At 65.4% G+C, this 115,343-nt stretch carries 99 protein-coding genes, 3 tRNA genes and 3 pseudogenes (2 of these 105 running past the window's edge); 46 read left to right on the forward strand and 59 right to left on the reverse strand.

Annotation, left to right across the window (positions count from 1 at the left end; genetic code table 11):
- The 8 genes from DCN14_RS24110 to DCN14_RS24145 all read left to right on the forward strand — a co-directional run.
- Positions 1–1,164, forward strand: partial view of a glycosyltransferase family 39 protein gene (locus DCN14_RS24110; protein ID WP_096503031.1) — the 3' portion only. It extends 513 nt beyond the left edge of the window; only the last 1,164 of its 1,677 coding nucleotides appear in the window; its start codon lies off the left edge, out of view; its stop codon occupies positions 1,162–1,164.
- Positions 1,165–1,177: 13 nt separating this feature from the next.
- A complete protein-coding gene (locus DCN14_RS24115) occupies positions 1,178–1,549 on the forward strand; it encodes an EamA family transporter (protein WP_096503033.1) in 372 nt (123 codons plus the stop codon).
- A gap of 140 nt (positions 1,550–1,689) precedes the next feature.
- Positions 1,690–2,841 carry a DegT/DnrJ/EryC1/StrS aminotransferase family protein gene (locus DCN14_RS24120; RefSeq protein ID WP_096503035.1) on the forward strand — a complete coding sequence of 384 codons (1,152 nt, stop codon included), beginning with the start codon at positions 1,690–1,692 and terminating at the stop codon, positions 2,839–2,841.
- Between the two features lie 6 nt (positions 2,842–2,847).
- Positions 2,848–3,870, forward strand: coding sequence for a glycosyltransferase (locus DCN14_RS24125; protein WP_096503037.1), 1,023 nt, complete (start codon positions 2,848–2,850; stop codon positions 3,868–3,870).
- Complete coding sequence (locus DCN14_RS24130) at positions 3,867–4,814, forward strand: formyltransferase (protein ID WP_096503039.1); 948 nt, start codon at positions 3,867–3,869, stop codon at positions 4,812–4,814. Before DCN14_RS24125 ends, DCN14_RS24130 begins: the two co-directional genes overlap by 4 nt.
- Positions 4,811–5,866 carry a bifunctional UDP-4-keto-pentose/UDP-xylose synthase gene (locus DCN14_RS24135; RefSeq protein WP_096503041.1) on the forward strand — a complete coding sequence of 352 codons (1,056 nt, stop codon included), beginning with the start codon at positions 4,811–4,813 and terminating at the stop codon, positions 5,864–5,866. Before DCN14_RS24130 ends, DCN14_RS24135 begins: the two co-directional genes overlap by 4 nt.
- A gap of 12 nt (positions 5,867–5,878) precedes the next feature.
- On the forward strand, positions 5,879–6,775 hold the full coding sequence (locus DCN14_RS24140; RefSeq protein WP_096503043.1) for a polysaccharide deacetylase family protein: 897 nt from the start codon (positions 5,879–5,881) through the stop codon (positions 6,773–6,775).
- A gap of 92 nt (positions 6,776–6,867) precedes the next feature.
- Entirely contained in the window at positions 6,868–7,329 is a 462-nt protein-coding gene (locus DCN14_RS24145; RefSeq protein ID WP_011657063.1) for a peroxiredoxin, read from the forward strand.
- 192 nt (positions 7,330–7,521) lie between these two features.
- On the opposite strand, the pseudogene DCN14_RS39160 reads toward DCN14_RS24145, so the two are convergent.
- Positions 7,522–7,766: pseudogene (locus tag DCN14_RS39160) on the reverse strand (hypothetical protein); the annotation flags it as partial.
- On the opposite strand from DCN14_RS39160, the gene DCN14_RS24155 reads away from it, so the two are divergent.
- Both DCN14_RS24155 and DCN14_RS24160 read left to right on the forward strand, forming a co-directional pair.
- Entirely contained in the window at positions 7,662–9,491 is a 1,830-nt protein-coding gene (locus DCN14_RS24155) for a PhoH family protein (RefSeq protein WP_096503045.1), read from the forward strand. The pseudogene DCN14_RS39160 and the gene DCN14_RS24155 sit on opposite strands and share 105 nt — an antisense overlap.
- A gap of 238 nt (positions 9,492–9,729) precedes the next feature.
- Complete coding sequence (locus tag DCN14_RS24160) at positions 9,730–10,812, forward strand: C40 family peptidase (protein ID WP_096503047.1); 1,083 nt, start codon at positions 9,730–9,732, stop codon at positions 10,810–10,812.
- Between the two features lie 152 nt (positions 10,813–10,964).
- On the opposite strand, the gene DCN14_RS24165 is transcribed toward DCN14_RS24160, so the two are convergent.
- The 10 genes from DCN14_RS24165 to DCN14_RS24210 all read right to left on the reverse strand — a co-directional run bounded on the left by DCN14_RS24165 (position 10,965) and on the right by DCN14_RS24210 (position 18,588).
- Positions 10,965–11,975 (reverse strand): inorganic phosphate transporter, encoded by a 1,011-nt coding sequence (locus tag DCN14_RS24165; protein ID WP_096503049.1) that lies wholly within the window; start codon positions 11,973–11,975, stop codon positions 10,965–10,967.
- Positions 11,976–11,985: 10 nt separating this feature from the next.
- Positions 11,986–12,612: a DUF47 domain-containing protein gene (locus DCN14_RS24170; RefSeq protein ID WP_096503051.1), complete on the reverse strand. Its 627-nt coding sequence runs from the start codon at positions 12,610–12,612 to the stop codon at positions 11,986–11,988.
- Positions 12,613–12,750: 138 nt separating this feature from the next.
- A complete protein-coding gene (locus DCN14_RS24175) occupies positions 12,751–14,133 on the reverse strand; it encodes a replicative DNA helicase (RefSeq protein ID WP_096503053.1) in 1,383 nt (460 codons plus the stop codon).
- Positions 14,134–14,273: 140 nt separating this feature from the next.
- On the reverse strand, positions 14,274–14,726 hold the full coding sequence (gene rplI, locus DCN14_RS24180) for a 50S ribosomal protein L9 (RefSeq protein WP_096503055.1): 453 nt from the start codon (positions 14,724–14,726) through the stop codon (positions 14,274–14,276).
- Between the two features lie 27 nt (positions 14,727–14,753).
- Positions 14,754–15,029, reverse strand: coding sequence for a 30S ribosomal protein S18 (rpsR, locus tag DCN14_RS24185; RefSeq protein WP_096503057.1), 276 nt, complete (start codon positions 15,027–15,029; stop codon positions 14,754–14,756).
- A gap of 2 nt (positions 15,030–15,031) precedes the next feature.
- Entirely contained in the window at positions 15,032–15,331 is a 300-nt protein-coding gene (priB, locus tag DCN14_RS24190; RefSeq protein WP_031399239.1) for a primosomal replication protein N, read from the reverse strand.
- A 40-nt stretch (positions 15,332–15,371) separates the two neighbouring features.
- Entirely contained in the window at positions 15,372–15,746 is a 375-nt protein-coding gene (rpsF, locus tag DCN14_RS24195; RefSeq protein ID WP_006755436.1) for a 30S ribosomal protein S6, read from the reverse strand.
- Positions 15,747–15,997: 251 nt separating this feature from the next.
- Complete coding sequence (locus tag DCN14_RS24200) at positions 15,998–16,891, reverse strand: zf-HC2 domain-containing protein (RefSeq protein ID WP_096503059.1); 894 nt, start codon at positions 16,889–16,891, stop codon at positions 15,998–16,000.
- The gene (locus DCN14_RS24205; protein ID WP_096503061.1) at positions 16,881–17,519 is read right to left on the reverse strand and encodes an RNA polymerase sigma factor; all 639 of its coding nucleotides are present in this window, start codon (positions 17,517–17,519) and stop codon (positions 16,881–16,883) included. The genes DCN14_RS24200 and DCN14_RS24205 overlap by 11 nt, the downstream gene beginning before the upstream one ends.
- A 157-nt stretch (positions 17,520–17,676) precedes the next feature.
- Positions 17,677–18,588, reverse strand: a complete 912-nt coding sequence (locus DCN14_RS24210) for a LysR family transcriptional regulator (protein ID WP_096503063.1) — start codon at positions 18,586–18,588, stop codon at positions 17,677–17,679.
- 171 nt (positions 18,589–18,759) lie between these two features.
- On the opposite strand from DCN14_RS24210, the gene gcl reads away from it, so the two are divergent.
- From gcl to lysM, 5 genes are all read left to right on the forward strand, one after another.
- Positions 18,760–20,535 (forward strand): glyoxylate carboligase, encoded by a 1,776-nt coding sequence (gene gcl, locus DCN14_RS24215; protein ID WP_096503065.1) that lies wholly within the window; start codon positions 18,760–18,762, stop codon positions 20,533–20,535.
- A gap of 44 nt (positions 20,536–20,579) precedes the next feature.
- Complete coding sequence (gene hyi, locus DCN14_RS24220) at positions 20,580–21,389, forward strand: hydroxypyruvate isomerase (protein ID WP_011657073.1); 810 nt, start codon at positions 20,580–20,582, stop codon at positions 21,387–21,389.
- Between the two features lie 42 nt (positions 21,390–21,431).
- On the forward strand, positions 21,432–22,325 hold the full coding sequence (locus DCN14_RS24225) for a 2-hydroxy-3-oxopropionate reductase (RefSeq protein WP_096503067.1): 894 nt from the start codon (positions 21,432–21,434) through the stop codon (positions 22,323–22,325).
- 322 nt (positions 22,326–22,647) lie between these two features.
- Positions 22,648–22,773 carry a hypothetical protein gene (locus DCN14_RS39040; protein ID WP_264161748.1) on the forward strand — a complete coding sequence of 42 codons (126 nt, stop codon included), beginning with the start codon at positions 22,648–22,650 and terminating at the stop codon, positions 22,771–22,773.
- An 11-nt stretch (positions 22,774–22,784) separates the two neighbouring features.
- Positions 22,785–23,255: a peptidoglycan-binding protein LysM gene (lysM, locus tag DCN14_RS24235; RefSeq protein ID WP_096503069.1), complete on the forward strand. Its 471-nt coding sequence runs from the start codon at positions 22,785–22,787 to the stop codon at positions 23,253–23,255.
- A 112-nt stretch (positions 23,256–23,367) separates the two neighbouring features.
- Here the strand turns inward: lysM and DCN14_RS24240 are convergent, their stop codons facing one another.
- Entirely contained in the window at positions 23,368–24,390 is a 1,023-nt protein-coding gene (locus DCN14_RS24240; protein WP_096503071.1) for an asparaginase, read from the reverse strand.
- A gap of 272 nt (positions 24,391–24,662) precedes the next feature.
- On the opposite strand from DCN14_RS24240, the gene DCN14_RS24245 reads away from it, so the two are divergent.
- The 3 genes from DCN14_RS24245 to DCN14_RS24255 all read left to right on the forward strand — a co-directional run bounded on the left by DCN14_RS24245 (position 24,663) and on the right by DCN14_RS24255 (position 26,556).
- Entirely contained in the window at positions 24,663–24,953 is a 291-nt protein-coding gene (locus DCN14_RS24245) for a PsiF family protein (protein WP_006402283.1), read from the forward strand.
- A 335-nt stretch (positions 24,954–25,288) separates the two neighbouring features.
- Positions 25,289–25,738, forward strand: a complete 450-nt coding sequence (locus tag DCN14_RS24250) for a hypothetical protein (protein ID WP_162826239.1) — start codon at positions 25,289–25,291, stop codon at positions 25,736–25,738.
- 230 nt (positions 25,739–25,968) lie between these two features.
- Positions 25,969–26,556 (forward strand): YSC84-related protein, encoded by a 588-nt coding sequence (locus tag DCN14_RS24255; RefSeq protein WP_096503073.1) that lies wholly within the window; start codon positions 25,969–25,971, stop codon positions 26,554–26,556.
- A gap of 99 nt (positions 26,557–26,655) precedes the next feature.
- On the opposite strand, the gene DCN14_RS24260 is transcribed toward DCN14_RS24255, so the two are convergent.
- The 9 genes from DCN14_RS24260 to mltG form a co-directional block, all read right to left on the reverse strand.
- Entirely contained in the window at positions 26,656–27,720 is a 1,065-nt protein-coding gene (locus DCN14_RS24260) for a glycosyltransferase family 4 protein (protein ID WP_096503075.1), read from the reverse strand.
- A 262-nt stretch (positions 27,721–27,982) separates the two neighbouring features.
- Positions 27,983–29,158, reverse strand: a complete 1,176-nt coding sequence (locus DCN14_RS24265; protein ID WP_096503077.1) for an AAA family ATPase — start codon at positions 29,156–29,158, stop codon at positions 27,983–27,985.
- A 32-nt stretch (positions 29,159–29,190) separates the two neighbouring features.
- Positions 29,191–30,363 carry a mechanosensitive ion channel domain-containing protein gene (locus DCN14_RS24270; RefSeq protein ID WP_096503079.1) on the reverse strand — a complete coding sequence of 391 codons (1,173 nt, stop codon included), beginning with the start codon at positions 30,361–30,363 and terminating at the stop codon, positions 29,191–29,193.
- A 96-nt stretch (positions 30,364–30,459) separates the two neighbouring features.
- Positions 30,460–30,816, reverse strand: a complete 357-nt coding sequence (locus DCN14_RS24275) for a Rap1a/Tai family immunity protein (RefSeq protein ID WP_031399254.1) — start codon at positions 30,814–30,816, stop codon at positions 30,460–30,462.
- 122 nt (positions 30,817–30,938) lie between these two features.
- Complete coding sequence (locus DCN14_RS24280; protein ID WP_096503081.1) at positions 30,939–31,649, reverse strand: ankyrin repeat domain-containing protein; 711 nt, start codon at positions 31,647–31,649, stop codon at positions 30,939–30,941.
- Positions 31,650–31,693: 44 nt separating this feature from the next.
- A complete protein-coding gene (locus DCN14_RS24285) occupies positions 31,694–32,473 on the reverse strand; it encodes a TatD family hydrolase (RefSeq protein ID WP_096503083.1) in 780 nt (259 codons plus the stop codon).
- Positions 32,474–32,552: 79 nt separating this feature from the next.
- Complete coding sequence (locus DCN14_RS24290) at positions 32,553–33,581, reverse strand: DNA polymerase III subunit delta' (RefSeq protein WP_096503085.1); 1,029 nt, start codon at positions 33,579–33,581, stop codon at positions 32,553–32,555.
- Positions 33,582–33,600: 19 nt separating this feature from the next.
- A complete protein-coding gene (tmk, locus tag DCN14_RS24295) occupies positions 33,601–34,221 on the reverse strand; it encodes a dTMP kinase (RefSeq protein WP_096503087.1) in 621 nt (206 codons plus the stop codon).
- Positions 34,222–35,241 (reverse strand): endolytic transglycosylase MltG, encoded by a 1,020-nt coding sequence (mltG, locus tag DCN14_RS24300; RefSeq protein ID WP_096503089.1) that lies wholly within the window; start codon positions 35,239–35,241, stop codon positions 34,222–34,224.
- 77 nt (positions 35,242–35,318) lie between these two features.
- Between mltG and DCN14_RS24305 the strand changes: the two genes are divergently transcribed.
- Both DCN14_RS24305 and DCN14_RS24310 read left to right on the forward strand, forming a co-directional pair.
- Positions 35,319–36,353 (forward strand): folate-binding protein YgfZ, encoded by a 1,035-nt coding sequence (locus DCN14_RS24305; protein WP_096503091.1) that lies wholly within the window; start codon positions 35,319–35,321, stop codon positions 36,351–36,353.
- 76 nt (positions 36,354–36,429) lie between these two features.
- A complete protein-coding gene (locus DCN14_RS24310; RefSeq protein WP_096503093.1) occupies positions 36,430–37,275 on the forward strand; it encodes an NRDE family protein in 846 nt (281 codons plus the stop codon).
- A 14-nt stretch (positions 37,276–37,289) separates the two neighbouring features.
- Here the strand turns inward: DCN14_RS24310 and DCN14_RS24315 are convergent, their stop codons facing one another.
- The 5 genes from DCN14_RS24315 to DCN14_RS24335 all read right to left on the reverse strand — a co-directional run bounded on the left by DCN14_RS24315 (position 37,290) and on the right by DCN14_RS24335 (position 40,696).
- The gene (locus DCN14_RS24315; protein ID WP_096503095.1) at positions 37,290–37,730 is read right to left on the reverse strand and encodes a GNAT family N-acetyltransferase; all 441 of its coding nucleotides are present in this window, start codon (positions 37,728–37,730) and stop codon (positions 37,290–37,292) included.
- 39 nt (positions 37,731–37,769) lie between these two features.
- Entirely contained in the window at positions 37,770–38,729 is a 960-nt protein-coding gene (locus DCN14_RS24320; protein ID WP_096503097.1) for an alpha/beta hydrolase, read from the reverse strand.
- 61 nt (positions 38,730–38,790) lie between these two features.
- A complete protein-coding gene (locus DCN14_RS24325) occupies positions 38,791–39,789 on the reverse strand; it encodes an NADP-dependent oxidoreductase (protein WP_096503099.1) in 999 nt (332 codons plus the stop codon).
- 116 nt (positions 39,790–39,905) lie between these two features.
- Positions 39,906–40,385, reverse strand: coding sequence for a PaaI family thioesterase (locus tag DCN14_RS24330; RefSeq protein WP_096503101.1), 480 nt, complete (start codon positions 40,383–40,385; stop codon positions 39,906–39,908).
- Positions 40,382–40,696: a Dabb family protein gene (locus DCN14_RS24335; protein ID WP_096503103.1), complete on the reverse strand. Its 315-nt coding sequence runs from the start codon at positions 40,694–40,696 to the stop codon at positions 40,382–40,384. Before DCN14_RS24335 ends, DCN14_RS24330 begins: the two co-directional genes overlap by 4 nt.
- A 405-nt stretch (positions 40,697–41,101) precedes the next feature.
- On the opposite strand from DCN14_RS24335, the gene DCN14_RS24340 reads away from it, so the two are divergent.
- From DCN14_RS24340 to DCN14_RS38765, 3 genes and pseudogenes are all read left to right on the forward strand, one after another.
- Positions 41,102–41,374 (forward strand): metal/formaldehyde-sensitive transcriptional repressor, encoded by a 273-nt coding sequence (locus DCN14_RS24340; RefSeq protein ID WP_096503105.1) that lies wholly within the window; start codon positions 41,102–41,104, stop codon positions 41,372–41,374.
- A gap of 11 nt (positions 41,375–41,385) precedes the next feature.
- The gene (gene dmeF / locus DCN14_RS24345) at positions 41,386–42,654 is read left to right on the forward strand and encodes a CDF family Co(II)/Ni(II) efflux transporter DmeF (protein ID WP_096503107.1); all 1,269 of its coding nucleotides are present in this window, start codon (positions 41,386–41,388) and stop codon (positions 42,652–42,654) included.
- Between the two features lie 108 nt (positions 42,655–42,762).
- Positions 42,763–42,987 (forward strand): annotated as a pseudogene (locus tag DCN14_RS38765) (hypothetical protein); the annotation flags it as partial.
- 40 nt (positions 42,988–43,027) lie between these two features.
- On the opposite strand, the gene DCN14_RS24350 reads toward DCN14_RS38765, so the two are convergent.
- The 6 genes from DCN14_RS24350 to DCN14_RS24375 form a co-directional block, all read right to left on the reverse strand.
- Positions 43,028–44,125 carry a DUF3592 domain-containing protein gene (locus DCN14_RS24350; protein ID WP_096503109.1) on the reverse strand — a complete coding sequence of 366 codons (1,098 nt, stop codon included), beginning with the start codon at positions 44,123–44,125 and terminating at the stop codon, positions 43,028–43,030.
- 75 nt (positions 44,126–44,200) lie between these two features.
- Entirely contained in the window at positions 44,201–45,601 is a 1,401-nt protein-coding gene (locus DCN14_RS24355; RefSeq protein ID WP_096503111.1) for a sensor domain-containing diguanylate cyclase, read from the reverse strand.
- 308 nt (positions 45,602–45,909) lie between these two features.
- Positions 45,910–47,088 (reverse strand): acetyl-CoA C-acyltransferase, encoded by a 1,179-nt coding sequence (locus tag DCN14_RS24360; RefSeq protein WP_096503113.1) that lies wholly within the window; start codon positions 47,086–47,088, stop codon positions 45,910–45,912.
- A 40-nt stretch (positions 47,089–47,128) separates the two neighbouring features.
- Positions 47,129–47,761 carry a bifunctional nicotinamidase/pyrazinamidase gene (gene pncA / locus DCN14_RS24365; RefSeq protein ID WP_096503115.1) on the reverse strand — a complete coding sequence of 211 codons (633 nt, stop codon included), beginning with the start codon at positions 47,759–47,761 and terminating at the stop codon, positions 47,129–47,131.
- 44 nt (positions 47,762–47,805) lie between these two features.
- Complete coding sequence (locus tag DCN14_RS24370) at positions 47,806–49,890, reverse strand: 3-hydroxyacyl-CoA dehydrogenase NAD-binding domain-containing protein (protein ID WP_096503117.1); 2,085 nt, start codon at positions 49,888–49,890, stop codon at positions 47,806–47,808.
- A gap of 184 nt (positions 49,891–50,074) precedes the next feature.
- Positions 50,075–51,718 (reverse strand): 3-(methylthio)propionyl-CoA ligase, encoded by a 1,644-nt coding sequence (locus DCN14_RS24375; protein ID WP_096503119.1) that lies wholly within the window; start codon positions 51,716–51,718, stop codon positions 50,075–50,077.
- A 164-nt stretch (positions 51,719–51,882) separates the two neighbouring features.
- On the opposite strand from DCN14_RS24375, the gene DCN14_RS24380 reads away from it, so the two are divergent.
- The 5 genes from DCN14_RS24380 (at position 51,883) to DCN14_RS24400 (ending at position 55,686) form a co-directional block, all read left to right on the forward strand.
- Positions 51,883–53,451 (forward strand): protein adenylyltransferase SelO, encoded by a 1,569-nt coding sequence (locus DCN14_RS24380; protein ID WP_096503121.1) that lies wholly within the window; start codon positions 51,883–51,885, stop codon positions 53,449–53,451.
- Between the two features lie 38 nt (positions 53,452–53,489).
- Complete coding sequence (gene msrB / locus DCN14_RS24385; protein ID WP_096503123.1) at positions 53,490–53,921, forward strand: peptide-methionine (R)-S-oxide reductase MsrB; 432 nt, start codon at positions 53,490–53,492, stop codon at positions 53,919–53,921.
- Between the two features lie 123 nt (positions 53,922–54,044).
- Entirely contained in the window at positions 54,045–54,575 is a 531-nt protein-coding gene (locus DCN14_RS24390) for a septation protein A (protein WP_096503125.1), read from the forward strand.
- Between the two features lies 1 nt (position 54,576).
- On the forward strand, positions 54,577–54,885 hold the full coding sequence (locus DCN14_RS24395) for a BolA family protein (protein ID WP_096503127.1): 309 nt from the start codon (positions 54,577–54,579) through the stop codon (positions 54,883–54,885).
- 18 nt (positions 54,886–54,903) lie between these two features.
- The gene (locus tag DCN14_RS24400; protein ID WP_096503129.1) at positions 54,904–55,686 is read left to right on the forward strand and encodes a peptidylprolyl isomerase; all 783 of its coding nucleotides are present in this window, start codon (positions 54,904–54,906) and stop codon (positions 55,684–55,686) included.
- A 170-nt stretch (positions 55,687–55,856) separates the two neighbouring features.
- Here DCN14_RS24400 and DCN14_RS24405 read toward each other — a convergent pair whose 3' ends face one another.
- The 3 genes from DCN14_RS24405 to ltrA form a co-directional block, all read right to left on the reverse strand.
- On the reverse strand, positions 55,857–56,399 hold the full coding sequence (locus DCN14_RS24405; protein ID WP_096503131.1) for an N-acetyltransferase: 543 nt from the start codon (positions 56,397–56,399) through the stop codon (positions 55,857–55,859).
- Positions 56,399–60,463, reverse strand: a complete 4,065-nt coding sequence (gene purL / locus DCN14_RS24410) for a phosphoribosylformylglycinamidine synthase (protein ID WP_096503133.1) — start codon at positions 60,461–60,463, stop codon at positions 56,399–56,401. Before purL ends, DCN14_RS24405 begins: the two co-directional genes overlap by 1 nt.
- A gap of 151 nt (positions 60,464–60,614) precedes the next feature.
- A complete protein-coding gene (gene ltrA / locus DCN14_RS24415; RefSeq protein ID WP_057925334.1) occupies positions 60,615–62,315 on the reverse strand; it encodes a group II intron reverse transcriptase/maturase in 1,701 nt (566 codons plus the stop codon).
- Positions 62,316–63,698: 1,383 nt separating this feature from the next.
- On the opposite strand from ltrA, the gene DCN14_RS24425 reads away from it, so the two are divergent.
- From DCN14_RS24425 to pgi, 3 genes are all read left to right on the forward strand, one after another.
- Positions 63,699–65,000: an FAD-dependent oxidoreductase gene (locus DCN14_RS24425; RefSeq protein WP_096503135.1), complete on the forward strand. Its 1,302-nt coding sequence runs from the start codon at positions 63,699–63,701 to the stop codon at positions 64,998–65,000.
- Positions 65,001–65,051: 51 nt separating this feature from the next.
- On the forward strand, positions 65,052–66,596 hold the full coding sequence (locus DCN14_RS24430) for an NAD(P)H-hydrate dehydratase (protein WP_096503137.1): 1,545 nt from the start codon (positions 65,052–65,054) through the stop codon (positions 66,594–66,596).
- A 111-nt stretch (positions 66,597–66,707) separates the two neighbouring features.
- Complete coding sequence (pgi, locus tag DCN14_RS24435; protein ID WP_096503139.1) at positions 66,708–68,330, forward strand: glucose-6-phosphate isomerase; 1,623 nt, start codon at positions 66,708–66,710, stop codon at positions 68,328–68,330.
- A gap of 77 nt (positions 68,331–68,407) precedes the next feature.
- Here the strand turns inward: pgi and DCN14_RS24440 are convergent, their stop codons facing one another.
- Positions 68,408–69,109 (reverse strand): ABC transporter ATP-binding protein, encoded by a 702-nt coding sequence (locus tag DCN14_RS24440; protein WP_096503141.1) that lies wholly within the window; start codon positions 69,107–69,109, stop codon positions 68,408–68,410.
- On the opposite strand from DCN14_RS24440, the gene DCN14_RS24445 reads away from it, so the two are divergent.
- Positions 69,108–69,782: an arylesterase gene (locus tag DCN14_RS24445; protein WP_096503143.1), complete on the forward strand. Its 675-nt coding sequence runs from the start codon at positions 69,108–69,110 to the stop codon at positions 69,780–69,782. The genes DCN14_RS24440 and DCN14_RS24445 overlap by 2 nt on opposite strands.
- Positions 69,783–69,870: 88 nt before the next feature.
- Here the strand turns inward: DCN14_RS24445 and DCN14_RS24450 are convergent, their stop codons facing one another.
- The 7 genes from DCN14_RS24450 to tig form a co-directional block, all read right to left on the reverse strand.
- Positions 69,871–71,802, reverse strand: coding sequence for a SurA N-terminal domain-containing protein (locus tag DCN14_RS24450; protein WP_096503145.1), 1,932 nt, complete (start codon positions 71,800–71,802; stop codon positions 69,871–69,873).
- Positions 71,803–72,143: 341 nt separating this feature from the next.
- A tRNA-Asp gene (locus DCN14_RS24460) sits at positions 72,144–72,220 on the reverse strand.
- Between the two features lie 23 nt (positions 72,221–72,243).
- Positions 72,244–72,319 (reverse strand) — tRNA-Val (locus DCN14_RS24465).
- A gap of 206 nt (positions 72,320–72,525) precedes the next feature.
- The gene (gene lon / locus DCN14_RS24470) at positions 72,526–74,952 is read right to left on the reverse strand and encodes an endopeptidase La (protein WP_096503147.1); all 2,427 of its coding nucleotides are present in this window, start codon (positions 74,950–74,952) and stop codon (positions 72,526–72,528) included.
- 197 nt (positions 74,953–75,149) lie between these two features.
- Complete coding sequence (clpX, locus tag DCN14_RS24475) at positions 75,150–76,421, reverse strand: ATP-dependent Clp protease ATP-binding subunit ClpX (RefSeq protein WP_006754177.1); 1,272 nt, start codon at positions 76,419–76,421, stop codon at positions 75,150–75,152.
- Between the two features lie 163 nt (positions 76,422–76,584).
- Positions 76,585–77,238, reverse strand: coding sequence for an ATP-dependent Clp endopeptidase proteolytic subunit ClpP (gene clpP, locus DCN14_RS24480; RefSeq protein ID WP_006496351.1), 654 nt, complete (start codon positions 77,236–77,238; stop codon positions 76,585–76,587).
- A gap of 140 nt (positions 77,239–77,378) precedes the next feature.
- Complete coding sequence (gene tig / locus DCN14_RS24485) at positions 77,379–78,725, reverse strand: trigger factor (protein ID WP_096503149.1); 1,347 nt, start codon at positions 78,723–78,725, stop codon at positions 77,379–77,381.
- A 428-nt stretch (positions 78,726–79,153) separates the two neighbouring features.
- Between tig and DCN14_RS24490 the strand changes: the two genes are divergently transcribed.
- Both DCN14_RS24490 and DCN14_RS24495 read left to right on the forward strand, forming a co-directional pair.
- Complete coding sequence (locus tag DCN14_RS24490; RefSeq protein ID WP_096503151.1) at positions 79,154–80,299, forward strand: glycerate kinase; 1,146 nt, start codon at positions 79,154–79,156, stop codon at positions 80,297–80,299.
- Positions 80,300–80,361: 62 nt separating this feature from the next.
- Positions 80,362–80,811 carry a MarR family transcriptional regulator gene (locus DCN14_RS24495; RefSeq protein WP_096503153.1) on the forward strand — a complete coding sequence of 150 codons (450 nt, stop codon included), beginning with the start codon at positions 80,362–80,364 and terminating at the stop codon, positions 80,809–80,811.
- Between the two features lie 256 nt (positions 80,812–81,067).
- Here the strand turns inward: DCN14_RS24495 and DCN14_RS24500 are convergent, their stop codons facing one another.
- Both DCN14_RS24500 and DCN14_RS24505 read right to left on the reverse strand, forming a co-directional pair.
- Positions 81,068–82,066 carry a 2-dehydropantoate 2-reductase gene (locus DCN14_RS24500; RefSeq protein WP_096503155.1) on the reverse strand — a complete coding sequence of 333 codons (999 nt, stop codon included), beginning with the start codon at positions 82,064–82,066 and terminating at the stop codon, positions 81,068–81,070.
- 98 nt (positions 82,067–82,164) lie between these two features.
- A complete protein-coding gene (locus tag DCN14_RS24505; RefSeq protein WP_096503157.1) occupies positions 82,165–83,307 on the reverse strand; it encodes a helix-turn-helix transcriptional regulator in 1,143 nt (380 codons plus the stop codon).
- Positions 83,308–83,612: 305 nt separating this feature from the next.
- Here DCN14_RS24505 and DCN14_RS24510 point away from each other — a divergent pair, with 305 nt between their 5' ends.
- From DCN14_RS24510 to DCN14_RS24525, 4 genes are all read left to right on the forward strand, one after another.
- Positions 83,613–84,668, forward strand: a complete 1,056-nt coding sequence (locus DCN14_RS24510) for a porin (protein ID WP_096503159.1) — start codon at positions 83,613–83,615, stop codon at positions 84,666–84,668.
- Positions 84,669–84,690: 22 nt separating this feature from the next.
- Positions 84,691–85,908 carry an MFS transporter gene (locus DCN14_RS24515; protein ID WP_096503161.1) on the forward strand — a complete coding sequence of 406 codons (1,218 nt, stop codon included), beginning with the start codon at positions 84,691–84,693 and terminating at the stop codon, positions 85,906–85,908.
- A gap of 16 nt (positions 85,909–85,924) precedes the next feature.
- Positions 85,925–87,034: a class II histone deacetylase gene (locus DCN14_RS24520; protein WP_096503163.1), complete on the forward strand. Its 1,110-nt coding sequence runs from the start codon at positions 85,925–85,927 to the stop codon at positions 87,032–87,034.
- Positions 87,035–87,174: 140 nt separating this feature from the next.
- On the forward strand, positions 87,175–87,405 hold the full coding sequence (locus DCN14_RS24525; RefSeq protein ID WP_096503165.1) for a hypothetical protein: 231 nt from the start codon (positions 87,175–87,177) through the stop codon (positions 87,403–87,405).
- Between the two features lie 114 nt (positions 87,406–87,519).
- Here the strand turns inward: DCN14_RS24525 and DCN14_RS24530 are convergent, their stop codons facing one another.
- The 7 genes and pseudogenes from DCN14_RS24530 to DCN14_RS24565 form a co-directional block, all read right to left on the reverse strand.
- Complete coding sequence (locus DCN14_RS24530; RefSeq protein WP_240327327.1) at positions 87,520–87,858, reverse strand: hypothetical protein; 339 nt, start codon at positions 87,856–87,858, stop codon at positions 87,520–87,522.
- 472 nt (positions 87,859–88,330) lie between these two features.
- Positions 88,331–88,742 (reverse strand): annotated as a pseudogene (locus tag DCN14_RS38770) (hypothetical protein).
- A gap of 147 nt (positions 88,743–88,889) precedes the next feature.
- A complete protein-coding gene (locus DCN14_RS24540; protein WP_143331661.1) occupies positions 88,890–89,447 on the reverse strand; it encodes a hypothetical protein in 558 nt (185 codons plus the stop codon).
- A 1,302-nt stretch (positions 89,448–90,749) separates the two neighbouring features.
- Positions 90,750–92,510, reverse strand: coding sequence for a ShlB/FhaC/HecB family hemolysin secretion/activation protein (locus DCN14_RS24550; RefSeq protein WP_096503171.1), 1,761 nt, complete (start codon positions 92,508–92,510; stop codon positions 90,750–90,752).
- Between the two features lie 58 nt (positions 92,511–92,568).
- Positions 92,569–92,895, reverse strand: a complete 327-nt coding sequence (locus DCN14_RS24555) for a DUF6572 domain-containing protein (protein ID WP_096503173.1) — start codon at positions 92,893–92,895, stop codon at positions 92,569–92,571.
- Entirely contained in the window at positions 92,896–102,468 is a 9,573-nt protein-coding gene (locus tag DCN14_RS24560; RefSeq protein ID WP_162826240.1) for a hemagglutinin repeat-containing protein, read from the reverse strand.
- A gap of 153 nt (positions 102,469–102,621) precedes the next feature.
- On the reverse strand, positions 102,622–102,942 hold the full coding sequence (locus DCN14_RS24565; protein ID WP_096503175.1) for a hypothetical protein: 321 nt from the start codon (positions 102,940–102,942) through the stop codon (positions 102,622–102,624).
- 647 nt (positions 102,943–103,589) lie between these two features.
- Between DCN14_RS24565 and DCN14_RS38775 the strand changes: the two genes are divergently transcribed.
- Positions 103,590–104,279 carry a complement resistance protein TraT gene (locus tag DCN14_RS38775; protein WP_240327329.1) on the forward strand — a complete coding sequence of 230 codons (690 nt, stop codon included), beginning with the start codon at positions 103,590–103,592 and terminating at the stop codon, positions 104,277–104,279.
- A 152-nt stretch (positions 104,280–104,431) separates the two neighbouring features.
- A complete protein-coding gene (locus DCN14_RS38780) occupies positions 104,432–104,599 on the forward strand; it encodes a hypothetical protein (protein WP_240327433.1) in 168 nt (55 codons plus the stop codon).
- Between the two features lie 227 nt (positions 104,600–104,826).
- Here DCN14_RS38780 and DCN14_RS39165 read toward each other — a convergent pair whose 3' ends face one another.
- A complete protein-coding gene (locus DCN14_RS39165; RefSeq protein WP_346265275.1) occupies positions 104,827–105,291 on the reverse strand; it encodes an Arm DNA-binding domain-containing protein in 465 nt (154 codons plus the stop codon).
- 182 nt (positions 105,292–105,473) lie between these two features.
- Positions 105,474–105,560 (reverse strand) — tRNA-Leu (locus DCN14_RS24580).
- A gap of 249 nt (positions 105,561–105,809) precedes the next feature.
- Between DCN14_RS24580 and hpnD the strand changes: the two genes are divergently transcribed.
- Positions 105,810–106,643: a presqualene diphosphate synthase HpnD gene (hpnD, locus tag DCN14_RS24585; RefSeq protein WP_096503177.1), complete on the forward strand. Its 834-nt coding sequence runs from the start codon at positions 105,810–105,812 to the stop codon at positions 106,641–106,643.
- Between the two features lie 30 nt (positions 106,644–106,673).
- Here hpnD and DCN14_RS24590 read toward each other — a convergent pair whose 3' ends face one another.
- The 3 genes from DCN14_RS24590 to DCN14_RS24600 all read right to left on the reverse strand — a co-directional run bounded on the left by DCN14_RS24590 (position 106,674) and on the right by DCN14_RS24600 (position 109,855).
- Positions 106,674–107,882 carry a DUF1501 domain-containing protein gene (locus DCN14_RS24590; RefSeq protein ID WP_096503179.1) on the reverse strand — a complete coding sequence of 403 codons (1,209 nt, stop codon included), beginning with the start codon at positions 107,880–107,882 and terminating at the stop codon, positions 106,674–106,676.
- 67 nt (positions 107,883–107,949) lie between these two features.
- On the reverse strand, positions 107,950–109,458 hold the full coding sequence (locus DCN14_RS24595) for a DUF1800 domain-containing protein (RefSeq protein ID WP_096503181.1): 1,509 nt from the start codon (positions 109,456–109,458) through the stop codon (positions 107,950–107,952).
- A 118-nt stretch (positions 109,459–109,576) separates the two neighbouring features.
- Positions 109,577–109,855: a hypothetical protein gene (locus tag DCN14_RS24600; RefSeq protein ID WP_096503183.1), complete on the reverse strand. Its 279-nt coding sequence runs from the start codon at positions 109,853–109,855 to the stop codon at positions 109,577–109,579.
- 266 nt (positions 109,856–110,121) lie between these two features.
- On the opposite strand from DCN14_RS24600, the gene ompR reads away from it, so the two are divergent.
- The 4 genes from ompR to DCN14_RS24630 all read left to right on the forward strand — a co-directional run bounded on the left by ompR (position 110,122) and on the right by DCN14_RS24630 (position 113,593).
- Positions 110,122–110,847: a two-component system response regulator OmpR gene (gene ompR / locus DCN14_RS24615; RefSeq protein ID WP_004199523.1), complete on the forward strand. Its 726-nt coding sequence runs from the start codon at positions 110,122–110,124 to the stop codon at positions 110,845–110,847.
- A 40-nt stretch (positions 110,848–110,887) separates the two neighbouring features.
- On the forward strand, positions 110,888–112,249 hold the full coding sequence (locus DCN14_RS24620) for an ATP-binding protein (RefSeq protein WP_096503185.1): 1,362 nt from the start codon (positions 110,888–110,890) through the stop codon (positions 112,247–112,249).
- Positions 112,250–112,440: 191 nt separating this feature from the next.
- Complete coding sequence (locus DCN14_RS24625; RefSeq protein ID WP_006478563.1) at positions 112,441–112,989, forward strand: peroxiredoxin; 549 nt, start codon at positions 112,441–112,443, stop codon at positions 112,987–112,989.
- Between the two features lie 76 nt (positions 112,990–113,065).
- The gene (locus DCN14_RS24630; protein WP_096503187.1) at positions 113,066–113,593 is read left to right on the forward strand and encodes a carboxymuconolactone decarboxylase family protein; all 528 of its coding nucleotides are present in this window, start codon (positions 113,066–113,068) and stop codon (positions 113,591–113,593) included.
- A 93-nt stretch (positions 113,594–113,686) separates the two neighbouring features.
- Here DCN14_RS24630 and ispF read toward each other — a convergent pair whose 3' ends face one another.
- Together ispF and ispD are read right to left on the reverse strand one after the other, a co-directional pair.
- Positions 113,687–114,172: a 2-C-methyl-D-erythritol 2,4-cyclodiphosphate synthase gene (gene ispF / locus DCN14_RS24635; RefSeq protein WP_096503189.1), complete on the reverse strand. Its 486-nt coding sequence runs from the start codon at positions 114,170–114,172 to the stop codon at positions 113,687–113,689.
- 28 nt (positions 114,173–114,200) lie between these two features.
- A complete protein-coding gene (gene ispD, locus DCN14_RS24640; protein ID WP_096503191.1) occupies positions 114,201–114,911 on the reverse strand; it encodes a 2-C-methyl-D-erythritol 4-phosphate cytidylyltransferase in 711 nt (236 codons plus the stop codon).
- Between the two features lie 108 nt (positions 114,912–115,019).
- Between ispD and mfd the strand changes: the two genes are divergently transcribed.
- Positions 115,020–115,343 carry the 5' end (the start) of a transcription-repair coupling factor gene (gene mfd, locus DCN14_RS24645; protein WP_096503193.1) on the forward strand. The gene runs 3,147 nt beyond the window's last position, so only the first 324 of its 3,471 coding nucleotides appear in the window; its start codon is at positions 115,020–115,022; the stop codon falls past the right edge of the window.

The following is a 115,343-nucleotide window of genomic DNA, read 5'->3' on the forward strand; positions in this document are numbered from 1 at the left end:
TGGATGTGGGCGTGCTGGGCCGCGATGGCGTTCGCCGTGCTGTCCAAGGGCCTCGTCGGCCTGATCCTGCCGGGCGCCGTGCTGGTGCTCTATACGCTGATCGCGCGCGACTGGGCGCTGTGGAAGCGCTTGTACCTGGTGAGCGGCCTGGTGATCTTCTTCGCGATCGTCACGCCGTGGTTCGTGCTCGTCCAGCAGCGCAACCCCGAATTCTTCAACTTCTTCTTCATCGTCCAGCAGTTCCGCCGGTATCTGACCCCGGAACAGAACCGCCCGGGCCCGTTCTACTACTTCGTCCCGGTGCTGCTGGTCGGCTTCCTGCCGTGGCTGTCGGTCGCGTGGCAGAGCCTGCGGCATGCGCTGCGCATGCCGCGCCAGCCCAACGGCTTCGCGCCGATGCTCGTGCTGCTGATCTGGAGCGCATTCATCTTCCTGTTCTTCAGCGCGTCGCATTCGAAGCTGATCTCGTACGTGCTGCCGGTCGCGCCGGCACTCGCGCTGATGATCGGCGCGTACCTGCCGCTGATGAGCGCCGACCGGTTCCGCCGCCACCTGCTCGGCTATCTGGTGTTCCTCGTCGTGGCGGCGTTCGGGATCATCTTCCTGGCCTACCAGGGCGACGCCCGCACGCCGAACGCGCTGTATCGCGCGTTCCAGCTGTGGCTGTACGCGGGCCTCGCGGTCGCGGCCGTCCTGACGCTGGCCGCCGCGTGGCTGAACCGCCGCACGGGCGTCGCCGCCGCGATCACCGCGTTCGGCGCCGCATGGCTCGCGTTCGGCACGATCGGCGGCACCGGCCACGACGAATTCGGCCGTTACAGTTCGGGCGCGCTGCTCGCGCCGACCGTGCGCGCGGAGCTGGCGAAACTGCCGGCCGACACCCCGTTCTACTCGATCGACATGCTCGATCACACGTTCCCGTTCTATGTCGGCCACACCACGATCATGGTCCACCGCCAGGACGAACTCGCCTTCGGAATCTCGGTCGAGCCGAACAAATGGATCCCGACCGTCGACGAATGGATCACGCGCTGGAACCAGGAAACCCACGCGCTCGCGATCATGTCGCTCAGCGAATACGACACGCTGGTCAAGCAAGGCGTGCCGATGCGCGTGATCGCGCGCGACAACCGCCGCGTGATCGTCGAAAAACCGCAATCGTAAGGACCCGCACCGCATGAATCCCGTTTCGCTCATCTGTATCGTCACCGGCGTGATGCTCAACGCCTGTGCGCAACTTCTGCTGAAAGCCGGCGTCAACGCTGTCGGGCACTTCGAATTCACGCCGTCGAACATCGTCCCGGTCGGGCTGAAGATCGCGACCCAGCTGCCGATCATCGGCGGCCTCGGCTGCTACGTGCTGAGCGTCGTCGTCTGGATTCTCGGGCTGTCGCGGGTCGACGTGTCGATCGCGTACCCGATGCTGTCGCTCGGCTACGTGGTCAACGCGTTCGCGGCCTGGTACCTGTTCGGCGAGGTGATGTCGGTCCAGCGGCTGATCGGCATCGGCATCATCCTGATCGGCGTGGTCGTGCTCGCGCGCAGTTGAGCGGCCCCGGCGGGCCCGGCGTACATTAAGCGTCCGCCTACAAAAAATCACGGTGCGAATCCGCCAACCGGTGTTTAATGCCGGTTTCGGGCCGGATCGCCCGACCCCTTTATTACACGCCATTACGAGCCAAAGCGTTCATGAGCCAGACTACCGCTCCGTTTCTGCCGTTCACCCGCCCCGAGATCGATGAGGAAACCATCCAGGGCGTCGTCGACGTGCTGCGCTCGGGCTGGATCACCACCGGCCCGCAGAGCCAGAAATTCGAAGCCGCGCTGTCCGAGTACTGCGGCGGCCGGCCGGTCCGCGCGTTCAATTCGGGCACCTGCACGCTCGAGATCGGGCTGCGCATCGCGGGCGTCGGCGCCGGCGACGAGGTGATCACGACGCCGGCATCGTGGGTCTCGACCAGCAACGTGATCCTCGAGACGGGCGCGACGCCCGTGTTCGCCGACATCGACCCGATCACGCGCAACATCGACCTCGACAAGCTCGAGCAGGCGATCACGCCGCGCACGAAGGCGATCATCCCCGTGTACCTGGCCGGCCTGCCGGTCGACATGGATCGCCTGTACGCGATCGCGCGCGCACACAACCTGCGCGTGATCGAGGACGCCGCGCAGGCGCTCGGCTCGACGTGGAACGGCAAGCGCATCGGCGCGATCGGCGACATCGTGTCGTTCAGCTTCCATGCGAACAAGAACCTGACGACGATCGAAGGCGGCGCACTCGTGCTGAACAACGAGGACGAGGCGACGCTCGCGCAGAAGTACCGGCTGCAGGGCATCACGCGCACCGGCTTCGACGGGATGGACTGCGACGTGCTCGGCGGCAAGTACAACCTCACCGACGTCGCCGCGCGCGTCGGCCTCGGCCAGTTGCCGCACCTCGACCGCTTCACCGCGCAGCGCCGTGCGCTCGCGCGCGCGTATTTCGCCGCGCTCGACGGCGGCCTGGCCGTGAAGCTCGGGCTCGGCCTGCCCGTCGCCGATTTCGAGAACGGCAACTGGCACATGTTCCAGGTCACGCTGCCGCTCGACCGGCTGTCGATCTCGCGCGCCGATTTCATGGCGCAGATGAAGGAACGCGGCATCGGCACGGGCGTGCACTACCCGGCCATCCACCTGTTCACGCTGTATCGCGCCCGCGGCTTTACCGAGGGCATGTTCCCTCACGCCGAACGGTACGGCGCGTCGACCGTCACGCTGCCGCTCTTCACGCAGATGACCGAAGACGACGTGCGCCGCGTAGCCGACGCCATCAACCAGATTTGCGAACAATACGGAAAATAAGCGTACATGAGTCACCTTGAAGCACGCGCCGGGCATCCGGGCGCCGCGAATCCGGAAGTTTCGATCATCATCCCCGTGTACAACGAGGAAGATGGACTGGCCGCGCTGTTCGCGCGGCTGTACCCGGCACTCGACGCACTCGGCACGTCGTACGAAGTGATCCTGATCAACGACGGCAGCCGCGACCGCTCGGCCGCCATGCTCGCCGACCAGTTCCACGTGCGCCCCGACACGACACGCGTCGTGCTGCTCAACGGCAACTACGGCCAGCACATGGCGATCCTCGCCGGCTTCGCGCAGTCGCGCGGCGAGATCGTCATCACGCTCGACGCCGACCTGCAGAACCCGCCCGAGGAAATCGGCAAGCTGATCGCGAAGATGCGCGAGGGCTACGACTACGTCGGCTCGATCCGCAAGCAGCGCCAGGACAGCCTGTGGCGACGCAAGGCCTCGCTGGTGATGAACCGGCTGCGCGAGCGCATCACGCGGATCAAGATGACCGACCAGGGCTGCATGCTGCGTGCGTACAGCCGCCGCATCATCGACACGATCAACGTGTGCGGCGAAGTCAACACGTTCATCCCGGCGCTCGCGTACACGTTCGCGCAGAACCCGACCGAAATCGAGGTCGCGCACGAGGAGCGTTTCGCGGGCCAGTCGAAGTATTCGCTGTACAGCCTGATCCGGCTGAACTTCGACCTCGTGACCGGTTTTTCCGTCGTGCCGCTGCAGTGGCTGTCGTTCATCGGCGTGATCCTGTCGCTCGGTTCGGCCGGGCTGTTCGTGCTGCTGCTCGTGCGCCGCTTCATCGTCGGCGCGGAAGTGCAAGGCGTGTTCACGCTGTTCGCGATCACGTTCTTCCTGCTCGGCGTGATCGTGTTCGCGCTCGGCCTGCTCGGCGAATACGTCGGCCGCATCTACCAGCAGGTGCGCGCACGGCCGCGCTACCTGATCCAGGCTGTGCTCGAACAGCACGAAGGCGTGCCGGCGGTGCCGGTCGGCGGCTACCGCACGGGGCCGACGCAATGAAGCCGCGCGCCGTCGTCTTCGCGTATCACAACGTCGGTGTGCGCTGCCTGCAGGTGCTGCTTGCGCGCGGCGTCGACGTCGCGCTCGTCGTCACGCACGAGGACAACCCGAACGAGAACATCTGGTTCGGCAGCGTCGCGTCGGTTGCCGCCGAGCACGGGATCCCGGTTCTCACGCCGGCCGACCCCGCCGATCCGGCGCTGCGCCGCGCGATATCCGACGTGCAGCCGGACTTCATCTTCTCGTTCTACTACCGCCACATGCTGCCGGTGAACCTGCTCGCGATCGCGCCGCGCGGCGCGTACAACATGCACGGTTCGCTGCTGCCGAAATACCGGGGTCGGGTACCGACCAACTGGGCCGTGCTGAACGGCGAAACGGAAACCGGCGCGACGCTGCACGAGATGGCCGCGAAGCCGGACGCCGGCGCGATCATCGGCCAGACCGCGGTGCCGATCCTGCCGGACGATACGGCCACGCAAGTGTTCGACAAGGTCACGGTCGCCGCCGAGCAGACGCTCTGGCGCGTGCTGCCCGCGCTGCTCGCGGGCGAGGCGCCGCATCTGCCGAACGATCTGTCGACGGGCAGCTACTACGGCGGGCGCAAGCCGGAGGACGGCCGCATCGACTGGTCGAAGCCGGCCGCGCAGGTCTACAACCTGGTGCGCGCGGTCGCGCCCCCGTATCCGGGCGCGTTTACCGACGTCGGCGACACGCGCTTCGTCATCGCCCGCGCGCGCCTCGCGGCGCCCGGCAGCCCGGCTGCCGCGGCCGCGGCAGATTTGCCGCCCGGCCTGCACGTAAGCGATAATGCGCTATTCGGCGTCTGCGGCGACAGCCGCGCCCTATCCATTCTCGAGCTGTGGCAGCAACGCGACGGCAGCGAAACCGTCGTGACGCCCGCGGAATTCGCGCAGTTCATTCATTCTTCCCGTCATTCATGAAAGCAAAAAAAGTCCTGATCCTGGGTGTGAACGGCTTCATCGGCCATCACCTGTCGAAGCGCATTCTTGAAACCACCGATTGGGAAGTGTTCGGCATGGACATGCAGACCGACCGGCTGGGTGATCTCGTCAACCACGAGCGGATGCATTTCTTCGAAGGCGACATCACGATCAACAAGGAGTGGGTCGAGTATCACGTGAAGAAATGCGACGTGATCCTGCCGCTCGTGGCGATCGCGACGCCGGCCACCTACGTCCAGCAGCCGCTGCGCGTGTTCGAACTCGACTTCGAGGCGAACCTGCCGATCGTGCGTTCGGCCGTCAAGTACGGCAAGCACCTCGTGTTCCCGTCGACCTCCGAGGTCTACGGCATGTGCTCGGACGAGCAGTTCGACCCGGATGCATCGGCCCTCACCTACGGCCCGATCAACAAGCCGCGCTGGATCTACGCGTGCTCGAAGCAGCTGATGGACCGCGTGATCTGGGGTTACGGGATGGAAGGCCTGAACTTCACGCTGTTCCGCCCGTTCAACTGGATCGGCCCGGGCCTCGACTCGATCTACACGCCGAAGGAAGGCAGCTCGCGCGTCGTCACGCAGTTCCTCGGCCACATCGTGCGCGGCGAAAACATCAGCCTCGTCGACGGCGGCTCGCAGAAGCGCGCGTTCACCGACATCGACGACGGCATCAGCGCGCTGATGAAGATCATCGAGAACAAGGACGGCGTCGCGACGGGCAAGATCTACAACATCGGGAATCCGAAGAACAACTTCTCGGTTCGCGAGCTCGCGCACAAGATGCTCGAACTGGCCGCCGAATTCCCGGAATACGCCGACTCCGCGAAGCAGGTTCAGCTTGTCGAAACGACATCGGGCGCCTACTACGGCAACGGCTACCAGGACGTGCAGAACCGCGTGCCGAAGATCGACAACACGATGCAGGAACTCGCGTGGGCGCCGCAGTCGACGTTCGACGAAGCACTGCGCAAGATCTTCGAAGCGTATCGCGGCCATGTCGGCGACGCGCGTGCGCTCGTCGAGCAGCAGAACTGACGGGACGTTCGCTTGGCTCGTATCGTCCTCAAGATCGACGTCGACACGCTGCGCGGCACGCGCGAAGGCGTGCCGAACCTCGCGCGCATCTTCGACCGCTTCAACGCGCGCGCGACCTTCCTCTTCAGCCTCGGGCCCGATCACACGGGCTGGGCGCTGCGGCGCGTGTTCCGCCCCGGCTTTCTGAAGAAGGTGTCGCGCACGTCGGTGGTCGAGCATTACGGCGTGAAGCAGCTGATGTACGGGGTGCTGCTGCCCGGCCCCGACATCGGCCGCCGCGCGATCGCCGACATGCGCGCGATCCACGAAGCCGGCTTCGAATGCGGGATCCATACATGGGATCACGTGTACTGGCAGGACAACGTCCGCGTGCGCGATCGCGACTGGACCGCGCGTGAAATGCAGAAGAGCCACGCGCGCTTCGCCGAAGTCTTCGGCGCGCCGCCCGTCACGCACGGCGCGGCCGGCTGGCAGATGAACGACTCGGCCTTCGAGCAGATCGACGCCTGGGGGATGCGCTACGCATCCGACGGCCGCGGCCATTCGCCGTACCTGCCGGTGGTCGGCGGCCGCACGCTGTCGCACGTGCAGATGCCGACCACGCTGCCGACGCTCGACGAGGTGCTCGGCGTCGACGGCGTCGACACGCACAACGTCGCCGCGCACATCCTCAGGTTCACCGAAACCAATCCGCACGACCAGGTGTTCACGCTGCATGCGGAACTGGAAGGCCAGAAGCTCGCATCGGTATTCGAGCAGTTGCTCGCCGGCTGGCGCGCGCAAGGCCATACGTTTGCGACGATGGGTGACTATCACGCGACGCTGGACCGCGACTCGCTGCCATCGTACCCTGTCACGTGGGGCGAGATCCCCGGCCGCTCCGGCGAACTGATCGTCCAGCCCGACTGAGTTCGCGCGCGAGCCGGCGCCGCCCTCCGCGCTTGCGGCGCGCTGCCGAACCGCGCTGCCGCGGCGCCTTTCCATAACAACAGGAGAAACACGTGTCCGTCGAAGTTGACCGTCAAGTTCCCGATTTCACCGCACCGGCTACGGGCGGCGACATTTCGCTGTCCGGCCTGAAGGGCAAGAAGCTCGTTCTGTATTTCTATCCGAAGGACAACACGCCGGGCTGCACGACCGAAGGCCTGCAGTTCCGCGATCTCTATCCGAAGTTCAAGAAGGCCGGCGCCGAAGTGATCGGCGTGTCGCGCGACAGCCTGCGCTCGCATGACAATTTCAAGGCCAAGCTCGAACTGCCGTTCCCGCTGATTTCGGATGCCGACGAAGCGCTGTGCGCGCTGTTCGATGTCATCAAAATGAAGAAAATGTATGGCAAGGAAGTACGCGGAATCGAGCGTTCGACGTTCCTGATCGATGCCGACGGCGTGCTTCGCCAGGCATGGCGCGGCATCAAGGTGCCGGGGCACGTGGACGACGTGCTAAGTGCTGTACAAGCGCTTTGAGCCGCGTTATATTGGGCCGCAATGAATGCCAGTTCGCCCCATATTTCTCGTAGCTGCGCCGGTGCCCGTTGCGATGCTTCCCGGCACCTGACGCGCATCACGACGGTATCAGCCGAGCCGCATGTCCCGGTCCACGGGGCAGCGGCTTTTTTTATGGATTGGGCGCCGGCTCTCGGTCCGGTGCCCACCCCGTCAAGGAGTTGACCGACACTTAGGCGAACCGGCTAGACGAAATTCCTGTGCGCCACCGCGCGCAAACTGCATGCGTCTACGTCACGCAGGATGCGATCAGCGGCGCACTTCATGCGACACGATTCCTCCCGAGGGACACCATGCCTTTGCCTACTCCCCCCAGCAAGCTCGGCAGCCTTCTGCCGCCCGACGAATACAAGGCGAAAGCGCGGCCCGCGAAAGCCGCGAAGAAATCCGCCGAAGGGGACGCATCCACAGCCGGTGACTATGGCCCGGCCAGCGTGGCCCAACCGATGACCGAAGCCGCGAATACGACCGCGCCGCTGCGCGCCGTCGCGCCGTCGGCGCAGGAAACCGCGAGCACGCCCGCACGCGGCCGCAAGACCCGACAAACCGCCGCACTGCTGCAACCGATCCCGCAGCCGGTCGAACCCGCGGCACCTGCCGTTCCCGAAACGCCCGCGGCGCCCGTCGTCGCACGCAACGACAAGCCGGCCGCCGGCAAACCGGCCGCCGCACCCGCGCGCGATGCCGGCGCCGCGACGAAGTCGCGCAGCCGCAAGCCCGCCGAGGCCGAGCTGCAGAAGCTGTTCGTGCTCGACACCAACGTGCTGATGCACGACCCGAGCAGCCTCTTCCGCTTCGAGGAACACGACGTCTATCTGCCGATGATGACGCTCGAGGAACTCGACAATCACAAGAAGGGGATGTCCGAAGTCGCGCGCAACGCACGCCAGGTCAGCCGTACGCTCGACGCACTGGTTGCCGACGGCGGCCCGATCTCGGCCGGCATTCCGTTGTCGCGCCTCGGCAGCCGCGAGGCACTCGGCCGCCTGTACTTCCAGACGAAGCTGGCCGACATCGCGCCGGTCGAAGGCCTGCCCGAAGGCAAGGCCGACAACCAGATCCTCGGAGTCGTCCGGGCGCTGCAGCGCGACCGGCCGGACCGCCAGGTCGTGCTGGTGTCGAAAGACATCAACATGCGAATCAAGGCGCATGCGCTCGGCCTGCCGGCGGAAGACTACTTCAACGACCAGGTACTCGAGGACAAGGATCTCCTCTATAACGGCGTGCGCGAATTGCCGCAGGACTTCTGGACCAAGCACGCGAAGGGGATGGAGAGCTGGCAGGACACGAAGACGGGCACCACCTACTATCGCGTGACGGGCCCGCTCGTCGCGTCGATGCTCGTCAACGAGTTCGTCTATCTCGAGCCGCAGAACGGCGAGCCGACGTTCCACGCGATCGTGCGCGAGCTGAACGGCAAGACGGCGCTGCTGCAGACGCTGCGCGACTACAGCCACCACAAGAACAACGTGTGGGGCATTACCGCGCGCAACCGCGAGCAGAATTTCGCGCTGAACCTGCTGATGAACCCCGAGATCGACTTCGTCACGCTGCTCGGCCAGGCCGGCACCGGCAAGACGCTCGTCGCGCTCGCGGCCGGCCTCGCGCAAGTGCTCGACGACAAGCGCTACAACGAGATCATCGTGACGCGTGCGACCGTGCCCGTCGGCGAGGACATCGGTTTCCTGCCCGGCACGGAGGAAGAGAAGATGCAGCCGTGGATGGGTGCATTCGACGACAACCTCGAAGTGCTGCAGAAGACCGACGACGCAGCCGGCGAATGGGGCCGCGCGGCCACGCAGGAACTGATCCGTTCGCGCCTGAAGGTCAAGAGCATGAACTTCATGCGCGGGCGCACATTCGTCGACAAGTACCTGATCATCGACGAAGCGCAGAACCTGACGCCGAAGCAGATGAAGACGCTCGTGACGCGCGCGGGCCCCGGCACGAAGATCGTGTGCCTCGGCAACATCGCACAGATCGACACGCCTTACCTGACCGAAGGCAGCTCGGGCCTGACCTACGTCGTCGACCGCTTCAAGGGCTGGGGCCACAGCGGCCACGTGACCCTCGCGCGCGGCGAACGCTCGCGGCTGGCCGACTACGCGTCGGACATCCTGTAACACGACCCGCCGGCCGCCCGGCCGACTTTCGACGCCTCGCGGCGCTCCGCTCCCGGAGCGCCGTTTTTATTTTGGGGTCGGAAACGTTGGTCATGCTTCGTTACCGAACAGCCTCACTTACACGCGAAACTTCAAGTAAATTCTCAGGAATGGTTGCTTAAGCCCCGCCGGTACGTCTACCATCGGGTCTGTCTGTTGTCATACGATTCGCGAGCGCGCCGCGCTCGTCCGCCTTGCCATGCTTCGAATCTGCGTTCCCGTCATCGTCGTTTCGCTGCTTGCGGCCTGCTCCAGCGTGCCGCCGCAGTCGGCTTCGCGCACGTCGGGCATGAAGATCACGACGCCGCGCGCGTTCCCTGCCCCCGCCAATTTCCCGAAGTTCGTCGACCACAGCGTCGGCCAGGAAGAAATCTCGATTCAGGCGATGAGCCTCGTCGGCGTGCCGTATCGCTGGGGCGGCAACACGCCGACGAGCGGCTTCGACTGCAGCGGGCTGGTGCGCTACGTGCTCGGCCGCGCGGCCGACGTGAACCTGCCGCGCACGACAGCCGACATGAGCAGCCGCGGCATGTCGATCGACCCCGACCAGGTGGCGCCGGGCGACCTGATCTTCTTCAATACGACCGGGCGGCCGCATTCGCACGTCGGGATCTATGTCGGCAAGCTGCGCTTCGTCAATGCGCCGTCGACCGGCGGCACCGTGCGACTCGACTATCTGACGAATCCGTATTGGGCGAAGCGCTTCGACGGCATTCGCCGCGTCGCGCCGCCGCGTGCGACGCCGGCGCCGTTCGACACGCCGACCTACGAGGCACGGCGCGATGCGCCGCGCACCGCGCCGGTGGCTGCCCCTGCTCCCGCCCCGGTCGTCGCGGCCGCCGCGCCGCAACAGCCGGCCTATGCCGCGCCGCAGGCCGGCGCGACGCCGTCGCCTGCCCCGATCATGCCAGCCGCACCGGTCGTGGCCGCCGCGGCGGCTACGCCGGCAGCCACGTCGGCCGATCCATACGAGCCGCCGCCACCGCGCATGCAGGCCGCTCAGCAACAGGCAACCGCGACGACTGGCGACATGAACGCCATGACGGCGAATGCCGTGCCCGCCAGCCCGGCCGAGACCGGCTCACAGATCCCGACGACGGCGCTGACGGCCGCGCAGGCTGCCGCGTTCGATGCCGAACCGCCTTCCGCAGCCGCCGTACCGTCGCCGCGCAGTACCGAGCCCGTACAGGTGCTGCGCGCCGCTACGCAATCCGCGCCGTCCGGCGCGCGTACCGGCACGGCCGACGATCCGATCGCCCGCTTCGCGAACGGCAGTTACTAGCCCGCCTCGCCGTCCCTGCGGCGGCTTCACCCCGCATCGGTCATTCGCCGTTCGCCGCACGGTTGCATTTGCACACCCCAAAAGAAAATGCGCCGCAGCCTGTCGGCTTGCGGCGCATTTCATGTCGATCCGGCCGTGCCGGAATCAGAACATCAGAAGATCTGGTGTCCGAGCCACCATCCGCCGGCCGCGAACAGCGCGGCCGCCGGCAGCGTCAGCACCCATGCCCACACGATATTGCCGGCCACGCCCCAGCGCACGGCCGACAGCTTCTGCGTCGCGCCGACACCGACGATCGCGCCGGTAATCGTGTGCGTGGTCGACACGGGAATGCCGAGGAACGACGCGATGAACAGCGTGATCGCCCCGCCGCTTTCGGCACAGAAACCGCCGACCGGCTTGAGCTTCGTGATCTTCTGGCCCATCGTGCGCACGATGCGCCAGCCGCCGAACAGCGTGCCGAGCCCCATCGACAGGTAGCACGCGCCGATCACCCATGCAGGCGGCGCATCGGCCGTCGCGGACGCATAGCCCGACGCGATCAGCAGCATCCAGATGATGCCGATGGTCTTCTGTGCGTCGTTGCCGCCGTGACCCAGGCTGTACAGACCAGCCGACAGCAGTTGCAGCCGGCGGAAACGCCGGTCGACCTTGCTGGGCGCGGTACGGAAGTACAGCCACGACACGCCGAGCATGAACAGCGAACCGAGGATGAAACCGAGCAGCGGCGAAATGAAGATGAACGCGATCGTCTTCAGCAGCCCGTCGATATTCAGCGAGCTCCAGCCCGACTTCGCGAGCGCCGCGCCGACGAGACCGCCGATCAGCGCGTGCGACGAGCTCGACGGAATCCCGTAGTACCAGGTGATCACGTTCCAGCCGATCGCACCGACCAGCGCGCCGAACACGACGTAATGGTCGACGATCTCGGGATCGATCGTGCCTTTGCCGACGGTCTGCGCGACCTTCAGGTGGAAGATGAAATACGCGATGACGTTGAATGCGGCCGCGAACACGACGGCCTGCTGCGGCTTCAGCACCCCGGTGGACACGACGGTGGCGATCGAGTTCGCCGCGTCGTGGAAGCCGTTCATGAAGTCGAATACGAGCGCGACGAGCACCAGCGTCGCGACCATCCATAGGGCGAGTTGTATCGAATGCATCGTGGTTCGCTCAGGCGTTTTCCAGCACGATGCCTTCGATGATGTTCGCGACGTCCTCGCACTTGTCGGTGATCTCTTCGAGCAGCTCGTAGATCGCCTTCAGCTTGATGAGCGTCTTCACGTCGTCTTCCTCGCGGAACAGCTTCGACATCGCCGCGCGCAGCACCCGATCGGCCTCCGATTCCCAGCGGTCGATCTCCTCGCATTGCTTGAGGATCTGTGCCGACTGCTTCATGTCGGACAGCAACCCGACCGCCTGCTGCACGTGTTGCGCCGACTGCGTGACGATGTGCGCGAGCTGGCTCGCCTCGGACGTGACGGCGCGCACATCGTACAGCGACACGGCCGTCGCGACGTCTTCCATCAGGTCGAGGATGTCGTCCATCGTCGTGATCAGCTTGTGGATCTCGTCGCGATCGAGCGGCGTGATGAAGGTCTTGTGCAGCAGATCGATCGCTTCATGCGTCAGCTTGTCCGCGGCCTTTTCGGCGGTCTGCACGTTTTGCTTGTGAATCTCGGCGTCAGCGAGATTGTCGATCAGCAGTTCGAGCTCGCGGCCACCGGAAACGATGTGCTTCGCGTGCGCGTTGAAAAGTTCAAAGAACTTGCCCTCGGTGGGCATGAATCGACCGAACATGGGATTCCTGAGAGATTGTCAAACGACTGTCACGAAAACGGGCGATATTGTACCGTTTCCGGTCGTGACGCGACGCGCGCATATGCGCGCGCCGGGATGGGATACAACGTTTGGCTAAATAAGGGTTTACATCCGGCGTTACTCGCCGTAGAAGTTCTGCGCCCCGGCAAAATTATCGAACTTCGTGTATTGCCCCAGGAACGTGAGCCGAACAGGCCCGATCGGACCATTACGCTGCTTGCCGATGATGATCTCGGCCGTCCCCTTGTCCGGGCTGTCGGGGTTGTAAACCTCGTCGCGATAAATGAACAGGATCACGTCCGCATCCTGTTCGATTGCGCCGGATTCGCGCAAATCGGACATCACCGGCCGCTTGTTCGGCCGCTGTTCCAGCCCGCGGTTCAGCTGCGACAGCGCGATCACCGGCACGTCCAGCTCCTTCGCCAGACTCTTCAGCGACCGCGAGATTTCCGAGATTTCGGTCGCACGGTTCTCGCCCTGCGACGAACCCGACATCAGCTGCAGGTAGTCGACGATGATCAGGCCGAGCTTGCCGCACTGACGCGCCAGACGCCGCGCACGCGAGCGCAATTCCATCGGGTTCAGGCCGCCCGTCTCGTCGATGAAGATCTGCGCCTCGCTCATCTTCTGCACGGCATGGGTCAGCTTCGGCCAATCCTCGTCCGTCAGGCGACCGGTACGCATCCGGTGCTGGTCGAGCCGGCCGATCGAGCCGAGCATACGCATCACCAGCTGGGTGCCCGGCATTTCCATCGAGAACACCGCCACCGGCAGCCCGTACTCGACCGCGACGTATTCGCCGACGTTCATCGAGAACGCGGTCTTACCCATCGACGGACGCCCTGCGACGATGATCAGTTCGCCGCCGTGCATCCCGGACGTCATCCGGTCGAGGTCGACGAAGCCCGTCGGCGTGCCCGTGACGTCGCTCGGGTTCGCAGTGTGATAAAGCGTGTCGATGCGCTCGACCACCTGCGTGAGCAGCGGACCGATTTCGAGGAAGCCCTGATTGCCGCGCGCGCCTTCTTCGGCGATCGAGAACACCTTCGACTCGGCTTCGTCCAGCAGCTGGCGTACTTCCTTGCCCTGTGGATTGAACGCATCGGCCGAGATTTCGTCGGCGACCGACACGAGCCGGCGCAACACCGCGCGATCGCGCACGATCTCCGCATAGCGGCGGATGTTCGCGGCGCTCGGCGTGTTCTGTGCGAGTGCGTTCAGATACGCGAGCCCGCCGACGTCGTCGGCCTTGCCGGACGTCGTCAGCGCTTCGTACACGGTCACGACGTCGGCCGGGCGCGTCGACGCGATCAGCCGGCCGATGTGCTCGTAGATGATCCGGTGGTCGTAGCGATAGAAGTCGCCCTGCGACAGGAAGTCGGCAATCCGGTCCCAGGCCGCGTTGTCGAGCAACAGGCCGCCGAGCACCGACTGTTCGGCTTCGACCGAATGCGGCGGGACTTTCAGCGATTCGATTTGAGGATCTTGCGGCGCGTTCATGGGTTGGGATTATCGCGAATTACACAGGACGGCGCCATACCGGCCGCCAGCGATGCGGCAATAAAAAAAGGCAGGCCCCGGTTGCCCGGGCGCCTGCCCTTGTCCGGACGGCGGAAGCCGCCCGGCAAGCTTGCGTACGCTTACGCGTGGTCGCCGATCACGTTGATCGTGACGTCGACGACGACGTCCGTATGCAGCGCGACCTGAACGACGTGCTCGCCGATCATCTTCAGCGGGCCTTCCGGCATGCGAACTTGCAGCTTCTCGACTTCGAAACCTGCCTTCTTCAGCAGATCCGCGACGTCGCCGTTCGTGACCGAGCCGAACAGACGGCCGTCGACGCCCGACTTCTGCGTGATTTCGAACGACTGGCCGTTCAGCTTCTCGCCGACTGCCTGCGATGCGGCCAGCTTTTCAGCGGCGATCTTTTCGAGTTCAGCGCGGCGAACTTCGAATTCGGCGATCGCTTCCTTCGTTGCACGGCGAGCCTTGCGGTTCGGGATCAGGAAGTTGCGAGCGTAACCGTCCTTGACCTTGACGATATCGCCGAGGTTGCCCAGATTGGCGACTTTTTCCAACAGAATGATTTGCATTCGAATTCTCCTTATTGCGTCGCCTGATTACGCCTTGTGCTGATCGGTGTACGGCAGCAGCGCGAGGAAACGCGCACGCTTGATTGCCGTATCGAGCTGACGCTGATAGTGCGACTTCGTACCCGTCAGACGCGCCGGCGTGATCTTGCCGTTTTCGCCGATGAAGTCCTTCAGCGTATCCGTGTCCTTGTAGTCGATCTGCTCGACGCCTGCTGCCGTGAAACGGCAGAACTTCTTGCGCTTGAACAGCGGGTTTTGTTGCTGACGACGCTTGTCGAATTTCTTACCAGTGGGGCGGGCCATGTTCAGTCCTTTCCAATGTCCTGCAATGCTGTGATGTGAAACACCAAGGTTCTCGCGTTGCGGCTTTTCTTTGCCAGGAAGCCCGTGAACAGCGTTTCGACGCCCATTTCACGACGCTCCAGCTTGCCGCTCGCCTCACCGGCCGCCACCGCCTCGATCGTCATTTCGACCTGACGGGGAATGCCTGCTTCGACGACTTCCGTGCGGTGATGCAACGTGGCGCTTGCGATCGGAACACCCGCCGGCGTATATCGCACCGGTGCGCGTTCGACGACGCTCGCCGTCAATTGCAACCTGTTCACGTGAGTAGCGCGCTCCTTGATGGCTTAATAAGTGACGAACTTAAGCCTGCGCTTCGGTCGGCTGAGCTGCAGCCGCCTTCTTGGCTTCTTCGCGCTGAACTTCCTTCATCATCGGCGACGGGCCGGTTTCGGCCTTCTTCATCTTGACGATGAGGTGGCGCAGCACGGCGTCGTTGAACTTGAACGCGTGTTCGAGTTCGTCGAGCGTCGTCTGGTCGCACTCGATGTTCATGCAGACGTAGTGAGCCTTCGCGAGTTTCTCGATCATGTAGGCCAGCTGGCGACGGCCCCAGTCTTCGACACGGTGGATCTGGCCGCCGTGCGTCGTGATCGTGGTCTTGTAACGCTCGATCATCGCAGGCACTTGCTCGCTCTGATCGGGGTGCACGATGAATACGATTTCGTAATGACGCATTACACACTCCTTGTGGATTAAAGCCACCCGGGCGTCTGTACCGGTGTGGCAAGTGAGAAGCCGAAGATTCTAACCCGGATACGGGGCACGTGCAACACCGATCGACGATTTCCGACCGGATTCGGCCATGTTTTCAAAGACTTGAACGGGCAACGGGCAGCAACGGCAGCCCGTGCATCCGCAAAAAACGGGGGCGGACCCGGCGGCGAACCGTCACGCGTGCAATGCGAGTCCGGCAGCCAGCCGCGCGGTTACTCGCTGCCCGCCCCGCCCAGCCGCGCATCGAGCGCCGTCCTGAACGCCGTCAGCGCCGACGGCTCGGCGTCGGTCACCGCCCACCACGTCATCCCCGCCGCGTCCCAACGGTCGAGCGCGTAACCCTGCGACACGGTCGCGTACGGCGCGGATGCCCGCCCTGCGCCGGCCGGCCGCACGTAGACGTCGATCACGTGCTGCCGGTAACGATAGACGAGCACCGCGACGCGGCGCTGCCCGACGTAGTCGAGCCGCCCGCCCGCGAGCGGAAAACCGCTCGCCGACAGATCCTCGACCGGCGGCGCATAGTCGAGCCGGCCGTTGAACCACGGCTTGACGGTATGCCGGTCGGTCGAGATCACGTCGATGTCGCGCGTCGACAATCCGGCCCGCACATGGCTCGCAACCAGTTCGTCGATCGTCCGGTCCGTTTGCGCGTGACGCGCGGACAGCGCCATCCCGCCCGCCGCCGCGAGCGCGACCAGCAGTGCCACGCCCCAGCCGAGCCCGGGTAGCGCCGCGATGCGCGGCCCCGTGCCGGCAGCCGCCGGGCGAGCCGATTCGCCGCGACCGCCCGGCCACGAGAACCAGCCCCGCCCGCTCGGCCGGGGCCGCCGCGCAGCGTCGGGCTCCGGTTCCGCACGGGATGGCCCGCGCGCCGCCGCGTCGCCCGCCGCCGGCAACGCGGCAAGGATGCTCGCCCGCAGCGCATCCGGCGCCCGGTGATAGTCGGCCTGCCGCACGGCGCGCCCCAACGCGACGATCCGTTCGCGTTCGCGGCGGCATGCGTCGCAACCGTCGACGTGCCGCTGTACGCGCAACGCGTCGGGCGCCGACAGCTCGCGGTCGACATCCGCGTCGAGCAGCGCTCGCGCTTCGTTACAGTCCATCGCTCGCCTCCGCTGCGGTTCCGCCCGCCGACGCCCGCGCCGGCTTGCTCGCGCCCGCCGACGATCGCGCGTCGCCCAGCAACGCGGCCAGCCGGCGCCGGCCGCGCGCGAGCCGCGACATCACGGTGCCGACCGGCATGTCGGCGATCGCCGCGATCTCGCGGTAGCTCAAATCCTCCATCTCGCGCAGCACCAGCACCTCGCGATATTCGGGCGGCAACTGCGCGAGCGCCGCATTCACGCGCCGTGCGTTCTCCCCGCGCAGCAGCTCGGCGAGCGGATCCCCTGTCGCCGGTTGCCAGTCGTCGGGAACCTCGGTGTCGTCGAGCGCGTCGGGCAGCGCGACTTCGTGCGCGTGGGTCCGGCGGCGCCACTCGGTGTACCAGGTGTGACGCACGATCGTCAGCAGCCACGGCCGTGCGTTGTCGCCGCGGCACGCATCGACGAAACGCAGCGCACGCATGCAGGCATCCTGGACCACGTCGTCGGCGTCGCCCGCATTGCCGCTCAGCCAGCGCGCCAGGTTGTACGCGGCGTCGAGATGCGGCAGCACGAGCACGCGAAACCGCTCGGCGCGCGCCAGCGCATCGTCCGCCCGCTCGTCGACCGCCTGTCCGGCTTGCCCCACATGGCCTCCCTGGTCCCGGCGGCCGAAGCCGCGCCCGCTCCCGCACGCCGCCCGGACGGACCGGCAGCGAGCGCGCTCGATGACCTTACCGCCGTCGCATCGAGTTTATTCCCGTGAAAGGCCGATGAAGCATAAAAAACCGGCGTTGCCGCAGCCGTTACGGCGTGCTGCTCCAGTAGCCGGGGCGCGCGTATGCATCGCGCAGGTAGTCGATGAAGTAGCGCACGCGCGCGGGCACATAGCGCTGCTGCGGGTAGACCGCGAGGATGTCGTAGTCCGGCAGCGCGTATTCGTCGAGTACCGTCTCGAGTTCGCCCGTTTCGAGCTGCGCGGCGATTTCCCAGGTCGAACGCCAGCCGAGCCCGAGGCTTTCGGCGACCCAGCGGTGCAGCAGCTCGCCGTCGTTGCAGTCGAGATTGCCGGTCACGCGCATCGTCGCAATCTTGCCGTGGCGCTGGAAATACCAGCCGCGGTTCTGGCCGCCCTGCAGGTTGAACGCAAGACAGTTGTGCTTGAGCAGGTCATCGAGCGATTTCGGCCGGCCGTGCCGGCGGAAATACTCGGGCGTGCCGCATACGACGCGCCGGTTCGACGCGAGCTTCACCGCGACGAAGTTCGGATCGACCGAGCCGCCGATCCGGATCGACAGGTCGTAGCCTTCGCGCACGAGATCCACGACGCGATCGGTCAGGTTGAACGACAGCTGCATCTCGGGCTTGTCGACCAGGAACCCGGGCGCGTGCGGCGCGACGTGCTTGCGGCCGAACGCGGCCGGCGCCGACACGATCAGGTGCCCGCTGACCGCGCGGCGCCCCGCGGCCAGTTCGTTTTCGGCCTGGTCCCATTCGGACAACAGCCCGCGGCAGCGTTCGAGAAACGCGGTGCCCTCCTCGCTGACCACCAGCCGCCGCGTCGAGCGGTACATCAGCTTCACGCCGAGGCGCTTCTCGAGCGCGTCGATGCGCCGCCCGAGCACCACCGGCGACACCCCCTCCTCGAGCGCGGCGGCCGCGAGGCTGCCCGCGTCCGCGACCCGCACGAACGTCTCGATCTGCTTGAAGCGATCCATCTGTTGTCTCCGTCCCGGTTCCGACGCCGGCGGGAAACCCTGGCCGGCGGCCATTCCATACTTTTAGTTTCGAAATAAGCGACTTCGGCTGATCTTATCAAACCTTTCCTGCAACCCTAAAGTGTCCCCAACAGACCGATTCGCAAGATTCCACCATTCAAGGAGACATTCATGGCCAAGATGAGAGCCGTCGACGCAGCCGTACTCGTGCTCGAGAAGGAAGGCATCCAGACCGCGTTCGGCGTGCCGGGCGCGGCAATCAACCCGTTCTATTCCGCGATGCGCAAGTCGGGCGGCATCAGCCACGTGCTGGCTCGCCACGTCGAAGGCGCGTCGCACATGGCCGAAGGCTTCACGCGTGCGGCACCGGGCAACATCGGCGTGTGCATCGGCACGTCGGGCCCCGCCGGCACCGACATGATCACCGGTCTCTACTCCGCCTCGGCCGACTCGATTCCGATCCTCGCGATCACGGGCCAGGCACCGCGGGCGCGCCTGTACAAGGAAGACTTCCAGGCCGTCGACATCGAGTCGATCGCGAAGCCCGTCACGAAGTGGGCCGTCACCGTGCGCGAACCGGCGCTCGTGCCGCGCGTGTTCCAGCAGGCCTTCCACCTGATGCGCTCGGGCCGTCCGGGCCCGGTGCTGGTCGACCTGCCGATCGACGTGCAGCTCGCCGAGATCGAGTTCGACATCGACACGTATGAACCGCTGCCGGTCTACAAGCCCGCGGCCACCCGCGCGCAGGTCGAGAAGGCGCTCGCGATGCTCAACGACGCGGACAAGCCGCTGATCGTGTCGGGCGGCGGCGTGCTCAACGCGGCAGCCGAAGACCTGCTCGTGCAGTTCGCAGAAACGATCGGCGTGCCGGTGATCCCGACGCTGATGTCGTGGGGCGCGATTGCCGACGACCATCCGCTGATGGCCGGCATGGTCGGCCTGCAGACGTCGCACCGCTACGGCAACGCCACGATGCTCGCGTCCGACTTTGTGCTGGGCATCGGCAACCGCTGGGCGAACCGTCACACGGGCAGCGTCGAGGTCTACACGAAGGGCCGCAAGTTCGTGCACGTCGACATCGAGCCGACGCAGATCGGCCGCGTGTTCGGCCCGGATCTCGGCATCGTGTCCGATGCGAAGGCCGCGCTCGAACTGTTCGTCGCCGTCGCACAGGAATGGAAGGCGGCCGGCAAGCTGAAGGACCGCAGCGCATGGGTCTCGGAATGCCAGGAGCGCAAGCGCACGCTGCAGCGCAAGACCCACTTCGACAACGTGCCGGTCAAGCCGCAGCGCGTGTACGAAGAGATGAACAAGGTGTTCGGCCGCGATACCTGCTACGTTAGCACGATCGGCCTGTCGCAGATCGCCGCCGCGCAGTTCCTGCACGTGTTCAAGGCGCGCAACTGGATCAACTGCGGCCAGGCGGGCCCGCTCGGCTGGACGATCCCCGCCGCGCTCGGCGTGCGTGCCGCTGATCCGCGCCGCCCGATCGTCGCGCTGTCCGGCGACTACGACTTCCAGTTCATGATCGAAGAGCTGGCCGCCGGCGCGCAATTCAAGCTGCCGTACGTGCACGTCGTCGTGAACAACTCGTACCTCGGGCTGATCCGCCAGGCACAGCGTGCGTTCGACATGGACTACTGCGTGCAGCTCGCATTCGACAACGTGAACGCACCGGAGCTGAATGGCTATGGCGTCGATCACGTGGCGGTTGCCGAGGGCCTCGGCTGCAAGGCGCTGCGCGTGTTCAAGCCGGAAGAGATCGAGCCGGCGCTGCGTCAGGCGCAAACGCTCGCGGAAGAGTTCAGCGTGCCGGTGGTCGTCGAAGTGATCCTCGAGCGCGTGACGAACATTTCGATGGGCACCGAGATCGACGCGATCAACGAATTCGAAGAGCTCGCCGAAAAGGCCGAGCATGCGCCGACCGCGATCTCGATGCTCGACTGAACCGCACGACATTTTTTGACTGACCGACCGAAGAGGCTTAGCTCATGCCGAAGTTTGCTGCAAACCTGACCATGCTGTTCAACGAAGTGCCGTTCCTCGACCGCTTCAAGGCGGCCGCCGACGCGGGCTTCGACGCCGTCGAGTTCCTGTTCCCGTACCCGTACGCGAAAGAGGAACTCGCCGAGCGGCTCGAAACGCACCGCCTGCGCCTCGTGCTGCACAACCTGCCCGCCGGCAACTGGGACCAGGGCGAGCGCGGCATCGCGTGCCTGCCCGATCGCGTCGGCGAGTTCCAGGAAGGCGTGGGCCGTGCGATCGAGTACGCGAAGGCGCTGAAGGTGCCGCAGCTGAACTGCCTCGTCGGCATCCCGTCGGCCAGCACGGCGCGCGACAAGACCTTCGTGACGATCGTCGACAACCTGCGCTTCGCCGCCGATGCGCTCAAGCGCGAAGGCATCCGCCTGCTCGTCGAGCCGTGCAACAGCTTCGACATCCCGGGCTTCGCGCTGAACCGCTCGTCCGAAGGGCTCGACGTGATCCGCGCGGTCGGCTCGGACAACCTGTTCCTGCAGTACGACATCTATCACATGCAGCGCATGGAAGGCGAACTGGCCGCGACGATCGAACGCAACCTCGCATCGATCGGCCACGTCCAGCTCGCGGACAACCCGGGCCGCAACGAGCCGGGTACGGGCGAGATCAACTACGCGTTCCTGTTCGCGCTGCTCGACCGGCTCGGCTATGCCGGCTACGTCGGCTGCGAATACAAGCCCCGCACCACCACGACGGAAGGGCTCGGCTGGCTGCAAAGCGTCGCCGGCTGCGCACCGGGCTCGGCGCGTCGCGCCGCCTGAGATCCGCCCTTCCCGCATCCGCCCCTACAAGGAGACTTTCACATGGCAACCATCGGTTTCATCGGCCTCGGCATCATGGGCGCGCACATGGCGCGCAACCTGCTCAAGGGCGATCATCAGCTCGTCGTGAACGGTGCGTTCCCGGTTCCGGACGACCTGCGCGCAAGCGCCAAGGTCGTCGCGAACTCGACCGAAGTCGCGCAGAACGCCGACATCATCATCTCGATGGTCCCGGACACGCCCGACGTCCGTAACGTGCTGTTCGCCGACGACGGCGTCGCGAAGGGCCTGAGCGCCGGCAAGCTGGTGATCGACATGAGCTCGATCTCGCCGCTCGACACGCAGGCATTCGCGAAGCAGATCAACGCGCTCGGCTGCGACTACCTCGACGCGCCGGTGTCCGGCGGCGAAGTCGGCGCACGCGAAGCGACGCTCACGATCATGGTCGGCGGCCCGGAGCAGGCCTTCGAGCGCGCGAAGCCGTTGTTCGAGAAGATGGGCAAGAACATCACGCTCGTCGGCGACAACGGTGCGGGCCAGACCTGCAAGGTCGCGAACCAGATCATCGTCGCGCTGAACATCGAAGCGGTCGGCGAAGCGCTGCTGTTCGCCGCGCGCTCGGGCGCCGATCCGGAGCGCGTGCGCCAGGCGCTGATGGGCGGTTTCGCCGCATCGCGCATCCTCGAAGTGCACGGCGCGCGCATGACCAAGCGCACGTTCGATCCGGGCTTCCGCATCGAGCTGCACCAGAAGGACCTGAACCTCGCCCTCGACGGCGCACGCAAGCTCGGTCTCGCACTGCCGCACACGGCAAGCGCGCAGCAACTGTTCAGCGTGTGCGCATCGCACGGCGGCAAGGCATGGGATCACTCGGCACTCGTGCGTGCGCTCGAGATCATGTCGAACTTCGAAATCGGCCAGACGCCGGCCGCGTAACGCGGCTGCAACGGCGCGCGTTTCGCCGCAATGGCGAACGCGCGCGACGAATACACGCGAACCGGCTCGCGGCCGGTCGCATCGATGCGCGTGCACGCGCGCATCACGGTGGGGCGCCCCGCCGCGCATTGCCAAACGCATGCGCGACGGGGCGAAAAACGCCGCTCTGGGCTGAGAGCGGCGTGGTGGGGTCCGCAGCGGCACCCGGCGGCGCCGGGGAAGCCTTGGTCGGTCAGACGTCGTCGTTGGGTGTCCGCCTGTCGGATTTCGCGTATTACACTTCTTTACGTTCGTGCGTGCGATTTTTCATGCAATCGTCGCGATGAACGCCTACACTTTCGCCACGCCTTTCGAGAAATCCGCCGCGCTTGCGCTCACCTTCGGTGGCCGCGTCCAGCGCGGTGTTTTTTTCGCCACTTCACGGCGCGTTTCCTTTTCAACCACCTAGGGAGTGCAGCGATGGGTCTTCTTTCGTTTATCAAAGAGGCGGGTGAAAAACTGCTGGGTCATGCCGACGAGCAAGCGGCAGCCGATCCGAATGCCGCGAACCAGACCGCGGCCGATGCAATCAAGAACTACATCAGCACGCAAGGTCTCGACACGTCGAACCTGACCGTCGCGTTCGACGGTGCGTCGCGCACGGTCACGCTGTCGGGCAGCGTCGCCGATCTCGACACGAAGGCGAAGGTCAAGGTCGCGGCCGGCAACGTGCAAGGCGTCGCGGGCGTGAACGACGACGATCTGCAGCCGGACGATCCGCAAGTTCAGTACCACGACGTGAAGTCGGGTGACACGCTGTCGGCGATCGCCAAGGAAGTGTATGGCGACGCGAACAAGTACCCGGTGATCTTCGAGGCGAACAAGCCGATGCTGTCGAGCCCGGACCGGATCTACCCGGGCCAGAAGCTCGTGATTCCGCCGCAGTCCTGAGCACTCGCGCAGCACTGACGTAAAAAAGGCAGGCCGTCGGCCTGCCTTTTTCATTCGTGTGACAGCATGTCGTTTCATGCGTCACGCACACCGCCCGACGGGCAGCCATCGGCTACAGCGTATCGAATGCGCGTTGCAGCGCGTCGCGGCCCCGAATGCCGTTCGCGAGCGCGAGCATCAGCAGCACGCGCGCCTTGAACGGGCTCAGCGACCCGGCGCTCACGAAGCCGAACGCGTCGTCGTTCGCGGCACCGTTGCGCATCACGTGGCCCGAGCCGACGCGCGACGCGCGCACCACGGCGACCCCCGCGTTCACCGCATCGGCGAGTGCCGCCTGCAGCGTCGCATGAATCGACCCGTTGCCGGTGCCCGCGACGACGAGCCCGCGCACGCCGGCCGCAACGAGCGCATCGACGGCCGTGCGCGTCACGCCCGCATAGCTCGTGACGATTTCGACCCACGGCCACGCAGTGGCGATCGCCAGTTGCGCATCGCGCGAACGCGTGACGCGGCGCGCGAATTCGACGCGGCCGTCCTGCACCCAGCCGAGCGCGCCGAGCTCCGGCGTCTGGAATGCGTCGACCGCATAGGTGCTCGTCTTCACGACGTCGCGCGCGCCGTGAATCCGGTTGTTGAACGCGACAAGCACGCCCTGCCCGCGCGCGGCCGGATGAGCGGCGACCGTCACCGCGTTCAGCAGGTTCAGCGGGCCGTCGGACGACAGCGCGGTGGCCGGCCGCATCGCGGCGGTCAGCACGACGGGCTTGTCGCCGGTCACGACCAGATGCAGCGCGTACGCGGTTTCCTCGAGCGTGTCGGTGCCATGCGTGATCACGATGCCGTCAATGTCCGGATCGGCCATCAGCGCGTCGATGCGCGCGGCGAGCGTGTTCCACAGCGGCAGCGCGAGATCCCTGCTGTCGATGCTGGCGATCTGCTCCGCGTCGACGCGCGCGACCGATGCGAGCGCCGGCACCGCATCGAGCAGGAAATTGACGCCGAGCGCGCCGGCCTGATAGCCGGCGGTGCTGGTCGCGTCCGGCGCGGCGCCGGCGATCGTGCCGCCGGTGGCGAGTACGGCGATACGCGGCAAGGCTGCCGCGGACGGGGGAAAAGCGGGGTTCGGAGTATTCATGGCCGCGATTGTAATGGCTCACGGCCGGCATCCGGTAGGACCGGCGCGCAGTATCGATATCGGCCGCCCCGCGTCATGGTTTGTCCCGATCGCCGGCACCCATCCGCCGTCAACGGTCGCGCCGCCCGCGGCGTTATAGGAAGGCCGTTTTGGTGTTTTCACATTGATTTGCCATAATCGGAGCGCACGGCGCGATGCGGCCCTGTTCCCGTTGCGCCGGGTTTCGTGACGGCGTCGATATAAAACGCAATTCACCCCATGGGAGTGTCGAAATGAAAATCCAATCGCTCGTAGCCGCAGTACTTCTCGGCGGCATGCTGGCTTCCCCGGCTTTCGCCGCGAACAGCCAGCAGGACAAGATGAAGGCCTGTAACACCCAGGCCGCCGGCAAGACGGGCGACGAACGCAAGGCGTTCATGAAGGACTGCCTGTCGGCCAAGCCCGCGAAGAAGATGACGCAGCAGGAAAAGATGAAGGCCTGCAACACCCAGGCCGCCGACAAGAAGGGCGACGACCGCAAGGCGTTCATGAAGAGCTGCCTGAGCAGCCAGCCGGCCGCCTGAACCCCGGCGCTCCCGTCTCGAATGCCGCGCACCGCTTCGGCGGGCGCGGCATTTTTGTTTTCGCTGCACGCACGGCGGCGCGCGCGACCCGGCAGCGGATGCGTCGCCGCGTCGGCCGCCCGGCGACAACCGCGCCGCAGCGCACGCACACACACGCCCCCCACACCGCCGCCTTCCCGCCCCGCTTCCCCGGCACGCCGCGCGAATGCCGCACACGATGCGGCAATTCGCCGCGTTTTCTTCTATGATGGCTGCAACGCGGCCCATCCAAGTACAAGACGCGCCATCGGGCCGCCCTCAGACGAACGCGCACGCCGCGTCAAACGGAGGCATGGATGGCATGGAGACAACACCGCTGGTTCCGCCGCTGGGTGATCGTGATCGTATTCTGGGCCGTGCCCGTCGCGATCGTCGCCGTGCGCGAGATCCGCGAGGAAATGGCGTACAACAAGGCCGATCTGCAGCTCGCCCTGACCACCTGGCAGCTCACCGACGCGCAGCAGGCGGCCGGCGCCGCCGCGAAGTGCCATGGCGATCCTGACGAAGCGCACGCGGCCGGTTGCCCGGCCGACGTGCTCGCGGCCAACGCGGCACGCCAGCAGGCGGCCCGCGACGAATACGTGGTGCGCCGCAACACGCTCGCCGGCTATCTGTGGCATGCATTCGTCGGCTACTGGGTCGTGCCGGCCGCGTTCCTGTTCGCGTGCGGTGTGGTGATCGCGCTGATCCGCCGCGCGCTGCGGCGCCCGCCGATCAAGCCGCCGGTGCCGCCCGTCCCGCACTGACGCCGCGGGCCCTGCCCGCGCGCCCTGTCTTTCCTTGCCCGCCGCCGACCGTACGCGCGACGCGCCGGCGCGCGCCGATCCGGCCGTTGGCGCGCCGCGACACCCGAAAACGATTTGACGCTTTTTCACGTCCGAACGAAAAGGGGTTGTAATCCACTGTGATATAACTGCCGACGTGATCCGCTCCTTGAGCGAGACTCACTCCGAACATCATCCGATGGAGAAGAACGATGCAAAAACGGAATCTTGTGCTGAAAGCCGCCGCTGCGCTCATCGTCGGTAGCCTCGCGCTCACCGGTTGCACCACCACCCCCGACAAGCCCGACAACGCCGCGACCAACGCGTCGAAGCGTCAGGCGATCGATTCGAGCGTCGACGCCACGCTGTCGCGCATGTACTCCACGGTCAAGGGTTCGCGTGAACTCGTCGCGAAGTCGCGCGGCGTGCTGGTCTTCCCGGACGTGATCCAGGCCGGCTTCATCGTCGGCGGCCAGTCCGGCAACGGCGCGCTGCGCGTCGGCGGCAGCACCGTCGGGTACTACAACACGTCGTCGCTGTCGGTCGGCCTGCAAGCCGGCGCGCAGTCGAAGGCGATCGTGTTCCTGTTCATGACGCAGGACGCGCTCGACGAATTCCGCGGCTCGGACGGCTGGGCAGCGGGCGCCGGCGCCTCGGTCGCGCTCGTGAAGATGGGCGCGAACGGCGCGGTCGACACGACCACGGCCACCGCACCGGTCCAGGTCATCGTGCTGACGAACGCCGGCCTGATGGGCGACGTGTCGATCAACGGCACGAAGGTCACGAAGCTGAAGATCTGACGCTGCGGCAGCCTCGCCCGTGCGCCCCGCGCGCGGGCGACAGACAAACGGCGATGTCCTTGCGGGCATCGCCGTTTTTTCATGTGCGCGCGCAGCGGCTCAGGTCGTCGAATCGATCACCTTGAAGCGCGAGCGCTTCTGCGCGCGAATCAGCGACTGGTACACGTCGACGTACTGCTGCGCCATCCGGCGCGACGTGAAGCGCGCCTCGAAGCGCTGCCGCACGCGTGCGCGCGGCAACAGGTGCAGCCGGTTCACGGCGGCCACCGCGCTGATCTCGTCCTCGACGATGAAACCCGACACGCCCTCGTCCACGACTTCCGGCACGGCGCCGCGATTGAACGCGATCACCGGCGTGCCGCACGACATCGCCTCGATCATTACCAGCCCGAACGGCTCCGGCCAGTCGATCGGAAACAGCAGCGCATGCGCGCCCGACAGGAATTCGGCCTTCTGGTGGTCGGCGATCTCGCCGATGTACTCGACATGCGGCAGCGCGAACAGCGGCTTGATCTCGCGCTCGAAGTACTCCTGGTCGGCCGCGTCGATCTTCGCGGCGATCCGGATCGGCAGCCCGCACTGGCGCGCGATGCGAATTGCCGTGTCGACCCGCTTCTCCGGCGAAATACGGCCGAGGAACGCGAGATAGCGCGGCTCGACGGGCTGCGGCAGGTACATCGTCTCGGGCAGCCCGTGGTAGACGGTCGTCAGCCACTTCGCCTGCGGCAGCGGCTGGCGCTGCGAGTTCGAGATCGAGATCACCGGCGCGGTGTTGAAGGTGTCGAACACCGGCTGCTGCTCGGGCAGGTCGAGCCGGCCATGCAGCGTCGTGACGAACGGCGTTTCCTGCCGGTTGAAGACCGAAAACGAGTAGTAGTCCATGTGGAAATGGAGCACGTCGAAGTCCTTCGCGCGGCGCGCGACCGTCTCCATCAGCAGCATGTGCGGCGCGACCCGGTCGCGGATCGACGAGTCGAGCCGCAGCGCGCGCGGCCATACCGGTTCGAGCTTCGCCCGTGTCGTCGAATCGCCGCTCGCGAACAGCGTCACGTCATGACCGAGATCGACCAGCGCCTCGGTGATGTAGGACACGACGCGCTCCGTGCCGCCGTACAGCTTCGGCGGCACGGATTCGGTCAGCGGGGCGATCTGGGCAATTCTCATGATCCACGTCTCCTGTGTCCTCGGTCGGCCGGCAGGTGCGCTCGTGCGCGCCCCGTCCCGTACGAGCGGGCCGGCCGGATATCTCATTATTATTCGCGATCCCGAGGCCCGGAAGCGCCGGTCTTGCATTTTATGGGGGTTGTTACAGACCGGATACATTCTGCCGGGTGCCCTCCCGTGCGGCGCCGATGCGGGCGTACCGCCCCGCCTGTCCGGCCTCGCCCGCCCGCCGCGGCGATCCCGGCCAGCCTGACCGTGCCCGTCAGCGCGACGGCCACTTCCACGGCGGCAGGTCGCGCGTGTCCGCGTCGACGAGCACGGTCGCGCCCAGCTGCTTGTCGAGCACCAGCGACGCGCAACCGGCCTCGCGCTCGAGCGTCGCGATGAGCCGCGCCGCGTGCGACACGACCAGCACCTGCGAACGCCCGGCCGCCTGCGCGATCAGGCGGCCGAGCGCCGGCAGCAGATCGGGATGCAGGCTCGTTTCCGGTTCGTTCAGCACCATCAGCGCGGGCGGCCGCGGCGTCAGCAGCGCCGCCGCGAGCAACAGGTAGCGCAGCGTGCCGTCCGACAGCTCGGCCGCCGACAGCGGCCGCAGCAGCCCCGGCTGGCGCATCAGCACGTCGAAGCGGCCGCGGCCGCCCGGATTGTCGATGTCGACCGACGCGCCGGGGAACGCGTCGTCGATCGCCGCGTCGAGCGCGGCGGCGTCCCCGATCTCGCGGATCGTCTGCAGCGCGGCGGCCAGGTCGGCACCGTCGTCCGCGAGCACCGGCGTGTGCGTGCCGATGTGCGACTGCCGGGCCGGCGCCTGCGCATCGGTCCGGAAATGATCGTAGAAACGCCACGAGCGGATCCGCTCGCGCACCGCGATCATCTCCGGCGCGCCGACCGGATCGGCGAACTCGGTCATCATGCTGTCGAAGCTCGCGACCGGCTGCGGCACCGTGTGCCAGTCGCCCGAGGCGGTGCGCGCGCGAATCTGCGCGCCCTGCCGGTCGACCAGCAGCGTCGACGGGCGCAGCAGCGCGCCGCCCCAGATGCATTCGCGCTTCACGACGGGATCGAGCGCGAACTGCGAACGGCTCGGCGCCGGCAGACCGAGATCGATCGCATAGCCGAAATCGTCGCCGGCAAAACCGAGCCTGAGGCTCACGGGCCCGCTGCGCACCGTGCCGGTCACCGGCGTGTCGCCGTTCAGCATCGCGCGCGAAAAGCGCTCGGGGCCGGCCCACAGAGTCGACGGCAGCCCGCCTTCGCGCGCGAGCGACGGAATCACGCGGCCCTGCGCGGTGTCGGCGAGCAGCCGCAGCGCGCGGTACACGCTCGACTTGCCGCTGCCGTTCGGCCCCGTGACGACGGTGAGCGCCGCGAGCGGCACGATCAGCTCGCGCAGCGAGCGGTAGTTGGCGATGGCGAGCGTCTTCAGCGCGGTCATGGATAGGAATGGCAGCAGGTACGGGCGCGCGTTCAGCGGCCTTCGGTGGCCTTCGGGTCGGCCGCGGTATTGGCCGCCGTGCTGGCGGCAGGCGGACGCGCGTGCGGCCGCTCGGGATTGGGCTCTTCCGGCGCCGAATCGTGCGGATACAGCTCCATCCGGCTGCGCGGCAGGCATTGCGGATAGCGCGCCTGCAGGTACGCGATCAATCCCTCGCGCACGCGGCAGCGCAGATCCCAGCACGCCGACGCATCGGCGGCACTCACCAGCGCGCGCAACTGCATCGTACGCTCGGTCGCGTCGGTCACCTGCAGCACCTGCACGCGGCCGTCCCACTCGGGCGCCGCATGGACGAGCCGCGCAAGCTCCTCGCGCAGCGGCGCGAGCGGCGTGCGGTAGTCGACCGACAGGAACACCGTGCCGATGATCTCCGAGCTGCTGCGCGTCCAGTTCGTGAACGGGTTTTCGATGATCCACTGCAGCGGGACGACGAGCCGCCGCTGATCCCACAGCCGCACCGACACGAACGAGCCGGTGATTTCCTCGATGCGGCCCCATTCGCCCTGGATCACGACGACGTCGTCGAGCCGGATCGGCTGCGTGAGCGCGATCTGCAGTCCGGCGATCAGGTTGCCGAGCACCGGCCGCGCGGCGATACCGGCGACGAGACCCGCGACGCCGGCCGACGCCAGCAGGCTCGCGCCGACCTGGCGCACGTTCGGGAACGTCATCAGCGCGGCGCCCGTGCCGATGATCACGATCAGCACCATGACCGTCCGCACGAGCACCTTGGCCTGCGTATGGATGCGCCGTGCGTGCAGGTTGTCGGCCGTATCCATCGGATGGGCCTGGATGATCGCATCGCCGACGCCGGCCGCGAGCCGCACCAGCAGCCAGGTCAGCGAGACGATCGAGCCGACCGCGGCCGCGGTGCGCATCCCGCGCACGAACGACATGCCTTCGTCGGCCTGGATCCACAGGAATTCGAGCGCGAGCAGCGCGAGCGTGACGAGCGACGGCTTGTCGATGTAGCGCAGGATCACGCTCATCAGCGGATACGGCTGCGCGATACGCTTGACGATGCGTGCACCGAGTCGATGCACGATCACGACGACCAGCACGACGACGACCGACACGAACAGCGTGCCGAGCCACGAATGCAGCGGCGCATCGGCGATGCGCTGCAATTCCTCGATTGAAATCATCGGCGCCCGGGAGGCTTCGGTTATGAGGCGCATCGGCCTCGTCCTGGATGCGTCGGCGATGTCCGGGCGTCGCACGCACCCGGACGCAGCGTCAAATCAGTTGCCGCCCTTGCAGGGAAACGCCTTGCCGAGACCGAGCGACACCGCGGTGCTCGCGTTGTAGTCGGCCAGCTTCGGATTCTCCGCGATGTACTTGCGCACCGCGTCGGTCATCTGCTGCGCCCGGATGTCGGGCGGCAGGCAGAAATACTGCCCGACGCGCGGCCCGGTGGTGCCGCCGATCGCGTCGATGGTGTTGTAGACGCCATCGGCGGCGCCTTCGATGTAGGCCGCGCACGATGCTCGCGACTTGACGTCCGTCTTCGCGCACAGCCGGTCGAGATCCGCGCCCGTGAACGCCGCCGCCGACAACGGCACGGCAAACGCCGCGGCACAAAACATAGCCCGCAACATGGTGTTCCTTATGTCAATGCGGCCCGAAGGCCGCTCACTGCGCTGACCGGCGCGGCGGCCGGACGCCCGCTGCCGGCCGGTTTCCGGCCGGCCGGGCGCGCCCCGCCGTCGCGCCGAAACCGTCATTTTGCACTCTTTTGCGCATCTGCCGGCGTCGAGGCGCCGATGCGCACCGTCCGCTTGGTCAGAATCTCGATGGCGTCCGGCGCCTTGTAGTGCTTCGCGAAATCGAGCGCGGTGATGCCGAGCTGGTTCTTGACCTGCGGATCGGCGCCCTGGTCGAGCAGCAGCGTGACCGTCGACGCATGGTTGCCGCGCGCGGCCATCATCAGCGGCGTCGTGCCGTTCGGCGACGCGGTGTCGATGTAGGCGTCGTGGTCGAGCAGGATCTTCACGACCGCGTCCTGGCCGTTGGTGGCCGCGTAGTGCAGCGGCGCCCAGCCCTTCTTGCTGACTTCCGCGCCCTTGTCGATCAGCAGCTTGACGAGCCCGACGTCGCCGTTCAGCGACGCGAGCATCAGCGCGTTCTCGCCGGCCTTGTCTTCCTTCTCGAGATCGACGTTCGGCGTCGTGGCGAGCGCCGCGGCGACCTTGTCGGACTTCTCGCGCGCGGCGATCACGAGCAGCGGGTCGCCGTTCGGCGCGAGCGTGTTCGGATCGAGCTTGCCGCTCTTGAGTTGCTGGCCGATGTCGGCGATGTCGTCGAACTTGACCGCCTTGACGACAGCGTCGAGCGACTCGGCGTGTGCGCCGGCGGCAGCAAACAGGCCGCTCGCGACGAGCGCGGCGGCGACGAGTGCGCGCTTGGGCAGGTATGTGGTCGGCTTCGTCATTGTTGTGGGCTCCTTCCCTGGGTTGTGGGCTGTGCCGCGCGTCGTTAGCGAGCGATCTTGAACAGCCGGAAAAAATTTTGCGTCGTCGCATCGGCGAGCGCCTCGACGGCGATCCCGCGTTCCGATGCGATAAAGCGTCCGACATGGCTGACGTACGCAGGTTCATTCGGCTTGCCGCGATACGGCACCGGCGCGAGGTACGGCGAGTCGGTCTCGATCAGCAGCCGGTCGAGCGGCACGCGCCGCGCGACGTCCTGTACGTCGGTGGCGTTCTTGAACGTGACGATGCCCGACAGCGAGATATGGAAGTTCTGCGCGAGCGCCTGCTCGGCAACCGGCCACGGCTCGGTGAAACAGTGCATCACGCCGCCCGGCACGTCCGCGCGCTCCTCGGCCATGATCCGCAGCGTGTCTTCCGACGACGAGCGCGTGTGGATGATCAGCGGCTTCATGGTCGCGCTCGCCGCACGGATATGCGTGCGAAAGCGTTCGCGCTGCCACTCCATGTCGGCGATCGAGCGGCCTTCGAGCCGGTAGTAGTCGAGGCCCGTCTCGCCGATCGCGACGACCTTCGGGTGCGCGGCCAGCTCGACCAGCTCGGCAAGCGTCGGCTCCCGTGCGTCCTCGTGATCCGGATGCACGCCGACCGATGCGTAGACGTTGTCGTGCGCCTGCGCGATCGCGAGCACGTCGGGCAGCGTCTCGAAGTCGACCGACACGCACAGCGCGTGCGTGACGTCGTGCTCGCGCATGTTCTCCAGCACGGCCGGCAGGCGGTCGGCGAGACCCTTGAAATTGATGTGGCAGTGAGAATCGACGAACATCGTGTTTCCTGAATACGTAAGGCGGGCGCTCACGCGCTCGCCGGCAATCGTTTCCCTACCCGGCGGAAATAATTCCCGATTACGCGAACATTTCCCGATAACCGAGAAACAGTTCCTCGAATACGAGCCGCGCGTTGAGCGGATGGTTCTCGACGGTACGCTGGCGCGTCACGGCCTTCATGAAGCGCGCGAACGCATTCGCGTCGACCGCCTCGGCGCAGCGCGCGAGCGCCGTCGCGTGCGTCGGGAAGTAACGCGGCGCGCCCGCCATCCGCTGCGCGAGCAGATCGTACAGCCAGCGCTGCAACCAGCCGAGCACGAGCGGCATCGGCAGCTTCTGCAGCGCCTCGCCGCACGCGAACGGATCGCACGCGGCGCCGGCCGCGAGCTGGCCGAGCGTGAAGTCGCGCAGCGGCCGATTCTCGTCGCTCGCGAGCGCCAGCGCGGCGAGCGGCGCGCCGCCGGCTTCGGCGAGCAGCGCACGCGCATCGTCCACACCTTGCGCCGCGAGCCACGCCTGGGCCGTCTCGGGCGCCGGCACGGTCATCGGCCACTGGCGGCAGCGACTGATGATCGTCGGCAGCAACCGGTCGATACGCGCCGACACCAGCAGGAACACGACGCCCGACGGCGGCTCCTCGAGTGTCTTCAGCAGCGCGTTCGACGCAGCGACGTTCAGCGCCTCGGCCGGATACAGCACAACGACGCGCGCGCCGCCGCGGTGCGAGCCGACTCCGCAAAAGTCGAGCAGCGCACGCACCTGCTCGATCTTGATTTCCTTGCTGGGTGCGCGCGTCTTCTTGCCGCCGTCGTCCGCGTCGGCAGGCTTCGCATCGTCGGCCGCGCCGGGCGCTTCGCCCGCGAGCGCCTCCGGCAGCACGATCCGGTAGTCCGGATGGTTGCCTTGCGCGAACCACGTACAGGCCGCGCAGGTGCCGCACGGCTCGCCGTTCGGCTGCGGCGCTTCGCACAGGAAGCCCTGGGCGAGATGCTGCGCGAACTGCAGCTTGCCGATCCCGGCCTGGCCGTGCAGCAGCAGCGCGTGCGGCCATTGCGCGCGCAGTTGCTGCAGGCGGTTCCAGTCGTCGGTCTGCCACGGATAGATCATGTCGTGCGTTCCTTGCGTGTTACAGCGCGGCGAGCACGCGTTCGAGCTGCTGGCGAATCTCGGGAATCGACTGCGTCGCGTCGACGATCGCGAAGCGGTGCAGCGCCTCTTCCGCGCGCCGCAGGTATTCGCTGCGCGTGCGCGAGAAGAACGCGTCCGACTCGCTTTCGAACTTGTCCGGCATGCGCGCGGCGCCGCGGCGCTCGCTCGCGACTTGCGGCGCGACGTCGAACAGCACCGTCAGGTCCGGCTGGAAACCGCCCTGCACCCAGCGCTCGAGCGTCTCGAGCTTGTCGCGCGGCAGCCCGCGGCCGCCGCCCTGGTACGCGAACGTCGCGTCGGTGAAGCGATCGGACACGACCCAGTCGCCGCGCGCGAGCGCGGGTTCGATCACGAGTGCCAGATGCTCGCGGCGCGCGGCGAACATCAGCAGCGCTTCGGTCTCGAGATCCATCGGCTGGTTCAGCAGGATCTCGCGCAGCTTCTCGCCGAGCTGCGTGCCGCCCGGCTCGCGCGTGACGACGACCTGCCGGCCGCTCGCGGCCAGCTTGTCTTGCAGGCGTTCGCAGAACCATTGCAGGTGGGTGGTCTTCCCCGCCCCGTCGATGCCTTCGAACGTGATGAATTTACCGCTCGCCATTTATTGACCTCGTATGTACTTGTCCACGGCCTTGTTGTGATCGCCGAGCGTGTCCGAGAACACGCTCGTGCCGTCGCCCTTCGCGACGAAATACAGCGCGCTCGTCCGGGCCGGATTGATCGCCGCCTGCAGCGAGGCGACGCCCGGCAGGGCAATCGGCGTCGGTGGCAGCCCGCGGCGCGTATAGGTATTGTAAGGAGTGTCCGCCTGCAGGTCGCGCTTGCGCAGGTGGCCGTCGTACGCGTCGCCGAGACCGTAGATCACCGACGGATCGGTTTGCAGCGGCATCCCGATGCGCAGCCGGTTCGCGAACACGGCCGCGACGAATCCGCGATCGGCCGCATGGCCCGTTTCCTTTTCGACGATCGACGCGATCGTCAGCGCATCGTAAGGCGTCTTGTACGGCAGCCCCGGCGCACGCGCGGCCCATGCTTCGTCGAGGCGCGTCTGCATCAGGTGGTACGCGCGCCGGTAGATGTTCAGGTCGCTCGTGCCCTTGTCGAACAGGTAGGTGTCGGGAAAGAACAGCCCCTCGCCGCTGCCGCGCTGGATCGCGGTGTCCGACGCGCCGATCGCGCGCAGCAGCTCGGCATCGCTCATGCCGGCCGTCGCGTGCACCAGATCGGGATTGCCGTCGAGTTCCGCACGCATCCGCTTGAAGGTCCAGCCTTCGATCACCGTCGCGACGTATTCGTTCACGTCGCCGCGCGCGATCTTCTGCAACACTTCATAAGGCGTGATCCCGGTCTTGAATTCGTAGTTGCCGGACTTCAGCCGGCTCGACAGCCCGAGCAGCCGCGTCATCGCGACGAACCCGAACGGCTCGATCGGCACGCCGCCGCGCTTGAGCTGCACCGCGACGCTTTTCACGCTGCTGCGCGGCTTGATCGTGACGTCGAGCGACGCGGCGCCCAGCAGCAACGGCCGGCTCGCCCAGTAATACCCGCCGCCCGCGCCGGCAGCGGCCACAACGACGGCCAGCGCCACGACAGTCGCGGCGCATTTCTTCAGTAGGGACATGGAAACGTGACTCAGGTAAGACCCATATAATACTTGCTCGCCTTCGTCAAAGTCAGGGTTGACTGTTCCCTCATTCCATGAGCACACCGTTCGCTTCACCGGCTGCCCAGGCCGCATCTGCCTCGCTCCCCGTTTTCCCCCGCCCGTCCGCCGCCGATTTCGACGCGCCGGGCGCCTGCATGCCGCTCGCGCAGTTCGGCGTGATCGACGTGGCCGGCGACGACGCCGCGACGTTCCTGCACAGCCAGCTCACCAACGACATCGAGCATCTCGATGCCGCGAGCGCGCGCCTGTCCGGCTATTGCTCGCCGAAGGGCCGCCTGCTCGCGTCGTTCCTCGCGTGGCGCGCCGGTCACGGCGTGCGCCTGCTGGTCTCGAAGGACGTGCAGGCCGCCGTGCAGAAACGGCTGTCGATGTTCGTGCTGCGCGCCAAGGCGAAGCTCACGGACGCGAGCGACGCGCTCGCGGTGGTCGGCTTCGCCGGCGACGTGCGCGACGCGCTGTCGGGCATCTTCGACGCGCTGCCGGACGGCGTGCACGTGAAGGTCGACGGCCCGGCCGGCGCGCTGATTCGCGTGCCGGATGCGGCCGGCCGCAAGCGCTACCTGTGGATCGGGCCGCGCGCGGAAGTCGACGCGCGCCTCGCCGCGCTCGCCGGCACGCTGCCGGTGGTGTCTCCCGCCGTGTGGGACTGGCTCGACGTTCGCGCGGGCGAGCCGCGCATCACGCAGCCGGCCGTCGAACAGTTCGTGCCGCAGATGGTCAACTTCGACGTGATCGGCGCCGTTAACTTCAGGAAGGGGTGCTACCCGGGCCAGGAAATCGTCGCGCGCAGCCAGTATCGCGGCACGATCAAGCGCCGCACCGCGCTCGCGCACGTCGCCGGCGAGACCGACACCGTGCATGCCGGCATCGAGCTGTTCCACAGCGACGATCCGGGCCAGCCGTGCGGGATGATCGTCAATGCGGCGGCAGCGCCCGCGGGCGGCGTCGACGCGCTCGTCGAGATCAAGCTGGCCGCGCTCGACAGCGGCACGGTGCACCTCGGTTCGGCCGACGGTCCGGCGCTCGCGTTCGATGCGCTGCCGTACGCGTGGCCGACGGAAGTGTGATGCACTGATAACCCGTTCGCGCGCCGGTGCGCACGTTGCAGCCGGCGCCCGATGTTTCCTGCGAGAGATTCGCCCGATGTGTCTGATTGCCTTCGACTGGCAGCCTGATGCCGCCGCCGGTCCCGTCTTTACCCTCACCGCCAACCGCGACGAGTTCTTCCGTCGCACGAGCGCGCCGCTTTCATGGTGGGAGGACGTGCCGGGCGTGCTGGCCGGCCGCGATCTCGAAGCCGGCGGCACGTGGCTCGGCGTATCGCGCGACGGCCGCTTCGCGGCGCTGACGAACTACCGCGCGCCGTTCGACATTCGCGCGGGCGCGCCGACCCGCGGCAAGCTCGTCTCCGACTTCCTCGGCGGCCCGTCCGTCGCGCCGCTCGATTATCTCGGCGCACTGGCCGAGCACGCGGCCGTATACAACGGCTTCAACCTGCTCGTCGGCGACTGGAAGCGCCGCGAGCTCGCGTGGTTCTGCAACCGCGCGGCCGAAGGCGAAACGGGTGTCGCCGCGCCGGTGGCGATCACCGCCGGCGTGCACGCGCTGTCGAATGCGCGGCTCGACACGCCCTGGCCGAAAGTCGTGCGCAAGCGCGCGGAACTCGGCACGCTGCTGACCGACAACCCGACGCCGTCGCTCGACGAGTTGATCGAGCTGATGCGCGACACGCATGTCGCCGACGACGATGCGCTGCCGCACACCGGCATTCCGCTCGAGCGCGAACGTGCGCTGTCGGCCGCGTTCATCGAAACGCCCGAATACGGCACGCGCGGCACGACCGCGCTGCGCGTGACGATGAAGGAAGGCGTGCGGCTGACGGTCGACATCAAGGAACGCTGCGACGACGACGGCTCGCACCGCACCGTGCGCCCGGGCACGTTCGAGCGCGCCGTCACGTTCGACATCGACGCGACGAAGCCGCGCTGAACGGGCGCGCGGCGCTACGGCGCGCGCGCCATCTCGACGTGCCGCACGCCGACTTCGACGAACGGTTCACCGACGGCCACGAAGCCGTGCCGCTCGTAAAACGACACCGCGGCATCCAGCGCGTAGAGCCACACGAGCGGTTCGCCGCGGTGCCGCGCCGCATCCAGCAGCGCGTGCAGCACGGCTGACCCGGTGCCCTGCCCGCGCGCGTCGGCCAGCACCGCGACGCGGCCGATCGTGCCGGACGGCAGCAGCCGCCCGGTTGCGACCGCGCGACGCGCGCCGGTCGTCGTGTCGACCCGATAAGCGACGGCATGGAGCGACAGCGGATCCTCGTCATCGAGTTCCCATTCCGGCGGAATCCGCTGTTCGCGCACGAACACCGCATCGCGAATACGCGCGGCATCGCCGCCGAGCGACGTCCAGTCGCCCGTTTCCACCCAGGTGTCCGTCATCGCTTCCTCCGCGCGGCGCCCGCGCCGCCGCCAACGCCGTCAAACGGCGTCGAATGCGGCCTTGAGCGCCGCCACCGCGTCGGCATGCGCGGCACGCACTTCGGGCACATAGCCGCCCATCTTGAAGAACTCGTGGATCATCCCCGGATAGCAGACCAGCGTGACCGTATTGCCGGCCGCGCGCAGCTTGTCCGCGTAAGCGGCGCCTTCGTCGCTCAGCGGATCGTATTCGGCCGTCGCGATCCATGCCGGCGCGACGCCCGCGAACGACGGCGCATCGCGCTTGCCGTCGAGCGGCGCGAAGCGCCAGTCGTCGCGATCCGAGCGGTCGCGGACGTATTGCCCGAAGAACCACTGGATCGTGTCCTGCGTCAGCAGATGGCCGCTCGCGAGCCGCGCGTGCGATTCGGTGTCCTGGTAGCCCGTCACGCCCGGATAGATCAGCATCTGCAGCGCAAGATCGATGCCCGCGTCACGCGCGAGCACCGCGCAGACCGTTGCCAGCGTGCCGCCCGCGCTGTCGCCGCCGACCGCGAGTCGCGCGGCGTCGATGCCGAATGCGGCGGCCTCGCGATGCAGCCAGCGCACTGCGTCGTCGGCGTCGTTCACCGCGGTCGGAAACTTGTGCTCGGGCGCGAGCCGGTAGTCGACCGACAGCACCGCGCACTGTGCGTCGCGCGCGAACATCCGGCACAGCGCGTCGTGCGTATCGATGCTGCCGACCGTGAAGCCGCCGCCGTGGTAGTAGACGAGCGCGGGCAGCGGTTCGGCGAGGCTCGGCTCGACCGGCAGGTACAGCCGCGCGCCGATCGTGCGGCCGTCGCGCGTCGGCACGACGCACGCTTCGACCGAATGCATCGGCGCCGGCGCGACGTCGAGGATCGGCGCGCTCTTCTCGTACGCGGCGCGCGCCTGCTGCGGCGTCTGCTGGTGATAGGACGGACGTTTCGCGCGCTCGACCATGTCGAGCACCTGGGCGATCTTCGGATTCAGCGGCATGGGCGAGAACGGCGCGCGTGGCGCCGTGAACGGACAAGCGTCACATGATGCCACGTGCGGGTCAGACGAGCTGCACGAGCTGCTTGCCGAAATTATGGCCCTTCAGCAGCCCCAGGAACGCGTCGGGCGCTCGCTCGAGCCCGTGCGCGATCGTCTCGCGGTAATGCAGCTGGCGCGTCGCGACGAGTTCGCCCAGCTCGGCCAGCGCGGGCGGCCATGCGTCGGGATGTTCGAACACGATGAAGCCCTGCATCGTCAGCCGCGAACGCAGGATCAGGCCGGGATTCGCGAGCGGCGCGACGGCGCCGTCGTAACCGGAGATCATCCCGCACACGGCGATGCGGCCGAACGCGTTCATCCGCGCCATCGTCGCGTCGAGCACCGCACCGCCGACGTTCTCGAAGCAGCCATCGACGCCGTCCGGCGTCGCGGCGGCCAGGTCGTCGGCAAGCCGGCCGGCCTTGTAGTCGACGCACGCGTCGAAGCCGAGCGTGTCGACCACGTACCGGCACTTGTCGGGGCCGCCCGCGATGCCGACCACGCGGCATCCGGCGCGCTTCGCGAGCTGGCCGACGACGCTGCCGACCGCACCGCTCGCCGCGCTGACGACGACGGTATCGCCGGCCTTCGGCGCAATGATCCGGTTCAGCCCGACCCACGCGGTCACGCCCGGCATGCCGGTCACGCCGAGCCACGCGGACAGCGGCACCCGCGACGTATCGACCTTGCGCAGTCCGCTGCCGTTCGACGTGCCGTATTCCTGCCAGCCGAACTGGCCGACCACGTGTTCGCCGACCGCAAAATCCGGGTGCCGCGATTCGACCACCTCGCCCGCCGTGCCGCCGATCATCACTTCGTTCAGCGGCTGCGGCACCGCGTACGACTTCGCGTCGCTCATGCGTCCGCGCATGTACGGATCGAGCGACAGGAAATGGTTGCGTACGCGCAGTTCGCCGTCCGCGAGCGGCGCGAGCGGCGTCTCGACGAGCCGGAAGTTGTCGACGCTCGCGGCACCTTGCGGGCGCGACACGAGCAGGATCTGGCGGTTGACCGTGTTCATTGCTGCCTCCTTCGTTTCATTCACCCGGCATTGCGGCGGCGGGAGCCCGCGCGCCCATGCCCCACCAAAACAAAACGGCCCTGCCCGTGACCAGGCAGGGCCGCGCGTGACAGCGCTTACGCGTCGCTCGGGCCGGGCTGCGCGTCCGGTACCGTGCGCGTGCGTTGCCGCTTGATGTCGCGGCCGACCGCGAGCCGCCGCATGTACTTGAACGTGCCGAGCGCCTTCGCGACGAAATTGCCGTCGCTGTCGCGCACTTCGCCTTCGCAGTACGCCATCGTCGTCGACCGATGCATCACGCGCCCGTATGCGCGCAACTCGCCGCGCCCGGGCTGCATGAAGTTCACCTTCATCTCGACCGTGACGACGCCGACGCCGTCATCGGTCAGGCTGCGTGCGGCCATCGCGAGCGCGATGTCCGACAGCGTCATCGTCACGCCGCCGTGCGCGATGCTCCACGTGTTCATGTGCCGTTCGTCGAGCGGCAGCACGATCTCGCTCGCACCGTCCTTCGCGGATACCAGCCGCACGCCGAGCAGGTCGACGAACGGGCTTTCGATCGACGGACCGTCCGCCGGGGCTGCCGCGTCGCTCATCGTGCGCTGTCGGACAGGTAGTCGACGCACTGGCGCGATTCGGCCACCGCCACGACGAATTTCTTCACTTCCTGGTGAACGGGGTGCACCTGGTACGCATCGAGCGCGGCCTGGTCCGCGAAATCGGACACGAGCACGACGTCGCTGGTCGCATCGAGGCCCGGCGTCGCCACGCCGACGTCGAGCTGCAGGATCCCGGGCACGAGATCGCGGCAGCCTTCGAGCTTTTCCTTCAGCCGGAGTGCGTTTTGCGCGCGCGTGCCGCCTTCCGCCGATTCCTTCAACTTCCACATCACTATGTGCCTGATCATGTAGTTCTCACGAGTTCGCGCCAGTTCGACAAATGCCGCGAAGGCATTGCGTGGCGGGGGTTAGCGGACGCTCGGCGGTTCGCCGCAGTTCATGGTTCACCGTCCACATCCGCACGAAAAACGGGTAGGAAAGCGGGTACGTTCGAGCATCGCCGACCCGATACCCGCCTCTTCATCATGCCACTCGCCGACGTCAAGATTCGGCAAGTCGAGGCAGACAGCAAGCCTATCAAAATTACCGGCGCCGATGGGCGAGATCGAAATTCGACCGGGCGGACCGAAACTCTGGCGCCATCGGTACGAAATCGTCGGCAAAGAGACATTCATCCCCCGAACTATACCCCCACCCCCTATATGGGAAGGCAATTGGGTTTATAGTCCCCCCCACTATATGAAGGGACCACCATGAGCCACACCATCAAGGAAAAGCAGAAGCTGCTGAACCGTGTCCGCCGGATCAAGGGACAGGTCGAAGCCATCGAACGCGCGCTGGAGGACGAGCGCGGGTGCAACGAAATCCTCCGCCTGATCACGAGCGGTCGCGGCGCGATGAATGGGCTGCTTGCGGTCGTGCTCGAAGATCACATCCGCAGCCATCTGGTCGATGCCGAAGATCACCACGACGAAGGCAGCGCGACCGAACAACTGATCGAAGTCGTTCACAGCTACTTCAAATAATCGGGGGAGCGATGAACGATTTCAAGAACGATGCCTTCGGCGCAGGGCACGACCACATCTTTCTCGGTGCCGCGCACGAACAGAACGAACGCAGAACCTGGACGGTCATCGCGCTGTGCGCGGCGATGATGGTGGCCGAGATCGTCGGCGGATCGATTTTCGGCTCGCTGGCGCTGATCGCCGACGGCCTGCACATGTCGACGCACGCAGGCGCGATGTTGATCGCCGCGCTCGCCTATACCTATGCGCGCAAACACGCGAACGACCCGCGCTTTGTGTTCGGCACCGGCAAGCTCGGCGATCTGGCGGGCTTCACCAGCGCGATCGTGCTCGCGATGATCGCGATGCTGATCGGGTACGAGGCCGTCGCGCGCCTGCTCGCTCCGGTTCCGATCCATTTCGGCGAGGCGATTCCGATCGCGGTTGCCGGCCTGCTCGTCAACATCGCGAGCGTCTGGCTGCTGAGCGGCGATCATCACGGCCACAACCACGGTCACGGTCATGGGCATCATCACGGCCACGACCATGACGAAGAGGAAACGCACCAGATCTTCGATCGGCAGGGTGTATTCGTCGTGTCGGTGTTCGAAGATGGCGTGCCGCCGGTTTTCCGCATGGCGCCCGCGACACGGGAGACGCAGCCGGTCGATGCCGGCGCCGTATCGGTGACGACGGTCCGTCCAGACGGTATGCGGCAGACATTCGCGATGCAAGATCGTGGCGGCTATCTGGAATCGACGGAAGCCATCCCCGAGCCGCATGCGTTCAAGGCGATCGTCCGCCTGAACGGCCGCGAGCACGCGCTGGCGTTCGAGGAACACGACCACGGTGCGTCCGCGGCGGCCGCGCGCGATCACAACATCCGCTCTGCCTACATCCACGTGATCGCCGATGCGGCCGTTTCCGTGCTGACGATCGTCGGGCTGCTGCTCGCGCGTGCGTTCGGCTGGCTATGGATGGATCCGCTGGCCGGCATCATCGGCGCGCTGGTCATCGCGAACTGGTCGTACGGCCTGCTGCGCGACACCGGCGCAATCCTGCTCGACATGAATTCGGATCGGCGTCTGACGGACCACGTGCGTGGCGCGATCGAGGGCAATGGCGACCGCGTCGGCGACCTGCATGTGTGGCGACTCGGGCCGGGGCACATGAGTGCGGTCGTGTCCGTGGTGACGGACAACCCGCAGCGCGATGCCCGCTTCTATCACCGTATCCTGCAGCAATTCAGAAATTTGTCGCACGTTACCATCGAGGTTGTGCCTGCGACGCGAAGGCAATGAGGAGGGTGGACAAATCCGCTGAAGTCGACGCGCGTTCGTTCGGCGGCCGCATCGCTATCGCGTGATCGCTTCAGCGCCAGCCGGACAGCGTTGCCACATCCTGCGGTCGGCTTCGCGCCGCGGTTCGGCACGCCGCCGGACGACGCACTGCAGCGGATCGTCGCCAACGCGACGCGATCGTTCCCGACCCGGCTCATCACCGACGTCGGGATGCCGAGCGCGAACCAGGCGCCGCGGCCGAAATCCACGCGTTCCGCGTATCACGGCACGATGACCTGGTCGTGCCGGCAGGCGATATGGGTTGCCGCGCGCGATCGTCAGCTTGCGCACCGGGCCGGCACCACCATGCCCAACCGCAATCCATCCGCGTCGCTCAGCGGACCTTGCGTTTCTTTCGGCGATAACACCACGCATCCAGGGCAGCGCAGCCGCCAAAGCCCACGCCGACCGCGACAAACGGCAATCCGATCGCGCACAGGATGAGGATCGCCACCCACTGCTCGCCGAAACTGCGCACGACCGCGCGATCGGGATTGCGGGGATCGTAGAGCACCCGAACGGTGTCCCCGGTATTCAGCGAATTGCTGGACGACGAACCCTGCGCAAAAGTGATGGTCCGGCCGGTGTCCGTCCTGAACGTGACGATCGCCGAGTACATACTGCCGGCGCCGCGATCACTGCGTTTGCGCTCCGCCATCCCGACGATCTGCCCGGTCGTGTGAACGTAATCTCGAACCTGCTTCTGGTTGTGCGCGTAAAGTGCCCCTGCGCCGCCCAGCAGGCCGGTACCCAGCAACAACGGCAATCCGGCGACGAGCGCGAGCCCGGCCATCATGCTCATTGCTTCGGATTGGGATTTCGCACCGGACGCATGCCCGGCAGCTTGCCCGGGCTCCGTCGACGACGAACCATCCCGTCCGACCAGCACGCCGATCCCGGCAAACACGGTGCCCAGAATGGTCAGGATCCCGACGCCGAACCACCGCTCGAAAAACCCGGCGAAGATCACGCCGTCGGCCGGGTGAGCCGGGTCGTAATAGAGCCGGCCCCCGTCGCCCGGATCGGCGCTTGGCGACGTCGTGGCCATCTGCCCCGTCACCTCGACGGCTTCGCCGCTTGCGGTGACGAATCGATAGACGGTCCGGTAGTGGCCGGCGTCGTAGCTGTCGTGTGAAAATCCGACGACGACGGCCTCGGTTTCCGTCATGCGCGAAGCCGCCGAGATCGAGGCATAGACCCAGACGGCAGCACTCAGCAAAAGGGCCACGCCGACCAGCAAGAACCCGTTCACGCGTCGGCGCATCGATGCGCGCGTCGCGCCGGGCGCGGCCATATCGACGGGTTTGCGCGTTGAAGTCCTGCGTGCCTTGCGTTGCCCGGCGTCGCGCCGTGCGTACCCGGTCGTCGAAACACTGCGTCGCGCATCGGCCTTTGCGATATTGTCGTCGTCAGGCGTGCTCTTGTCGTTCATGCATCATGTCCGGTCTCGTCAGACCGACATGATACGGTCCGGGATGCTCCGCACTGCCGCACGGACTCGCGCGGTTCACCGCGACACGACCCGGTTCCGTCCGTCCCGCTTCGCCTGATACAACCGCTCGTCGACCACTCGCAGCAACGCATCGACCGTGCTCCCGTCGACGCCGTACTGCGCAACGCCGACGCTGACCGTCACCTGCACGCGCTTGAAATCCAGACCGAACGGCGCGCTCGCGATCGACGAGCGGACGCGCTCGGCCGTCATGCGCGCCCCTTCGAGCGGCATCTCCGGCAACAGCGCCATGAACTCCTCGCCGCCGACCCGCGCGAGCGCACCCGCCGGACGAATCGCCTCGAGACACTGGCGCACGACGCCACGCAGCACCTCGTCGCCGATCTGATGCCCGTATGCGTCGTTGATGTTCTTGAAATTGTCGAGATCGAGCGTGAGCAGGCAGAACGGCGTGCCGTCGCGTTCCGCGCGCACGATCTCGCGCTCGACCTGCGCGATGAACTGGCGACGGTTCGACGCGCCCGTCATCGGATCGGTCGCGGCCATGTATTCGAGCTTCTGGTTCGTGCGCCGCAATTCCTGCAGTGCGCTCTCGGTGCGCGCCATCGATTCCGACAGCCGGCTCATCAGGTCTTCCTGGCTGTAGATCGCGGAGAACGAGCGCGTCGTCTGCAGCGCCTGCACCACGCCGTAGCTGAGCAGGAAGAACCCGCCCGCGAAGATGGCATGCGCGAGCCACCACATGTGATTCCACGGCTTGCCGAGCATGAACGCGAGCGACGACAGCGCGAACGCCATGATCGACATGCCGTAGATCACCATCAGCGGCGAACGGATGCGCCGCGCGAGGAGCACGCCGACGTTGAGCAGGGAAAACACGAGCGCGCCGCCTTCCATCGACATCCGCGTCCCGAGCGCGCCTGCGACGGGCGAATACGCGATGTACGCGACCGCCACGTTGACGATCACGAAGAACACGATCCACGGCAGCCACGTGCGCGCACGCGTGCGCTTCTCGATGCGATCGGGCGGCTCGGCATACGACAGCAGGCCGGTCAGCAGCAGGATCGACATCACGAGGCGCGACGCGGGCCCGTACAGCAGGAACAGCCAGATGTTGTGGTGCGCCATCCCGGTGAATGCGCCGTGCAACGCGTAGATCATCGCGAAGCCGAGAAAGCCGAGCGTGAGCCAGCGCAGCAACGGCTCGCCGGACGACCGGTAGCAGACCCACGTCACGTAGGTGACGAACGCGCCCTCGAGGGTCGCGGCCGCGATCGCGAGTTCATGGAATGCATGACTCTCGAACACGGCGTGCGGGTCGCTGAAAAACCACAGATAGGCGATCAGATAGGCCGGCAGCAATGCGAATCCGACCAGCAGGCATTTTGCGTAGAGCCTCGCGGCCGCGCTCACGACGCGCGGCGGTTCCCCGGCGGCATAGGTCGTACTCAATTCGGTCCCCGTTCGGTCTGCTGCGTGGTTCGAACGTCCATGGCGCCGGAAACGCACGATGCATCTGCGCCGGCTGCCGGGAACGCGTCGCGTACGCCGGAACGACGCACGCGCGGGCCCATCCCGCCGAAAGACAAATGACAGAGCAAGTATAAGGGCGGCAATTCGTTTGACAAGTAAGGGGAAACGGCATCACCCGGCAGACGCCGTTTACCCTCTCTTCGTTACGAATTGCACCCGATCATCGCGGATTCGCGCCGGGGTCGCGACGTTTACCCCGCCAAACCGCCACCGCCGGCGGACAAAGATCAGACGATTTCGAACAGGCCGGCCGCGCCCTGCCCGCCGCCGATGCACATCGTGACCACGACGTATTTCACGCCGCGGCGCTTCCCTTCGATCAGCGCGTGGCCCGTCAGGCGCGCGCCCGACACGCCGTACGGGTGGCCGACCGCGATCGCGCCGCCGTTCACGTTCAGGCGCTCGTCAGGAATCCCGAGCGTGTCGCGGCAATACAGCACCTGCACCGCGAACGCTTCGTTCAGCTCCCACAGGCCGATGTCGTCGACCTTCAGCCCCGCCTGCTTCAGCAGCTTCGGCACCGCGAACACCGGACCGATGCCCATCTCGTCCGGCTCGCAGCCGGCCACCGCGAAGCCGCGGAACACGCCGAGCGGCTGCAGCCCTTCGCGCTGCGCGACATCGGCGCTCATCACGACGCACGCCGATGCGCCGTCGGAAAACTGGCTCGCGTTGCCGGCGGTGATCACGCCGCCCGGCAAGGCCGAACGGATCTTCGACACGCCTTCGAGCGTCGTGTCGGGCCGGATGCCTTCGTCGGCCGACACCGTCACCTCCTGCGTGAACAGCCGGCCCGTCGCCTTGTCGGCGATGCCCGCACGCACGGTGATCGGCACGATTTCGTCGCGGAAGCGCCCGGCTTCCTGCGCGGCCGCCGCGCGCAGTTGCGACTGCACGCCATAGGCATCCTGCCGGTCCTTCGCGATCCCGTAGCGCTTCGCGACGTTCTCGGCCGTCTGCAGCATGTTCCAGTAGATCTCGGGCTTGTGCTCGACGAGCCAGCCTTCCTGGATCATGTGCCGGTTCATCTCGTTCTGCACGCACGAAATCGATTCGACGCCGCCCGCCACATACACGTCGCCCTCGCCTGCGATGATCCGCTGCGCGGCCAGTGCGATCGTCTGCAGACCCGACGAGCAGAAACGGTTCACGGTCATCCCCGGCACGCTGACCGGCAGCCCGGCGCGCAGCGCGATCTGGCGCGCGATGTTCGCGCCGGTCGCGCCTTCGGGATTCGCGCAGCCCATGATCACGTCCTCGACGCGCGCGGGGTCGAGCTTCGCGCGTTCGAGCGCGGCGGCAACCACGTGGCCGCCGAGCGTCGCGCCGTGCGTCATGTTGAATGCGCCGCGCCACGATTTCGCGAGCGGCGTGCGTGCGGTCGATACGATTACGGCTTCGGTCATGCGAGTCTCCTTCGGTCCTGCTGAATCGGATGGGAATGCGCTACGCCGTCGGGCGCGCGCCCGCGGACGTCACGTGTGCGACGCCCGCCGCCTGCATCTGTTGCCATGCGTGCGCGAGCGACCCGTTCAGGTCGATGGCGCGGCACGCATCGTTGATCACCGCGGCGTCGAAGCCCGCCGCGCGCGCATCGAGCGCCGACCATGCGACGCAATAGTCGGTCGCGAGCCCGCAACACCACACGCGCTTCGCGCCAAGCTCGCGCAGATAGCCGGCGAGCCCCGTGCGCGTCGTGCGATCGGCTTCGACGAACGCGGAATAGCTGTCGACCTGCGCGTCGCCGCCCTTGCGGATCACGAGCCTGGCATGCGGGATGTCGAGGTCGCGATGCAGCGCCGCGCCTTCCGTGTCCTGCACGCAGTGCACGGGCCACAGCACCTGCTCGCCGTACGGCAGCGCGAGCGTCGAGAACGGCTCGCGCCCCGGATGGTTCGCGGCAAACGACACGTGCTCGCGCGGGTGCCAGTCCTGCGTCAGCACGACCTGGTCGAAGCGCTGCGCGAGCGCGTTGATCACCGGCACGACCGCGTCGCCGTCCGGCACCGCGAGCGCGCCGCCCGGCATGAAGTCGTATTGCACGTCGATCACGAGCAGCACGTCGTCGGTGCGTTTCATTGCGTTTCTCCTGATTGGGCCGGTCGCGCCGTCACGCCGCGCCGTCAGCCGTTGAACCCGCGCCCGGCTCGGGCCAGCTCGACGATCGACGGCGCAAGCTGCCACGCGTCGCCGTTCGGCGCGGCCGCGTAGCGGCGAATCGCGCGCTCGACGTTGTAGAGGCCGACCATGTCCGCGTACAGCATCGGGCCGCCGCGCCACAGCGGAAAGCCATAGCCGGTCAGATAGACCATGTCGATGTCGGACGCCTTCGACGCGATCTTTTCCTCGAGGATCTTCGCGCCTTCGTTGACGAGCGCGAACACGAGCCGCTCGACGATCTCGTCGTCGCCGATCTTGCGCCGCTCGACGCCGCGCTCCTTCGAATACGCGACGACCATCTCGTCGACGAGCGCCGACGGCTTCGCCTTGCGCTCGCCCGGCACGTAGTCGTACCAGCCGCCGCCCGTCTTCTGGCCGAAACGGCCCAGCTCGCACAGGCGATCGGCGATCTTCGAGTACTGCAGATCGGGCTGCTCGACATAGCGGCGCTTGCGGATCGCCCAGCCGATGTCGTTGCCGGCGAGGTCGCTCATCCGGAACGGGCCCATCGCGAAACCGAACTTCTCGATCGCACGATCGACCTGCGCGGGCAGCGCGCCTTCCTCCAGCATGAAGAGCGCCTGGCGGATGTACTGCTCGATCATCCGGTTGCCGATGAAGCCGTCGCACACGCCCGACACCACCGCCGTCTTGCGAATCTTCCTGGCGACCGCCATCACGGTGGCGAGCACGTCCTTCGCGGTCTGCGCGCCGCGCACGACCTCGAGCAGCTTCATCACGTTCGCGGGGCTGAAGAAGTGCATGCCGACGACGTCCTGCGGACGCTTCGTGAAGGCGGCGATCTTGTCGACGTCGAGCGTCGACGTGTTCGATGCGAGAATCGCGCCGGGCTTCGCCACGGCGTCGAGTTGGCCGAACACCTGTTCCTTCACGCCGAGTTCCTCGAACACGGCCTCGATGATCAGGTCCGCATCCTTCAGGTCGTCGTAGGACAGCGTCGGCGCGATCAGCGCCATGCGCGCGTCGAGCTTCTGCTGCGTGAGCTTGCCCTTCTTCACCTGCGCGTCGTAGTTCTTGCGGATCGTGGCGAGCCCGCGATCGAGCGCGTCCTGCTTCGTCTCGAGCAGCGTGACGGGCAGGCCCGCGTTGATGAAGTTCATCGCGATCCCGCCGCCCATCGTGCCGGCGCCGATCACGCCGACGCGGCGAATCTCGCGCACCGGCGTATCCGGCGGCACGTCGGGAATCTTGCTCGCCGCGCGTTCGCCAAAGAACGCGTGCCGCAGCGCGCGGCTTTCCGGCGTCATCATCAGCGCGACGAAACCGTCGCGCTCGGCGACGCTGCCCTTGTCGAAGCCGTTCAGCACGCCCGCCTCGATCGCATCGATGCACTTGTGCGGTGCGGGGAAATTGGGTGCGGCGGCCTGTGCGGAATTTCGCGCGAACTGGATGAAACCCGCCGCATTCTCGTGGACGATCTTGCGATCGCGCACGCGCGGATGCGACCCGTTCTGCGCGCCGGCCTTGCGCGCGAACGCGACGGCCGCGTCGAGCAGGTCGCCGTCGGCCATCGCGTCGAACAGCCCGCTCTTCGCGAGTTGCTCCGACGGCACCGGCGCGCCCGACACGATCATGTTCAGCGCGGTTTCGAGCCCCACCGCGCGCGGCAGGCGCTGCGTGCCGCCGGCGCCCGGCAGCAACCCGAGCTTCACTTCGGGCAGCGCGATCTGCGCCCCCGGCGCCGCGACGCGATAGTGCGCACCGAGCGCGAGTTCCAGGCCGCCGCCCATCACGACGCTGTGCAGCGCCGCGACGACCGGCTTCGCGCTCGTCTCCACCGCGCGGATCACGGTGTGCAGCGTCGGCTCCTGCAGTGCCTTCGGGGTATTGAATTCGGTGATGTCGGCGCCGCCCGAGAACGCGCGGCCCGCGCCGGTCAGCACGATCGCCGTGACCGACGGATCCTGCGCGGCACGCTCGAGCGCGTCCATGACGCCGAGCCGGGTCGACAGGCCGAGCCCGTTGACGGGCGGATTGTTGAGCGTGATGACGGCCACGCCGTCGCGAGTCGAGTAATCCACTGCCATCTGCCTGCCTCCATGCATCGCGCGCCGGGGTGGCTGCGCTTCATTGTGCGCGGTCGAACGGCCGCATGTCCGGATCGAACGGAGGCAGCATACAACGAAAAAGCACGGTCGTTCAATTTGAATTTTTCCCGATCCGGGGGCCGGATCGGGCAACCGTGCGGCAGGCCGTCTCCGGCCACGGGGCTTACGACTCGCAGACCGCCGTCGGCAGCACGTAGTCGCGGAAGGACTCGCGCAGCTTGAGCTTCTGCAGCTTGCCGGTCGCCGTGTGCGGCAGCGATTCGACGAACACGACGTCGTCGGGCACCCACCACTTCGCGACCTTGCCCTCGTAGAACGCGAGCAGCGCCTCGCGGGTCAGGCTCGCGCCTTCGCGCGGCACCACGACGAGCAGCGGCCGCTCGGTCCATTTCGGGTGCGCACAGGCGATGCAGGCCGCTTCGGCGACGCCCGGATGCGCGATCGCGACGTTCTCGATGTCGATCGAGCTGATCCATTCGCCGCCGGACTTGATCACGTCCTTACTGCGGTCGGTGATCTGCAGGAAGCCGTCGGGGTCGATCGTCGCGACGTCGCCGGTCGGGAACCAGCCGTCCGACAGCGGCGACGTATCGCTCCTGAAGTAGTGGTCGATCACCCACGGCCCGCGCACCTGCAGTTCGCCGAACGCGACGCCGTCCCACGGCAGTTCGTGCCCGTCGTCGCCGACGATCCGCATGTCGACGCCGCAGATCACGCGCCCCTGCTTTTCCAGCAGCTTGCGCTGCGCGTCGGGCGAGCGCTGCGATTGCGCCCAGTTCAGCTTCGCGAGCGTGCCGAGCGGCGACAGCTCGGTCATCCCCCATGCGTGGATCACGCGCACGCCGTACTCGTCCTCGAACGTGCGCAGCATCGCGGGCGGGCACGCGGAGCCGCCGATCACCGTGCGGTTCAGCGTCGAGAAGCGCACGCCTGCCTCGCGCATGTAGTTGAGCAGCCCGAGCCACACGGTCGGCACGCCCGCGGAAAACGTCACGCGCTCGGCCTCCATCAGCGCGTACAGCGACTTGCCGTCGAGATCCTTGCCGGGCAGCACCAGCTTGCCGCCGGTGAGCGGCACCGCGTACGGCAGCCCCCACGCGTTCACGTGGAACATCGGCACGACGGGCAGCACGGCGTCGAGCGCCGACAGGTTCATCGCATCGGGCAGCGCGGCGCCGTATGCATGCAGCACCGTCGAACGATGCGAATACAGCACGCCCTTCGGGTTGCCGGTCGTGCCCGACGTGTAGCACAGGCCCGACGCCTGCAGTTCGTCGAGGCGCGGCCAGTCGTAGCGGCCGTCCTCGGCGTCGACGAGCGTTTCGTAGCACAGGTACGGCGTCGCGCCGGACGGCAGGTGTGCGGCGTCCGTCATCGCGATCCAGCCCTTCACATTCGGGCACTGCGGCGCGATCGCATCGACGAGCGGCGCGAAATTGATGTCGAAGAAGACGTAGCGGTCTTCCGCATGATTGACGATGTACGCGATCTGCTCGGGAAAGAGGCGCGGGTTGATCGTGTGGCACACGGCGCCCATCCCGCCGATCCCGTAATAGGCCTCCAGATGCCGATAGCCGTTCCACGCGAGCGTGCCGACGCGCTCGCCCGATTCGACGCCGAGCCGCGCAAGCGCCTGTGCGAGCCGCTTCGCGCGCTGCTCGCAATCGCGGTACGTGTAGCGATGCAGGTCGCCTTCCACGCGCTTCGACACGATCTCCGTGTCGCCCGCATGCCGCGCGGCATGCGCGATCAACGACGACACCAGCAACGGCATGTCCATCATCTGGCCCAGCAACGGCTTACCCATCGTCTTGTTCTCCCGGAAGGACGCGAATCGGTGACCCGCCTCGAAGCAGTGCGCCAGCGTACGACCCGTCCACGGCCCGGACAGGCCTGGCGCAAGGCGCGCGCGCCGCCATGCGGGCGGCGCGGCGCCGCCTTACAATATCGACTTACCCAGAGGCGCTCAACATGTCGTTTTCCCGAAGCGCAGCCGATGCGGCTGACACGCTCCCCGACCTCGCCGAGACGCTCGGCGCGCCCGCCGAACGCGCGTTCGTCACGCTCGGCGATGCGTTTCATACGCGGCTGCCGGCCGCGCCGCTGCCCGCGCCGTACGTCGTCGGCTTTTCCGGCGAAGTCGCGCGACTGCTCGGCCTGCCGCCATCGATCGTCGCGCAGCCCGGCTTCGCCGAGCTGTTCGCCGGCAACCCGACACGCGACTGGCCCGCGAACGCGATGCCGTACGCATCGGTGTATTCCGGCCACCAGTTCGGCGTATGGGCCGGCCAGCTCGGCGACGGCCGCGCGCTGACGATCGGCGAACTTCCCGGCCCCGACGGCCGGCGCTTCGAACTGCAGCTCAAGGGCGGCGGCCGCACGCCGTACTCGCGCATGGGCGACGGCCGCGCGGTGCTGCGCTCGTCGATCCGCGAATTCCTGTGCTCCGAAGCGATGCATCATCTCGGCATTCCGACCACGCGCGCACTCACGGTGATCGGCTCCGACCAGCCGGTGGTGCGCGAGGAAATCGAGACGTCGGCGGTCGTCACGCGCGTGTCGGAAAGCTTCGTGCGCTTCGGCCACTTCGAGCACTTCTTCTCGAACGATCGCCCCGACCTGCTGCGCCAGCTCGCCGATCACGTGATCGACCGCTTTTATCCGGCGTGCCGCGAGGCCGACGATCCGTACCTCGCGCTGCTCGAAGCCGCGATGTTCCGCACGGCCGACGTCGTCGCGCAATGGCAGGCGGTCGGCTTCTGCCACGGCGTGATGAACACGGACAACATGTCGATCCTCGGCGTGACGATCGACTACGGCCCGTTCGGTTTCGTCGACGCGTTCGACGCGAATCACATCTGCAACCACTCCGACACGAGCGGCCGCTACGCATACCGGATGCAGCCGCGCATCGCGCACTGGAACTGCTATTGCCTCGCGCAGGCGCTGCTGCCGCTGATCGGGCTGCAGCACGGCATCGCCGACGACGATGCGCGCGCCGAGCGTGCGGTGGAAGACGCGCAGGCCGTGCTCGCGAAGTTTCCGGAGCGCTTCGGCCCCGCGCTCGAGCGCCTGATGCGCGCGAAGCTCGGCCTCGAACTCGAACGCGAGAACGACGCGGAGCTCGCCAACAAGCTGCTCGAAACGATGCACGCGAGCCACGCGGACTTCACGCTGACGTTCCGCCGGCTCGCGCAGCTGTCGAAGCACGACGCGAGCCGCGACGCGCCGGTGCGCGACCTGTTCATCGATCGCGACGCGTTCGATGCATGGGCGAACCTCTACCGCGCGCGGCTGTCCGACGAAACGCGCGACGACGCGGCACGCGCCGCCGCGATGAACCGCGCGAACCCGAAATACGTGTTGCGCAACCATCTGGCCGAAGTCGCGATCCGGCGCGCGAAGGAGAAGGATTTTTCCGAAGTCGAGCGGCTCGCGCAGGTGCTGCGCCGCCCGTTCGACGAACAACCGGAACATGAAGCGTATGCGGCACTGCCGCCCGACTGGGCCGGGTCGCTCGAAGTGAGCTGCTCGTCGTGACCCGCGCGACCCGACCGACCGATCAGGAGAACCCCCACATGTCACACGATTCCGACGACAAGACCTTCCCGTACCAGAAGGACGACGCCGAGCTGCGCCGCCGCCTCACGCCGATGCAGTACGAAGTCACGCAGCACGCGGCGACCGAGCGCGCGTTCACCGGCGAATACACCGACACGGAAGACGCCGGCATCTACACATGCGTCGTCTGCAGCACGCCGCTGTTCGAATCCGGCGCCAAATTCCATTCGGGCTGCGGCTGGCCCAGCTACTTCAAGCCGCTGAACGGCGAAGTGATCGACGAGAAGATCGACCGCTCGCACGGGATGGTGCGCGTCGAGGTGCGCTGCAACCATTGCGGCGCGCATCTCGGCCACGTGTTCGAGGATGGCCCCCGCGACCAGACCGGTTTGCGGTACTGCATCAATTCGGCTGCGTTAAACTTCGAGTCCCGACCCGAAAACGAATGAGCGGCGCCGGACGGATCCGACGGCAGCCTCCCCGGCTGCCACGATCCGCGACGGTGGCGCCTGGCGGGTCCCTACAACGGTGAAAGGCCGCGCGATGCGACCTTTCACGCAGCTGCGAGCGCCATGAAATTCCTGTTCGATCTGTTTCCGATCATCCTGTTTTTCGCTGCCTTCAAGGTCTGGGGCATCTTCACCGCCACTGCCGTCGCGATCGTCGCGACGCTGGCCCAGGTCGCGTGGGTCGCCTTCCGGCACCGGAAGGTCGACACGATGCTGTGGGTCAGCCTCGGCGTGATCGTCGTGTTCGGCGGCGCCACCCTCGTCCTGCATGACGAAAAATTCATTCAATGGAAACCGACTGTGCTGTATTGGTTGTTTGCGATCGGGCTGTTCGCCGCGCGCTATGCGTTCGGCAACAACCTGATCGAGAAGATGATGGGCAAGCAGCTCACGCTGCCACATCCCGTGTGGGACAAGCTGAACGTCGCGTGGGCGCTGTTCTTCGCGGTGCTCGGCGTTGCGAACCTGTACGTGGTGCACAACTACACCGAATCGCAGTGGGTGAACTTCAAGCTGTTCGGCACGACGGGCGCCATGGTCGTGTTCATCATCCTGCAGAGCCTGTGGCTCACGAAGTACCTGAAGGACGAGTAACATGAGCGACACCTTTCTCCACGCATCGCCCGACGAACGCATCGCGCTGATCGAGGCGCGTCTCACCGCATCGCTCGCGCCGCTGTCCCTCGCAGTACGCGACGACAGCGCGCAGCACGCGGGCCATGCCGGCGCCGCCGCCGGCGGCCATTACACGGTAACGATCGTGTCGGCCACCTTCGCCGGCAAACCGCGCGTCGCGCGGCACCGGCTGGTGTATGATGCGCTCGCTGATGCGATGCAGCGCGGCATTCACGCGCTCGCGATCGTGGCTTACACGCCCGAAGAATTCAACGAATCTTCAATCTAGTCTCACTAGGAATTCCCGATGATCCTGAAATCCCCCCGCCTGTGGGTCGCGGCGGCTGCCTTTGCAGCGGCACCGGCATTTGCCCAGAACATCGCCGTCGTCAACGGCACGCCGATTCCGAAGTCGCGCGCCGACGCCATGGTCGCGCAGCTCGTCCAGCAAGGCCAGACCGACAGCCCGCAACTGCAGCAGGCCGTGCGCCAGGAACTCGTGAACCGCGAAATCCTGATGCAGGAAGCCATCCGCGAAGGCATCCCGAGCCGTCCGGACGTGAAGGCGCAGATCGCCGTCGCGCAACAGACGGTCGTGCTGCGCTCGATGATCGAGACCTTCCTGAAGAAGAACCAGCCGACCGACGCCGAAGTGAAGGCGCGTTATGACGATCTCGTGAAAACGGCGGGCGGCAACCGCGAATACCACCTGCACCACATCCTCGTCGACAGCGAACAGCAGGCGAAGGACCTGATCGCGAAGATCAAGGCCGGCGCGAAGTTCGAAGACCTGGCGAAGCAGTACTCGAAGGATCCGGGTTCGGGCAAGAACGGCGGCGACCTCGACTGGTCCGATCCGAAGGCGTACGTGCCGGAATTCGCGGCGGCCGCGCAGAAGCTGCAGAAAGGCCAGATGACCGACGAGCCGGTGAAGACGCAGTTCGGCTGGCACATCATCCGTGTCGACGACATCCGCGACGTCGCACCGCCGCCGTTCGACCAGGTGAAGGCGCAGATCGCGCAGCAGCTCGTGCAGCAAAAGCTGCAGGCGTTCGAGGAAAACCTGCGCCAGCAGGCAAAGATCCAGTAACGTCGGCGACGCTCGCCCACGCAAAGGCCACTCCAGCGAGTGGCCTTTTTTTCATGCGCGGCCGCTACGCGTTGCCGCGAAGGCCGCGCAAAGCAAAAGGCCGCTTGAAGCGGCCTTTCTGTCAGGATGGCGGCATCACGTGCGTGGGCGCACCGAGCCAATACGCCGGCTCACGCCGACTCGAATGCGTCGTGATAGCGGACCTCGCCCGACGGCCGCGGCGCGGTTGCATCGAACGACAGCGCAAGAAAATGCCCGGGCAGCGCGTGCGCAAACACGAGACCATCGAACGGCTCGAAACCGAAGCGCGCGTAGTACGCGGGATCGCCGAGCACCACACAGCCGCGCGCACCGAGCCTGCGCAACGCGTCGAGCCCCGTGCGCACGAGCCCCGCGCCGATGCTCTGCCGCCAGCAATCGGGCCGCACCGCGAGCGGCGCGAGCCCGTACCACTGCTGACTGGCGGCCGGCGCACCGCCGATCGACACCGGCGAGAACGCGACGTGGCCGATCACGCGCTCGTCGCGCTCCGCGACGAGCGACACGCTGAGCGCACCACCCGCGCGCAGCGCGTCGACGATCCGCCGCTCGAACTGCCCGTGCTGCGGCTCGTCCGCGAACGCCGCCACGATCACGCGGCCGATCGCATCGACGTCGCTCGCGCGTTCGTCGCGCAGCGTGACGATCTCGACCGGCGCGTGCGGATCGAACATCAGCCGATCCAGCGGCGTGCGTTGCGGAACACGCGCAGCCACGGGCTCGCTTCGCCCCAGCCTTCCGGATGCCAGCTCATCGTGACCGTGCGGTGCACGCGCTCCATGTGCGGCATCAGCACCGAGAAGCGGCCGTCGGCCGTCGTGACCGACGTGATGCCGGCCGGCGAGCCGTTCGGGTTGAACGGATAGCGCTCGGTCGCTTCGCCGCGGTGGTCGACGTAGCGCATCGCGACCGCGACGCGATCGATATCGCCCTGCTGCGAGAAGTCCGCATAGCCTTCGCCGTGCGCGACCGCCACCGGAATCCGCGAGCCTTCCATCCCCGCGAAGAAGATCGACGGCGACTTCTCGACTTCGACGAACGAGAAGCGCGCCTCGAACTGCTCGGACTTGTTGCGCGTGAACTTCGGCCATGCTTGCGCGCCCGGGATCATCGACGCGAGGCTCGACAGCATCTGGCAACCGTTGCAGATGCCGAGCGCGAACGTGTCGGGGCGGGCGAAGAACGCCGAGAACATGTCGGCGAGGTTCGCGTTGAAGCGGATCGTCTTCGCCCAGCCTTCGCCTGCGCCCAGCACGTCGCCGTACGAGAAACCGCCGCATGCCACCGCGCCCGCGAAATCGGCGAGCGTCGCGCGGCCCGCGAGCAGGTCGCTCATGTGCACGTCGTGTGCGTCGAAGCCCGCGCGGTCGAACGCGTACGCCGTTTCGAGATGCGAGTTCACGCCCTGCTCGCGCAGGATCGCGACGCGCGGACGTGCGCCCGTCGCGATGAACGGCGCGGCGATGTCGTCGGCCGGATCGAACGTCAGCACCGGCGAGATGCCCGGGTCGGCCGCGTCGAGCAGCGCATCGTATTCCGCATCCGCGCAGGCGGGGTTGTCGCGCAGGCGCGCGATGCGCCAGCTCACTTCGCCCCATGCACGGTGGAGTTCGGCGCGCGGCGCGTCGAAGACCTTCTTCGCGTCGCGATACACCTCGATCACGTCGCGATCGTTGACCGTGCCGATCACGTGCGAGCACGCCGACAGGCCGAACTCGCGCAGTGCGCCGAGCACCGCATCGCGATCGGCCGCGCGCACCTGCACGACGGCGCCGAGCTCTTCGGAGAACAGCGCGCGCAGCGTGCGATCCTCGCGACGGCCGCTCGTCTGCTTCGCCCAGTCCTTCGCATCGCCGTAGTCGGATTCGTGATTCGGGTCGAGCGTCAGCATGTCGACGTTCAGCGACACGCCCGCGTGGCCCGCGAACGCCATTTCGCACACCGTCGCCCACAGGCCGCCGTCCGAGCGGTCGTGGTAAGCGAGCAGCTTGTCTTGCGTATTGAGCGACTGGATCGCGTTGAAGAAGCGCTTCAGGTCTTCCGGATCGTCGACGTCCGGCGTCGCGTCGCCAACCTGCTGCGTGACCTGCGCGAAGATGCTGCCGCCCATCCGGTTCTTGCCGCGGCCGAGATCGATCGCGATCAGCACGCTGTCGCCCGCGTCGGCGATGCGGCGCAGTTGCGGCGTCAGGTGCCGGCGCACGTCCTCGACCGGCGCGAATGCGGAGATGATCAGCGACACCGGCGACACCACTTCCTTCGCGACGCCCTGCTCGTCCCACTTGGTCTTCATCGACAGCGAGTCCTTGCCGACCGGGATGCCGATCCCGAGCGCCGGGCACAGCTCCATGCCGATCGCCTTGACGGTGTCGAACAGCGCGGCGTCCTCGCCGGCCGTGCCGCAGGCGGCCATCCAGTTCGCCGACAGCTTCAGCTTGTCGAGCGACGCGATGGGCGCGCTCGCGATGTTCGTGATCGCTTCGCCGACGGCCATGCGGCCCGATGCCGGCGCGTCGATCACGGCGAGCGGCGTGCGCTCGGCCATCGTCATCGCTTCGCCCTTGAAACCGGCGTAGTCGAGCGCGGTCACCGCGCAGTCGGCCACCGGCACCTGCCACGGGCCGACCATCTGGTCGCGCACCGACGTGCCGCCGACCGAACGGTCGCCGATCGTGATCAGGAACGACTTGCTGCCGACCGTCGGGTGCTTCAGCACGTCGACCGCGACTTCCGACAGCGCGATGCCCGTCACGTCGACCGGTGCACGCTCGGTGGCGACGCGCGCAACGTCGCGATGCATGCGCGGCGGCTTGCCGAGCAGCACTTCCATCGGCATGTCGACCGGGAATTCGTCGGCGCCCTTCGCTTCGTCGTCGACGAGCTGCAGCTGACGTTCGTCGGTCGCGACGCCGACCACCGCGAACGGGCAGCGCTCGCGTGCGCAGATCGCTTCGAAGCGCGGCAGGTCGGCCGGCGCGATCGCCAGCACATAGCGCTCCTGCGCTTCGTTCGACCAGATTTCGCGCGGCGACAGGCCCGACTCCTCGAGCGCGACCTTGCGCAGCTCGAAGCGCGCGCCCTTGCCCGCGCCGTCGACGATCTCGGGGAATGCGTTCGACAGGCCGCCCGCGCCGACGTCGTGGATGCTCAGGATCGGGTTTTCCGCGCCGAGCTGCCAGCAGCCGTTGATCACTTCCTGTGCGCGACGCTCGATTTCCGGGTTGCCGCGCTGCACCGAGTCGAAGTCGAGCTCGGCCGTGTTCGCGCCGGTCGCCATCGAGCTCGCCGCGCCGCCGCCCATGCCGATCCGCATGCCGGGGCCGCCGATCTGGATCAGCAGCGAGCCTGCCGGCACGTCGTGCTTGTGCGTGTGTTGATCCGCGATGTTGCCGAGACCGCCCGCGATCATGATCGGCTTGTGATAGCCATGCACCTTCCCGCCGACGTTCTGCTCGTACACGCGGAAGTAGCCGCCGAGGTTCGGGCGGCCGAATTCGTTGTTGAACGCGGCGCCGCCGAGCGGGCCGTCGATCATGATCTGCAGCGGCGATGCGATGCGGTCCGGGCGGCCGTACGGGCCGTGCGCGTCGTTCGGGTTGCGCTCGCCGACCGGCTGCGCGGCGTCGCGCGCGTTTTCCCACGACTGGCGTGCGTCCGGCAGATCGAGGTTCGACACGGTGAAGCCCGTGAGGCCGGCCTTCGGACGCGCGCCGCGGCCCGTCGCGCCTTCGTCGCGGATCTCGCCGCCCGCGCCGGTCGCCGCACCCGGGAACGGCGAGATCGCCGTCGGGTGGTTGTGCGTCTCGACCTTCATCAGCGTGTGCGTGAGCTCGGTGTGGCGGCCGTAGCGCTCGCCCGGCTCGCCGGCCGCGCCCGCGTTGCGCGGGAACCAGCGCTCGGCTTCGGCGCCGACCATGATCGACGAGTTGTCCGAATACGCGACGATCGTGCCTTGCGGGCTCAGCTTCTCGGTGTTGCGGATCATCGCGAACAGCGACATGTCCTGCGCTTCGCCGTCGATCGTCCACTGCGCGTTGAAGATCTTGTGGCGGCAGTGCTCGCTGTTCGCCTGCGCGAACATCATCAGTTCGACGTCGGTCGGGTTGCGTTCGAGCTTGCGGAACGCGTCGACCAGGTAATCGATCTCGTCGTCGGCGAGCGCGAGGCCCAGCTCGACGTTCGCGCGCTCGAGCGCGCCGCGGCCGACGCCCAGCACGTCGACGGTCGCGAGCGGCTTGGCCGGCAGTTCGTCGAACAGGTGCTTCGCATCGTCGCGCGCGGCGACCACGCTTTCGGTCATCCGGTCATGCAGTGCGGCGGCCACGGCCGCACGCGCGTCGTCGGACAGCGCCTTCTTGCCGCCGAGCAGGCCCGACTTCAACGTGACCGTGAACTCGACGCCGCGCTCGATGCGGCGCACCTGCGTGAGGCCGCAGTGCTGCGCGATGTCGGTCGCCTTGCTCGCCCACGGCGAAACCGTGCCGAAGCGCGGCAGCACGACGAAGGTCTCGGCCGTCCCCTTCTCGGTCGCCGGCTCGAACGGCGCGCCGTAGTGCATCAACGCGTCGATGCGGGCGCTGTCGTCCGCCGACAGCGGCTCGGCCGCATTGACGAAGTGCAGGAACTGGCCGCGCACCGCGACGATGTTGGCGTCGATTTGCTTGAGCGTGTCGAGCAGACGGGTTTGACGGAAATCGGAGAGGGCCGAAGCGCCGGGAAAACACGAGAAGTGAGCCATGGGCTGGACTGACGTCGATGAGTCGCGCGAGGTGGCGACGTGGGGCGAAAGGTAGGGTAGCCCCACCCTCCTTACGGAGAGGGGGCCCCCTAAGAACCGTACGTGCGAGTTTCCCCGCATACGGCTCAAGCCTACAAGAGCAAAGTCTGGCCTACGGCCAGACCGGCTTAGTTACTGCAATTTTACCGGCGTGCACTTGGCTGTGACAGTCCGGATGCAGCAGAACCCGGTTGGAGAGTGAGTCCGACCCGCCATACCTCTGGTACTCCAGATGGTGGTCGTGCCAGCCTGATTCTTCAGTCAGGGCGCAGCCACAATGCGCACAACAGCCGCCTTGTGACAGATACAGCGAGGCCAATTGCTTGCGGTAACGCATCGAATACAACATGCGTTCCTGCCGCAGTTCTTCGCCGTACTGCTCCATCGCAGGGTCAAAGGGATTGAAGTCCCCTTTCACCTTCTTGTGCCTTCTGATTTCCGTACCGCTGAGTTGGTACAAGGTCAGAAGACCCTTACTGCCATCGTCCCGCACTACGGGCGCGGCAAACACCCAATTTCGGTTTCCGACCGTGTGAAAATATTTCTTCTTCACCCAGTCCTTGCCCTTGTTCGGATGCCGCCGTTTCGACCACCGCCGGAGCCTCGCAACTACCAGATGCTCCATGCGGGTGTACGCCTGCTTGGCAACTACGGGTCTGTGATACTGAGCCCATCCCCGTAGCATCGGGTTCAACAGAACGATCAAACGCTCCTGCGTCACCGCCTTATTGCCGCTGATCGTTTCCGCCACCTTGCGATAGAACGCTTGAAAGTTCTTTTTGCTTGGCTTGATGAGTAGCTTTCCCGAGTACTTCCGGAAATTCCACCCAAGGAAATCGAAGCCATCGTTGATGTGAACGATCCGCGTTTTCTCCTCCGACAGTTGCAGCCCTCGTTTTGCGAGAAATGCCTCCATCCAAGGTCGGACCTCGCTCTCCAACACCTCGACTGAGATGCCGGTTACTACGAAGTCATCCGCGTACCGCACCACCCTCACCTTCAGCTTCTTGGCTTTCACGATCCCAAACTTCGCATCAAGATGCGCAGCAAGTTGCCGTTCCAGCCCATTCAGCGTCACATTGGCCAACGTCGGGGAAATGATGCCTCCCTGTGGCGTACCGGCCTCAGTCACCTGAAACTGACCTTCGTGAATCAGGCCAGCCTTCAACCACTTCCGGAGGATCTCCTTGTCCATCGGGACATGGTCGACCAACCAGTCGTGGTTGATGTGGTCGAAGCAGCCCTTGATGTCCGCCTCTAGGACCCATTGGACCGAAGCCTTCTGGGAAAGCGAGACGAACAACTGGGCCATGGCATCGGCCGTCGAGCGATTTTTCCTGAACCCATATGAGTTCGGGTCGCTCGTCGATTCCGACACCGGCTCCAAAGCCAGCAAATACAGGGCTTGCATCGCCCTGTCCCGCATGGTCGGTATGCCCAGAGGGCGTAACTTCCCATTGGCCTTGGGGATAAAGACTCTCCGTAAGGGCAGAGGCTTATATCCGCGCCGCTTCAACGTACCGATGGCTTCCCATCGGCTCTCAGGCGACTTCCATAGTTCGCGATCGACTCCAGCCGTTCGCGCACCCTGGTTTTGCGTAACACGTCGTACCGCATACAACTTCGCGGACAACGTGCGGGTCAGCAGCCGTTGAAGGGCTTTCACCCTGCGCCAGTCACCTTCCCGCGTCGCCTTCGCAATTCGAATCTGCATCCCTCTCACGTTCCGTTCCACGCGGCGCCAATCAACGGCTTGCCAGCGGTCCGGCGCATGGGAAAGCGCAGACCCACCCTTACGGGCAGATACTCTCATGCTGCTCTCCTGCTCAAAGAAGTGAATCCCTGCGCGGAGAGCAACACGCCCCTTGCGGGAGCGTTTTGCTCCCACAAGGGATAAGAACAACACTGATGGCTAAGAAGCCACCAGCGATCACCATTTCAGCTTGAGGGTTAGTCAGCCATCTTGCGACGGTAGACCAGACGGAAGTCTGCCCGCTTTCGCGTGAGGTAATGTCCCAACCTCTATCCGCGCCATTACAGCGCGGCATTCGCTTTTTCCGTCCTCCCATACCCGCACGGTCTACAGCGTTCCTTGCGGTTCGCCTGCCGAGCGTACTGCCTCGGCAACCATACGGGCTTACCACGTTCCCGGCGTGTCACACGACTGGTTTAGGTCCTGCCTCTCCCCCGGCGGTCCGATGACGACGTAACCCGAACCTTCAACGGGTTATCCGACCGCGTACCATTTTGGTCAGTGCCTATCATCAGCTTTTGGCACCACAATTATTACGAGGTTTATCAGCAGTTCACATACGTTGACCCTGCCAGTCAGCCTAGCTCCTCGATCCCTTGCTGCTAGGGATCTCCAAGTAGTGGTCTCACGATCACTACCTGCCCGAAACATCCGGAGGCTTCGTTGTCGGGAGAGCTTCACACCCCACCGTTACCAGTGACGCATGTCTCCCTAGGCTACTGCTGGTCGTACAACAGGTTCCCTACCTCTCCAACCGCAAGAGAGATGGAACAATGACACACCGAGCTTTACGCTCGTCTCAAGCTTCGAAACCCCAAGCCGCGAGCGGCTCAGGGGATTGCAAACGACATCCCACCCTGTCGGCGGAGATGAAGCCGCTGACTGGGCGGAACCTGACGGTAATCAGGTCAATGCAATGCGACGTCCGGCGGAATGCAGCATGCCGGTCATCGCCAATGGCGATACCCGGCATACCCCCACCGGGTTCGCTTCGATACAAGAAAGTACAGCGCTTGTGGGCAGTTGCACTTGGGAACTCGCGCTCCTTCATGATGCACCGCGTTGTACTTTTCGCAGCCGGTCAAGGTCATACCGCACCTTCCAGACACTGCTAGTCGATGTCCCTTACGTTGGGACGACCCGGACACGAGCGTGCGTGTCGCACGAAGGCCGTAATTATACCCGGAAGTCGGTCGTCCCAGACCGGCCGATCGGCACCCGTCATGCACCGCCACGGTGCGCCGGCCTGTCCGGCGCGCGGGCCAGCGCCGGGCCGCCGCGCGCGGCCGCGGTAGCCGGCAGACGCACGATGGCGAAACCGGATAGGCTCGCGCGGCGCCGTTTCCCGCGATTTTGGCGCTATCATTCCCGGTTCACCGGGCCGGAGCCCGTCAGCGAATTCTCACCGGGCGGCGTGCGCGCTGCCCGTCATCGAATCAGTCCATGGATGTCATCGTCATCGGCGGCGGAATCAGCGGCGTCGCCACCGCCTACCAGCTCCGCGCGGCCGGCCATCGCGTGTGCGTGGTCGAACGCCACGCGACCGTCGCGCAGGGCGCGACCTACGGCGACGGCGGCACGCTGCTGCCGAGCCCGCTCGACGTCTGGTTCGGCCCGACCTTCATGCGCCAGCGCCAGCCGCGCGACAGCGGCATCGTCTACAAGCCGGGCTTCAACGGCGGCGTGCGCCGCTTCGTCAAGGAACTCGGCGCGCTGCGCGAGCCCGACGCATTCGCCGCGCAATACGCGCGGCTGCGCCCGCTGATCGACGCATCGCGCGAGAGCGTCGCCGACATCGAAACGCGCTTCCAGCTCGAATTCGAGCAGAAACCCGGCATCCTTCACGTCGTGCGCGACCCGCGCGACTGGGAGGCCCTGCAGCCGGCGCTCGACCTGCTGCGCACGCTCGACCAGCCGTACCGCGTGCTCACCGCCGACGAATGCGCGGCGCTCGAGCCGTCGGTGCCGGCCGAACCCGGCTTCGCCGGCGGCGTGCTGCTCGAGACCGAACGCACCGGCAACTGCCCGCTGTTCGCGAAACTGGTCAAGCAGACCCTCGACGAGCACGGCGTCCAGTTCCGCTTCGGCGCGGAGGTCGCCGCGATCCGCGTGGACACCGGCCGCGCCGCGGTCGAGCTCGCGCCGCCCGGCGGCCGGCACGCGGCCAACGCCCGCGAAGTCGACGTGATTTCGGCCGACGCGATCGTGGTCGCCGCCGGCGCCGGCAGCCCGGTGCTGCTCGAGCGGCTCGGCTGGCGGCTGCCGCTGCATCCGGTCCGCGCGCATACGCTGACCGCGCCCGTCACCTACGAGGAACACGCGCCGCACCTGAGCGTCGTCGATTCGATCAAGCGGATCTCGATCACGCGCACGCATCAGCGGTTGCGCGTCGGCGGCGGCGCCGTGCTGCAGAGCCTCGCCGACACCGCGAAGCCGCTGCCCGAGCCGTTGTCCGAGGCAGCGCTCGCGCTGCTCGGCCAGGCCGTGCACGACTGGGTGCCGGGCGCCGCAAAAATCTCCGCCGCGCTGTCGTGGCAAGGCATGCAATTGCTGTCGCCGGACGGCCTGCCGGTCGTCGGTCCGACCCCGCATCCGCGCGTCTTCGTCAATTTCGGCCACGGCCCGGCCGGTTGGGCGCTCGCGTGCGGGTCTGCTAAAGTGGTGACCGACTACCTCGGCGGCGACACGCAGCAGTGGCCTGCCGACACGCTCGCCGCGCTGAGCGCCGCGCGCTTCACGACCTGACCGCCGCGGGCCCGTCCCGGGCGGCATCCTCCCTGCCGTCACGATCCCGCGATGACCCTTGCCCGCCCGCTTCCCGACTCCACTCCGATCGCGCTGCTGCGCGTCGCCGACCTGCGTGCGGCCGAGGCCGCCGCGACCGCCGAACTGCCGCCCCACACGCTGATGGGCCGCGCCGGCGCCGCCGCCGCGCGCTGGCTGTCCGAACGGGTTGCCGGCGACGAGCGCCCCATCTGGTTCGCAGTCGGCCCGGGCAACAATGGCGGTGACGCACTGGTGGCCGCCGCGCAACTGCAGCAGCTCGGCGTCGCGACGCAGGCGTGGATGCCTGTACCGGTCAAGCCGGACGATGCGCAATGGGCGCTCGGCCTCGCACGCGCGGCCGGCGTGCCGCTGTCGAGCGAACCGCCCGCATCGCTCGACGATTACGCATGGGTCGTCGACGGCCTGTTCGGCATCGGCCTCGGCCGTGCGCTCGACGGCCCGTTCGCCGCGCAGGCCGCGCGCATCGCCGCGCATGCGCGAAGCGGCGGCCGCGTGCTCGCGCTGGACGTGCCGAGCGGGCTCGACAGCGACACGGGCCGCATCGTCGGCGCCGGCGTCGCGGTCGCCGCCACGCATACGCTCACCTTCATCGGCGCGAAGCCGGGCCTTTACACGGGCGACGGCCGCGACTTCGCCGGCGAGATCGAGATCGCATCGCTCGACGTCGCGCCCCCTGCCGTGCCGGCCGTCGTGCTGAATGCGCCTGCGCGGTTCGCCGCCGCGCTGCCCGCACGCGCGTTCGCATCGCACAAGGGCACGTTCGGCAGCCTCGCGGTGCTCGGCGGCGACACGGGGATGTGCGGCGCGCCGATCCTCGCCGCGCGTGCCGCGCTGTTCGCAGGCGCCGGCAAGGTGCATGTCGGCTTCCTCGGCACCGGCGCGCCGCCGTACGATCCGCCGTTTCCCGAACTGATGCTGCATCCGGCCGACGGCCTCGACCTCGATGCGATGTCCGCGATCGCGGCGGGCTGCGGCCTCGGCACCCGCGAGGCCGCGGCGACGCTCGTGCGCGACGCGCTCGCGCACGACGCGGCCACGCTGCTCGACGCCGACGCGCTGAACCTCGTCGCGACCCACGCCGACCTCGCGGCCGCCGTTGCCGCTCGCGGCGCGCGCGGCAACGCATGCGTGCTGACGCCGCATCCACTCGAAGCGGCCCGGCTGCTCGGCACCGACACCGCGTCCGTGCAGCACGACCGGCTGGCCGCGGCGCAGGCGCTCGCCGCGCGCTACGCCGGCATCGTCGTGCTGAAAGGCTCGGGCACGGTGATTGCGGCACCCGACGGCCGCGTCACGATCAACCCGACCGGCAACGCGGCGCTCGCCACCGGCGGCACCGGCGACGTGCTCGGCGGCCTGATCGGCGCGCTGCTCGCACAGCGCGTCGCACCGTACGAAGCCGCGCTCGCGGGCGTCTATCTGCACGGCCTCGCGGCCGACACGCTCACCGCGAACGGCACGGGGCCGGCCGGCCTCGCCGCGGGCGAGCTCGCACCAATGGTGCGCACGCTGATCAATCGCCTTTTTTACCCGTCGCCGCGCGCCGACATATAACGCCGCTATACTGAGTGCCCCGCCGCACGGCGGGCCCGCTCGTCCGCCGGCCTTCCGATCCCGATGCGCCGGCGCGGCATTCCTCCCGATTCACGCTTCACTCGAACCGCCATGACGCTGAATTCGCTCCCCGCCTGGACTGCCCTTCAATCCCACTTCGAACAGATCCGCCATGCGCGGCTGCGCGACTGGTTCGCGCCGGAAAACGACCACGCACCGACCCGCGCCGAACGCTTCACGATCCCGGGCGGCGGCCTCGCGGCCGATTTCTCGAAGAACCGCATCAACGACGACACGCTGCGCCTGCTCGTGCAACTGGCCCGCGAAGCGGGCATCGAAGCGCGCCGCTACGCCATGTTCGCCGGCGAGATCGTCAACCCGACCGAAGGTCGCGCCGCGCTGCACACGGCATTGCGCGCGACCGACCCGCAAGCGCCGTTCCATGCGCAGGTCAGCGCCGAGCGCGCGAAGATGGCGACCTTCGCACGCGCCGTGCGCAGCGGCGCGTGGACGGGCTACACGGGCAAACGCATCCGCCACGTGATCAATATCGGCATCGGCGGATCGGATCTCGGGCCGAAGATGGTCACGCACGCGCTGCACCACGTCGCGACGCCCGACATCTCGACGCACTTCGTGTCGAACGTCGACGGCGCCGATCTCGCGCGCGTGCTCGAACAGGTCGATCCGGAAGAAACGCTCGCGATCATCGTGTCGAAAACCTTCACGACGCTCGAGACGATGACGAACGCGCGCTCGCTGCGCGACTGGTTCGTCGCGCGCGGCTGCCCGGAAGATGCGCTCGCGAAGCACTTCGTCGGCGTGTCGGCCAACCCGGCCGAAGTCGTGAAGTTCGGCATCGCGGCCGACAACGTGTTCGAAATGTGGGACTGGGTCGGCGGCCGCTACTCGCTGTGGTCGGCGGTCGGCCTGTCGATCATGATCGCGATCGGACCGGAACAGTTCGACGAACTGCTCGCCGGCGCGAACGACATGGATCGTCATTTCCGCGAAGCGCCGCTCGAACGCAACCTGCCGGTGCTGCTCGGCCTGATCGGCATCTGGTATCGCAACTTCTTCGGCTCGCAGAGCTATCTCGTCGCGCCGTATTCGGAAGCGCTGCACTACCTGCCGTCGTACCTGCAGCAGCTCGAGATGGAAAGCAACGGCAAGTCCGCGCGTCTGGACGGCACGTTCATCGATTACCCGACATCGGCCGTCACGTGGGGCGAGCCGGGCACCAACGGCCAGCATGCGTTCTTCCAGATGCTGCACCAGGGCCCGACGATCGTGCCGATCGACTTCGTCGCGGTGCTGACGCCCGAGCATCCGCTCGCGAGCCATCATCCGAAGCTGCTCGCGAACTGCTTCGCGCAGAGCGAAGCGCTGATGCTCGGCCGCACGCTCGACGAAGCGCGCAAGGTCGCCGGCCCCGGCAAGGAAGCGCTCGCACCGCACCTCACGTTCCCCGGCAACCGCCCGACGACGACGCTGCTCGTCGACGCGCTGACGCCGCGCACGCTCGGCGCGCTGATCGCGCTGTACGAGCACAAGGTGCTGGTGCAAGCGACGGTGTGGGACATCAATCCGTTCGACCAGTGGGGCGTCGAGCTCGGCAAGATTCTCGGCAAGGTCGTCGAAGCCGACCTGTCGGCCGAGTCGGTCGACCCCGCGAAGCACGATTCCTCGACCACCGCGCTGATCGAGCGCGCACGTGCGGCGCTCAAGCGCTGACACGACGCGCGATGCGCATGCCGGCCGCACGGGGGTGAAACGCGCCTGCGCGGCCGGCGAAGCAATGCAATGCGGTGCTACGCCGCGTGCGGAGCGACGATGCGTCCGGCTTCGATCGTCACCGTCGTCTCGCAGCGCCGCGCGAGTTCGGTATCGTGCGTGACGAGCACGAGCGTTGCGCCGTGCGTGCGATTCAACTCGAACATCAGGTCGATGACCGCGTGCCCCGTCGCTGCGTCCAGGCTGCCGGTCGGCTCATCCGCGAACAGGATCGCCGGTCGCGTGACGAACGCGCGTGCGAGCGCGACACGCTGCTGCTCGCCCCCCGACAGCAGCTTCGGATAATGCGCGGTGCGTTCGGCGAGGCCGACCTGCACGAGCAGCGCGCGCGCACGCTCGGCCGCCTCGCGCGCACTGATGCCGCCCTGCAGTTCGAGCGGCAGCATCACGTTCTCGAGCGCGGTCAGGTGCGGCATCAACTGGAACGACTGGAACACGAAGCCGACCGCGCCATTGCGCAGCGCGGCACGCTCGTCCTCGTCGAGCGGGTCGAGTGTGCGGCCGAGCAGGCGAACCGTGCCGCTCGTCGCGCTGTCCAACCCCGCGAGCAGGCCGAGCAGCGTCGATTTGCCCGACCCCGACGCACCGACGATCGCGAGGCTGCTGCCGGGCCGCACCGCGAGCGTGATGCCGTCGAGGATCGTCAGTTCGCCCGTCGCGTCGGCGACTCGCTTGCACACGTCATGGACTTCGATGATCGGATCGGTAATCTTGAACATGGACACGACATTTCGCTGGAAAAGACGTGCGGCGCTCGCCGCACTACTGGGTACCCTGTTCGCCGCAACCGTGCCCGCGCTGGCGGCGACGGCTGCCGCGCCATCATCGGGCCAGCCCGTGCTCGTCGTGCTCGGCGACAGCCTGTCGGCCGAATACGGGCTGCCGCGCGACACGGGCTGGGTTGCGCTGCTGCGACAACGTCTCGCGACCGGGCGAGTCGATTATAGCGTTGCGAACGCAAGCGTCAGCGGCGACACCACGAGCGGCGGCCGCGCGCGACTGCCCGCGGTGCTGCAACGGCTCAAGCCGTCGATCGTCGTCGTCGAGCTCGGTTCGAACGATGCGCTGCGCGGCGTGCCGCTCGCGACGACCGAGCAGAACCTGCGCGACATCATCGCCGATGCGCGGCGCGCGCATGCGAAGGTCGTGCTGGTCGGCATGTACGTACCGGCCAACTACGGCCCCGACTACACGCAGAAATTCCACGCGGTCTATACGCGGCTGTCGAAGGAACTCGACGTGCCGCTCGTGCCGTTCCTGCTCGCCGGCATCGAGAACAAGCCGGAGATGTTCCAGTCGGATCAGATGCATCCGACCCAGCAGGCGCAAGGCATTCTGCTCGACAACGTCTGGCCGGCGCTGAAGCCGCTGCTCGGCAAGCCGCGCGGCTGACACTACCGCCGTGCCGGAAAACACAAAGCCCCGCTTCGAGCGGGGCTTTGTGTCGTTACGTGCGAAACAGTGAACGAGAGAGCGATGCTCAGTTGTTCTCGTCCTGCGCACGGGGCGTCGTACCGTACAGCTTCACCTTCGAGCGGTCACGCAGCGCGGCAAGATACGCTTCACCCTCGCTCTGCGCTTCGACCTGCGCCATCTGCTGCTGCGCGGCCGCGAGCTGCTGCGGATCGACCGCCGAACCCGGGATCACCGCGTTCACGCGATAGATCGCGTAGCCGTCCGCACCGAGATCGACGCCGATGTAGGCCGGCAGCGTCTTCGCATCGACCTTGTAGACGGCGCTCAATGCCGCCGGCGTCAGGCCCTGCGATTGCGTGCGCGACACCTTCTGCGCGGCGCCGAACCCGTCGGTCGACTTCGACTTCTGCAGTTCGGCCAGCTTCGCCGCACCGTCCTTCTTCGCGAGTTCCGCGGCCTGCTCGGCGATCACCTTCTGGCGCACGGCGTCCTTGATCGCGTCGAGCGCGGGCACGGCTGCCGGCTTGTAGTTCGTGACGTGCGCGGAAATCAGCGTGTTGTTGCCGACGTCGATCGCCTGCGTGTTGTTCTGGTTCTTCACCGAGTCGCTCGCGAACACGGCCGTCAGGAACTTCGGATTGTTCAGCGGGCTCGTCGGCGGCAGTTGCGGATTCGGCGTCGGCGTGACGGTGGCCGTCTGGATCGTCAGCTTGTACTTGTCCGCAGCCGGCTGCAGCGACTTCGCCTTTTCATACACGGTCGACGTGAAACCTTCCGCGTTGTCCGAGAACGCCTTCGACGCATACTGCTGCTTCAGGTCCGCGGCGATCTGGTCCTTCACGTCCGCGAACGGCTTGACCACCGACGGCTTCACTTCGGTCGCCTTCAGGATGTGGAAACCGAGATCCGACTGCACGACACCGCTGATCTCGCCCTGCTTCAGCGAAAACGCCGCATCGTCGAAGGCCTTGCCGCCCGCCGTCGAACCGCGCGTGATGAAGCCGAGGTCGCCGCCCTTCGCGGCCGACGGCGCGTCCTGCGAGCTCTTCTGTGCGATCTGCGCAAACTGGTCGGGATGCGCCTTCACGTCGGCCAGCAGTTGCTCGGCCTTCGCCTTCGCGGCCGCCTTGTCGGCAGCGCTTGCGTCGCTCGCCGCGGCGATGAAGATGTGGCTCACGCGCGCCTGCGCTTCCGTGCGGAAGTGCGTCGGGTTGTCGTCATAGAACTTCTTGATGTCCGCATCGGTCGGCTGCGCGCTCGCGGCGGCTGCGGCCGGCGAATAGACGAGGTACTGGATCGTCGCGGTTTCCGGCGTCGCGAAGCTCTGCTTATGCGCGTCGTAGTACGCGGCGAGCTGCGCGTCGGTCGGCTGCACCTTCGCTGCGTAATCGCTCGTCTTCAACACGAGCGCCTGCACTTCGCGCTGCTGCGCTGCCAGTTCGGACAGACGCTGGGCGAGGCTCTTCGGCGTGAACGCGCTCGACACGATGCTTGCCGGAATCTGCTGCAGCGCGAGGCTGTAGCGCACGCGCTCCTGATACTGCTCGGGCGTCATGCCCTGGAACGACAGCAGCTGTGCATAGCGTTCGACGTCGATCGAGCCGTCCGGCTTCTTCAGCGACGCGATCATCGGGTCGCTCATCAATGCGTCGCGCACTGCGTTGTCGGAAGCGGTAAGGTGCAGGCGCTGCGTCTCATCGGCCAGCACACGTTGCTGGATCAGGCCGTCGAGCACTTGCTTGCGATGATCGGGCGTATCGAACGCCTTGATGTCGAACTGCCCGCCGAGCGCCTGGCGCGCCTGGTCGATCTGCTGACGGAACGCGCCGTCGAATTCGACTCGCGTGATCTTGTGCCCGTTGACCGCCGCGACGTTCGCACTGTCGTCGAAGAAACCGCGGAAACCTTGGATCCCGACGAAACCCAGCCCCGGCAACACGATCAGGAGCAGGAGCGCCATCATCAGGCGCTGGTGATTACGGAAGAAATCGAGCATGCGTGACGGGAAAATTGGACAAAACGTCCGATATTACAACATACAGGGTGGGACGGGAGAAAAGCAGACGGCTTCGTCGACTCGACGAAGCGCGCACAAGCGGGCGTGATCGACGATGCAAATGAAAAAGCCCGCACAAGGCGGGCTTTTTCATTTTCTGGCGGAGCGGACGGGACTCGCCTACATCCTGCAGGCCGCGGTTGCGCGTGCACGCGCAACCCTTCGAGTCCCGCCGGAAGCCGCGCAGGCGGCTTCCTCCACTCCGCAGTCACGCGCCCGCCAACGGGCGCAACCGACGATACAAATGAAAAAGCCCGCACAAGGCGGGCTTCTTCATTTTCTGGCGGAGCGGACGGGACTCGAACCCGCGACCCCCGGCGTGACAGGCCGGTATTCTAACCGACTGAACTACCGCTCCTTGGTCTGGCTGAATCGTGAAACTGGTGGGTGCTGAGGGGTTCGAACCCCCGACCTACGCCTTGTAAGGGCGCCGCTCTACCAGCTGAGCTAAGCACCCGTTTCCGATTCGTTCTGGCTGCGATCTGCGTTTCGGCATCAACAACCAGCGAGCCTGCGAGTGTAATTCATTCCAGATCATTTTGCCAAGCCCGGATGCGATTTTTTTAAAAACCCGCTCGCACACCACCATTCCCGCTGGCATAAAAAAACCCGCGGACACGCCGCGGGTTTCGTGAACAACCGTCAGGGACGGCGTTCGTGCGCTCAGTGCTTGACGACTTCCGTCGAGCCGGCATCCTTCGCCGCCTCGCCAACCGGTGCCGCCGCAGCCTTCGCCTCTTCTTCCGGCGGCAGCGGGGTCGGCGTACGTTCGAGCGCGAGCTCGAGCACCTTGTCGATCCAGCGGACCGGCACGATCTCGATCGCGTTCTTCACGTTGTCCGGAATGTCCGCGAGATCCTTCACGTTCTCTTCCGGGATCAGCACGAGCTTGATGCCGCCGCGATGCGCCGCCAGCAGTTTTTCCTTCAGCCCGCCGATCGGCAGCACTTCGCCACGCAGCGTGATTTCACCCGTCATCGCGACATCGGCACGCACGGGGATCCCCGTCAGCACCGACACCAGCGCGGTCGTCATCGCACCGCCGGCGGACGGACCGTCCTTCGGCGTCGCGCCTTCCGGCACGTGGATGTGGATGTCCTGCTTCTCGAACGCTTCGTCCTTGATACCCAGACGTCGCGAACGCGAGCGCACGACCGAACGCGCCGCCTCGACCGACTCCTTCATCACGTCGCCGAGCGAACCCGTGCGAATCACGTTGCCCTTGCCCGGCATCACCGCGGCTTCGATCGTCAGCAAGTCGCCGCCGACTTCCGTCCACGCGAGGCCCGTCACCTGACCGACCTGGTTTTCCTTCGCCGCGAGGCCGAAGTCGTACTTGCGCACGCCGAGGAACGTGTCGAGGTTTTCGCCATCGACCTTGATCGCGCCCGATGCCTTCTTCAGCAGCAGCATCTTCACGACCTTGCGGCAGATCTTCGACACTTCCCGCTCGAGCGAACGCACACCGGCTTCGCGCGTGTAGTAGCGGATGATGTCGCGGATCGCCTGCTCGGCGACCTCGATCTCACCGTCCTTCAGGCCGTTGTTCTTCTTCTGCTTCGGCAGCAGGTAACGCTGCGCGATGCTGACCTTCTCGTCTTCCGTGTAACCCGACAGACGAATCACTTCCATCCGGTCGAGCAGCGGCGGCGGGATGTTCAGCGAGTTCGACGTCGCGACGAACATCACGTCCGACAGATCGAAGTCGACTTCGATGTAGTGATCGGCGAACGTGTGGTTCTGTTCCGGATCGAGCACTTCGAGCAGCGCCGACGACGGATCGCCGCGGAAATCCATGCCCATCTTGTCGACTTCGTCGAGCAGGAAGAGCGGATTGCGCACGCCGACCTTCGCGAGGCTTTGCAGGATCTTGCCCGGCATCGAGCCGATGTACGTACGGCGGTGGCCGCGAATCTCGGCTTCGTCACGCACGCCGCCAAGCGCCATGCGGACGAACTTGCGGTTCGTCGCGCGAGCGATCGACTGGCCGAGCGAGGTCTTGCCGACGCCGGGAGGCCCGACGAGGCACAGGATCGGCGCCTTGACCTTGTCCACGCGCTGTTGCACCGCGAGATACTCGAGGATGCGCTCCTTGACCTTCTCGAGGCCGAAGTGATCCTCGTCGAGCACCTGCTCGGCGTTCGACAGGTCGTTGTTGACCTTGCTCTTCTTGCGCCACGGCAGGCCGATCAGCGTGTCGATGTAGTTGCGCACGACGGTCGCTTCCGCCGACATCGGCGACATCAGCTTCAGCTTCTTGAGCTCGGCGTCGGCCTTCTTCTTCGCTTCCTTCGGCATGCGCGCGGCGTTGATGCGCTTCTCGAGTTCCTCGAGATCCGCACCCTCTTCGCCTTCGCCCAGTTCCTTCTGGATCGCCTTGACCTGTTCGTTCAGGTAGTACTCGCGCTGGCTCTTTTCCATCTGGCGCTTCACGCGCCCGCGGATGCGCTTTTCGACCTGCAGGATGTCGATCTCGGCTTCGAGCTGCGCGAGCAGGTGCTCGAGGCGCTCGATGACCGGGAACATCTCGAGGATGTGCTGCTTCTGGTCGAGCTTGAGCGGCAGACGCTCGGCGATCATGTCGGCGAGACGACCGGCTTCGTCGATGCCCGACAGCGACGTGAGAATCTCCGGCGGGATCTTCTTGTTCAGCTTCACGTACTGGTCGAACTGCGACACGATCGCGCGGCGCAGCGCTTCCGTTTCCGCGCTGTCGGCGTGATCGGGCTCGAGCGGCATCACTTCGCAGGAGAACTGCGTCTCCTGTTCTTCGATCGACAACGCCTTCGCGCGCTGCAGGCCCTCGACGAGCACCTTCACGGTGCCGTCCGGCAGCTTCAGCATCTGCAGGATGTTGGCGATACAGCCGACCTCGTACATGTCTTTTTCGGTCGGCTCGTCCTTGGCCGCGGTTTTCTGGGCGACGAGCATGATGTGCTTGCCGCCTTCCATCGCTGCTTCGAGGGCCTTGATCGATTTCGGCCGGCCCACGAAGAGCGGAATCACCATGTGCGGGAAAACGACGACGTCCCGCAGCGGCAGCAGCGGGAGCGTGATGCGTTCCGGCGGAAGAAGTTGGGTGCCTGACATTTCATTTCCCCATGAGTGGAATCAATTGTTCGGTAATTGAGGCCGCCACAACGAATTGCAAGCCTTCAAGTGCGGGAAATATTCGGTAAGAAAGTAACCACCGCGTGTCGAGTCAGAGTTACCCACAAGATAAACGAAAAAAAGCCGCCCACGGACTCATGAACGGCCTTTTTCGCAGAACATCGTCGGCAAGCCGGTCAGTTCGAACCCGCCACCTTCGGCGTGTCCTCATAGATCAGCAGGGGCTTGCCGTCGCCATCGATGACGTTCTCGTCGATGATGACCTTGCTGACCCCTTTCATCGCCGGCAGCTCGTACATCACGTCGAGCAATGCCTGTTCGATGATCGAACGCAAACCGCGCGCGCCGGTCTTGCGGCGGATCGCCTTGCGGGCGACTGCCTGCAACGCGCCCGGCCGGATTTCCAGCTCGACGCGCTCCATCGCGAACAGCTTGTGATACTGCTTGACGAGCGCGTTCTTCGGCTCGACGAGAATCTTCATCAGCGCGGCTTCATCGAGCTTGCCGAGCGTCGCGACCACCGGCAGACGGCCGATCAATTCGGGGATCAGACCGAATTTGATCAGGTCTTCCGGTTCCGTTTCGCGCAGCACTTCGCCCGCGTCGCGTTCCTGCTTGCTCTTGACCGTCGCGCCGAAGCCGATGCCCGTCTTTTCGGTACGGTCCGTGATCACCTTCTCGAGACCGTCGAACGCGCCGCCGCAGATGAACAGGATGTTGGTCGTGTCGACCTGGATGAAATCCTGGTTCGGATGCTTGCGGCCACCTTGCGGCGGCACCGATGCCATCGTGCCCTCGACGAGCTTCAGCAGTGCCTGCTGGACGCCCTCGCCCGACACGTCGCGCGTGATCGACGGGTTGTCCGACTTGCGGCTGATCTTGTCGATTTCGTCGATGTAGACGATCCCGCGCTGAGCCTTGTCGACCTCGTAGTTGCAGTTCTGCAACAGCTTCTGGATGATGTTCTCGACGTCCTCGCCGACGTAGCCGGCTTCGGTCAGCGTCGTCGCATCCGCGATCACGAACGGCACGTTGAGCAACCGTGCAAGCGTCTGCGCGAGCAGCGTCTTGCCGGAACCCGTCGGGCCGATCAGCAGGATGTTGCTCTTCGACAGCTCGACGTCGTCCTTCTTGTCGAGATGCTTCAGGCGCTTGTAGTGGTTGTACACGGCCACCGCGAGGATCTTCTTCGCGCGCTCCTGTCCGATCACGTATTGATCAAGGATGTCGCGAATTTCCTGCGGGCTCGGCAGATCCGACCGGGACAGGCTGGCCTCGACGCCGGCGGCAGCCGCCTCGTCGCGAATGATCTCGTTGCAGAGGTCGATACATTCATCGCAGATGAATACCGACGGGCCCGCGATGAGTTTTTTCACCTCATGCTGGCTCTTCCCGCAAAACGAGCAATACAACAGCTTCTCGCTGTTCGAACCTTTTTTGTCCGCCATGAATGTAGAGCCTCCGGACAGGTAAATGACATGATACGCCGAATGCTCCGAGCGCCGCGCCTAGGGCGCGACCGGAGCCGGCTGGATGCGCTTGCCGCAGATGCTCAACGCGTTTCGGACGCCGCGACGCGCCGCACGAATCGGGGCGGCACCCCACTTAAACTCAGGGGCGCTTCAACAGCACCTGATCGATCAGCCCGTACGCCTTCGCGTCTTCGCTCGACATGAAGTTATCACGGTCGGTGTCGCGCGCGATGCGCTCGACGTCCTGGCCCGTGTGCTGCGCGAGCAGATTGTTCAGCCGCTCCTTCAGGTACAGGATTTCGCGTGCCTGGATTTCGATGTCCGAAGCCTGGCCGCGTGCACCGCCGAGCGGCTGGTGAATCATCACGCGCGAGTTCGGCAGTGCAAAGCGCTTGCCCTTCGCGCCCGATGCGAGCAGGAACGCGCCCATGCTGGCCGCGAGGCCCATGCAGAGCGTGGAGACGTCCGGCTTGATGAACTGCATCGTGTCGTAGATCGCCATGCCGGCCGACACCGAGCCGCCCGGGCTGTTGATGTAGAGGCTGATGTCCTTGTCGGGATTCTCGCTCTCGAGGAACAGCAATTGCGCGACGACGAGGTTGGCGGTCTGGTCGTTGACTTCGCCGACCATGAACACCAGGCGCTCCTTCAGGAGACGCGAATAGATATCGTACGAACGCTCGCCGCGGCCGCTCGTTTCGACGACGATCGGCACCAGTCCCAGCGCTTGCGCCTCGAAACCCTGCGGCGCGTTCGAAGCAAGCATGTCCAGCAATTCAGCACGAGTGATCATTCAATAAACCTTGTTCGAATGGAAAATTGAACGGAGGGAAGCCGCCCGCTCAATCGCCATATTAATGGCAACCGCGCGCTTGACGTAAAAACGGCGTGCGGGCCGTCGCTCCGACAGCCGGCACGCCGCTAGAGCGACACTTACGCTTGCGCCGACGCGCTCGCGAGTGCCTCGAAGCTCACTTCCTTGTCCGTCACCTTTGCCTTGCCCAGCACGAAGTCGACGACGTTGCTCTCAACGACGAACGCTTCCATCTCGGCGAGGCGCTGCTGGTTCGAATAATACCAGCGGACCACTTCCTTCGGGTCTTCGTAGCTCTTCGCGAACTCGTCGACTTCCGCGCGAATCTGTTCCGGCTTCGCTTCGAGGCCGTTCGACTTCACGAGCTCGGCCAGCACGAGGCCCAGCTTCACGCGACGCTCCGCCTGCTCGGCGAACATCTCGGCCGGGATCGGTGCGTCCTTCGCGTTCGGCACGCCGCGCTGCGCCAGATCCTGGCGGGCCATTTCGACGAGACGTTGCTGGTCCTGCTCGATCAGCGCCTTCGGCACGTCGAGTTCGGAAATCTTCAGCAGCGCGTCCATCACCTGGTTCTTGACGATGGATTGCGTGCGGCGCTTGGCTTCGCGCTCGAGGTTTTCCTTGATCTCGCCGCGCATCTTCGTCAGGTCGCCGTCTTCGATGCCGAGCGACTTCGCGAATTCAGCGTCGATTTCCGGCAGGTGCGGCCACTCGATCTTCTTCATCGTGACCGTGAACTGTGCCGTTTTGCCTGCCACGTCCTTGCCGTGGTAGTCGTCCGGGAACTTCAGGTCGAACGTACGCGCTTCGCCGGCCTTCAGGCCGAGCGCTGCCGTTTCGAATTCCGGCAGCATGCGGCCTTCGCCGAGCACGAACGGGAAGTCTTCCGCGGTGCCGCCCTGGAACGCGACGTCGTCGATCTTGCCGACGAAGTCGACCGTCACGCGGTCGCCGTTCTTCGCTGCGGTGTCGGCGCCGCCGTCGCCGTGCTCGCCGGCTTCGCCGCGTGCGTGGAAGTGCACGCGCTGGTTGCGCAGGATGTCGAGCGTGCGGTCGATTTCGGCGTCGCCGATCGACGTCGTCGAGCGCTCGACTTCAGCCGTCGCCAGATCGCCGATCTTCACTTCCGGGTAGACCTCGAACGTCGCGTCGAACGCGTATGCATCCTCAGCCTGCTCCTGCTTCGGCTCGAAGCTCGGCTGGCCGGCGACGCGCAGGTTTTCCGCGCGGCTGATCGTGAAGAACTCCTGGCCGATCTTGTCGCTCAGCACTTCCGCTTCGACCTGACCCGCGTATTGCTGGGCGACCATCTTCAGCGGCACCTTGCCCGGGCGGAAACCCGGCATGCGCACGTTCTTCGCGAGTTTCTGGATACGGGCGTCGATTTCCTTCTGCACGGTGTCTTTCGGCAGGGAAATCGTCACGCGGCGTTCAAGCTTGCCGAGGTTCTCAACAACGTTAGCCATGGCTTCAATCGTCCTAAAATTATTCGAGCGAATCGGGTTTTCCTTGCCGTGCCTGCCTGCGGCGTGCGGTGCATGAGGTGCGCATGAGTGCGCTATACCCACCGTCATACGTTACATACACACACGCCGCGCCGGAGCGCCACGCCATCCCTGCACGCGCCGGATGGCTAGCGCAAGCGGCTCGGAGCACGGCTTTGGCCGGAAGAATCGACTATTCTAGCAAACAATCTTCCTCATACCGCCAGATCGGCACGACTCACGTGCGTACCCGGCGTGTCACCCGCCTCCCGTACGCGGCAATGCGAGCGGATCGCCGCTATGCCGAACGCCATATCCACCGCGGGCCCGCCATCCTGTAAGCTCCGATTGAGCGTGCGCCGCCGTCGCGGCCCCGATTCTTCACACCAATTTCGCCTTCCGGAGACACCATGCCGCAACACCCGTCCGCGCCTGTCGTCGTCATCGCGCCCGATTCGTTCAAAGGCTCGCTTTCCGCCGAGCAGGTCGCGGACGCGATCGCCACCGGCATCCGCCGCGCGCGGCCCGATGCGGTCGTGCGCTGCTGCCCGATGGCCGACGGCGGCGAAGGCACGCTCGATGCGATGCTGGCCGGCGGCGGCACGCGGCGCACGCTGCGGGTGGCCGGCGCGTCGCTCGCGGCACGCGACGCGGCGCTCGGCGTGATCGACGCGCGCACCGCGATCGTCGAGACGGCCGAGATCGTCGGCATCACCGATGCGGTCGGCATGAGCGTGCCGGTCGAAGCGCGCAGCACGCGCGGGATGGGCGAAGCGATCCGCACGCTGCTCGACGAAGGCGTGCGCCGCTTCTTCGTCGCCCTCGGCGGCAGCAGCACCAACGACGCGGGCGCGGGGCTCCTCGCCGGCCTCGGCCTGCAGTGCTTCGACGCGGCCGGCCAGCCGGTGGAACCCGTCCCGGCACGGCTCGCCGATATCGCGCGCATCGACGCGTCGGGGCTCGATCCGCGGCTGAAGGAAGCCGAATTCATCGGCATGTCGGATGTCGACAACCCGCTGACGGGCGCACATGGCGCAACCGCCGTGTTCGGTCCGCAAAAGGGCGTGACGCCCGAGCAGGTCGCGACCCTCGACGCCGCGCTCGCGCGCTTTGCAGACCTGCTCGAAGCCGCGCTCGACCGGCGCAGCCGCGACCTGGCCGGCGCCGGCGCCGCAGGCGGCCTCGGTTTCGCGCTGCACATGCTGGGCGCGCGGTTCGAAGCCGGCGCGGAAGTCGTCGCACGGCAAGTCGGCCTCGATACGGCACTCGCGGGCGCCGACTGGCTGATCACCGGCGAAGGCCGCTCCGACGTGCAGACGCTGCACGGCAAGGCGCCGTTCATCGCGTGCCGCCACGCACAGGCCGCGGGCGTGCCCGCGTCGCTGCTGTCGGGCGCGGTCGACCCGGCCGCGCTGCCGCGCCTGTCCGAACATTTTTCCGGCTGTTTCTCGCCGGCACCCGGGCCGATCACGCTCGACGTCGCGATCCGCGATGCGGCGAACCTGCTCGCGAACGAAGCCGAACAGTTGACACGGCTGAAGTACGGCGCACACTGACCGTTGACCCGAGCGCGCGATACAGGAACAATCGGGCCCGCCCTTTTTCTTCAGGATTCGACATGAAAGGCCGTCAAACCGGGCTCGATCAGTTTCTGACCTATCGTCTCCACGCGCTCACGAAGCGATCCGACCGCGGGATCGCCGAGGTATACCGGCACAAGCTGGACATCTCGCTGCCCGAGGCGCGCGTGATCGCCGCCGTCGGCGCCTTCGGTCCGTTCTCGATCATGGATCTCGCGCGCCACACCAATCTCGACAAGAGCCAGGCGAGCCGCGCGGCCGAAGCGCTGCTGCGCCAGGGGCTGCTCGAGCGCAGCGCGAGCGAGGAGGACGGCCGGATCGTGCTGATCGCGCTGACCACCGACGGCCGCGCGCTGCATCGCAAGATCATGCCGATCGTGCGCAAGTGGAATGAAGGCCTGCTCGCGGGCCTGTCCGACAGCGAGCGCCAGACGTTCGAGCGGCTGCTCGACAAGGTCGTCGCGCACGCGATCGAACAGGACGACTGAGGCGGCACAACGGTCGATGTCCGCACCGCATGTTGCCTGACGTGGTGCGGCTCGCATCGCAACGCACATCGGATCGACGGGCGGCCTCGCAAGTGCGTCACGCACGATGCTGGCCGCCCGGCTTTATTCAGACGAATCAGCGAGCCGCCCGGGTTGCGTGAGCGCACGAGGCCGCAGTCCGGCCTCCCTCGCCCGGTACGCGCCGAACGTCGTCTTGCCGGTATGCAACCGCCTCCGCATACCTGCCGCCCTTCCGCTACAGCCCGCTGTTTTCCGCCCGCTGACGCAGCAAGCCGAGCACTGCGTCGCAATATGGCGTCGGCACATCGAGCTTGCGGCCCAGCTCCGGAAACACGCCGAGGATCGGCCCGATCTCGAGCGGACGCCCCGCCTCGAAATCCTGCAGCATCGACGTCTTGAACGCGCCGAGCTTGCGTGTCACCGCGATCCGGTCCGGCCCGCTCATCCCGGTATGAAGACCGAGCTTCGTGCCGATCGCGGCAGCCTCCTCCATCATCCGCAGTGCGAGATGCTCCGTGTACGGATCGTCGAGCAACTGCTCGGCGGTCGAACCCGTGAGCGCGCTCAGCGGGTTCATGTTCATGTTGCCCCACAGCTTCGTCCAGATCTCGGCGCGGATCGCCGGCGTCGGCTCGACGTCGAAGCCGCCCGCGGCGAGCGCCGCCGCGAGCCGCGCCGTCGGCGCATCGAGCCGCGGATCGGGCGAGCCGACGATCAGGCGATTGCCGCGTCCACGGCGCACGACACCCGGCCCGTCGGTGCTCGACGACAGATGCACGACGCAGCCGATCGCCTGCGCGGGCGGCAGCGCCGCCGACACCGCGCCGCCCGGATCGACCGCGTCGAGCGGCACGCCGTCGATCGCCCCCGCGAGCCCGTGCGTGAACCACCACGGCAACCCGTTCATCGCGGCGACGATCACCGTGTGCGGCCCGACCAGCGGTGCGATTCTCGCGGCCAGCGCCGGCAACGCCTGCGCCTTCAGCGCGATCACCACGTAGTCCTGCACGCCGAGCGCGGCCGCGTCGTCGCTCGCACGTACGGGAATCGACGACATCGCGCCCGTCTCGTCGATCACGCGCACACCGTGCGCGTTCAACGCATCGAGCGTCGCGCCGCGCGCGTACGCGCTCACGGTCATGCCGGCCCGCGACAGCGCAGCCGCGAGCAATCCGCCGATCGCGCCGACGCCGACCACCGCCGCGCGCACCGACCCTGAATTCGTGTCGTTCATGATGGGAATCCGTCTCCTGGGAACTGACGAGCATAACGCTCAATGGTTGCGGATACAACCATTCACGCGAGCGCACGACGTATCCGTGCCGTCCCGATTCATCGTACCGGGCTGCCGGCCTCCTCCGGTTCGTCGTCGGTCGGCCCCGTCGCGCCGAGCACGCCGGCGATCTGGCTCTTGTCGTGCATGCCGAGCTTGCGGTATGCGCAGCGCAGGTAATGCCGCACCGTCGTCGGCGAAATCGCCATCTGTTGCGCCACCTCCTTGTGCGAGCGCCCCGCGCCGTAATAGCGGATCGCCGCCAGCTCGCGCGGGCTCAGCCGGTCGAGCAGCGAGCGCGGCCGCGCCTCGATCTGGAACAGTCCAGCGACCGGCACGCACTGGATGCGCAGCGCGTCGCCGATGAACGGCTGGCCCGACTGGCGCCGCACGTGGGTGACCAGCGGGTCCGGCACGCGCGGCCCCGTCCACGCAGGCCATTCAGTACGCAGCACGTCGTCGAAGCCGTGATCGGCATGGTGCAGCACACCGAAGTTGTCGCACAGCGCGCGCGCCGCCGGCGCCACCGCGTCGCCGCGCTCGCGCGTGAGCTGTGCCGCCCGGTTGATGGTGAGCGCGGCCGCGAGATGCGGAATCATCTCTTCGAAACGATTCGCATCCTCGTCGCTGAACGGCCGGTTCAGGCCCTGCCGGTAGATCGACATGAACGTCGTCAGACCGAAGCGCCGATCGAGCGTACACACGCACATCAGTTGCGCGAGCCCGTACTTCACGCACCAGTCGCGAAACCGCGCATCGACCCCCGGCTCGACGACCGACAACCGCACCGCGCGGCCATGCGCGCCGAGCAGCGTGCGACGGGCGAGCGGATCGCAGTCGCGCACGCGTTTCCAGTCGCTGAAAAACGCGTGCGGAAGACGGTACAGGAAGCTGTTGTGCATCACCGGGCCGGTCGGCACGTGCGTCGCGACGCCGGTCCACGCGGCATCGAACGGGATCAGCGCCTGCAACAGCGAAAAGAAGCGGCACTCGAACTCGCCGATTCCGGATTGCGCGGCGACCGCATACAGGTCGAGCAGCATCAGGCCGAACTCGCGCCGCGATGCGTCGCCGCGCGTGACGCCGTCGAAATCGGCACGGCGGGAGGGCAATGGCGGCCATGCGGATTCGTCGAGCACGATCGCGGCAGGCACGTCGCGCAGCGCGTCGAGATCCTGCCTGATATCCGTCGTGATCCTCACCTTCCGCTCCCCTGCCCGATCGGGCCGCTGATGCGCGCAACGCAGACCGGCCGATTATAGCGATCGTCATTTTTGGCGGGCACCGCTGCCGGAACACGCGGCAACCCCATCCATTTGAACGGTACGCCGCGCGTTGCTGCTGCGCAGCACGCGTCGCGGCAGCCAGGCGGCGCGGGCGTGCCGCACACCGCGGGTTTTCCACACCGTTCATCTGTACGACTGTTCGGCGGCGTTCCTGCTGCGGACACTGCGTCGCGACAACACCAACAACACACCCCGATGCAGGACGGTATGGAGAACCCCACGTGACGAAACCCCGCTTCATCCGCACGGCCGCGACCGTAGCCGCCGTGACGCTCGCTACGTGCAGCGTCGCCGCACACGCGCAATCGGCGCTCACGCTGTACGGCGCGCTCGACACCGGCGTGCAGTACCTGACGCATGCCGACGGACGCCACTCGGCCGTGCAGTTGCAGAACTACGGCATCGTGCCGTCGCAGATCGGACTGAAGGGCAACGAAGATCTCGGCGGCGGCTGGCGCGCGCTGTTCAAGCTCGAGCAAGGCCTGAACGTCAACGACGGCACCCCGACCGCGCCCGGCTACGCCTTTTTTCGCGGCGCATACGTGGGTATCGCGGGCCCGATCGGCACCGTCACGCTCGGCCGGCAGTTCAGCGTGCTGTTCGACAAGACGCTGTTCTACGACCCGCTGTGGTACGCGTCGTACAGCGGCCAGGGCGTGATCATGCCGATGGCGGCGAACTTCATCGACCACTCGATCAAGTACCAGTCGCCGACCTTCGCCGGCTTCGACGCCGAAGCACTCGCCGCCACGGCCGGCGTCGCCGGCAATACGCGCGCCGGACGCGTGCTGGAACTGGGCGGCCAGTACACGAGCAACGGGCTGTCGGTCAGCGCCGTGCTGCATCAGGCGCACGGCGACGCAACGACCGCGGATGACGCATCCGCCCGTCGCCGCGAACTCGGCACGCTCGCCGCACGTTACGCGTTCGCAACGCTGCCGCTCACCGTCTACGCGGGCGTCGAACGCGTGACCGGCGACCTCGATGCGGCACGCACCGTCATCTGGGGCGGCGCGCGTTACCTGATCGCATCGAGCGGAATCGGACTGAACGCGGGCGTCTACCACACCGATTCGCACACACCGGCGATCGGCCATCCGACGCTGTTCATCGCGAGCACCACGTACGCGCTGTCGAAACGCACCGTCGCCTACGTGAACGTCGGCTATGCGCGCAACAGCGGCCAGAGCTCGCAGACCGTCTACGAATACGACCCGACGCCGCTCGCCGGCGCGTCGCAGTTCGGCGCGATGGTCGGCATGTACCACCTGTTCTGATCCTGTCCACCTGGAACCCGCCATGAAAACCCTTTGCTCCGATGCCGCACGGCCGTCCGACGGCCGCGCGTCGACCTTTGCGCGCTCGACGCTCGTCGCGCTCGTCGTGTTCGCGGCCATCACGCCGCTGCTGCTGCTCGTCGCGCCGGCCGTCGCCGGTCAACTCGCGACCCAGCTCGGGCTGTCCGCATCGCAAATCGGCACCTACTTCTTCGTCGAACTCGGCGCGTTCAGCCTCGCGACCGTGCCGTCGTATCTGTGGCTCGGCCGCGTCGATGCGCGCCGCGTCGCCGCCTGTGCAATCGCGCTGTTCGGCGCGGGCAATCTGCTCACCGCGGTGTGGATGCCGGGCTTCGTCGCGCTGCTCGCGCTGCGTGCCGTCACCGCGCTCGGCGGCGGCTCGTTGATGGTGCTCTGCATGACGAGCGCGGCCACCAGCAAGAACAGCGACCGCGTATACGGCCTGTGGGTCGTCGGCCAGTTGATCGCGGGCGCGATCGGGCTGTTCGTGCTGCCTCACGTGTTCGTCGCGTTCGGGCTGCGCGCGCTGTACGTCGCGCTCGCGGTGCTTGCCGTCATCGCCGCGCCGCTGTCGCGCGGCTTTCCGGCGACGCTCGGTACACGGGCCGCGTCGGCGCAGACCACGTGCGACGCCGCATCGCATGCGCCGCGGCTGTACGTCGCGCTCGCGATCGGTGCGGTACTGACGTTCTATCTCGCGATCGGCAGCGTGTGGACGTTCGCGAGCCGTGCCGCGGCGCAAGCCGGCCTCGATCCGCAGTCGACCGGCAACGTGCTCGCGATCGCGAGCGTGATGGGCATCGCCGGCGCGGCGCTCGCGTCGTGTGCGGGCGGCCGCGTCGCGCGGCGCGCGATGCTCGCCGCCGGTTACGCACTGCTCGCGGCGTCGCTCGTCGCACTCGCCGCGCTTCCGCATGCGAGCGGCTACAGCGCCGCGATCTTCGCGTTCAAGTTCGCGTGGACCTTCGTGCTGCCGTTCATTCTCGCGACCGTCGCGCAGATCGATACGTCCGGGCGCCTCGTCGCGACGCTCAATTTCGTGATCGGCGCGGGCCTCGCCGCCGGTCCGCTGCTCGCCGGGCTGCTGCTCGATGCAGGCGGCACGATGCACGCGCTGTTCGCGATCGCGACGGCCGTTGCGATCGCATCGTTCGCCGCGCTGCGTCATATCGATCGCCGCGCGCCCGCTTCCGTGATTCCCGTTTCCTCCCAACCGTGACAGGTCAAGCCCATCCATGAATCGCACTGCCTTCTTTACCGACGAACGCACCTTCTGGCACACCGGCGGCACGCATGCGCTGTTCTTCCCGGTCGGCGGCTGGGTCCAGCCGCCGTCGAGCGCCGGCTACGCCGAATCGCCCGATTCGAAGCGCCGCTTCCTGTCGCTCGTGCAGGCGTCGGGGCTTGCCGCGCACCTCGACATGCGCGGCGCCGCGCCGGCCACGACCGGCGATCTGCTGCGCATTCATCCCGCGAGCTATCTCGACGCGTTCCGCGCGCTCAGCGACGCGAACGGCGGCGACCTCGGCGATCTCGCGCCGTTCGGCAAGGGCAGCTACGAGATCGCTGCGCTGTCCGCGGGCCTCGCGATCGCGGCCGTCGACACGGTGGTCGCCGAACACGCGGCCAACGCGTTCTCGCTGTCGCGGCCGCCCGGCCACCACTGCCTGCGCGATCGTCCGATGGGCTTCTGCCTGCTCGCGAACATCCCGATCGCGATCGAGGCCGCGCGTGCGAAACACGGGATCGAACGCGTCGCGGTGATCGACTGGGACGTGCACCACGGCAACGGCACGCAATCGATCTACTACGACGACCCGGATACGCTGACGATTTCGCTGCACCAGGACCGCTGCTTCCCGCCCGGCTACAGCGGCGGCGGCGATCGCGGCGAAGGCGCGGGCGTCGGCGCGAACCTGAACGTGCCGCTGCTCGCCGGCAGCGGCGACGACGCGTATCGCTACGCATTCGAGCGGATCGTGCTGCCCGCGCTGGAGCGGTTCCGGCCCGAGTTGATCGTCATCGCGAGCGGCCTCGATGCGAGCGCCGTGGATCCGCTCGCGCGCATGCAGCTGCATACCGACAGCTACCGGTTCATGACGCGCGCGGTGAAGGAGGCCGCGCAGCGCCACTGCGGCGGGCGGCTCGTGATCGTTCACGAAGGCGGCTATTCGGAGGCGTATGTACCGTTTTGCGGGCTCGCGATCGTCGAGGAACTGACCGGCATGCGCACCGACGTCGCCGATCCGATGCTCGGCCTCGCGATCGCGCAGCAGCCGGGAGAACGCTTCGTTGCGTTCCAGCGCGGACTGCTCGACGAGCTGGCGACGTCGTTCGGGTTGTAGCGCCCGTTGTTCTCGCCCGCTCTCGTGCGCTCCCCCGCGGGAACGGGCGATGCGGAGCCGGTGTGCTCGGACCCTTGCGCGATCGGTGCGGATGGGGTCTCCTGTGCTTTTACACCTGCCAGGCCCGGGCCCTTCTTCAGATGAAATCGTCTCCGCGCGAACCCGATTCCAACGACAAGGCGCGCCGCCAGCCTTCGAAGCTCGCCGTGAATATCGCCGCCGTGCTGGTTGGCGTGATCACGTTCGCGATCGGCGTGGCGTGGTTGATCTATAGCTGGGTCGTCGATCGCGAAGCGCAGTATTTCGCGATTCCGCTGGTGTTTTCGGTACCGGTGATCGTGGCGGTCGCGGTGCGCAGTTTCTGGGACTAGTCACGCTCGCAACGACAAAGCGCCGCGGTCGGTCGACGCGCGGCGCTTTCGGGAATCGGCTGTATCGCGTTGGTCGAACGAAGCGGCAAGCCGCTCCGTTCGTCGGTGGCGCAGTTACAGGCCCGCGCGTGCGCACGGGTTCGGAACCGTCCCCTGATAGCCCTGGGTCGCGCTCAACGCGGAACCCAGCAGCGCCATGCCGACCGATTTCAGCACGGTGTCCGTGTTCAGCGGGAGGCCGCTGGCGATCGGCCGTCCGGAGTAGGCCGTGCACGCCGCCGACGGCGCGGCCGTCTGCACCGATCGCGCGCTCCAGGCAATGTTGTCCGCGGGTATGCCGGCAAAAGCCGGCATGGTCAGCGTCAAGGACAAAACGGAAATCAGCGTGCGCGTGGTATGGATCATCGACGGCCCCCGGTTAAACAGCCCGCGTGAATGAAAGGTTTTGTTCATGATTATACGGAACCGGGTTGGCTGCGCACGCAAAAGCGTGTGTGCCCGCGAAACGGCATCAACCGGCATGGCCGCCGCAATATGGCGCGCCGCGAGCCGTGGCCGGGATAGCCGTCTCGGGCATGAGGACATTTCGGCGCCTTGCTGCAGGAGCAGCGCCCTCTGAGAGGCTCGCCGCTTCCGCGAGTCCAACGACCTGCGCGGATAACAAAAAGCCCCGCGAATGCGAGACTCGCGGGGCTTTTCGACCCGACATGGCAATGCCGGGGAGCATACGTGGTTGAGGCCTGACTCTAATTCAACCCTGAACACCTTGCCACACAAGCCCCGGCGAATTCGATTGCGCAGCAATACCAACAAAAATACCAACAAACCATATTACTGCTGCCATCTCATGCGTGGTTAGAGCAGCGGGCTGACCCCATTGGTGCCGTGTTCGCCTCACGGGAGGCCACCAGCCAGACCTCACCTACTACGCATCATCTTCCACCTTCGCAATCGGTGAACGTCTGGCGCCATTCACAAAGCGTTGCAGCCGATCCCAAGCCGCCAAGTACCGGTGCTTGGGGACCGCTGCCAGTTGTTCGTCATGTACAACCAGCACTCGCTCGACATCAGCAACCTCATCGTCGACCAGCGCCCACATCTCACCACGTTCAGCACGTGCTATGCAAGCGTTGGAGCAGCCCCGCCCCTGCGCGCCGATACAAATTGACGTCCGAGCCCGATGCCGCCTCATTTCGCATGAAGTACGACAAATAAACGGTTCTCAGCAAACAAAGAATCTGGTCACATTCCCCGCCCCCAGAGCGAGCCACCGCAAGCGCCATGTGATGCTCAAGCGACAGCGATCGCACCTTCTCGGTCGACAACGGCAACAGCATTTCTTTCGTCAACGTTGGGCGACCACCTCGCCGAATCGTACTTCGTCGCACTCGTTACCCTTTCGCGTTACCAGAGTTGCTCAGTTTGCCCTCACTCCTCTTTTCGCGTGCTATCGGCAAACGGAAGAAGCCCCTCGCGCCGCCGATCTATCGCACCGATCCGACCGCCGCACCGCTGCTACCACACATGCCAAGCTGTGCTTGGTATCCCGCGATTCGCCCATCCAGCGCTTTGACGCGAGCGTCCGCATCAGGACGCTCCGAACCCGAAAATACATCATGGCTTCGTAAACGGTAAATTTCGTCCTCGGCGTCCTTGATCTGAGCATGAACAAAGTCACAGTTCTTCTGCCCCGCGTTCGCAGCCGAAGCATCAACAAGCTTCTGCCGCAAAGTGCCGACTTCAATACTCTCGGCGTTCGCGGCACCGGTTAGCTGTGCATTCGATTGTGTCAACGTCACAATCTGCTGCTTGGCCCCGGACAACTCCGTCTGGCATTGGCCACGGTCCGCCGTTACGGACGCCAGTTTCACTGCATCGCGCACTTCCGCATCGTGCCTACCAATAAAGTAACCGGTCGTCAGTATCGCAACAATTGCCCCGCCTATTGCCACCGCCTGACCAACACTCAAGGCCTTCAATATTTCCCACAAGGTAAGCTTTGAAGGATCGATCTGAATCCGAGGTTCATTGGTTGTATTCACGTTTTCACCGCTCCTTGGTCTGAGAAGGAGAGGTCTGCATACCCGGCGCATGCTCGGTCAGATAGCAGTGTTTAGGGATCACCGCCCCTCGCTCATCATGCACGACTAATACCCCTCCATGTTCAGGAACCAGCCAGCTAACCAGACTAGCCTTCACATAGCCGAGCACTTCCTTGCCGATGTTGCGCTAACAGGTTCATCTAAGCCATCTTTGTCGATTCTGCGAATTGCTGTCCGACACGTACGACGTTCATAGTCCAGGAAGACATCATAGTCTTGCCCGGCGACAGGGGAAAATGTAACTGGTGGCGCATTGCAATAGGTCGTTCCGCCGTACTGTCCCATGTACGTGCTCATAGACAGCAACAATGTAATCGGTTTCCCCGCGGGCACCACATATTCCCTGATGAGATCTTTCGAGAAAAGGCCATCAATACGCATCGATTCGCGCGGGCTCGGCGGCATTCCAATTACGACGCTACGCGACGAATATTTCCATGCTGCAATGAATCCATCATTTGCCTTCACTGCTCCCGGATCAGATACTGAGCCAGCACAACTACTCTCCCAAAACGTTACGCTCTTCTCCGGACCATTGGACGAAAGAACCCGCATCCTCGCCGACACCGCAGGATCGTAGGTGGGTGTCTCCGTGTCGACATAGTGATGTGGCGGTATGACGTAAGCACACGCGCTCAGGAACACAGTGCCGGATATCGCGAGGATTACACTTCGCATCATCGATTTATGCATGATCATCTAATCAGATAAGCCATCACCTGCGTTGGCTGTTGTCCACGACCTCTCTCGACTTGCATCAAAGGATGCATTAACGTCCAGGAGGGTGTGTTGAAATAATTTCCGATAGCACCACGTGAAGCACTCCCCACGCCAGCAGTACAGCTCCGATCAACGCTATAGCTTTCCAGCGCCATGTTCTTAACGCAGGCGGTTGTTCGCTTCCGTCGCTACTTGAGCGAACAAACCCGAGCCGCTTCAGATCTCCGATGCCGCTACTCAGCTTCTGCATTTATGCCCTTCCCTCGCCAAGTTCCAACCTCCAATAAGCCTCTTCGTTCGACGAGCTCGCGACGCATGGACATCATCCGTCCGCAATGCATGCAACGGACTGGCTTCCAGTCGGTGTAAAAACGTAAATTTAGAGAACCGCACCAGACATACGGCGTCTGCTTGTTGGGCCGAGTACGCGACGGTCTCGATCTAGCCCACCGTCGTCCACACCCCGCTCAGTCAGGCGCTCCACACGTTTATCCCGCGTCCCGCCTCGCATCTCGCTATCCCTCAGAACTGAGCCGTCAACTGAAAACCAACTGTGACGCGTGCAGTCGGGAACCCAGACGGCTTATATACAGGCGTACCAGCGAACAAATCGTACCCATAGGCTCCGAGCCGAGTTGCGACGCTGCCCTTCACGCCAACCACTGCACCGGCCAACTGCGTTCCGACCAACACAACAGGCTGCGGTCCCCATACACGACCGTAATCCAGGCCAGCATAAATCGCCTGTCCAGTCTGCCCGATAGGCATTTGTAGTTCGTTGCGCCAATACAGGCCACGCGCCGCCGCCAACATCGTTTCACCGTCGAAGCCACGCACCGTGTATCGGCTGCCGATGGTTACGTCATCGATGTAGTACAGCGTGTTCCCCGTGTACTGACCATGAATGCTCGTCACGTAGCGGAATGGCTGCTTTGCGATCGCGAACGGCACCGACAGATTCGCATCGAGCACCGCCATTCTGTAGCGGTAGGTCGGGCCGCCACCTGCTGCAAGGATGTCGTCCCGCGCGCCGAATCCGCCAACGCCCTGACGATAGGCCAGCGTGCCGTCGAATTGTGCCCCGTCGAAGTAGTGGCGATCGGTCAGGCCGAATTCGATAACCGTGTTGTTGCGGCGCTGTTGCGTGATTTCCGTGTCCTCGATGAAGCTTTCGCCAAACCGACGTGTCAGACGGAAGTACCCGCCGAACACGTCGTTCTGACTGCGCAGCAGCACGCGGGCCAGTTTGAAATCCAGCGTCTTTGAATTGCCGCTCGCAACGAACGTTTGGTTCACGCCAGCAATCTGTTGATAGTAGGTGTTCGTATAGGCGGACAGCGTGGCCGTCCAGTAGCCCCATGGAATCGAATAGAAGCCGTTCCAGCCGTGTGACCCAAGGCGCTTGTCGCCGAATTCGAGGTCTTGACTCACGCCAACGTTAAACACGTCGTTCAAGCCCAATGGGTTATCGATGCCAATTGACAGATTGCCCTGTAGTCTGCCCGTTGCGCGTGTGCCCGAATTATCGATCGAGGCGACGACAGTCCACGGTTTGCCGCGCTTCACGTCCAGCACCACATCGCTTTCGCCCGGCACGTCCGCCGGCACGATTTGCATCGACACGTCCTGACTGGTGACGCGCTTCATTTGCTCCAGACCTTGCTCAAGGTCGCGCAAGTTCAGCAGATCACCGTCGCGCGTCGGGAACGCCGTCTTCCAGGTGCCACGCAATTTCTCGTCAGCGAAGCGCACGTGTCGGATCGTGCCGGGCACCAATGCAAGCTTCAACGTTCCCGTCGCCAAGTCTTGTTCCGGTAGCAGGACGCGCGTCGTGATGTAGCCACGCACCAAGATTTCCCGAGACAACCCCTTGACGATCGTATCGACGCCTTGCTTGCCGACGCACTGGCCCGCGTAGTGACCGAGCCATTCGCGGGCAAAGGCGAAGCGATCTATCGGCAGTGCAGACGCCCCCTGTGCCTTGGCGGCATCGGGCAGCGAATCCGGTACGTCAAGCGCGAAACGGTCGATGCGGAAACACGGTTGCTCACTCGGTATCGCAGGATACGTTTCCACCTTCGGCACTTCCGACCGAACGGAAGGGGCTCGCACGGCTGCGTCACGCTGCTGCGCGTCGCGTTGCTGCTGCGCTTGCCGGTCTTGTTCCGCGTTCGCGCGCGCTGCGGCAGCTTGGTCGGCAGGCGTGAGGGCCTGCTGTGCGTGAACCCCGAGCGATACCAAGGCTGTGATCGGTAAAACCGCGAATCGTTTAGTTATTTTCATTGCCAACCCAATTCCCGACGCTGCACGCCACTCAATCAAGAATGGAAAACATATTTAATTACGAGAATACTCGGTAAGAAAAATCCAATCCGGCATCTTTAATAACTCCCTTCGCCACCTCACAAAAATCGATCGCCACCTTCGATAGCGGGTATTTTGAAAGCAATTCGATTTCACACCTACAATTCCGCGCATCTGGATAGTGATCGTAAATTTCACCACTTTCTATAAATCTAAGGTAGGTGTTGATTTTCTCCTGAAGCAGCAACAAGTGCTCATCCTCCGGCGCAATCCATTCCAAATGATCCGAAATACCGAGTCGAGCAACTCCCTTTGATGGGTCCACTCCAATCAAGTCAACGACATTAGTTTCAGTGATTGACATTTACTTTCCCTTACTATTGCTAGGTGGTGATGTAGTGATGTTTGGGCGAACGATTTCCACGCTCGTCGGTGGAATTACTGTTCCGCCGGGGAAGCCCGGTTTCCCTTTACCAACAACAACGGCTCCATCTGTTTTGATTTGCGGAAATGCTGCTGCTTGATTCTTCGTCAGCGGCGCAGTGTCGGACGACTTACATTCAACACAGCCAATCGTACCGTTTGAATCTTTGGTCATGATATCGAGTCTTGTCCGCGTGCCATCAGTAGTCTTCACCGTAATCTGTTGACCAACTTGGGGATACTGGTTCTGGTACGCAGCCGCAGTTGCATTCTCAAACGCATCCGACTGCGCCTTGTTCTGCAATATCGTAGTTTTACCGGAACCCCTTCCGGCCCCAGCCAATCCCCCAGCAGCTAACGGTGCAACTGGTACGACCGCAGTGCTTCCATCTTGCTTTGGAGCGAAAGAAGCTTGACCAAGAATCTCCCGTTCCTTCTGCAACTCTTTCCGCAGGTCGGCAATTTCCTTCTGTGCTTCGTTCTCGTTCTTGTCGTTGTTCTGATTGTAGAGGTTGACGCTCGATGCCGTCGCCGCGCCAGCACTCCCTCCAACCAACGCGCCTCCCAATCCCGACGCGATGTTGCCGGCAATATTTCCGATCAACTGCGAGCCAGTCGCACCGCCAATCGTATCTGACAGTTGTTTCGTCTGGTCCGCAAGTGCGTTCGACAAGCCAGCGCCTGCGGCACCGCCCAATACGCCAGTTAAGGCGCTGCTACCGCCCAAGCCACCAATCAATGCGCCGCCACCCATCTGCAGCATACCGCGATTGGCTCCGCCTTCTTTCCATGCTTCAGCTGTATCCAGCGCAGTCGCAAGGGCATCGAGGTCGCCGCTCGCAAGCGCAGCCTTCGCGTCGGTAATCGCCTGATCGCGCTTCATATCTGCATACGCGCCGATACCTTGCGAGACGACCTGACCAGCTGCCTGCGCCGCATTCACCGTGTCAGCTTGCTTATCCAGCAGATTCTGCACGTCCGGCGTCTTCGAGACCGTTCCGTTCAGAGTCGACGTGTCGCGGTTCAGGTTCGCTACGTCCTGTGTCTGGGCCGCCGGTTTCGTGATATTGATCGTGCCGGCACTGACGCCGCTACGCGTGGTCGCGTTCTCGTCGCCGCTGTCAGACTGCGAAATCATCGGCGTCACACCGCCCGCACCGCTGACCGATCCTGGTCCGATCGCCTTGCCGGTAACACCAACACCTGCGCCCGCACTGAATCCGTTACTATCCGCCGCGTAATGCGAGTGATTTTCGATATCGCTGTAAGTCAGCGAACCCGTCGTCAAGGTGTTCTTCGAGGCGTCGGCCGAACTGCCGATATACGCGCCCTTCAAATCGGTATTGCCCTTGACGGTCACATCAAAGCCGCCGCTACCGGCTTGAATGCCGGCTTGTTCGTTCACGCCGGCATAGTTGCCATCCGCATGCCCGTTCTGCGCGCTGAAGCTCGCGCTTCCGCCGCCCATCGTACTGACGCTGATACCGCCGCCCGCGCTGCTTTGATGTGCCGTGCTATACGTCGTGTCCTGTACGCTCTGCACGTTCAGGTTGCCGCCCACATCCGCTTTAACGGTGCCGCCGCTCACGTTCGAACCGATCACGTTCGTATCGCCGCCACTAAGAAGCGTCACGCTGTTCGCGCCGGTCACGTGCGAATTGTTCTGCATCGCGGCATCGCTGTTGCCGTCGCCATGCGCGCGCGACATCGCCGCAGACACCCCGATACCGTTCGTGCCGATCGACACGCCGACGCTCGCGCTTGATGACGAATTCGAGCTACGCGTTGAATCCGTGTTCGTCGTGTTCTGCAGGCCAATCTGATTCTTCGCGACCAGCAACACATCGTTGCCCGACACGTTCGAGCCAGCAACTGTGATATTGCCGCTACCCGGCGTGCCGTTACCGGTCGCAATCAGCGACGTGGTGCCGCCAGCCGTCACGCTCGATCCACGCTGCGTTGTCTGGTTCTCCGACGTATCGAGTCGACTGTGGCTCGATCCGACGCTGACTTGAACACCGATGCTCGGCGCACCGCCGCCCGCAAGTGCACCGCCGGTCAGCCCGGCTACACCCATCGCAGCATCGCCTGCCGCCGCAATCGCGTGCAGGGCCGTCGCACGGCTGTCGCCGGCACCGCTCTTAGCTGCCTGCGCCTGCTGATACGCACCGTTGATCGCATCACCGATGCTGCCCGACAGGCCGAGCGTGACGCCGCTGCTGCTGGTTGTCTCGCTATGGGTCGTGTTGCTAGTATCCGTCGCAGAATCGATCACGACATTCGCGGCGCTGCCCGTCAGGTTCTTTCCGGCAATCAGGTCACTACCCGTCACGTGCAGGGTGTCGCCGGCCTTGACATTCAGGTTGCCATTGAGCGAACCAACCGTGCTCGCGTTGTTCGTCACGGATTCGGCATGATCCGTATCGTTCTTCTTCTGCGTGCCGATACTCACGCTCAGGCCGCTTGTGCCGATACCCGAATGCGTTTCGTGGTAATAGCTGTCCTGCGAAACCGTATCCTTGGACGTCGTGATATTGACGTTGTTCGTCGCGGCAAGGCTCACATCGTTCGTGCCGACGACCGTGCTGCCCTGAACGGTCAGGTCGCGGCCCGACTGAATGTTGACGGTATTGCCCGATACCGTGCTGCCGACGCCGACATTCGCATGCGTGTCCGTCATCGAAGCGATCTTCGTGCTGCTGATGAAGCTACCGCGACTGACCTGTACATCCTGATACTTGTCGTGTTCCTCGCGGGCTTCGTTCACTGTGACGTTGCCCGTCGCAACGATGCTCGCTGCACCGGTCGCGTTCTCAACACCATTCGTCATACCAGCGGTCAGGGACGAGCCCGTGAGCGTCACGTTACCTTTCGACGCATCGCTGCTCGCGGCCCCGAGCGCCGCATTGCTGCCCGCTGTGAATTGCGTACCGACGGCGTGTTCGTCGTAATTGTGATCGACTTCCTTGCGCGTCTTGCTGTCCGCCGCAACGTTATCGAGCTTCGAGGTATCCGTGACCGTCGTTGCCGTCAGGTTACCGCCTGCGAGCACCGACAGATCCTTACCAGCGGTAACCGTCGCGCCCTTGAGCGTCGTATCGTTACCGCTTTGCATCCCCAAGCTGCCGCCTGCGGTGATGCCGCTCGTGACGTTCGTCGTCTTCGATTCTTCCCAATGATGCTGATCGTTCAGATACATCGATTGGTTCGTCGTGGACTGAATCGCATCGACGTTGATATCCCGGCCTGCCGTGACCAGCGCATCGCCGCCGGCCGACAGATTCGCACCGTGCAGCGTGAGGTCGCGACCGGCCTCAACGGACAGGTCGCCCGTTGCCGCAATCGTGCCTTGTTGTCCGACCAAGCTTGTGCTGACTTTACTTGCACCCGATACGCCAATCGCGCCCACGGTATCAACCAGTGTCGTGTTGACGATATCCCGACCCGCCGACACGGCTACGCGGTTGCCGGTGATCATCCCCGACGAATTCACGACGTCGTTAGACGCAACAACCTGCGTCGTGCCGTTCGTGCTGTCGCTCGAAATCGTACCGCCCCGATTCAGGATATCGGTCGCCGTGAGCACGGTCTTCGTACCGCCCTTGATGACGCCCGAATTGGTCGTGCTGCCGACCATATGAATTTCCACGTCGTCGGCCGCAATCAAGCCACCGGTCGGTTGCAGGTCGTTCGCATGCGTCTGCGCCATATAGACGACCGGAGCCAGCACGTGCGTCGTGCTGCCGTCGGGCAGGGTCACCGTTTGATCGACCAACCACACGATATCGCTCGTCAGCGCATCCATCTGCGCAGCGGTCAGCGCCATGCCGGGCACCAAGCCGAATTCCTTCGCGTAGTTCGCACCGTTCGTCATCAGCGCCCGATATTCGTCTTCCGCGCTCGCATAGCCCGGCAGGAAAGTGCGCCCCGTCAACTCCGTAATCTGGTTGCGTACCATCTGCTGCTCATACATTCCATCACCCAGACGCTTTTCGATGCTCGCGGGGTTCAGGTTCAACTGGCCGAGCATGTAGTCGCTCGAGATGAAATTCGTATAGCTCGTCAGGCGCGGATCGGTGACGACCAGATAGGGCTGGCCCGGTGCGGGCTGAATCGAGTACATGCCGCTGGTCGGCAGCGTGATCGACAAAGCACCGGTTGCACTGGCGACTGACTGCGGCGCGGGAACAGTCGTTGTGCCGCTGGCCGTGCCGACCTTGATCAATTGACCACCCGACGCCCCCGCCACCGTAGCAGGCGTGCTGCCTGACACGCCGCCGTTGCTCTGGTTCGTGCCGAGCGTGCCGCCCGTTGCGCCGGTCGCAGAATTTTGCGCAGCGACGTTTTGGTTATTGACGCTCTGGCCGCTGATCGATACGGACTGGTTCGCGATGATCGTGCCACCCGTGCCACCGATGGCAACCGGCGTATATACCACGGGCGGTTCGACGATCGTGCCGCGATCCTGCGTCGTATCCTCGTTCCACGCATACATCGACACGATATTGTCGGTCTGGTACTGATACAGGGTTTGACCGACGTTGTTCACGACCGTGCCGCCGTAGCTACCGCTGCCAACGGAGCCGTTTTGCTGCGTGCTGCCAATTTGAATCGACTTGCCGGCAGTGATTACGCTGTAGTCGTTGTTGACCGTGCCGACGTTCGCCATCGTGATACTGTCGCCCGCGACGAGCTGCGCCTGCGGCGCCTGACTTGTTACCTTGTCTTGCTGAATCGTAGACGTCGTATCGCGCCAGATTTCGACCCGCTGATAGCCGTTATGACCGTCACTGCGCGTCGTGTATTCAGAATCGGGCACGTAGTTGATGTGCGGGTCATAGCCGGCCCAATAAACTGCCGTGACACTGCCATCGCCGTTCACAGTCAGCGTGTTGTAGTACAGCGTTTGCTGTTGCCCGTTGACGTTCACGACCAGTACGCGATCAACAGGATTGGTCCCGTTCGATTGGGACACGACTTGGCTCGCCGAGTAGGTTGCCGTCTGCGGTGTCTTGTACGGACCTGACCATGTTGCATACGAACACACACCGTGGTTTGGCGCGGCATTACCGGTCGGACAACCGATGAACTGCTGTCGCTTCGTTTGGTGCGTGGTCGTTGTGTCGGTCGTCTCGGTCGCGACGGTCGGTGCGGGACGCGAATTGGTGAACGTGCCGGCGGCAAGTTCGATGTTGCCTTGCGCTTCGATCGTGGATTGATCGTTCAGCACATTTTGCGTGCGGTTCGCGAGTAAGCCACTGGCGTCACGCTGGCCGTTCGCCGCGATATTGATATCACCAACGCTGTACAGGTTCGCGCCGCCCGTGTTCGACAATTGGTTCGATGCGTACAGATTCAACTGATTGGCGGCAGCAAAGACAGCGGCGGCCCCCGTATTGGTGATCGTCGCCGCATTTGCCGTGACGTTGCTGCCGATCACGGTCCCCGTGTTGTTCAGCGTCGTGCTGTTGGTCGTGACCGTATCGCCTTCGATGCGGCCGGCGTTATCGATCGTGCCGCCATTCGCGTTGACCGTCGTGCTGGCGGAATTCAAATCCGCGCCGCTCTGATTCTCGACGTTCGCAGCGTTCACCGTGAGTGCGCCATTGGCATCCAGCACGCCTTGGTTCGTCAGCTTGCCCGACGTGGTGAAACTCAGATCACCATTCGCGTGCAGCTTGTTCGCTGCCGTCTGCGTGTAGTCGCTCGTGAGCGTGATCGTGCCGTTGCGACCGGCAACAACCGAACCGTCGCCCGTCAGCGTGCCCGCTGTCAGCGACAAATCCTGATCGCTGCCGATCGCACCTCCCGAATTCGACAAAGTACCTGTTTGAATCGCAATACTGCCGCCGCTGTCGGCGTCGTTGCCGATCTTGCCGGACGTGTCGTCAATCAATGCAGCGGCCAACGACAGGACACCGTTTGCATGCACAGATCCGTTTTGGTTGGACAGCGCCGCGTTCGCGCCGTTGAATGTCAGGTTGTTCGCCGCCGACAGCACGCCGCCAGCATTGTTCGCGTTACTGGCGACGTTCAACGTCAGGTCGTGGCCAGCCAGTGTCTGACCGCCTTGCGCATTGGTGAGCGTTTGCGCGGTTAGCGTCACATCGCCGTTGCCGCCAATGGTGCCGGCACCGGCTTTGCCGGACGCATCGGTGTTCGTGATCGATGCGCCGCCGTCGATCGTCGTCGCGCCCGTGCCAATATTGGCGATCCGTCCGTCACTATTATCAATGCTTGATCCGGCCAATTGGAGCGTCGCCGTTGCTCCGTTCGCTTCGATTTGCCCGCCGCTATTGAGCACCGCGCCAAGCGCCGCGACCTTGAGGTTTCCGTTCGATTGAATTAGGCCAGCCGCATTCCCGAGCTGGCCGTTCGATTGCACCGACAGCGATTGTGCTGCCAGCAAAGAACCATTCGAATTGTCGATCGTGCCACCCGAAACCGACACGTCACCGTTGCCGCCGATCGTGCCGCCTGCCGTGTTGGTCAACGCGTTCGTCGTCACGGACAGCGCATCCGTGCCGAGCGCCTTAACGGCACCGCCGTCGTTTGCCAAGCTGTCGGCCGAGAGCGCCAGCGCGTGGTTCGACTCGATCGCACCGGTTTTGTTGTTGACCGCTCCTTGCGAATTGATCGTTACGCTGTCGGCACCGATGTATCCGGCTGCGCTGTTATCGAGCGATTGCACGCCGAGCGTGGCCTGCCGCTGCGCCGATAACGTACCTGCTTGGTTCGATAGGGCAGCAGCGGTCAGCGCGAGCGCGCCGTTGGTCGCGATGGAACCATGATTGCTCGACAACGCGCCTGTTTTAACTGTCAGCGTGCCGCTGCCCGCGTGCGCGATCGTGCCTTGGTCGTTCGTGAGCGATCCGGACGTGATCGCCAAATCCGAGCCATTGCTCTGCAATTTGCCGGACGTGTTGTCAATGGCGTTCGTGACTGCGATGGTTGTTGCGCCGGTTCCCGTCTGCAAAACGGTGCCGCCATGATTGACCAGATCGCTTGCCGATACGGCGAGTTGGTCCGCTTCAATTGCGCCGCCGCTGTTCTCGACCGTGCCTTGCGCATGCAAGTCAACCGTGGCGGCGTTCACTGTACCGCCGGTACGATTGTCCAGTGACTGTACGGCAAGCGAGGCTTGCCGCTGTGCGGCAATCGTTCCGGCCTGATTCGAAACGGCAGCGGCTTGCACATTCATCGCGCCGTTGGTCGCGATCGAACCGCCTTGGTTCGACAACGTACCGGTTCCGATTGTCAGCGTCCCGCTGCCAGCATGCGCGATTCTTCCGTGGTCGTTAATCAGCGTCGCGGGTGTCAGACTCAGATCGGCGCTGTTCGTCTGTACCGTGCCCGAACTATTGTCGAGCGTGCCGGAAACCGCGATCGTGGTCGGGTTCGTGCCGGTCTGCGTGATCGCGCCTGAGCGGTTCGCAAGATCGGTTGCCGACAACGACAACTGGCTTCCCTGTATCGAACCGGAACTATTGTCCAGATTGGCCGCGCGAACGTTTGCTAACGCGCCGGCAGAAATGCTACCGGATGCGTTCGTCAGGTGCGTGCCAGCGTCGATCGATGCGTTCTGACCAGCCGTCAGCGTGCCGCTGCCGTTGTCCACGGATTGCGCACCGACGGTCAAATCGGTTGCGGCGCTGATCGATCCTTGGTTTGCGATGCTGCCGGCCTGTACCGATACGTTGCCGTCACCGCCGATCACGCCGCCTTGCGCGCCGTTCGCGGTCGTCCCCGCTGCGTTCGTGAGCAGGCCGCTCATCGTGATCGACAGACCATCTCTGTTTAGGGACGTCACGCGCCCGGCGGTATTCTGAAGGGAAGCACCGACCACTTTCATTTGGCCGGCGCTCTGGATGATGCCTTGCTGATTGTCGATCGCGCCGCCTTCCACGTCGGCGGTGTTCTGCGACACCAACGTGCCGGCCTGATTCGAAATCGCGCCGGACGTGTGAACCGTCAGCGGGCCTTGCGACGACACCGTGCCGCCCTGGTTCGACACACTGCCCGCTGTCAGCGTGGCACCGCTCTGGCTGGAAAGGCTGGCGTGATCGTTGACGATCGCGCCCGCTGCGGTCGCACTCAATGCGCCCTGTGCGCTCGTCGTCGCGTTCGACAGATTGATATCGCCCGCGTCGGCGTTCAACGCCACGCTACCGTTCGCCGCCGTCTTGCTGCCGGACAGATTGACACCGTAGCCGCGCAACGTCGCGTTACCGCCCGCGATGTTCTCGCCAGTCGCAGTCAATTGGCCAGTCGTCGTAACTTGCAGGTTGCCTGCTTGTGTGACCGTGCCGTTGCTGTCTACGCCCGCGCCAATTCCGCCCGTCGAACTCAACGATACGGCATTGATGCCGACGTCATGCTGCGCGGCGAGCATGCCACTATTCGTCATGTCCGCGCCGGTACTCATCGACACGGATTGCTGGCTGTAGGTCGTGCCGTTGTTGTCGATGCCGCCGCCGGCCGACACTGCGACGTTGCCAAGCGAACTGATCTTGCCCGACTGCACCAACCGCCCGTCGGTCGTCAGCGTCATACCGGCCGCGTCCGCTGAAAGGGTGCCAGCGTTCTGAACCCCTACAGCGCTCCCCGAACTGACGAGGAAAATGCGGTTGGCGTACATACCGCCGAGCTGGCCCACGTCGATCGCAACCGCCGGAGCCGCGCCGTCGCCCTGAATCGGCGTCGCCGCGAGCGTGTCGTGATTAACTTGATTCGAGCCAGCGATTACATTCAGGGATTTGGCATAAATAGCTGCATTTGCCTGCACTGCGCGAGCTATAATGTCAACCTGATCGATATTTTCCGCATTCAGGCCCGATCCGGATACCGTGACAAGCCCGCGATTGACGTTGAAACCAACGACAGAGCCATCCGCACCATAATACGGCACGCCCGTTGTCAATACGGCGCGTGAGGTATTAATAAACCCGCCGCCGTCGATTTGTAAGCCGGCCGGATTGCTTATGATGAGTTCGGCTTTTTGCCCTGCAATTTCAATAAAACCGCGAATCGAGCTGGGATTGTTGCTGTTGACTTGGTTGACAATGATCCGCGCAGCGTCGTTTGGCCCGAAATTCGGGTTGCCGTTGATCATGCCCGCTTGCTGCGTGTTAACGATGGTGGGCGAATTGTTGAGTATCGCGCCGGGTTTTTGTACGTCGAATTGATTGTACGTATTTAGAGAAACCCCAGCGCCTCCAGGCTTATTAATGTTGACTTGCGGCAATCCGTTCTGCGTCTGGATCACCGAAGGCGCATGCGCGCCGCCGCCTACAATCTGCGCATTCACCCACATTGGCATTGCGCCTGCTACCACCAGTACCGCGAATGCCGCGTGACGCAGTGCGAAACTCGCCAGCATGTCCGGCACACGGCTATCGGCTGCGCACACTACCTCGCCCTTACTGACCTTCCCCGTTGCGTGGGCAGTCTCTTCCACCGCAACCAACATACCGCGTACGCGGCTAAAAACCAGTCGATATTGATTCTTGTTCATGATTCTGGTCTACCCCGAAATTCATGGCTCGCGCGTCACGCGATTTAGTTGTTGTATGGTCTTCTAGAACGCAAACACGCGACCATGAATGCAAGTTAAAGAGTGTTAAGCGTTGTGCAGGCGAGACGCAATTTTTGCGCAAACGGGATAAATTTAGTGCATTGCAATTGATAGTTGCGACCATTCTTCGTCTTTATGCAGCGCATGTAATGCGTAAGCTGTACGCAAGACATCCTCCTGCATGCGCGCTTCGCGCTCGTACTGCTCGCTCAGTTGCTCAATCGACGCAAGTAATACAGCGTGATCAATATCGGGGCACTCGACCCGCGTCCCATATCGAGCGATCGCGGCCAGACGTGCGAAATACGTGACGCGCTTCCGGGTGTTTTCCAGCGCGATCTGTGCGATGGTTTCCAGCACGGCAACGTCGTTGGTCAACGCCTGGTAGCGCTCAATCAGGTTATCGTTATTCATACGTCCGGATCTCTCGGAAGCTGTCGGCTGAATGGCTCGGAACCGCCGACATACGGCAATACGTGCGAGCGAAGTGGTTGCGATCGAACCGTACACGGGAAAGCACGTAACCGTCCATCGAAACAACTCGATTTTTTCAATATTTGAAGATTGGTGATTTTCAACAATTATCAAAAAATATTTAGACTTTATTTTTAGATAGCCTAATCTCGAAATTCCGGAGAGCCCGCTTTTAATGCGATATGTGCGATCGAGGCAATGACTCGTCATCGCTAAGCGTAAGCCAACGCTTGGCAACAGCAATACGTAATCATTGATGATGCACTATCGCGTGCGCTTCATATAGCTTGCTAAATTTGCAGAGAAAGGCCATTGAACCCGCCCGTTTCACATTGTCGCGATCGGCATGCACGCCATAACGCGCAGTCGACGCCAGTCTCGCGCGGTGGTCGATTCGTGGTGGGTATCCAACCCGCGCCGCTGAAGCCGATTTGCCCTAGGTTACGTTGAATCCCCCAACGCACCATCCGGGTTGAAGGTCGGGTGATGAAAAAAATTTCACCCCTATATCACCTCCTTGAGCACGGCCAATCCCGGCCGCTCCGCCGACTCTCTCTTGAGTTGGCTCACTTCGCTCAGGAGCCTCTGTGAACTTCCCCCTCTCTCCCATCGCGCTTGCTGCTATGGCGCTCACCCTCGTCGTCTCGCTCGCATTGGCCGCCTATTGGTTGGTCAGCAGAAACCGGCGACTACGCCTCCACCACTCCGCTCCAGCATTTCCCTTGTCCCCCCGTGTCGATACTCATGACGAGTGGGAAGCCGACGCGCCCTATCCTGATCACGTACTGCGTGCGACCGCCGACGATAGTCAGGAATACGTTCGACGAACGGGGCGGCGTGAGTCGTTCGAGACACCCGAATCGTCGCGCCTCCCCGAGGACGCCCGTGACGTCTCGCCGTATGCGTCACTGCAATCCCGAGCGTATGCATCGACTTCAACCGAGCCGGCTATACGGTGCCCGCATTGCTTGTCGTCACGGATCGACACGCTCAATATCGGACGCAAGACCGGCAGCACGATCGGAAGCGTCGCAGGGGCAACAAGCGGGATGGCGATGGCGCTTTCCGGTGCCGAAGCTGGCGCAGTCGTGGGCGCAATTGGCGGGCCGATCGGCTCGGTCTTTGGCGGGCTGGCCGGCGCGGTCATCGCCGGTCTGGTGGGCAGCGCCGCGGGCTGTGCCGCTGGCTCGGCCGTGGGCGCCGCCATCGACGACAACGTGCTCGATAACTTTCGGTGCCGTTCGTGTGGGAACGTATTCGGCTCCCCGCCTCAGTAACGCGCACATCTACATTTGCCACGCCCGCCCACATCACCTCGCTGGCACATCCCCCTCCCACCCTGTCCCGCGTCGATTTCTCTCCGCACCTTCATTTCGCTCGGCGTCAGTCGGGCTTTCCGCACTGTGATTTTTAATAGGAGCATTTCCTCATGCATCTCGTCCAAACCATGGCGTATGTCGGTGCCGAACCCTGGCACGGTCTCGGCAACAAGCTCGCCCCGAAACAACCGCTCGAAGTCTGGGCGCAAGCCGCTGGCATGGACTGGCGCCTGGCCGCTGGAACAACAAGGGAGATAAGCGCAGAGCGCACTGCATAACGAAAGTGCCCTTGAATCCATCAAACGCTCGCAGCAACTCGCCAACCTGGCGCCAGTCCGTGATCGATGCAAAGTGCTTGGCTCGCGGCACTGGAACGGCTCCAACCAGATCCCGGGCCGGGTCGGCCTTGCAATAACCCTCCCTGATTCCATACCGAAAAACCATGCTCAGCTCGGAGCGCACACGGTCAGCCGTATATCGAGCCCCCTCCCTGCAATCCGCTTCATCACAGATAGAATTTCAGGCGCATCGATTTGATCAATGGGGCGTTTCCCCAACCACGGGAACACATCGCTGACGAAACGAGCCAATGTTTTGCCGTATTGTTTCGGCTCGACTCGGGAACGGCGCGCTCTTCCATCCACACGCGCGCTACAGCCTCCAGACTGTTGGAAGCAGCAAGCACCGCCGCTTGCTTCGCTGCCTTTTTGGCTTCACTCGGGTCAACGCCCTCAGCTATCTGGGCGCGCGCTTCGTCGCGCTTCTTTCGAGCAGTTTGTAGACCAACTGCCGGATAAGCGCCGATAGACAACGTTTTCTGTTTCTTGAACGCATCGCGGTACAAATACCGCCAGAGCTTGCTGCCAGTAGGCATCAGGAACAAGAAGAGGCTATCGCCGTCGGCAAGCTTGTTGCCCGTACCGCTGGGGTTGTACTTGGCGTTCTTGCACTGGAGGTCTGAGAGTGCCATCGGATATCCTGTTGGTATCGCCACACGCCGCAAGCGTGCCAGCATTGCGATACCAACAAAAATACCATCAAACCATTCGGATCGTGTTGGATTCCGGCGGACGATGCCGGACCTTAGAATCAGCGAAACCCTTATCTGTAGCGGGTTTCACGGACATTCCCGGACTTCCCCGGAACTTGAGTTGGTGCGTGAGGCCGGACTCGAACCGGCACACCCTTGCGGGCGTCAGGACCTAAACCTGGTGCGTCTACCAATTTCGCCACTCACGCGCATGTCCGTTGCCTGATCGCGCGGCACGCAAGATACGTTCTCCGCGCGCCCGAAATACCCGGGACCCTTCGCGCCGACCCGAAAAGCCGGCACGCCCGATCAGGCGAGCGCGAGATTCTACCCGATCTCCGCCGCATTGTCTCGCCCCGCCGGCATCGCTCGACGAGCGGTGCTAGAATGCCGCGCTCGACGTGTCGGCCACGCGCCGGCACGCGTCCCCCGAACCCGCCTTCGCCACGATCCCGCCCGTGAACTTCGACGACTACTGTCAGCAAAAGGCTGCTCCCGCCGGTTCCAGCGTCTACTACGCGCTGCGCCAGGCACCGCTCGCCGCCGCGCCACGCCTGACGGCCCTGTTCGCGCTGCGCCGCGAACTCGAGGAAACCGTCAAGGAAACCAGCGACCCGACCGTCGGACACACGAAGCTCGCATGGTGGCACAAGGAACTCGCGGCACTCGCCGCCGGCGAACCGACACACCCGGTCACGAAAGCGCTGGCGCAACATCATCCGTCGATCGCGGCTGAGGCCGACGCGCTACGCACGCTCGTCAACGGTTACGGGATGGATCTCGAACAGGCGCGCTACCTGGATTTCGCGAACCTGCAGCGCTACACCGCGCAGGTCGGCAGCACATTCGCATCGCTGGTCGCGCGCGCGAGCGCCGCGAATCCGGCCGACCCGCAGCCGTGGGCCGCGGATGTCGGCCACGCGCTGATGCTCGCGCAGTTCGTGCAGGAACTCGGCAACGATGCGCGTCATGGCCGCATCTACCTGCCGATCGACGAACTGCAACGCTACAACGTGACCGCGGCCGATCTGCTGAACCGCCGCTACAGCCCGGCCTTCACCGAGCTGCTGCAGTTCCAGACGGCCCGGGCGCGCGAAGCGCTCGCTGCGGCCGACGCGGCGATCCCCGCATCCGAACGCCGCGCGCAGCGCACGCTGCGGGCGCAGATCGCGCTGGCCGGCGCGCTGCTCGACGAAATCGAGCGCGACGGCTTCCAGGTGCTGCATCAGCGCATCGCGCTGACGCCGATCCGCAAGCTGTGGATCGCATGGCGAGCCGCACGCCGCCGCTGACCCGTAGCGCAACGCGACGCACTTGCACCCTCACGCCTTGAGCAGCGGCAACGTATCGAAGCGCTGCTGCAGCACGCGCGTCGCATCGAGCCCCCACCACGGCCCGAGCACGGTCGCATAGAGCTGGCGGAAATCGACCGCGACCGGCAGGTTGCCGTTGCCGTCGAGGTGCCCGAGCGCGGGCGGCGCACCGTACAGGCCGCCGGCCACGCGGCCGCCCATCACGAAATGCGGCGCGGCCGTCCCGTGATCGGTGCCGTTGCTCTGGTTCTCGCGCACGCGCCGGCCGAATTCCGCATACGTCATCACGAGCGTCTGGTTCCAGCGCCCGAGCTCGGTCAGCGCGCTGCGCATCGCGCTCATCCCTTCCGCAAACTGCTTGAGCAACGCCGCCTGCTGTCCCGGCTGGTTCTGGTGCGTGTCGAATCCGTTGAGCGTGAGCCGCAGCACCGCGACGCCATCCTGTGCCCCCGGCCCCGGCGCCTCGCATGCGGCGAGCACCTGCATTGCCGTCTTCACCGACGTGCCGAACGTCCCGGCCGGAAAGGCCGTCCTGAACGCGCGCATCCCGCCGCGCGGGCGCAGCCGGTCGGCTGCCTTCACGATATCGTTCTCGACGTCGACGATGTGCGCGAGCGCCGGATTCCGTTCGCGCAGCGACGACGGCTCGGCAAGCCGCGCCGCACGGATGAACTGCGCGGGATTGACGAGCGCGATCGCACGCGCGCCGTTCGCGAGCGGCCCCATCTCGGCGCTGCCGAGCACGACGCCGTCCGCCGCGAAACCGGGCGGCACGGGCGCCTGCGCAAACGTGCGCGTGAGCCAGCCTTCGTGCAGGTATTGATCGGAACGCGACGCGGTATCCCAGATCTCGATCGAGCGGAAATGCGACAGGTTCGGCTGCGGATAGCCGACGCCCTGCACGATGGCGACCTGTCCGTCGCGCCACAACGGCATCAGCGGTGCCAGCGACGGATGCAGCCCCGTATGCGCATCGAGCTGCAGCACCTGCTCGCGCCTGATGCCGATGCCGCGGCGGAACTGGTAGTACAACGGATCGGCATACGGCACCACCGTGTTGAGCCCGTCGTTGCCGCCTTTCAGCTCGACGAGAATCAGCACGTTCGCATAGCCGGCCGTCGTGCGCGCGGCTGGAGCGGCCAGCGCGGACGGTTGCCACACCGACACGCCCGCGGCCGCCGCGGCGCCCGTCAGCGTCAGAAAGTCACGTCGATTCATCGCGCATCCTTCGGTTCGCCGCGCGGCACATTCGCCGCTGCGGCGCGCCTCTCCATCGTCGTTTTCGTCATTTCAGTTGATAGGCCGGGTCCATCAGCAGCGCCTCGAGATACGCGCTGCCGGTCGAGTCCGTATCGATCGCCGCAACGGGCGACACCGGCAGCACCGCATGCTGCAGTTGAAGCTCGATCGACAATCCCGCCGTCGCCTGCGGTCGCGCGCGATACTGCGCGAGCCAGCGCTCGAGGTCGAACCGCAGACCGCCGTGCACGGGTTTGGCCGGCCCGCCGCGCATGGCGGCAGCAGACGCCGTGTCGACCACCGGCACCACGTGCGCGCGGGCAGCGCGGGCATTCGGCGGCGGCGCCATCGCAGGCGCCGGCGCGCGCATGCCGGCCGTCTCGGTCGCGCGGAACAACTGTTCGACGAACTGCTTGCGCGCGAGCAGCGTGGTGCTGTTGATCCACATCGCGCCGCCCGGCCAGCCCTTCACGTTCGGCGGATAGAACAGGTTCTGCCCGAGCGTGCGCACGGTGTTCGCGAGCATCTGCGGGTCGCCGTACGCGACGTCGAAGAGCCGCACCGAGCCGACCACGAATTCGGCCGGCGATTTCACGAGCACGCCGCGGTTGCGCGGATCCCAGAATGCATCGGTCGACCACAGCGCGGCGAGCGCCGCGCGAACGTCGTAGCCGCTCGCGCGAAACCGCTCGGCAACGGTGTCGAGCGCGCCGGCGTCCGGCGTATCGGAAACGAACTCGCGCCACAGCTTGCCTGCAATGAAGCGCGCGGTGTCGGGCCGCTTCAGCAGGATGTCGAGAAACCCGTCGCCGTCGAACGCGCCGGTCTCGCCGAGAATCGTCTTGTCGCCTGCATCGTGCCATTCGGGCCGCACCACGAAGCGCAGCGTATCGGGATCGATGCTCCAGCCGGTCATCGCGCGCGCGGCTTCGGTCACGTCGCGCTGCGTGTAATGCCCTTCGCCGAGCGTGAACAGCTCCATCACCTCGCGCGCGAAATTCTCGTTCGGGCGCCCCTTGCGATTGCTCGCGCCGTCGAGATACTGGAGCATCGCCGGATCCTTCGCGACGGCATGCAGCAGCGTGCCGAAATTGCCGAGCGCCTCGCGGCGAAACAGCGCGTTCTGCACGGCCATCGTCTGCGGATACGGCACCTTGTCCTGCCCCGACGTGAAGTGTCCATGCCAGAACAGCGTCATGCGTTCGGTGAGCGGCGACGGCGTCACGATCATCTCGTTGACCCATGCGGCGCGTAACGCATCGTAACGGTGATTGCGTTCGCGCTGCGCGTCGCGGCGCATGTCGGGCGTCAGCGCCTGACGCTGCGCGCGTGTCGGCGGCAGCTCGGCGATCCAATCGGGCCACGTCGTCACGGGGTCGCGGCGCACATCGGCGAGCACGTCGGCCACGGCCTGCGCGCGCGTCATGCCGACGACGCGGGCAACCTCGGCAGGGGCGGGAGAAAAGCCGGTACGGCTCAGGAAGAACGACGCATCGTCGGCGTCGAGCGGCGCCTGCATCGCGGGTGAAACCGATGCGGCAGCATGCGCTTTCATCGTCTGGAACTCCCGGAACGCACCGTCGGCGCGGATGCCGGTTCAACGGCGGGACGCGGGTGAAAGTTGACGGAAAAATTGCTACGGAATTTTTCGGGCAGCGGGCAAGGCGCGCGGCTCAGCGCTTGTACAGCTCGCGGACGGCGTCTTCGATGTGCTGACGCAGCAGGTGGCGCTCTTCGGGCGTCATGTGCCCGTCGCGGCGGCGCTGTTCGAGATCGGGAGGCACGGCGGAACGAACCGCCGTGTCGGCGGCGCGGTCGGGCTGCGACGCTTTGCCGCGCTGCATCTTGCGCGACCATGCGCCCTGTTCGGGGCCCTGCGCATACGCGAAGTTCGACGCATATGGACCGGCAAGTGCGATCGTCAGCATCAGTGCAATCCGGGCAGATCGCATGACCGTCCTCGCTTCTCTGGTCGATTTGTTCCCTTCGTCACGCGGCAACCGGTTACCTCTGGTACTTGAAAAACCCTGCGGAATTCGGGTGTGCAAAGATGAAAGATGGAGTGCAGGGAGTATCCACCGAATTTCGGCTTCGAGTAAAGGAATCTCGATAGCCTGCCTTTACTCTCTACGACACTACGGGTAAATTTTGTAACTGACTGTAACGCCTGAAAATACGCGACCGTGCGTGATTTCTCATTCGCGATAAGATGCCGCTCATGGAAACGAAAAACCCCTCCAAGATTCTCGTCGTCGACGACGACCCGCGCCTGCGCGATCTGCTGCGCCGCTATCTCGGCGAGCAGGGTTTCAACGTATACGTCGCGGAGAACGCGACCGCGATGAACAAGCTCTGGGTGCGCGAGCGCTTCGACCTGCTCGTGCTCGACCTGATGCTGCCCGGCGAAGACGGCCTGTCGATCTGCCGCCGTCTGCGCGGCAGCAACGACCGCACGCCGATCATCATGCTCACCGCGAAGGGTGAAGACGTCGATCGCATCGTCGGCCTCGAGATGGGCGCCGACGACTACCTGCCCAAGCCGTTCAACCCGCGCGAACTCGTCGCGCGCATTCACGCGGTGCTGCGCCGCCAGGCGCCGGCCGAACTGCCAGGCGCACCGTCCGAAACCACCGAGGTGTTCGAGTTCGGCGAGTTCTCGCTGAATCTCGCGACGCGCACGCTCACGAAATCGGGCCAGGAAATTCCGCTGACGACCGGCGAATTCTCGGTGCTGAAGGTATTCGCGCGTCATCCGCGCCAGCCGCTGTCGCGCGAGAAGCTGATGGAGCTCGCGCGCGGCCGTGAATACGAAGTATTCGACCGCAGCCTCGACGTGCAGATCTCGCGCCTGCGCAAGCTGATCGAACCGGATCCGGGCAGCCCGCGCTTCATCCAGACCGTCTGGGGCCTCGGCTACGTGTTCATTCCGGACGGCGCCGCCTGATCTTCTTTCTTTCCGGTTTCGCCTGTCCTCGGCCCGTCCCATGCGTATCGACCGGCGCCTCCTGCAGCTCGCGTTCGGCGGGCTGTTCTGGCGCACCTTCCTGCTGATCGCGCTGCTGATCTCGGTCAGTCTCGCCGCGTGGTTCCAGAGCTTTCGCGTGATCGAGCGGGAGCCGCGCGCGCAGCGCGTCGCGCTCCAGCTCGTCGCGATCGTGAAGCTCACGCGCACCGCCCTGCTCTATTCCGATCCCGATCTGCGGCGCGCGCTGCTGCAGGATCTGGAGAGCAACGAGGGCGTGCGCGTTTATCCGCGCGAAAAAACCGACAAGTTCAAGCTGCAGCCCGACGAATCGCTGAATCGTCTGATCGAACACGACATTCGCAGCCGTCTCGGCGACGACACCGTGATCGCCCAGTCGGTCAACGACATCCCGGGCGTATGGATCAGCTTCAAGATCGACGACGACGACTACTGGGTCGCGCTCGACCGCGACCAGCTCGACAACGTCACGGGCCTGCAGTGGGCCGGCTGGGGCCTGTTCGCGCTCGCGCTGTCGCTGTTCGGCTCCGCGTTCATCACGAGCCTCGTGAACCGGCCGTTCTCCAGACTCGCGCTCGCCGCGCGCCAGGTCGGCTCGGGCCAGGCGCCCGATCCACTGCCCGAGCGCGGAATGGGCGTCGCGGCCGACACCAATCGCAGCTTCAACCAGATGGTGCGCGACCTCGAACAGCTCGAGGCCGATCGCGCGCTGATGCTCGCGGGCATCTCGCACGACCTGCGCACGCCGCTCGCGCGGCTGCGGCTCGAAACCGAGATGAGCCCGTCCGACCAGGCGACCAAGGACGCGATGGTCGACGACATCGAGCAGATGGACCGCATCATCGCGGCATTCATCGACTACGCACGCCCGACGCAGCGCAAGCCGGAGCCGGTCGACCTGTCATCGATCGTGCAGGAAGTCGCCGCACGCCTGTCGGGCGAGGACGGCGTCGAGATCCACACCCGGCTCGCGCCGACCGCCGTGATCGAAGCCGACGAGACGGACATGCGCCGCGTGATCGGCAACCTCGTCGAGAACGCGCGCAAGTACGGCCAGAGCCGGCAGGACGGCGTGTCGCGCATCACGCTCGAGACGCGCGTGACGCACGCACGTGTCGAGCTGTCGGTGAGCGACGAGGGGCCCGGCATCCCCGAGGACCAGCTGCCGCTCGTGATGCGGCCGTTCTACCGCGTCGACACGGCCCGCACCAAGGCGGACGGCACGGGGCTCGGCATGGCGATCGTGCTGCGCCTCGTCGGCCGCTATCGCGGCGCGCTGCGCCTGCGCAACCGCAGCCCCGAAGCGGGCCTCGAAGTCACCCTCGAATTCCCCGGCGCCGGCAAGGCGCGTGCGACGGCATGACACGTTCGCGCACGGTTCTTGCGCGTCACACTATCGCCGCGGTTGAAAAAAGCTATGAGAATAGTTAGTTAAAATCTATTGAAGCGCTTTGCTAATAGTGTTATAGTTTTCCCCATGTGCTGTCACATCACCGTTGCAGCACCGAGGTAGCTTGACTCAGTCTTCTTCCCAACTCATACAGGAGTATCCGCATGAAAACCGTGGGCGATAAACTCGAAGCATTCACCGTCGTAGCCGCGAAGCCGGGCTTCAACAATCACGAGGAAAACGGCCAGTCGGCGTTCGAGACCGTCACCGAAGCGTCGTTCCCGGGCAAGTGGAAGATCATCTACTTCTATCCGAAGGATTTCACGTTCGTGTGCCCGACGGAAATCGTCGAATTCGCCAAGCTCACGAAGCAGTTCGAAGAGCGCGACGCCGTCCTGCTCGGCGGCAGCTCGGACAACGAATTCGTGAAGCTCGCATGGCGCCGTGAGCACAAGGACCTGGACAAGCTGAACCACTACTCGTTCGGCGACGTCAAGGGCGAGCTGATCGACCAGCTCGGCGTGCGCGACAAGGAAGCCGGCGTTGCGCTGCGCGCGACGTTCATCGTCGACCCGGACAACACGATCCAGCACGTTTCGGTGAACAACCTGAACGTCGGCCGTAGCCCGGAAGAAGTCCTGCGCATTCTGGACGGCCTGCAAACGGACGAACTGTGCCCGTGCAACCGTGCAGTCGGCGGCGCAACGCTGTAAGCGCATCGATGCACGAAGCCCGCGGCGCACGTCCTGCCTGCGGGCTTTTTTAACGGCCAACCCATAGGAGATATCAATGGAATTCATCGACTCGATTAAGGCACGTATCCCCGACTACGCGAAGGACATTCGCCTGAACCTCGACGGCACGATCTCGCGCTCGTCGCTCGAAGGCACCGATGCGGTCGGCGTCGCGCTGGCAGCGGCGGTCGCGGCGAAGAGCACCGTGCTGGTGAAGACGATCCGCGAAGCCGGCGTGCTGTCGCCCGAAGAGACGCATGCCGTGCTGACGGCCGCCGCGCTGATGGGGATGAACAACACCTGGTATCCGTATGTCGAGATGGCCGACGACGCCGACCTGAAGACCCAGCGCGCCGAGCTGCGGATGGGTGCGTATGCGTCGCACGGCGGCGTCGACAAGCGCAGGTTCGAGATGTACGCGCTCGCCGCGTCGATCGTCGGCAAGTGCCACTTCTGCGTGAAGTCGCACTATGCGCTGCTGAAGAACGAGCAAGGGATGACGACGACGCAGCTGCGCGACGTCGGCCGCATCGCGTCGGTGATCAACGCCGCCGCGCAGGTGATCGCCGCCGAAGGCGAGTAACCGGCCGCCGGCGCCGTCAAACGAAAATGCCACGCGTTCGCGTGGCATTTTTTCATTCCGGCGGCGCAACGCGCACGCCGCTTCGCGACGCCGTCAGGCGCCCTGCTTCACCAGCAACGCCGCGGCCTGCGCCTCGATGCCCTCGCCGCGGCCGAGATAGCCGAGCTTCTCGTTGGTCTTCGCCTTCACATTCACGCGCTCGAGCGGCAACCCGAGATCGGCCGCGATGTTCGCGCGCATCCCGTCGATATGCGGCGCGAGCTTCGGCGCCTGCGCGATCACGGTGCTGTCGACGTTCTGGATCGTGAAGCCGGCCGCCTTCACGCGGGCGACGCATTCGCGCAGCAGCACGCGGCTGTCCGCGCCCTTGAACGCCGCATCGGTGTCGGAGAAATGGCGACCGATGTCGCCCAGCGCCGCCGCGCCGAACAGCGCGTCGGTGATCGCGTGCAGCAGCACGTCGGCGTCCGAATGGCCGAGCAGGCCGCGCTCGTACGGAATCGTCACGCCGCCAATGATGAGGGGGCGCCCCGACACGAGCTGGTGCACGTCGTAGCCTTGTCCGATTCTGAAGTCCATGCGTATTCCGGTTGAGATAAGGTGAAAGTCAGGAAGCGTTCGCGGGGCGCGCGAGAATCGCTTCCGCGAGCGCGAAATCTTCCGGGTACGTGACCTTGAAGTTGCGCAGGCTGCCCTGTACGACGCGCGGCGTATGGCCGGCCCATTCGATCGCGCTGGCCTCGTCGGTCAGGTCGTGCCCGTCGCGCTGCGCGCGCAGGATCGCGTCGCGCAGCATGCCGATGCGGAACATCTGCGGCGTCTGCGCCTGCCACAGCGCGTCGCGCGACTCGGTGCGCGCGATCGCGTCGCCGCCGGCCGGCACGCGCTTGAGCGTATCGGCCACCGGCAGCGCGACGATGCCGCCGACCGGGTCGTCCTTCAGCGTCGCGACGAGCGTGCGGATCAGCGCCGGCGTGATACCCGGGCGCGCGGCGTCGTGCACGAGCACCCAGTCCTGGTCGGTCGCGCCGAATTCGGCCAGCTCGAGCAGCCCGTTCAGCACCGATGCCTGCCGCGAGCCGCCGCCGCAGCGGCGCACCGCGAAGCGCAGGCCCGCGAAGCGGCGCGCGTCGAAGTGCGTGTCGTCGGGCGCGAGGACGACGAGCGTCTGCGCGAATTCGCTGCACGCGTCGAACGCGGCGAGCGTGTAATGCAGCAGCGCGCGGCCGGCCAGCGTGCGATATTGCTTCGGCACGGCCGAACCGGAACGGCTGCCCGTGCCGGCACAGGGAATCAGGGCGAAAAGTCGGGGAGTCACGAAAGAAAAACGCCGGAAAGGTGAAATCGAGAAGCGGATTTTATAATAGGTCTTTCGTCTCGACCGGCGCACCGCGATGCGCCCGTGCCCGCCACCCCTGCCGTCCCTATGCCAGACAACGCTTCCACCCCGTTCGCCTCGCCCGTCGCCCGCGTCAAGCCGGGCCAGCGGTTCGCCTTCGACGGCGCGCACGGCTCCGCCGACGCGCTCGCCATCGCCCGCTATCTCGCCGACAACCGCGACGCGGTCCCGCTCCTTGCGGTGATCTGCGCGAACGCGGTGGACGCGCAGCGGCTGTCGCAGGAACTCCGCTACTTCTCCCCCGATGCGCGCGTGCGCCTGCTGCCGGACTGGGAAACGCTGCCGTACGACACCTTCTCGCCGCACCAGGATCTCGTCTCCGAGCGACTGGCGACGCTGCACGACCTCGGC

Source organism: Burkholderia sp. IDO3 (assembly GCF_003366075.1).
Classification (GTDB): domain Bacteria; phylum Pseudomonadota; class Gammaproteobacteria; order Burkholderiales; family Burkholderiaceae; genus Burkholderia; species Burkholderia anthina.

Excerpts from the sequence above, each read along its gene's own strand:
- DCN14_RS24115 (WP_096503033.1), top strand. The coding sequence starts at position 1,178 with ATGAATCCCGTTTCGCTCATCTGTATCGTCACCGGCGTGATGCTCAAC.
- DCN14_RS24120 (WP_096503035.1), top strand. The coding sequence starts at position 1,690 with ATGAGCCAGACTACCGCTCCGTTTCTGCCGTTCACCCGCCCCGAGATC.
- DCN14_RS24125 (WP_096503037.1), top strand. The coding sequence starts at position 2,848 with ATGAGTCACCTTGAAGCACGCGCCGGGCATCCGGGCGCCGCGAATCCG.
- DCN14_RS24130 (WP_096503039.1), top strand. The coding sequence starts at position 3,867 with ATGAAGCCGCGCGCCGTCGTCTTCGCGTATCACAACGTCGGTGTGCGC.
- DCN14_RS24135 (WP_096503041.1), top strand. The coding sequence starts at position 4,811 with ATGAAAGCAAAAAAAGTCCTGATCCTGGGTGTGAACGGCTTCATCGGC.
- DCN14_RS24155 (WP_096503045.1), top strand. The coding sequence starts at position 7,662 with ATGCCTTTGCCTACTCCCCCCAGCAAGCTCGGCAGCCTTCTGCCGCCC.
- DCN14_RS24160 (WP_096503047.1), top strand. The coding sequence starts at position 9,730 with ATGCTTCGAATCTGCGTTCCCGTCATCGTCGTTTCGCTGCTTGCGGCC.
- DCN14_RS24165 (WP_096503049.1), bottom strand. The coding sequence starts at position 11,975 with ATGCATTCGATACAACTCGCCCTATGGATGGTCGCGACGCTGGTGCTC.
- DCN14_RS24170 (WP_096503051.1), bottom strand. The coding sequence starts at position 12,612 with ATGTTCGGTCGATTCATGCCCACCGAGGGCAAGTTCTTTGAACTTTTC.
- DCN14_RS24175 (WP_096503053.1), bottom strand. The coding sequence starts at position 14,133 with ATGAACGCGCCGCAAGATCCTCAAATCGAATCGCTGAAAGTCCCGCCG.
- rplI (WP_096503055.1), bottom strand. The coding sequence starts at position 14,726 with ATGCAAATCATTCTGTTGGAAAAAGTCGCCAATCTGGGCAACCTCGGC.
- rpsR (WP_096503057.1), bottom strand. The coding sequence starts at position 15,029 with ATGGCCCGCCCCACTGGTAAGAAATTCGACAAGCGTCGTCAGCAACAA.
- rpsF (WP_006755436.1), bottom strand. The coding sequence starts at position 15,746 with ATGCGTCATTACGAAATCGTATTCATCGTGCACCCCGATCAGAGCGAG.
- DCN14_RS24200 (WP_096503059.1), bottom strand. The coding sequence starts at position 16,891 with ATGGACTGTAACGAAGCGCGAGCGCTGCTCGACGCGGATGTCGACCGC.
- DCN14_RS24210 (WP_096503063.1), bottom strand. The coding sequence starts at position 18,588 with ATGGATCGCTTCAAGCAGATCGAGACGTTCGTGCGGGTCGCGGACGCG.
- gcl (WP_096503065.1), top strand. The coding sequence starts at position 18,760 with ATGGCCAAGATGAGAGCCGTCGACGCAGCCGTACTCGTGCTCGAGAAG.
- hyi (WP_011657073.1), top strand. The coding sequence starts at position 20,580 with ATGCCGAAGTTTGCTGCAAACCTGACCATGCTGTTCAACGAAGTGCCG.
- DCN14_RS24225 (WP_096503067.1), top strand. The coding sequence starts at position 21,432 with ATGGCAACCATCGGTTTCATCGGCCTCGGCATCATGGGCGCGCACATG.
- DCN14_RS39040 (WP_264161748.1), top strand. The coding sequence starts at position 22,648 with ATGAACGCCTACACTTTCGCCACGCCTTTCGAGAAATCCGCCGCGCTT.
- lysM (WP_096503069.1), top strand. The coding sequence starts at position 22,785 with ATGGGTCTTCTTTCGTTTATCAAAGAGGCGGGTGAAAAACTGCTGGGT.
- DCN14_RS24240 (WP_096503071.1), bottom strand. The coding sequence starts at position 24,390 with ATGAATACTCCGAACCCCGCTTTTCCCCCGTCCGCGGCAGCCTTGCCG.
- DCN14_RS24245 (WP_006402283.1), top strand. The coding sequence starts at position 24,663 with ATGAAAATCCAATCGCTCGTAGCCGCAGTACTTCTCGGCGGCATGCTG.
- DCN14_RS24250 (WP_162826239.1), top strand. The coding sequence starts at position 25,289 with ATGGCATGGAGACAACACCGCTGGTTCCGCCGCTGGGTGATCGTGATC.
- DCN14_RS24255 (WP_096503073.1), top strand. The coding sequence starts at position 25,969 with ATGCAAAAACGGAATCTTGTGCTGAAAGCCGCCGCTGCGCTCATCGTC.
- DCN14_RS24260 (WP_096503075.1), bottom strand. The coding sequence starts at position 27,720 with ATGAGAATTGCCCAGATCGCCCCGCTGACCGAATCCGTGCCGCCGAAG.
- DCN14_RS24265 (WP_096503077.1), bottom strand. The coding sequence starts at position 29,158 with ATGACCGCGCTGAAGACGCTCGCCATCGCCAACTACCGCTCGCTGCGC.
- DCN14_RS24270 (WP_096503079.1), bottom strand. The coding sequence starts at position 30,363 with ATGATTTCAATCGAGGAATTGCAGCGCATCGCCGATGCGCCGCTGCAT.
- DCN14_RS24275 (WP_031399254.1), bottom strand. The coding sequence starts at position 30,816 with ATGTTGCGGGCTATGTTTTGTGCCGCGGCGTTTGCCGTGCCGTTGTCG.
- DCN14_RS24280 (WP_096503081.1), bottom strand. The coding sequence starts at position 31,649 with ATGACGAAGCCGACCACATACCTGCCCAAGCGCGCACTCGTCGCCGCC.
- DCN14_RS24285 (WP_096503083.1), bottom strand. The coding sequence starts at position 32,473 with ATGTTCGTCGATTCTCACTGCCACATCAATTTCAAGGGTCTCGCCGAC.
- DCN14_RS24290 (WP_096503085.1), bottom strand. The coding sequence starts at position 33,581 with ATGATCTATCCGTGGCAGACCGACGACTGGAACCGCCTGCAGCAACTG.
- tmk (WP_096503087.1), bottom strand. The coding sequence starts at position 34,221 with ATGGCGAGCGGTAAATTCATCACGTTCGAAGGCATCGACGGGGCGGGG.
- mltG (WP_096503089.1), bottom strand. The coding sequence starts at position 35,241 with ATGTCCCTACTGAAGAAATGCGCCGCGACTGTCGTGGCGCTGGCCGTC.
- DCN14_RS24305 (WP_096503091.1), top strand. The coding sequence starts at position 35,319 with ATGAGCACACCGTTCGCTTCACCGGCTGCCCAGGCCGCATCTGCCTCG.
- DCN14_RS24310 (WP_096503093.1), top strand. The coding sequence starts at position 36,430 with ATGTGTCTGATTGCCTTCGACTGGCAGCCTGATGCCGCCGCCGGTCCC.
- DCN14_RS24315 (WP_096503095.1), bottom strand. The coding sequence starts at position 37,730 with ATGACGGACACCTGGGTGGAAACGGGCGACTGGACGTCGCTCGGCGGC.
- DCN14_RS24320 (WP_096503097.1), bottom strand. The coding sequence starts at position 38,729 with ATGCCGCTGAATCCGAAGATCGCCCAGGTGCTCGACATGGTCGAGCGC.
- DCN14_RS24325 (WP_096503099.1), bottom strand. The coding sequence starts at position 39,789 with ATGAACACGGTCAACCGCCAGATCCTGCTCGTGTCGCGCCCGCAAGGT.
- DCN14_RS24330 (WP_096503101.1), bottom strand. The coding sequence starts at position 40,385 with ATGAGCGACGCGGCAGCCCCGGCGGACGGTCCGTCGATCGAAAGCCCG.
- DCN14_RS24335 (WP_096503103.1), bottom strand. The coding sequence starts at position 40,696 with ATGATCAGGCACATAGTGATGTGGAAGTTGAAGGAATCGGCGGAAGGC.
- DCN14_RS24340 (WP_096503105.1), top strand. The coding sequence starts at position 41,102 with ATGAGCCACACCATCAAGGAAAAGCAGAAGCTGCTGAACCGTGTCCGC.
- dmeF (WP_096503107.1), top strand. The coding sequence starts at position 41,386 with ATGAACGATTTCAAGAACGATGCCTTCGGCGCAGGGCACGACCACATC.
- DCN14_RS24350 (WP_096503109.1), bottom strand. The coding sequence starts at position 44,125 with ATGAACGACAAGAGCACGCCTGACGACGACAATATCGCAAAGGCCGAT.
- DCN14_RS24360 (WP_096503113.1), bottom strand. The coding sequence starts at position 47,088 with ATGACCGAAGCCGTAATCGTATCGACCGCACGCACGCCGCTCGCGAAA.
- pncA (WP_096503115.1), bottom strand. The coding sequence starts at position 47,761 with ATGAAACGCACCGACGACGTGCTGCTCGTGATCGACGTGCAATACGAC.
- DCN14_RS24370 (WP_096503117.1), bottom strand. The coding sequence starts at position 49,890 with ATGGCAGTGGATTACTCGACTCGCGACGGCGTGGCCGTCATCACGCTC.
- DCN14_RS24375 (WP_096503119.1), bottom strand. The coding sequence starts at position 51,718 with ATGGGTAAGCCGTTGCTGGGCCAGATGATGGACATGCCGTTGCTGGTG.
- DCN14_RS24380 (WP_096503121.1), top strand. The coding sequence starts at position 51,883 with ATGTCGTTTTCCCGAAGCGCAGCCGATGCGGCTGACACGCTCCCCGAC.
- msrB (WP_096503123.1), top strand. The coding sequence starts at position 53,490 with ATGTCACACGATTCCGACGACAAGACCTTCCCGTACCAGAAGGACGAC.
- DCN14_RS24390 (WP_096503125.1), top strand. The coding sequence starts at position 54,045 with ATGAAATTCCTGTTCGATCTGTTTCCGATCATCCTGTTTTTCGCTGCC.
- DCN14_RS24395 (WP_096503127.1), top strand. The coding sequence starts at position 54,577 with ATGAGCGACACCTTTCTCCACGCATCGCCCGACGAACGCATCGCGCTG.
- DCN14_RS24400 (WP_096503129.1), top strand. The coding sequence starts at position 54,904 with ATGATCCTGAAATCCCCCCGCCTGTGGGTCGCGGCGGCTGCCTTTGCA.
- DCN14_RS24405 (WP_096503131.1), bottom strand. The coding sequence starts at position 56,399 with ATGTTCGATCCGCACGCGCCGGTCGAGATCGTCACGCTGCGCGACGAA.
- purL (WP_096503133.1), bottom strand. The coding sequence starts at position 60,463 with ATGGCTCACTTCTCGTGTTTTCCCGGCGCTTCGGCCCTCTCCGATTTC.
- ltrA (WP_057925334.1), bottom strand. The coding sequence starts at position 62,315 with ATGAGAGTATCTGCCCGTAAGGGTGGGTCTGCGCTTTCCCATGCGCCG.
- DCN14_RS24425 (WP_096503135.1), top strand. The coding sequence starts at position 63,699 with ATGGATGTCATCGTCATCGGCGGCGGAATCAGCGGCGTCGCCACCGCC.
- DCN14_RS24430 (WP_096503137.1), top strand. The coding sequence starts at position 65,052 with ATGACCCTTGCCCGCCCGCTTCCCGACTCCACTCCGATCGCGCTGCTG.
- pgi (WP_096503139.1), top strand. The coding sequence starts at position 66,708 with ATGACGCTGAATTCGCTCCCCGCCTGGACTGCCCTTCAATCCCACTTC.
- DCN14_RS24445 (WP_096503143.1), top strand. The coding sequence starts at position 69,108 with ATGGACACGACATTTCGCTGGAAAAGACGTGCGGCGCTCGCCGCACTA.
- DCN14_RS24440 (WP_096503141.1), bottom strand. The coding sequence starts at position 69,109 with ATGTTCAAGATTACCGATCCGATCATCGAAGTCCATGACGTGTGCAAG.
- DCN14_RS24450 (WP_096503145.1), bottom strand. The coding sequence starts at position 71,802 with ATGCTCGATTTCTTCCGTAATCACCAGCGCCTGATGATGGCGCTCCTG.
- lon (WP_096503147.1), bottom strand. The coding sequence starts at position 74,952 with ATGTCAGGCACCCAACTTCTTCCGCCGGAACGCATCACGCTCCCGCTG.
- clpX (WP_006754177.1), bottom strand. The coding sequence starts at position 76,421 with ATGGCGGACAAAAAAGGTTCGAACAGCGAGAAGCTGTTGTATTGCTCG.
- clpP (WP_006496351.1), bottom strand. The coding sequence starts at position 77,238 with ATGATCACTCGTGCTGAATTGCTGGACATGCTTGCTTCGAACGCGCCG.
- tig (WP_096503149.1), bottom strand. The coding sequence starts at position 78,725 with ATGGCTAACGTTGTTGAGAACCTCGGCAAGCTTGAACGCCGCGTGACG.
- DCN14_RS24490 (WP_096503151.1), top strand. The coding sequence starts at position 79,154 with ATGCCGCAACACCCGTCCGCGCCTGTCGTCGTCATCGCGCCCGATTCG.
- DCN14_RS24495 (WP_096503153.1), top strand. The coding sequence starts at position 80,362 with ATGAAAGGCCGTCAAACCGGGCTCGATCAGTTTCTGACCTATCGTCTC.
- DCN14_RS24500 (WP_096503155.1), bottom strand. The coding sequence starts at position 82,066 with ATGAACGACACGAATTCAGGGTCGGTGCGCGCGGCGGTGGTCGGCGTC.
- DCN14_RS24515 (WP_096503161.1), top strand. The coding sequence starts at position 84,691 with ATGAAAACCCTTTGCTCCGATGCCGCACGGCCGTCCGACGGCCGCGCG.
- DCN14_RS24520 (WP_096503163.1), top strand. The coding sequence starts at position 85,925 with ATGAATCGCACTGCCTTCTTTACCGACGAACGCACCTTCTGGCACACC.
- DCN14_RS24525 (WP_096503165.1), top strand. The coding sequence starts at position 87,175 with ATGAAATCGTCTCCGCGCGAACCCGATTCCAACGACAAGGCGCGCCGC.
- DCN14_RS24530 (WP_240327327.1), bottom strand. The coding sequence starts at position 87,858 with ATGAACAAAACCTTTCATTCACGCGGGCTGTTTAACCGGGGGCCGTCG.
- DCN14_RS24550 (WP_096503171.1), bottom strand. The coding sequence starts at position 92,510 with ATGAAAATAACTAAACGATTCGCGGTTTTACCGATCACAGCCTTGGTA.
- DCN14_RS24555 (WP_096503173.1), bottom strand. The coding sequence starts at position 92,895 with ATGTCAATCACTGAAACTAATGTCGTTGACTTGATTGGAGTGGACCCA.
- DCN14_RS24560 (WP_162826240.1), bottom strand. The coding sequence starts at position 102,468 with ATGAACAAGAATCAATATCGACTGGTTTTTAGCCGCGTACGCGGTATG.
- DCN14_RS24565 (WP_096503175.1), bottom strand. The coding sequence starts at position 102,942 with ATGAATAACGATAACCTGATTGAGCGCTACCAGGCGTTGACCAACGAC.
- DCN14_RS38780 (WP_240327433.1), top strand. The coding sequence starts at position 104,432 with ATGCATCTCGTCCAAACCATGGCGTATGTCGGTGCCGAACCCTGGCAC.
- DCN14_RS39165 (WP_346265275.1), bottom strand. The coding sequence starts at position 105,291 with ATGGCACTCTCAGACCTCCAGTGCAAGAACGCCAAGTACAACCCCAGC.
- DCN14_RS24590 (WP_096503179.1), bottom strand. The coding sequence starts at position 107,882 with ATGAATCGACGTGACTTTCTGACGCTGACGGGCGCCGCGGCGGCCGCG.
- DCN14_RS24595 (WP_096503181.1), bottom strand. The coding sequence starts at position 109,458 with ATGAAAGCGCATGCTGCCGCATCGGTTTCACCCGCGATGCAGGCGCCG.
- DCN14_RS24600 (WP_096503183.1), bottom strand. The coding sequence starts at position 109,855 with ATGCGATCTGCCCGGATTGCACTGATGCTGACGATCGCACTTGCCGGT.
- ompR (WP_004199523.1), top strand. The coding sequence starts at position 110,122 with ATGGAAACGAAAAACCCCTCCAAGATTCTCGTCGTCGACGACGACCCG.
- DCN14_RS24620 (WP_096503185.1), top strand. The coding sequence starts at position 110,888 with ATGCGTATCGACCGGCGCCTCCTGCAGCTCGCGTTCGGCGGGCTGTTC.
- DCN14_RS24625 (WP_006478563.1), top strand. The coding sequence starts at position 112,441 with ATGAAAACCGTGGGCGATAAACTCGAAGCATTCACCGTCGTAGCCGCG.
- DCN14_RS24630 (WP_096503187.1), top strand. The coding sequence starts at position 113,066 with ATGGAATTCATCGACTCGATTAAGGCACGTATCCCCGACTACGCGAAG.
- ispF (WP_096503189.1), bottom strand. The coding sequence starts at position 114,172 with ATGGACTTCAGAATCGGACAAGGCTACGACGTGCACCAGCTCGTGTCG.